The sequence below is a fragment of the Hymenobacter chitinivorans DSM 11115 genome (assembly GCF_002797555.1).
Taxonomy (GTDB): domain Bacteria; phylum Bacteroidota; class Bacteroidia; order Cytophagales; family Hymenobacteraceae; genus Hymenobacter; species Hymenobacter chitinivorans.
On the sequence record NZ_PGFA01000004.1, the window covers coordinates 1 to 115,343 of the forward strand.

Consider the following 115,343-nt stretch of genomic DNA (forward strand, 5'->3'; position numbering starts at 1 on the left):
AGCGTTCATCCTGAGCCAGGATCAAACTCTCCATTGTATAAATTCCTACACTTACTCGTAAGTAAGCTGATGTCGAGTGCTGATCCGACTCGTATAACGAGTAAGTCTCGTTTCGTTGTCGCTTGTTAGACTCTCTACTCTTACGAGCAGAAAGCCTTACCTATTTGTCATTTCCAACTATTCAAAGAACGTGTGCCTCACCCTGTTGGTGAAACCCTGTACTAGCCAGGCTAGCCGTGTTCTACTCGTATTCCCCGCCCCTCGTTCGGTTTGGGAGTGCAAAGGTACAACCCTTTTTTCGTTTCGCAAGTGAAAGTGAAAATTTATTTTTCAACCTCCGACTCGTTTCCGTCACTCGCTTTCCCCTTCCTCTCGAAGCGGGCTGCAAAGGTAAGAACCTTTTTGCTTGCTTTCCAAACAAGGTGAAAAACTTTTTCTCTCCGTTGTTCGTAGCCCGCCTCCGTTCGATTTGGGACTGCAAAGGTAAGAGTGCTTTGCAAGAATGCAACCTCCGTCGGCAAAATAATCTTTAAAATTCCTTCGCCTGTCTCCCGATATCCACCTATCGTGCTCTAAGAGAGAATGCTTAGAAGAGCAGCCAAAGCGGATGACTAACTCTGGCAAGCTGGGTAAAGGTTCCTGCTCTGTGAAAAAAATGGATGAACAAGAGTTCAACCAGTCACGGGTGACGAAGAATGATAGACTGTATAACACGGGTCTTACGATTTGGATGCAGTGTTTTATTTAGAAGTATAGTGCTGTGTATAGCGTGTGCAGCGGCAAAGCGGGCAGAAGTGAGAGTGTAAGAGCAAGCTGCTATACTTCATTAGGCTTAGCTAGGCATTTGCTGGCTGTTTGCCGTGGGTTAGGTAAAGAGCAGTCAGAGCTTGGGGTATTTGCTTTCCTAGAAGTAAGGGGTACTATGAAGCCTTGATTGACAACTTAGCCTTACGAGGCTACCTAACTATAGGTAAGCTGAGCACCTACCTTAATGGCTACTTATATAAGTAGAGGACGAAATGAGTTCGGTAAGGCAGTAGTGTTAGTTTACTGGTGAGTCAGTAAGGTAGTAGGCGTTAGAATATGAGGAACAGGAAGGGACAAGCCTTGTGGGGCATCTCAGTAGGTGTCATAACTTGAAGGTGCCGTGTAGATGTACTGGACTATAACCTAGGGGACGGGTTGATATATGACAGGAGAAAGGCTGTAAACGGGTGTCACGATATACTTCGAAAAGAACAATTTGTGTTTAAAGTAGATTGCTAATATTTAATGAAATGAATTTGGATAATTAAGCGCATTATTCTTAATTTAGAAGCATCATAAGTCCTAAGTATTGGATTTAGTCAATGTATTGGGATGATGAAACGGCTCTTTCAACATTTAAATCTTAGCTATGTACAAAACAATACTCATTCTCTTGTGCGCGCTGTTCACGCTACTAGAGCCCCAGGCAGTACAGGCTACTGCAACTGAATACTCAGTTGACAAAACTGAGATGGCAGAGACGGCCACTCCCCGACCAAACTACAAGACCTACCGTGGCAATAGCCGTCATAAGGCTAAAAAGCTGGGCGTATTTAAGCGGTGGTCGCTGCGCCGGAAGGCAATGCGTAAGCGTAAGCATAAGGCAATTCCTTCGGTAAGAGTGGATAAACCTGTACGTAACAAGTAAGCCGGTACACTTTTGCTGGCAGAATGCTGAAGCAGCTTACTCGATCCTTCTAGGGCCGGGTGAGCTGCTTCACTGCTTTTGCGCTAGCCGGGTGATTCAGCAGCATAAGCAAACCCACTCTAAAGCAGTGAGGGCAGCCTGGGAAGACGACACCAAACGGGGAGCATAAGCCGATGGGAAGAGTGCGGGAACTCAGCAGCTTGGGACCAGCTAGGCAAGACCGCAAACAAGGAGGGATTTTATATTTGGAAAAATATATACTAAGCGCAACACTGAGTCGGTTGTAACGGTAGTAGCGTTGAACGCTCTTCATCCTCTATCTTGAGGCTCTACACTACCTGTTTTCCCACTCCTATGGCCGAGCAACTGCAAGTCATCACAAATTTTTTGAGCTTAAGTGAATCACTGGAAATAGACCCGGCATCGTACGCGGAGGTATTGCATCCTGACGTTGAGCAGGTTGAGTTTCCAAACTTGCTAAATCGCAGCATTCAGCGGCGGTCTTTCGCGGAAATCTTGGATAACATTCGTGCCGGACGAGAGCTGCTGGTGAACCCGCATTTCGAATTGCAGCGGGCCCATCACTGCCCGGACGGTAGTGTTGTGGTGGAAGCATACTGGCGGGCCACGTTGACCAGTGATATTGGTCCGCTGGTACGGGGGCAGCAGCTGGCGGCGCAATTCTGCATGGTGTTCGAGCTAGTGGAAAACAAGATTATCAAGCAGCGTACCTATAACTGCTTTGATCCTTTTTAAGCTACCGTAGAGGAGCGAGATGGGAGCGTGGAGAGCATATTGGCAAACGGCTGAATCCACAGTGAACTTTTTTGCGTTTAATAAAAACACCATTTCCATACTGGTATAGTATTGGCTAGTAGAAATGGAGAATTCGCCCAACATAGCAGGTGGACGGTAGTATTTCACTGTTCAGGTTGTTTGTGCGAAGCGTAAAGCTCACTTTTTCATCTGCGTTATGTACAAACTACTGCTCTTACTGCTGTGTGCGGTGCTATGTTTGGGCGAGCCCGGCACGGCTATGGCCGAATCGGAAGCCAGCGTAGCTATTACGGAAGGTGCCGTGGCAGCCCGCCCCATTCCGCGTCCGAACTACAAACGCTATAAAGGCCGCAAAAAGCACCGTAAGCCCGGCCTGTTCAGACGCTGGGCTGCCCGCCGCAAAGCGAAGCGCAAGGTTAAAACCGAGTCGTCGCGCAGAGGTGTCATTACCGTAGACCCACCAACGCGCAACCAGTAACGGGTTTCGGCGTCAGGTAGCAGCCGCACTTTCCTTCCGGGAAAGTGCGGCTGTTTGTTTTCTGGTCGGCAAGCAGCCTATGGCGACACAGGCGGCTGGTTAGAACGTACACTACCATATTTATTGGCTACGCATCATGAGTTCTGGTCCTATTATCCCCTTGGAGGGCAAGGCAACGCTGGGGACGCCGCTGAAGTACGCCCTGTTTCGAGCCATCTGGATTGCATCGGTGGTATCTAACATTGGAACTTGGATGCAAAATGTGGCGGGGGTGTGGCTTGTCACGACGCTGACTACCTCGGCTTTGCTAGTGGCGCTAATGCAGACAGCGACCAGCTTGCCAGCGTTTTTGCTCAGCATGCCTGCCGGCGCCATGGGAGACCTAATTGACCGGCGGCGGCTGCTACTGCTGACGCAAGGCTTCATGGCGGTGGTGGCTTTCGTGCTCGGGGGGCTCACGCTACTCGGTGAAATATCGGCCTTCGGGGTCTTAGCTTTTACTTTTCTGCTGGGAATCGGGGCAGCGCTGAACGCGCCGGTATGGCAAACGGTAACCACGGAGCTGGTACCCCGGCCGGTGCTGCCTTTTGCCATTACGCTAAATGGGGTCAGCAACAACATTGCCCGCGCCATTGGGCCGGCGGTAGGAGGGCTTATTATTGCGTATTACTCGCCGGGCTGGGTTTTCTTGGTGAACGGGTTGTCGTTTCTGGGCACCTACGCCGTGGTGTTTTCGTGGAAGCGCAACGAGGAAGCCAGCAGCGGACCCGCTGAAAACTTTGCCGGGGCCCTACGGGCGGGGCTGCGCTACGTGCAGTATTCGCCGGCCATTTACGCCGTGCTGTTTCGCACGTTTGCCTTTTCCTTCGGGGCCAGTGCCATGTGGGGGCTACTGTCGGTGGTTATTGGGCACAAGCTGAATTTGAGCTCGGGCACTTACGGCGTGATGTTGTCGTGGCTGGGAGCAGGGGCCATAACGGGGGCCTTGCTGATGGGCCGAGCCGGTGACAAGCTGAATTTCAACCAGCGGGTACTGCTTGGAACCTTGGTTTTTGTGGGCACTAACGTATGCTTGGCCTTCGTGACGGTGGTGTACTGGCTATACCCGGTGATGTTCCTGTCGGGAATAGCGTGGCTGATGGTGATGACCAGCTTTAGCACCACTGTGCAGCTACACGTGCCCAAGTGGGTACAGGCCCGGGTAGTGAGCATGTACATGCTCGTGTTTCAGGCGGGACTGTCGCTGGGCAGTATCGTATGGGGTGAGTTGGCGGATCGGGCTTCCCTGGAAATTGCTTTGCTAACTACGGCCGCCTGGATGCTGGTGAGCATGTTGCTGGCCATTCCATTTCCGATGCGCTCGGCGGAAGGGCTGGATTTGGCTCCGGCCGAACACTGGCCCGACCCCGCGGTGCAGAGCAGCATTGACCCGGACGATGGGCCGGTGGTGGTAATGATTGAATACGAAGTAGAAACCGCCGACTTACCCGCATTTCGGCAGGCTGTGGCGCGCCTTACCCGGCTGCGGCTGCGGGATGGGGCGTTGCGGGCCGGCGTATTTTCGGACGTAGCTGATGCCAGGCGCATTACCGAGTTTTTCTACGTGGCCACCTGGGGAGAGCATCAGCGCCAGCACCACCGGTTTACCAAGGAAGACCAAGCCGTAGAGGCCCAGGTCCGGCAGTTGCACACGGGCCCGCAGCCGCCCCGGGTTACGCACTTCCTGGCTTTCCCCAAAACCCCGAACGTGGAAGTGGCCACGCCCTACGAAACGATGGAAGGGCCGCAATAACTGGCACCATACCTTCATTAACGCAAACTGGCCGCCCCGGGAAGAGCGGCCAGTTTGCGTGTGGGCCAAGTTGGGCTACCAGGAGCCGCTGTTATCGTTGGTATCATCGAAGCCACCCCCACCGGAGTCGCCGGAGGAAGGGTCGTCGTAGGAAGAACTTTCGTCGGATGAAAAGTAGTCGGGCGCCGAGCTCGAGCCAGAGTCTTCAGAAAAGTAGTCGGGCGCCGGATTATCGGTGGCAGCGGGGCCATCCAGGGCCGGGAAACCGCCGCTGGTGGCGGGGCCGGCCGCACCATAACCCAGGTGCGGAGCCGGCGAATCGGGGCTGAACTGGTCGTTGTGGGGCGTGTCGTGGCTGGAGGCCATACGGTTGCCCAGGTAAGCTCCGGCCGCGGCGGCGGCCCCCGTCATGAGCATACCACCTACGCCGCTACCAGAGCCGCTGCCGCGGTTGGGCAAGAAATCCGGGGCCGGCTGGCGGCCGGGTGCCTGGTTGTAGCCCGGCTGATTATAGCCGCCGCTAGTGCCGCGGTTCGGTAAAAAGTCGGGGGCGGGACTACCGGCCGGTGCCGACGAGCGGCGGAACAGACGGGTAAGCAACCAGATACCACCGCCGATAACCAGAGCCCCCAGTGCGAGCGTGCCCAGGCCGAAGCCCGACGACTCCGGCTCGGGGGCCGATACCGGGACGGAACTGATGGGGGCCGCGGCAGCACCGGGTTCAGCGGTGCTCAATTCGGGGCTGGTCGGGCTGGGGGCGGGAGAAGCGGCCGGCGCCGGCTGGTTTTTCTGCGGGTTCGAATCGGGGTTAGCAGCCAGCATGAGCGTGTTCAGGCCAGCGCGCAAACCGGCGAAGTAGTTACCCTGCTTGAAGCGCGGCGTCATATCCTGCTTGATAACCCGGGCCGTGAGTTCGGGCGTAATAGCCGAACGCAGCCCCGCGCCGGCCTGAACCGTGACCTGGTGCTCCTGGGCGCCGAGCAGGATTACCAGGCCGTTGTCTTTGTCGCGCTGCCCGATGCCCCAGGTTTGGCCCAGCTCCCGGCCGTAATCGGCTACGCTGCGGCCCTCGAGCGTGGGCACGGTCACGACAACAATCTGGGTGCCGGTATTATCGGCGTAGCGGCGCAGGCCACCTTCCAGGGTTTTGGCCTCGGCCGGGCTCAGCAGCTGGCCCTGGTCGGTAACGAAGCGGAACGGGGTGGGGCGGGGCGGAATGTCATCGGCCGGCGCAGCCCAGGCCGGGCCAGCCAGGATGGCGGCCAGGAAGGCCCAAACAAGGAAAAGAAGACGGGGCATGGTGCAGGAAGTGAGGTGAGCGGTTTAAGTTGAACTGCTTCACTTTTACGAACCTGCCTGCCGCGTGGCTATGCCAGCGCAGGTACCGTTTGCTGCCGCCTGAGCGGAATTACTCTCAACTACCCTACTCCTGGTGCGGTGTTAGCAGCGAATACACGGCCCCATCGAGGTACTTATCCCGAAAAAGATAGTTTTCCCGGAAGTATGCCTCCTGCACAAAGCCGTGCTTGCGCAGTAAGCTAACGGACGCCGCATTGGCCGGATCAAGCTGCGCCTCGATACTATGCAGCCGCAGCTGGTCGAAACCGTAGCTGATTACGGCTTGCAGGGCTTCGGTCATCAGGCCCTGGCCAGCGTAGTGGGGGTGCAGGCCGTACCCGACTTCGGCCCGGTGGTGCTCGGGCTGCAGATTCCACAGGCAGATGGTACCGAGCAGCTCGGTGGGCTGCTCGGGCCGGCACAGCGCCCAGGCTATGCCCTGATTAGAAGCCAGCAGTTCGGCCAGCAGCCGCAAGTGGGCCTGGGCCTGGGCTAACTCCGGTTGCTTTTCGCGGGGGATGTAGCGCAGAAATTCCTCGTCGGAGCGGAAAAACCGGATGGCTTCCGCATCGTCGGGGGTAAGCTCGCGCAGCAGCAGGCGCGGCGTTGTCAGGACGGGGAAGGGCGTAAGCTGGAACTGCAGCATGAGGCTAGGACTTAGAAGCTGCCGGTTTGGGTTGGCTGGCCGCAAAAAGCACTTCGGCCGTGAGCTTGAGGTCTACGGTTGGCAACAAACCGTCGGCCAGGGTCAGGATGGCAAACAGGCGCTGCTGCAGGTCCCGGGCGTCGAGTGGACCACTGCGCAAAGCCGTTTGCACCAGGTGCAGCGACAAATCGGCCAAGACCAGTTTTTTCCGCTCCCACTGGTTTGTTTCCTGGGCAGCGCCCTGTTCGGTCAGGGCGTGGGCTTGGCTTACCAACTGAAGAATTTGCTCGTGCATGGCTAGAGAGAAAACACCCCGGGGTCCTCGGGCCGTAAACATACGCGGCCCGGAGGTTGGGCCCAAGCCTCCGCCCCAAAACTGCCGGTAGCCGGTGGGGTTAGGGCAGCAAATGAGTGGACACCGGCGGCTCACTGGGCTCGATGGGCCGGGCAAAACGGGGCCGGCCGTCGGCAGCAGTACCGGCTGCTACAAAGCCGTTACGCTCCAAAACGCGCTGGGAAGTCAGATTGTCGGGCTGGGTGTGAGCTACCAGCTGCCGCACCTGGCCCGTATGACTGGCCTGCTGCACCAGGCCCGCTACCAGCTCGGTGGCCAGGCCCTGCCCGCGCCAGTCGGCGGCCACGGAGTAGCCAATTTCGGCCGTGCCTTCCGCATCGGGCGGGCCCAGAAAGCCCCCGGCCCCGATAAGCGTGGTCGGCTGGTCGGCAGTGGCTTTGCGCAGAGCGTACCAGCCGTACCAGCCCGCCGCGGTGCGGCCCCCGGCCGTGAGCTGCTCCAGAAAATGGCGCATGGCCTCCACGTCGTACTCCCCCGGGGGCCAGTCGGCGGGCAGGGCGGCCCCGAGCAGGATCGGGAAGTAGTGCGGCTTGTGCAGCTCGGCGGTGAGCAGGGCCCGGCTGGCGGCAATGAGCGTGAGGCGGGGCGTGTGGGTGATGAGCGGAATCATAGCAGACTATACGGCTTCGCGGGGTGGCAAAGATAGGTGGCCGCCATTGCGCGGGAGCGGCCCGGCGGGCGGGGAAATAGGCGGGCCCTGCACCCGTTTACTTTCCCGCCAGGCTTTTGTCGCGGATGGCTTTGAACTCGGAGCCGGCTTTCCACTGCGGGAAGGTCGTTTCATTGGCCAGCTTGCTTCCCACGGAATACAGCAGGCGGGCATCCCACTCCATGCCGCGGTAGTCGGCGGTGGGGCTATACTCGTCGGAGGGCTGGTGGTAGTGCTTGGCTTCGAATTCCTCGCTCATCTTCTTCATGTAGGCCTTGCCCTTGGTCCAGCTGTCGGCGGTGCCGCTGGCGTAGAGGGAAGGCACGCCCACGTGGGCAAAGCTGAAGTGGTCGGAGCGGAAGAAGTAGCCCTTGTCGGCGTTCTGGTCGGGCTGAATGTAGCGGCCCTGCTCTTTGGCCGCCGCCCGGGCGTACTCATCCAGCTCCGACTGCCCGTAGCCGATAACCGTCAAATCCCGCATGGGGCCGGTGTTGGGCAGGTCGTCCATGTTGAGGTCGGCCACGGTTTTGCGCACCGGGAACAACGGGTGGTTGGCGTAGTACATCGAGCCCAGCAGGCCCTGCTCTTCGCCCGTCACGGCCAGGAACACGATACTGCGCTGGGGCTTTTCCTTGGCTTGCTGGAAGGCCTGGGCAATGGCTAGCAAAGCCGCGCAGCCGCTGGCGTTGTCGGCGGCCCCGTTATAGATAGAGTCGCCGGCCACCGGGGCCCCGATGCCGAGGTGGTCCCAGTGGGCCGAGTAGATGATGTACTCGTCGGGGCGGGTGGTGCCGGGCAGCACGGCCACCACGTTCTTGGATTCCTGGCGGCGCAGCTTGTTGGTAATGCTGGTACTCACGTTCAGGTTCAGCGGCCGGGCCTTGAAGCCTTTCTGGTTGGCGGCGGTGTAAGCTTCCTCGTAGTTCTGGCCGGCGGCCGAGAACAGCTTCTTGGCCGCGTCCAGGGTTATCCAGCCCTCCAGGGTGCACTTGCTGGCGCCCTTGTCGGCGGTCTGGTTGCGGAGCTTGGCGCCCGAGTAGCTGCTTTGCACCACGCTCCAGGGGTAGGCGGCGGGCTTGGTGTCGTGGATGATGAGCAGGCCGGCGGCGCCCTGGCGGGCGGCTTCCTCGTATTTGTACATCCAGCGGCCATAATACGTCATGGCGTGGCCCTTGAACATGGTCGTGTCGTTGCCCGCGTTGCCGGGGTCATTCACGAGCACCACCACGGTTTTGCCTTTCACGTCGAGGCCGGCGTAGTCGTTCCAGCCGTATTCGGGGGCCACCACGCCGTAGCCGGCGAATACCAGCGGGGAGTTATTCAGCGCTACCTGCTCCTTTTCCTGCTCGGTAAAGGCCATGTAGTCGGTCTTGTAGTTCAGGGCAAACGGCTGCTTGCCCCCGCTGATCTGCATGGTGGGCGCGGGCGTACCGGTAATTTCGACCAGCGGCACTTTCTGGAAATAGGTGCCGTCGGGGCCGGGCTTGAGGCCCAGCTTTTTAAACTCCTCGGCCAGGTAGGTGGTGGCTTTCTGCTCGCCCACGGTGAAGGGCTTGCGGCCCTGGTACTCGTCGGAGGCCAGCACCTTGATGTGGTTGCCAATCAGCTGGGCCGTAATTCCGTCGTTGGGCGAGGCGGGTACCACGGTGTCGGCCGGGGCCTCGGTGCCGGGCTGGCCGGCGGTGGCGGCAGAGTCGGAGCTGCGGCTCTGGCAGCCGGGCAGCAAAGTGAGCAGCAGGGCCCCGGAGGCCAGCAGGGGAGAGGTGAAGCGCATGAAAGAAGGAAGGGGGAAGGAGGAATTAACGATTCAAGGTGCCAAAAAAACGGCGCACTGCAAGCCCCAAGGCCCGGCGCGAGCCTTCTACACGGCCGCGCGAACTTTCTGCAGCGGCGCGCGAGCCTCCTACACGTGGGCAAGAGCTTCCCACACCTCCGCGCGAGCTTCCCACACCTCAGCACGAGCCTCCGACACCTCCGCGCGAGAGTCCGACACGTCGGCGCGAGCCTCCGACACGTCAGCGCGTGCATTTGTCAGGGCGCCGAAAGGGCTGGCGGAAGCTAAAAAGCGGCTTGTTGGCACAAAATCAGCGGGTGGCGGCGTTGTAGGCCCGCGGCGGCCCCGGCCGCACGCAACGGGCCGCCCGGCGCACTGTCTGTTCACTACTGCTTACCTTCCCGCCTTCTTCCCGAATTTCCTTTCTATGCACAAACACTTCCTTCTCCTGCTGGGCTTTGGGGCCGTCCTGGCCACGGCTCCGGCCACCGCCCAGCAGCAAAAGCCCGCCGCGGCTCCGGCCCCGGCCGCCTCCGCTACCGGCACCCGCCTCGTCGAAAAAGTAACCCGCAAGCCCGGCGAGCTGGTCATTCCCTACGAAAAGTACCTGCTGCCTAACGGCCTCACGCTGATTGTAACCGAAGACCACTCCGACCCGCTGGTGCATGTGGACGTGACCTACCACGTGGGCTCAGCCCGGGAGCAGATCGGCAAGTCGGGCTTTGCCCACTTCTTCGAGCACATGATGTTTGAGGGCTCCGACCATGCCCCCCAGGGCATGTTCGACAAAGTTATTATCGGCTCGGGCGGCACCAACAACGGCAGCACCAACCGGGACCGGACCAACTACTACGAAACCATCCCGAATAACCAGCTGGAGCGGGCCCTGTGGCTGGAAGCCGACCGCATGGGCTTTTTGCTCGATGCCGTAACGCAGCCGCGCTTTGAGGTGCAGCGGGCCACGGTGAAAAACGAGCGGGGCCAGAACTACGACAACCGCCCCTACGGCCTGGTGAGCGAGTACGTGGCCAAAACCCTCTACCCCTACGGCCACCCCTACAGCTGGCTCACCATCGGCTACCTCGAAGACCTGGACCGCTCCGACGTGAACGACCTGAAGCAGTTTTTCCTGCGCTGGTACGGCCCCAACAACGCCACCCTGACCGTGGGCGGCGACGTGAAGCCGGCCGAGGTGGTGGCCCTGGCCGAGAAGTACTTCGGCAGCATCCAGCGCGGGCCGGCCGTGCAGAACATGAAGCTGCCCGAGCCCAAGCTGAGCCAGGACCGCTACGTGAGCTACCAGGACAACGTGCGCTTTCCGCTGGTGCAGATGGTCTTCCCGACCGTGCCCCAGAACCACCCCGACGAAACCGCCCTCGACGCCCTGGCCGAAATCATCGGGGGCGGCAAGAACTCCCTGCTCTACAAAAACCTGATTAAACCCCAGAAGGCCGTAACGGCGGTGGCCTACCACCCCACGGCCGAGTTGGGCGGTGAGTTTACCCTGGCCGCCCGGGCCTTCCCCGGCAAGGGCCTCGACAGCCTCGAAATCCGCCTGCGCCAGACCCTGACCGAGTTTGAGAAGCGCGGGGTGAAAGACGAGGATTTGCAGCGCTTCAAGGCCAGCCGGGAAGCCGACCTGGTGAGCAGCCTGAGCAGCGTGAGCGGCAAAGTGAGCCGCCTGGCCGCCAACCAGACCTATACCGGCAACCCCAACTATATCACCGTGGAGCTGCAGCGCCTGCGGGCCCTGACCAAGGCCGACGTGCAGCGGGTGTACGGGCAGTACATCAAGGGCAAAAAGGCCGTGGTGCTGAGCGTGCTGCCCAAAGCTGCCCCCACCCAGCCCGCCCGGCCCGACAACTTCAGCATCAGCAAGGCCGACTACAAAGCCCCGGCCGACGAGTACAAAGGCCTGACCTACGTGAAGGCCAAGGACACGTTTGACCGCAGCAAACTGCCCGGCGCCGGCGCCAACCCCGTGGTGAAAGTGCCCGCCCTGTGGCAGGAGCAGTTCCAGAACGGCCTGCGGGTGATGGGCAGCCGCAACCCCGAAGTGCCCACCGTGAATATGCTGCTCACCATCCGGGGCGGCCACCGCCTGGAGCAGGCTAATCCGGGTAAAGCTGGTTTGGCGGCCCTCACGGCTACCATGCTCAACGAAGGCAGCCAGAAGTACACCGGCGAGCAGCTGGCCGACGCCCTGGACCGCCTCGGCAGCTCCATTACCGTGACGCCCGGCCCCGACAACACCTCAGTGAGCGTGCAGAGCCTGACCAAAAACCTGCCCGCCACCCTGGCCCTGCTGGAAGAGCAGCTGCTGCACCCGCGCTTCGATGCGGCCGACTTTGCCCGCGTCAAGAAGCAGGCCCTGGAAGCCATTGCCAACCAGAGCACCCAGCCCACCGTCATTGCCAACAACACCTACAACGCCCTGCTCTACGGCCCCGGCGACATCATGAGCGTGCCCGTGGGCGGCACCACCAGCACGATGCAGAGCCTCACGCTCGACGACGTGAAGCAGTTTTACCAGCAGTACTACGGCCCCGATTTGTCCCACCTGGTGATTGTGGGCGACGTGGACCAGAAGGACGTGGTCAGCAAGCTGGGCTTCCTCAAGAACTGGGGCCGCAAGGGCCTGACCCTGCCCGCCGGCAACCCCAACCCCCAGCCCGACAAAACCCGCATCTACTTCGTCAATAAGCCCGACGCCGCCCAGTCCGAAATCCGCATTGGCTACCTGGCCCTGCCCTACGACGCCACCGGGGAATACTACCGGGCGTATCTGGCCAACTACCTGCTCGGCGGCGAGTTTACCAGCCGCATCAACCGCAACCTGCGCGAGGAGAAGGGCTACACCTACGGGGCCTACTCCGGCTTCCGGGGCAGCCGCTACGTGGGCCCGTTTACGGCCCAGGCCGGCGTGCGGGCCGATGCTACCACGGCTTCTTTGGTCGAGTTTGAGAAGGAGCTCAAGAACTTCACCACCGGCATCAGCGACGACGAGCTCCAAACCCTCAAGACCTCGGTGGGCCAGAGCGACGCGCTGAAGTACGAAACCGGCCAGCAAAAAGCCGCCTTCCTGGCCCGCCTGCTCGAGTACGACCTCACCCCCGACTTCGTGCAGCAGCAGAACGCCATCCTGCAAAGCCTGAAGAAGGAAGACGTGCAGGCCACGGCCCAGAAATACCTGCCCGTGGATAAGATGTACATCGTGGTGGTCGGGGACCGGAACAAGGTGTTCCCCGACATTACCACCCTGGGCTACGACATCGTGGAAATGGACGCCGAGGGCAACCGCCTCACCAAGGCCATACCCGCCGCCGGCACTGTGTCGGCGACGGCGGCCGCCCCGGCCGCGGAGGGTCAGGACGTGAAGAAGGCCAAGTCCAAGACCAAGGATGAGGACGGCCGCAAAGCCAAGCGCAAGCTCAAAAAGGACGAGGACGGCACCAAGGTGAAGGAAAAGGCCGAGTAAGGCCCGCCGTTTTCCGAACAGTAAAAAGCCCGGTTCCTCAGCAGGAGCCGGGCTTTTTGTTGGCTATAGCGCCGCCGGGTTTCCTGGGTCCACCGCCAACTTTTCCGCCGGCTCCCGGTTTATCTGCCTTGGCTGGAAAGTATTTCCGGCCGCAGTTCGTCCTGTTAGGTAGCTACTGGACATAATTCGGGCGCCGGGCCAAGCTGGCGCTACTTAGAACACTTCAACGTGTCATATTCTTCGATTGGGCGGCGCTGGTGGGCAGCAGTGGGGCTACTCTGCGCTTCGCTGAGCGCCGCCGCCCAGGTGCCCGCCGCCGACAGCCTCCCGGCCCTGACGACCCGGCCCACCCACGACATTGTGGACGCCTACCGCTCGGTTTTTCCCCGCACCCACGTCACCGCCCACGACTCGCTGGCCCTGCAGCAGGGTGGCAAGTTCGTCTGGCTCATTCCGACCATCAGCTACACCCAGCAAACCCGCGGCCTGGTGCAGCTCACCGGCAATGTGCTGTTTCGGCGGCCGGAAGCCAACCTCTCGGCCCTGACGGCGGTGCTGAGCTACACCCAGAACAAGCAGCTCATTTTCACGGCCACGCCCGCCGTCTGGAGCAAGGGTAACCGCCTGTACTGGGTCGGCGACTGGCGGCTGATGCACTACCCCCAGAGCACCTACGGCCTGGGCATGCACACCACCACCGACCGGGCCGTGACGATGGACTACCAGTACCTGCGCTTCTACCAGAGCGTGCTGCGCCGGGTGGGACCCAACCTCTACGCCGGCCTGGGCTTCAGCCTCGATGACCACTGGGACATTGAAAGCCGCACCCCGCGCCGGGAGCTGACCCGCATTTCGAGCTACCCCTACGGCATTACGGGCCGCTCCATTTCGGCCGGGCCCACCCTGAGTGTGCTCTACGACAGCCGGGCCAACGCCATTAACCCCCTCGGCGGCGTGTACCTCAATACCGTGCTGCGGGCCAACACCCAAAGCCTGGGCAGCAACCGCAGCTACCAGACCCTGCTCGTGGATGCCCGCCGCTACCTGCGCCTCTCGCCCCGCACCACCGACGTGCTGGCCTTCTGGTCGTACAACGCCCTGACGTTGCACGGCAACCCGCCCTTTTTGGATTTGCCCAGCACCGGCTGGGACACGTTCAGCAACCTGGGCCGGGGCTTTATCCAGGGCCGGTTCCGGGGCAAAAACCTGCTCTACGCCGAGGCCGAGTACCGCTTCGGCATCACCCGCAACCACTTGCTGGGCGGCGTGGTTTTCGGCAACGCCCAAACCGTGTCGGAAGATCTGCACCTGGAGTCGGGCAGCCTGGCCAGCCAGTTCGACCGGGTGATGCCCGCCGTGGGTGCCGGCATGCGCCTGAACCTGAACAAAGTGTCGCGCACCAACCTGTCCGTGGACTACGGCATCGGCGCCGACGGCTCCAAGGGCCTCGTGGTCAACCTGGGGGAGGTCTTTTAGCCCGAACCAGCGTACTTCTGCTGGCCGGAAAATCCAAGCCGAGCCCGCCTGGTCACTCCGTAAGGTCTTAAAAAGGTCGGACGGCCGTCCAGAAGTCTGCCGGCCCTTCCCGAAAACCTCGGAGGGCCCGGCAGAAGTCTGCCGGGCCCTCCCGAAAACATCGGTCGGTATTCCAGAACTCTGCCGGGCCCCCGGGAAAACTTCGGTTGGCCTTCCAGAACTCTGCCGGGCTCTCCTGAAAACTTTGGTCGGCCCAGCAGAACTCTGCCAGGCCCTCGGGAAAACTTTGGATGGCCTTCCAGAGCTCTGGCCGGCTGTTGGTGCAAATCCCGGGGGGGCGGCCGGGCTGTAGAGACGCCTACTTGCGTCTCAATCGTTGAACGACCCGCCCGCCCCGGACCCAGGATAAACAACGATTGAGACGCAAATATGCGTCTCTACCTCGTGCAGATGGCGCCCCGGGCTTCCATCCGGAACAATTTACCCCTGGGCTGTTGTCGTTTAGCTGGCGGGGGCGCATGCAGCCTCCGCGGCTATATTGCGTATCTTTCCGGAGAGTCCGCCCTGGGCTCTTTTAGTGGACTGGAGAAAGAATCTGTGCCTGTAACGACTACGAATGCGCCGGCCCTGGAGCAGGTCCTGGCGCAACTGGATGCCTTTAAGCGGAAGTTTTACCTCAACCTGCTGGTGCGCGGTGCGCTGGTGGCGGGCGGGCTGCTGCTCACGCTTTTCCTGGTGTTCAACACCCTGGAATATTTCCTCTACCTGCCCACCTGGGTGCGGGGCGGCCTGCTCTTTGGCTTCCTGGCCCTGACGGTCTACGCCTTCGTGCACTGGATCTGGCAGCCCCTGGCCGCCCTGACCAACCTGCGCCGCCTGCTCAGCGACGAGCAAGCCGCCCAGCGGGTCGGCGAATTATTCCCCCAGGTCCAGGACAAGCTGCTCAACGCCCTGCAGCTGCAGGGCCAGGCCCGGGAAAATGAGCTCATTGCCGCCAGCCTCGAGCAGCGGGCGGGTCAATTGACCGGCCTGGAGTTTTCGCAGGGCATCAACATCAAGGCCCAGACCCGGCCGCTGTGGAAGTACGTGGCCATTCCGGCCGGCATCATGCTGCTGCTCTTGCTGGTGTACCCGGCCTTGTTCGTGCAGGGCACCGAGCGGATTTTCCACTACAACCGCGCCTACTCCCCGCCCGCCCCGTTCAGGTTTATCGTCGAAAACAAGGACCTGAAGGCCTTTAAGGGCGAAAACTACGCGCTGGCCGTGACGGTGGAAGGCGAGGCCCTGCCCAACGAAATCAGCATCGTGTACGGGGGCCGGGAGCGGCGCCTGAGCAAGCAGAGCGGCAACAAGTACACCTACGAGTTCAAGCAGCTGCAGCGCGACGTGGAGTTCCAGCTTTCGGCCGCCGGCTTCACCTCCGACGACTACGACCTGCTGGTGCGGGAGCGGCCCAACCTGCGCGACTTCGCCGTGCACGTCACCTACCCAACGTATATCGGCAAGCCCGCCGAAACCATCCGTAACACCGGCAACCTCACCGTGCCCGAGGGCAGCACCGTGCGCTGGGAATTCGCCACGGCCGCCACCGACGAACTACAGCTGCTCTTCACCAACCCCCAGGAAACCGTCACGGCCACCGAGTCGGGCGAGGGGTTTGAAACCTCGCGCCGCATCCTGCGCAGTCAGGAATACGCCGTGCGCCTGCGGAATGCCGCGAGCTTGAACCGGGACCCAATTCAGTACCAGATTACCGCCATTCCGGACCTCGTACCGGAAATTACGGTGGAGAGCTTCGCCGACACGACCTCCCTGCGCTACCTGGCCCTGGGCGGCTCGGTGCGCGACGACTACGGCCTGAGCCGTTTGCAGCTCCACTACCGCGTGACTTCGAAGGCCCGCCCCAATGGCGAGTACAAGGCCCGCGCCCTGGCCCTGCAAAGCGGCCCCAGCCAGAGCTACGCCTACCAGTGGGACCTGGCCCCCCTGAACCTGAAGCCCGGCGACCGGGTCGAATACTTCCTGCAGGTGTGGGACAACGACGGCGTGCACGGCCCCAAAGCGGCCCGCACCCGGGCGGCCGAGTTCAAGCTGCCTTCCACTAAAGAGCTGCGGGAGCAGATGAACGCCCAGTCGCAGTCGGTGCAGAACCAGCTGAGCCAGGCGGCCGAGAAGTCCAAGAAGCTGGAGCGGGAAATGGCCAAGACCGAGGACAAGCTCAAGACCAAGCGCAACCTCAACTTCCAGGACAAAAAGCAGCTCCAGGACATGCTCGAGCAGAAGCAGCAGATGGACCAGCAGCTGGCCGACATGAAGAAGATGTTCGAGGAGCTGACCCAGAAGCAGGACCAGCTCGACCCCAAGAGCGAGGAGCTGCGCGAGAAGGCCGAGGAGCTCAAGAAGCTCATGGACTCCCTGCTCGACCCCGAAACCAAGAAGCTCTACGACCAGCTCAAAAAGCTGCTGGAAGAGCAGAAGACGCCCGACGCCCAGCTCCAGAAGATGCTGCAGCAGCTCGAAAACAAGGAGAATACCCTGCAGAAAGAGCTGGAGCGGGCCCTGGAAATGTTCAAGCAGCTGCAGTTTGAGCAGAAGATGGAGCAGGCCACCGAAAAGCTGGAGCAGCTGGCCCAGGAGCAGGAAAAGCTGGCCGAGCAAACCGAGAAGAACGACAAGGACAACCAGCAGAAAGGCGACTCCAAGCAGGACCAGCAGCAGAAACAGGAGCAGCTCAAGCAGGAGCAGGCCGAAAAGCAGCAGGAGTTTCAGGACGTGAAAAAGGAACTGGACGAGCTCAAGAAGATGGACGAGCAGCTCGACAACCAGAATGGCGCCGACGACATGAAGCAGGACCAGCAGGACGTGGACCAGCAGCAGCAGGACAGCCAGGAGCAGCTCAGCAAGAATCAGAACAAGAAAGCCAGCCAGAGCCAGAAGCAAGCCGCCCAGAAGATGCAGCAGATGGCCCAGAAGATGAAGCAGCAGCAGGAGCAGGACGAAGACGAGCAGCAGCAGCAGAACATCGACGACCTGCGCGACATCCTCGACAACCTGATTACGCTCAGCTTCGACCAGGAAAACCTGATGAAGCAGTTCCGCTCCGTCGACCAGACCGACCCGCGCTTCGTGCAGCTGGGCCAGAACCAGCGCAAGCTCAAGGACGACGCGGCCATCATCCAGGACTCCTTATATGCCCTGGCCAAGAAAGTATTCCAGATCAAGTCGTTCGTAACCCGGGAAGTAGGGGAGATGAACGGGCAGATGGACGAGTCCCTGAACCAGATCCGGCAGCGCAATGTGGGCCGGGCTACCAGCAGCCAGCAGCTGGCCATGACCAGCATGAACAACCTGGCCCTGATGCTCAACGACGCCCTGCAGCAGATGCAGCAGGAGCAGCGCGAGGGGCAGCAGAGTCAGCAGAGCGGGGGCAAGCCCGGGGGCAAAAAGAAAAAGAAAGGCGGCTCCCCCGGCGAAGGCCAGCTGGGCAAGATGCAGCAGCAGCTCAATCAGCAGATTCAGCAGCTGCAGCAGAGCGGCAAAACCGGTCGGGCTTTGTCGGAAGATTTAGCTAAACTCGCAGCTCAACAGCAAATGCTCCGCGAAGCCCTCAAAGAACTCGATAAGCTCCAGCAAGGCAGCAAGGAAGGCAAAGGCCAGAACGGCATGGGTGGCACCGGCGACCTGAAGAAATTAATGGAACAAACCGAAACCGACCTCGTAAACAAGCGGCTAACGGAGCAAACCATTTTGCGTCAGCGCCAAATCATGACCCGCTTGCTGGAAGTCGAGAAATCGGCCCGGGAGCGGGACCAGGACGACAAGCGTGAAGCGCAGACCGCTCAGAACCGTCCGCCGGTGTTTCCGCCCGCTTTTGAGAAATATAAGCAGCAGAAAAATCGGCAAACGGAGCTCTTGCGGACCGTTCCACCGGCCCTCACGCCGTACTATCAGCGGGAGGTGAGTGAATATTTTCAGAAAATGAAATAGTGTTCCGCTAATTTTACCGCCCCGCTCCCTTTTACATACCTATGAAACAGGTTAAAATTCAGATTCCTTCGCTCGTCGAAAATATCCGCGTCGTAGAAAGCTTTATCGACAACTCAAAGGATACGTTTCACATCGAGGACGATATCTATGGCAATATCATGGTCGCCGTCACGGAGGCCGTGAACAACGCCATTCGTCACGGCAACAAGTTCGATAAGGACCGCAACGTGTACCTGTCGCTCTACGTCGATAAGGACCGCGTGAAGTTTGAGGTGGAAGACGAAGGTGAAGGCTTCGACTACACCGACCTGCTGGACCCCACCGCGCCCGAAAACCTGGAAAACCCCGGGGGCCGCGGCATCTTCCTCATTCGCCACCTGGCCGATGAGGTTGAGTTCACCAAGGACGGCCGCAACGTGCAGCTGACCTTTATGCTCACGCCGGCCGAAACCGACGAATCCTCCGCCACCGACACCGTTTCCAGCGAAAACGCGGCATGAACCAACACCCTCCCGGAACGGAAAATGAAATGAATGCGGGCCTGCCCGAGGAGTCGCACGAGTCACACGGCATCGAGTTCCTGGTCGAGGACGTCGACTTTGAGCTCTCCGAAGCCGAGGCCCTGACTTCCTGGATTGAGAAAATTGCCCAGGTGCACGAACACAAAATCGTGCAGCTGACCTATATTTTCTGTTCCGACGAGTATCTGCACCGCGTCAACGTCGAGTACCTCGACCACGACACCTACACCGACGTCATCACCTTCGATAACGCCGACGATGCCGATATCATCGAGGGTGACATTTTCATCAGCGTCGACCGGGTGCGGGAAAATGCCCAACAGCTGGGCGTCAGCTTCCACGACGAGCTGCACCGCGTGATGATTCACGGCGTGCTCCACCTGCTGGGCTACGCCGACAAGGATTTGCTGAGCCAGACGGCCATGCGCAAGAAAGAAGACTACTGCCTTTCGCTGCGGCCTTTTTAAAGCTCTGGCTTCCCGCTATTTTAGTCAAAATGCCCGCCCTGCTGCGGGCATTTTTGTTTATTGCCAGTACTAGAAGCCCGTCATTGCAGGCCATTATTCTCATCTTTACCTTATGTCTGCTTCCTCCTCCCACCACCTGATTATTCCCGGCGAGGCGCTGGACTTTTACCTGAGCCAGGGATATTACCGGATGCACCAGGACCTGTTTACCTGCCGCTTTCTGCCCATTGAGGGCGGCTTTTACACGGTACACTGGCTACGAATTGTGCTGGGCGAGGTGCAGTATGGTCCTGAGCAGCGCCGGCTGTTGCGGCTCAACGAGCGGTTTTCGGTAACGCTGCGCCGCTTTCAGCTGACCGATGAGCTGGAGAACTTATACGCCGCCTACCGGGCCTCGATAAACTTTGACGCCCCGCCCACGGTGGAGTCGTTTCTGCTGGCTGGGGCCAGCCACAACGTGTTTTCGACCGGCGTGGTAGAAGTGCGCGACGGAGCCCGGCTCATTGCCGCTGGCATCTTCGACAGCGGGGCCCGCAGCCTGGCCGGCATCATGAACTTCTACCACCCCGACTACCGCAAGCACAGCCTGGGCAAATACCTGATGCTGCTCAAAATCGAGCACGCCCAGCGTCAGCAGCACCGCTACTATTACCCCGGCTACCTGGCCCACGACTACCCCAAATTCAACTACAAGCTTTTCCCCTGTCCGGCGGCCACCGAAGTCTTCGACGCCTGCCACCACTACTGGGAGCCTTTTTCCTGGGAAACCGTAGCCCGCCAATCCGCTGAGCTGCTGGCCGATTGGCAGGACGACGACCTGGCCGACCTCGGTTAGAGCGGCGGAAGCAGGCCGCGCGAAAAAGCCGTTGAATCCGTATCTTTGCGCACGTTTTGAGCGTGTTGCCCCTGGTTTCCCGCAGTTGATGACCTGAAAAAAGCCCCGGCCCCGCCGCGGGTGCTTGCGGGGTCGAGGAGCGCGAACTTCCCCCGAGTGGTTACTGTTTGCCTCCAACGGCCCGCGCAACAGGTCCAGGACCCAAGCCATCAGGCGGGGTCCCGAGTCGTCTGCCAGCCGCGTCATCCGTCGAATCCGTCTAAAATCCGCGGTCCATGTTTCAGCAAGAAGAGTACGATGTTATTGTAGTAGGGGCCGGCCACGCTGGTTGTGAAGCAGCGGCTGCCGCGGCCAACCTGGGCTCTAAAGTCCTACTGGTCACGATGAACATGAACACCATTGCCCAGATGTCGTGCAATCCGGCCATGGGCGGGGTGGCCAAGGGCCAGATCGTGCGCGAAGTAGACGCGCTGGGCGGGCAGTCGGGCATTATCACCGACAAAACCATGATTCAGTTCCGGATGCTGAACCGCTCCAAAGGCCCCGCCATGTGGAGCCCCCGAGCGCAGAGTGACCGAATGCGCTTTGCCGAGGAGTGGCGCAACACGCTGGAGCAAACCCCGAACGTGGACTTCTGGCAGGAATCGGTGACGGGTATCGTGGTGGAAAACGACACGGTGGTGGGCGTCAAAACCCAGCTCGGCATCGAGTTCCGGGGCAAGTCGGTGGTACTCACCAACGGCACTTTCCTGAACGGCCTGATTCATATCGGCGAGAAAAACTTCGGCGGGGGTCGCGCCGCCGAAAAGAAAAGCACCGGCATCACTGAGCAGCTCCAGGAGCTGGGCTTCGAGACGGGCCGCATGAAAACCGGCACCCCGCCCCGGGTGGACGGCCGCAGCCTGGACTATTCCAAAATGGAAGAGCAGGCCGGCGACGAGGTGCCCAGCAAATTCAGCTACCTCGACACACCCGCCCTGGTCAAGCAGCGCCCCTGCTATATCACCTACACCAACCAGGAGGTGCACGACATCCTGCGCGAGGGGTTCGAGAAGTCGCCGATGTTCCAAGGCCGCATCAAGGGCCTGGGGCCGCGCTACTGCCCGAGCGTGGAGGATAAAATCAACCGCTTCGCCGACAAGGACCGTCACCAGATTTTTGTGGAGCCCGAGGGCAGTAGCACCGTCGAAATGTACATCAACGGCTTCAGCTCCTCGCTGCCCGAAGACGTGCAGTACCGCGCCCTGCGCAAGATTGCGGGCTTCGAGAATGCTAAAATGTTCCGGCCCGGCTACGCCATTGAGTACGACTTTTTCCCGCCGACCCAGCTCAACCTGACCCTGGAAACCAAGCGGATCAAAAACCTCTACTTCGCCGGCCAGATCAACGGCACGACGGGCTACGAGGAAGCCGCCTGCCAGGGTCTGATGGCCGGTATCAACGCCCACAACCGCGTGCACGGCCAGGAACCCTTTATCCTGAAACGGAGCGAGGCCTACATCGGCGTGCTCATTGATGACCTCGTCAACAAAGGCACCGACGAGCCTTACCGCATGTTTACGAGCCGGGCCGAGTACCGCATTCTGCTGCGCCAGGACAACGCCGACCTGCGCCTGACGCCACTGGGCCACGCCCTGGGTTTGGCCTCCGACGAGCGGATGGAGCGGGTGCAGCGCAAGCAGCAGGAAACGGCCGAAGCGGTGAAGCTGCTGAAGAACTTTGCCATCGAGCCGGCCGAAATCAACGGCTTGCTGGAGGAGCTGGGCTCGGCCACGCTGCACGAGCGGACCCGGGCCGTGAACCTGCTGCGCCGCCCCAACCTGGAGCTCGAGCACCTGACCCGCACCTTGCCGGCCCTGACGCTGGCCCTGGGCCAGTACCAGCCCGACAGCCTGGAGCAGGCCATTATTGCCATCAAGTACGAGTCCTACATTGAGAAGGAAAACCAGCAGGCCGCCCGGGTAGCCGAGCTGGAAAACTTCGTCATTCAAGGCCGCCTCGACTACCAGCAAATGCCGGCCCTCTCGCACGAGGCCCGGGAAAAGCTCCTCAAGGTGCAGCCCGAAACCCTGGGCCAGGCCGCCCGCATCAGCGGCGTGTCGCCGGCCGACGTTTCGGTGCTGATGGTGTACCTTGGCCGATAATTCAGCAGTGTTGAATCTTAAAAGTTGAATGTTGAATGGCTGGTTACACTGTAGCCACGCCGTTTGGCACTCAGCATTTAACATTCAACATTCAGCATTCAACATTCCCTCAAAGCGTGTCGTACGAACGTCTGGAAAATTGCCCGGTTTGTGGCAAAAGCGAGTTTCGCAACAAGCTGGTAGTAGAAGATAAGTCGGTGAGCAAGGAAAGCTTTGCCATCGTGCAGTGCCAGAACTGCACCTTTCAGTTTACCAACCCGCGGCCCGGCATCGAGGCCATCGGGCGCTACTACGAGTCCGACGACTACGTTTCGCACAACAGCACGGCTACCGGCGTCATCAACCAGGCCTACAAGGTTGCCCGCTTTTTCACGATGCGCCGCAAGGTGGCGTTGGTCAATAAGCTGGCCCCGCGCAAAGGCAAGCTGCTGGATTACGGTTGCGGCACGGGCCACTTCCTGGCCGCGGCCCGCTCCGGCGGCTGGCAGGTGGCCGGCGTAGAGCCCAACGCCCGCGCCCAGCAGGAAGCCTCCGAGCGGGTGGGCCAGCCCATCGGCAACGAAAACCTGGTTTCGTTTGAGTCAGCCTCCTTTGATGCCATTACCCTGTGGCACGTGCTGGAGCACGTCCACAACCTGAACGAGACTTTGCAGCAGCTCGTGCGCCTGCTCAAGCCCGACGGGGTGCTCATCATTGCCGTGCCCAACGTGGACAGCCTCGACGCCCAGCACTACCGCCAGGACTGGGCCGCCTACGACGTGCCCCGCCACCTCTACCATTTCAGCCCCAAAACCATGAAGCTGCTGCTCAAAAAGCATAAGCTCACGGTGCCCGAAACTCTGCCTATGCCCCTGGATGCTTACTACGTGAGCATGCTCAGCGAGAAGCACCGGGCCGAGCGGGGCGGCGGGCTGATGAACGTGCTCAAGGCTGGCTACAAATCCAATAAGTACGCCGAAGAACACGAAGGCCTGTATTCAAGCGTTATCTACGTAGCCCACAAACGCTAAAACTATGCGGGTACGGCGGCTGGTCCTGGTCCTGACGTGGCTCGTGGCCGGCCCCGGGGCCGCAGCTGGCAGGGGAGGGGAGGGGCTAAGCACTTTGCCGCCAGCTGCTTCCGTGGCGAGACACTTTACGCTCCCCCCGGACACCGCGCGCCGGGCGCTGCGGCCCGATTCGGTGACAACCGCGCCGGTGCTGCTGTTGCCCGCCGACGATAAGCCCACCCGGAGCGTTAGTCTGCGTATCCTCGGGGCCATTGCTTTCCTTACCGTTACCACCCTTTTGCTGTATAATGTCCGTTCGCGCTAACCTGCTTGTTCTGCTTTCCGCCAGTGCCCTCGTGAGCGGCTGCGCGGCCGTAAGCTCGCCGCAGGGCGGCCCTAAAGACGTGACTCCGCCCAAGCTCACGGGCTCTTTCCCGGCCAACGGGGCGGTGAACGTGCGGGAGCAAACCGTCCGACTGGAGTTTTCGGAGTCAATTCAGCTCCGCGACCTGTCCAAAAACCTGATTGTGGCCCCGGTGCTGCGCGAAGACGATAAGTACAAGGTTAAGGAAGAGCGCAGCGCCATTTCCCTGGTATTCGACCAGCCCCTGCAGGCCAATACTACTTACACGTTCAACTTCGGGGCGGCCATTACCGACATCACCGAAAACCTGCCGGCCCAGAACGTGCTGGTCACCTTCAGCACCGGCGCCCGCCTCGACTCGGGCTCGGTGCGCGGCTCGGTAACCCAGCTGCTGAGCGGGGCCGCCGCGGCCGAAGTACCCGTGATGCTGTATCCCGAAACCGATACGATGACTATCCGGCGCGGCAAGCCCTATTATATGGTGCGCACCGACAAAGCCGGCGCGTTTGTGCTGAACAACCTCAAAACCGGTCGCTACCGCGTCTACGCCCTGGCCGACAAAAACAACTCGGGCCGCTACGACGAAGGGGAGCAGATTGCCTACTTGCCCGAGCCCGTTACGGTGCGCCCCGGCCTCGACTCGCTCCGCTTGGTGCTGGTGCGCCCCGACGCCCGCCGCCCCATTATTGCCAGCCAGCAGGGCGCGCCCACTCAATTCAAAATCTTCTTCAACGAAGGCCTCACCCAAGCCCGCCTGCTGCCCCTGGGCACCGCGGCCACGGCTCCCGCCCCGGCCCCGCTGAACGAGGCCCTGTTGCTCGCGGAAAAGGGCCGCAGCGTAACGCTGTTTCGGACCGCAGCCCTCACCGAGGGCCGCTACCTGCTGGCCACCGCCGACAGCGTGGGCAACACCGGGCAGGATACCATCAACGTTAAGTTTCCGGGCACCATCACGGCGGCGGCCCGACGGGCTCCACAGTATGCCGTGGTAGGCGCCCCCCGCGACGTGTACCGGCAGGGTCAGGTTAAGTTTCAGTTTCTGGAGCCCCTGCGCCCGTTTACGAAGCAGCCCATCGGCATCCTGCTCGAAGACTCCACCACCCGCAGGCCCATCCGGGTACCGCAGGAGGCAACGCTCAGCCCTGACCGGACGCTGCTGACCGTAAACCTGAACACCAAGGCCAAGAAGAGCATTAGTATCGTCCTGGATTCGACGGCCGTCACCACCATTACCGACCAGCGCCTGGCCCTAAAACCGGTGCGTCTGTTGGTTACGGATCAGTCGCCGGTGGGCAGCGTGGCGGGCACCATCCAAACCAAGTACGCGCGGTTTCAACTGCAGCTGCTGGATGGCACCAACCAGGTTGCCGCCGTGCTGGATAACCCCAAAAACACTTTCCGCTTCGATAATCTGGCCCCTGGCACCTACCGCCTGCGCGTGCTCATCGACGCCGACAACAACGGCACCTGGCGCGGCGGCGACCCGAAGTTCATCGTGCCGGCCGAGCCAGTGTACCTGGCCCCCCAGCCCATTCAGGTGCGGGCCAACTGGGATGTGGAAGACCTTAAGCTGGCTTTCTAGGTCCCCACCCGTTTCCTTACTTACCCCGAGCCCCGGACGCTGCTGCCTCCGGGGCTTTTTCGTGCCGGCCCGCCTACCAGTCACAAGGTTTAGCCAAGCCAGGCAGGAGGGAAGCCGGTCCGACTTTCCTCGTTTCCTTGGTTGCGGCGGGCTGGTGTGGCCGGCCGGGGCCAGCGGGCCGGCAGCTAGGGTATTTTCCTATATAGCGCCGGCCTAAAACCAGCCATTTTGAGCTATCCACATGGGGAGCTTTCAGAATCAGGAAGCTACGTGCTTTCCACATTTTTTTCCACAGCCCATAGTCGGCTTTTCCGCCTAAGTGGGTTAATCTGTGGATAATGGTGGGGAAACGTGGGGATAACCCGTGGAGAAGTTGCGGAAAAGTTTTTTTGCCCGTCTGCAGCCCAGCACAGAGGCCGCTTTCCACACTGCCGACGTGGATAAGGGTGGATAACTATCCCCGGAAAATACCCTAATCCACACCCGGCAAAACCTGTGAATTGTGGATTCGTGGATAACGCTGTGAATTGTGAATAATTCTCGTAAGTGATTTATAATATGTGTTTTACTATCCACACCCCCTGTTGACAGACGGTGTATAAGCTCAATCTTGTACACAAGTTATCCGCTCTGTGTATAACTATATTTTCTTATCCACTTATGAACACCCCCAACGAGTGGAGACAAAAAGAAATCTTTTAAAAAATTTAATTCAAAAGTTATTAACCCTGTGGATAAGCTCGGCCGGCTTTCAAAAAATGGAAAGTCCCGTTTCCGGCATTCGGCAGATCAAGACCTCAAGCGGCGTGAGCTGGGCTCGGGTTTGGTGAACAGCGGCGGTAGCTCGGCAAAGTGCGGCCTGGCCTAGCACGGACTTGGCTCGCCGGCCCGCAGAATAGGGTCTGCGGTAAACGTAGGCGTAGGCAGCCGGGCGGGCTAATAAATTACACCAACCCGGTTTTGGGGCGGACCACTCCCCTGCTGCGGCCTACGGTCCTGGTTTCGCGGCTTAGTAGGGTGTCATCAGCGCTTTGGCTAATAAGGCCGGGTGAAAACGGCGTATAACGGCGGGGAAGCAGTTGCTGCTGAGCGAGTAAACGGCCCGGGTTACGCACTTTTCCACACGCTGAGCTGTGGAAAACCGGCAAAGCTGGTCCCGGGCATGGCTTTGCCCGTATACAGGACTTCCACCCGCCCCGCTCCTGCCCCATGCCTTTCGACTATACGCTCGACTTCAAGACCACCGACTTTCGGCGCCACCCCGAGCTGTACCGCGTGGGCAAGGGCGAGCAGGGCGTGTTGCTGGTGGAGCCCTACAAGTCGGAGATTCTGCCGCACTGGCGCTTCAAAAGTCCCGAGGTAGCCTGGGAGTCATCGGAGCAGATTTACCAGTTGTTTCTGGACTACCTGAAAGCCGACGACTTCGTGGGAGCCGACATGGCCCGCAAGTTTATTCAGATGGGCTTTACCCGGGCCCGGCGCTACGCCAACCACCGCGGCGGCAAGAAGTACGACGGGCCCGTGCCGGCCGACAAGAAGGGGCAGAGTGGCGCCCACGGCCGGGCCGAATTGCCCCGCAGCCCCGAGGACCCCGAAAAGGCCGCCGCTGCCGCCATCTTCAAGGCCAAGTGGGACGAGGCCAAGCTTCACCCCGACTACGTGCGGCAGAAGGCCGCGTTTGAGGCTCGCTACGGCAAGTGAGTCCTGAATGAATACCTACCTTTAAATCCGAATTCAGATTCTTACCAGAATTACTTCATCCAACCACCGAAACCAACCGAATCATGCAGAGCATCCAACCCCAACCCAGCAGCACCGAAGAAAACGAAATCATCCTGGGCACCGGCATGGGCCCGCTCAAGTTCGGCGCCACCCAGGACGAGGTCCGGGCCCTGATGGGCGAGCCCGAGGAAATTGAGGAGTCGGAAGACGACGACGAGTTTGAGCACCAGGCCTGGAATTACCTGGAGGAAGGCTACTCCCTGTACTTCGACCGGGAAGACGACTACCGCCTGAGCTGCATCGAAACCGACCACCCCGGCCTGCGTATCTTCGGCCAGCCGATTCACGGCAAGTCCGTGGACGAAATCCAGGAGCTCATGCGCCAGAACGGCCTTGAGTCGACGGAGGTGGAGCGCATGGATACCGGCGAAACCCGCCTCTCCTACGAGAAGGAAATGATTGACCTTTACTTTGATGAGGATCAGCTGCAGTTCGTCAACTTCGGCGTCTTTATCAGCGACGACCTGGAGGTGCAATGGCCCAGCTAGAGCCGGAGTTATCCACAAAATTCGGGCTTTTTAGTGTTGATAAGTTGATAAGTCGCTAATAACCCGCCGTTTTAGTGTATAAACCCAGGCCGTTTGGCTAATTCTAATAGCTGGCACGGTCGTTACGAAAACTTCCGGCAATAAAAAAGCCGACCCGCAGTGGGTCGGCTTTTTTTGTGTATTTCGGGGAAAGCCCAGCGCTAGAGGATAGCCCGGAACAGCAGGAACAACCCGCCCGAGAGGAACATTGTGACGGGCAGGGTGAGCACCCAGGCCAAGGCAATGTTGCGTACCATTTGGGGGTTCAGGTTCTTGATGCCGCGGTTGGCCACCATGGAGCCGGCAATGGCCGACGACAACACGTGAGTGGTCGAAACCGGCAGGCCAAACTGGGTATTGACGCCAATCATGGCGGCGGCTACCAGCTCGGAGGAGGCGCCCTGGGCGTAGGTCAGGTGCTCCTTACCAATCCGCTCCCCGATGGTTTTGACGATGCGCTTCCAGCCGATCATCGTGCCCACGCCCAGGGACAAGGCCACCATCAGCGACACTTCCCAGGGGGCGTAGTCGGTGAAGGTGCGCATCTGGGCCACGCTCGTGTCGAAGGTTTTGCGGTCGGCGGTGCTCAGCGGCACCTTTTCGCTGGCCACGAGCTTTTTGGATTTGTTGTGAATGAGCAGGATGGCCTTGCGGATTTCGAAGCGGGACTGCTCGGGTAGCTGTTTCACGTCGGTTTTGCCGGCGAAAATCTGGTCGAGCGTGGTGGTCTGGGTGCGGATGTCGGCCAGCAGCTGCCGGTCGGCTTGGCTCATGGTTTCGGGGTTGAGCTTGCCCATTACCAGCTCTATGTTGCTCAACGACTCGCGCATGTCGAGCGGGTTGAGCTTTTGGTTTAGGGCAAAGTGCACGGGCACGATGCCAATCAGGATGAGCATAATCAGGCCCACGCCCTTCTGCCCGTCGTTGGAGCCGTGGAAGTAGCTCACCAGCGTGCAGGTCGCAATCAGGATCAGGCGGATCCAGATGGGTGGGGGCTTGCGCTTGTGGGGCTCCCGGAAGATGGCCTTGGTTTGCACGAACCGTTTCAGCAGAAACATCATGATGATGGTCAGTGAAAAGCCGAAGATGGGGCTGATCAGCAGCGAAGCGCCGGTTTCGAGGGCCTTGGTCCAGTTCACAGCCGAGCCGTTGGAGTCGGGCAGCAGCGAAAAGGCAATGCCCACGCCCAGGATGGAACCAATCAGGGCGTGCGAGGAAGAGGACGGCAGGCCGTAGTACCAGGTACCCAGGTTCCAGATAATGGCCGCCACAATCAGGGCGCCCACCATGGCAATGCTGTGGTACACGTTCTGATCCACGAGGCTTTCCACGGGCAGCAGGTACACAATGCCCATGGCCACGGCAATGCCGCCGGTAAGAACCCCGATGAAGTTCCAGAAGCCGGACCACACCACCGCCACCCAGGGCCGCAGGGCGTTGGTGTAAATCACGGTGGCCACGGCATTGGCCGTGTCGTGGAAGCCGTTGACGAATTCGAAGGCGCAAGCTGCTACCAGACAAGTGATTAGCAGCAGAAGCACATGAGGCTCTAAGCCAAACATAAAAGGGGAATTAATGGGAAATCGGTTTTCATCGTTCCAAAGGTAGAGGGACCTTTAGGCGGGGCAAGATTATGAAATTGTTACGCCAAAATAGTACGCCTCCCGTTTGCATGCGCTTAACGCAGGAACCGATTCGGGGTTGGGCGCGGGCCTAATCTGTTGAGCTAGAAGCCCGCAGATGGGGCCGCAGGTAGAAAATACTGGCTTTTGCGAAGCTGTATTCTGCCGCGGCTCCGGTGGTTTCTGCTACTTTTGCCCACTTCTACTGTATCAGAGTACCTGAATATGAGCAACGCCCCGCAGAAAACGGCCGCCACTACCGCTGAAGGCACGCTGGCCGAAATCGTGTCGCACGCCAAGGAATACGGCTTCGTGTTTCCTTCCTCCGAAATCTACGACGGCCTGGCCGCCGTGTATGACTACGGCCCCAACGGCGTGGAGCTGAAGAACAACCTGAAGCAGCTCTGGTGGAAGGCCATGACCCAGCTCAACCAGAATGTGGTGGGCATCGACGCGGCCATCTTCATGCACCCCACCACCTGGAAAGCCTCCGGCCACGTCGACGGCTTCTCGGACCCCATGATTGACAACCTCGACAGCAAAAAGCGCTACCGCGCCGACGTGCTGCTCGAAGAAAAGGCCGCCGAGTACGAAAAGAACGGTGAAATAGCCCGGGCTGAAACCCTGCTAGCCGAAATGGGCCGCCTGCTCACGGCCGAGGACCTGGCCGGCGTCAAGCAGCTCATCATCGATGAGAAAATCCTGTGCCCGATCAGCAAGACCGGCAACTGGACCGACGTGCGCCAGTTCAACCTGATGTTCTCGACCCAGATGGGCGCCGTGGCCGAGGGCTCGAACGAAATCTACCTGCGCCCCGAAACGGCCCAGGGCATCTTCGTCAACTTTTTGAACGTGCAGAAGTCGGCCCGCCAGAAGGTGCCCTTCGGCATTGCCCAGATCGGCAAGGCCTTCCGCAACGAGATTGTAGCCCGGCAGTTTATCTTCCGCATGCGGGAGTTTGAGCAGATGGAAATGCAATTCTTCGTGCGCCCCGGCACCGAGGAAGAGTGGTACCAGCACTGGAAAGCCGCCCGCCGCCGCTGGCACGAAGTAATGGGTTTGCCCGCCGACAAGCTCCGCTTCCACGACCACGAGAAGCTGGCCCACTACGCCAAGGCGGCCGTGGATATTGAGTACGAATTCCCCTTCGGCTTCAAGGAAATCGAGGGTATCCACTCCCGCTCCGACTTCGACTTGACCCAGCACCAGCAGTTCAGCCGCAAAAAGCAGAACTACTTCGACAACGACATCAACCCAGAAACCGGCAAGCCCTACGGCAACTACGTGCCCTTCGTGGTGGAAACCTCGGTGGGTGCCGACCGGTTGTTTCTGGCCACGCTCTGCCAGGCTTTCCAGGAAGAAACTATCGTCGAAGGCGAAGGGGAGGAGCAGAAAACCAAAACCCGCAAGCTGCTGCGCCTGCACCCGGCCGTGGCCCCGGTGAAAGCCGCCATTTTCCCGCTGGTGAAAAAGGACGGCCTGCCCGAAAAGGCTAACGAAATCTACAACAGCCTGCGCCACGACTTCCGCCTGGTCGTCGAGGAGAAGGACTCCATTGGGACGCGCTACACCCGCCAGGACCTCATCGGCACGCCCTTCTGCATTGCCGTCGACCACCAGACCCTGGAGGACGAAACCGTAACCGTGCGCCACCGCGACTCGCGGGAGCAGACCCGCATGCCTATTTCGGAGCTGCGCGCCTACATTGGCGAGGCCGTGAGCTTGTCCCGAATTTTCGAGAAGCTCTAAGAAGTTCAGCAGCTGCCCAGCGCAAATACCCGGGGCCGTCATGCTGAGCATGGCGGCCCTTTGCGTTGTCGGTCGGCTGAAACGGGCCGGGCGTCGATTGAGGGGTAGCGCCGGGGGGAAACGGCTAGGTTTGCGGTTATTTCCTGCTCTGTATGAAACTCTCATACAAAATTCTATTTCCTATATGGGATTCTCATACAAAGTTTCCTGTTCGGGCTTCTTTCAGCCCCGGCTTCCTTCTCTTTCTACCAGCAAGTCATTGCGTACCTTTGCTAAATTTTAGCGGCCTATGTGGAGTAAACTCGCCTTATTTACGATTAAGAATCGGCGGATTCTGGTTCTGCTCCTGGCCGTTATTACGGTGTTCATGGGCTGGCAGGCCCGCAAAGTCGAAATGACCTACGACTTTGCCCAGGTCGTGAGTCCCGACGACCCGGACATGGTGTATTTCCAGCAGTTCAAGCGCACCTTCGGCGAAGACGGCAACGTGCTGGTGCTGGGCTTGCAGGACAGCAGCGTCTATAAGCTGGGCAACTTCAACGAGCTGCGCAGCCTGACCGATACCCTGGCCAAGGTGCAGGGCGTGAGCGGGGTGCTGTCCGTCACGAAGCTGCCCAAGCTCGAAAAAGACACCGCCAACCAGAGCTTCCGGGCCAGCCCCATCTTCAAGAAATTCCCCGAAACCCAGGCCGAGCTGGACTCTTTGATGCGGGTCGTGAACCAGCAGGAGTTCTACAAGGGCCAGCTGATTTCGCCCACTACCGGCGCCACGCTACTGGCCCTGACCATGGACCCCAAGTTCCTCAACTCCAGTAAGCGGGAGGGGGTGATGAAGGAAATCCTGGCCCACGCCGAGCGGTTTCAGCAGAAAACCGGCATCCGGATGCACTACGCCGGCCTGCCCTACGTGCGGGCCACGATGACGACCAAAGTGGCCTCGGAAATGAAGCTCTTCGTGGCCCTGACCATCGTCATGATGGCCCTGACGCTGTTCATGTTTTTTCGGACCTGGGCCGCGGTGGTGTTTCCCATCCTGATTGTGCTCATCGTCGTGGTGTGGTGCATCGGCTCGATGGTGTTGCTGGGCTACAAGATTAACCTGCTCACGGGCCTGATTCCGAGCATTATCATCGTTATCGGCATTCCCAACTGCACCTACCTGCTCAGCCGCTACCACTACGACTACCGCAAATCGGGCAACCAAGTGCTGGCCATGACCCGGGTAATCGGCAAAATCGGGCTGGTGACGCTGATGAACAACACCACCACGGCCATCGGCTTCGTGGTGTTCTGCTTCACCAACATTGCCATTCTGTTCCAGTTCGGGGCCGTGGCCACCATCAATATTTTCGTGGCCTTCCTGGTCTCGTTTATCCTGATTCCGATTGTCTTCACCATTCTGCCCCCGCCCACGCCCAAGCAGCTCGAGCACCTCGAAGCGGCCCCGCTGACCAAGCTGCTGGAGTTTTTCGAGCACCTGGTGCTGGAGCGCCGTGGCACGGTCTACATTGCGGCCGCCGCTTTCGTGGCTTTGTCCATCGGTGGCATTATGAAGGTAAAGTCGGTGTCGTACATGGTGGATGACTTGCCCAAGGACAGCTCGGTTAACTCCGACTTGAAGTTTTTCGAGCAGCATTTTAACGGCGTAATGCCCCTGGAAATCGTGGTCAATACCGGCTCGAAGCGGGGCATCATGAAACTCAAGAACCTGGAGAAGATTGACCGGTTCGAGAAGTTCCTGCGCACCCAGCCCGTGCTGACTACGCCGGTGAGCATCGTGACTTTCCTGAAGGCCTCGACCCAGGCGTTTTACAACGACAACCCCGAGTACTACCGCCTGCCCGATAACTCCGAGAAGAACTTTATCCTGACCTATCTGGCCCATTCCCAGGGCAAGGCCGGCGGGGGCATGGACAGCAAGCTGATCCGCTCCTTCACCGACTCCACCGGCCAACGGGCCCGGATTTCGCTGAAAATTGCCGACATCGGCTCCCGCAATCTGGACACGCTGCTCAGCAACCAGATTCAGCCCCAGATCAAGCAGATTTTCAACGGTACGGGCATGGACGTGAAGCTCACCGGCACCACGATTCTCTTTACCAAGGGCAACGAATATCTCATCGGCAGCCTCAAGGAAAGCCTGCTGATTGCCTTTGCGCTGGTGGGCCTGGTGGTTTTGATCCTGTTCCGCAGCATCCGGGCGGTGTTTTTCACGTTGCTGCCCAACTTCTTCACTCTGCTGCTCACCGGCGGCATCATGGGCTATTTCGGCATTCCGCTCAAGCCCAGCACGGCGCTTATTTTCAGCATTGCCCTGGGCATTGATGGCGACAACAGCATTCACTTGCTGGCCAAGTTCCGGCAGGAGCTGGCCGCCAACGGGCACCGGGTGCGGGCCGCCATCAGCACCACGCTCAGCGAGGCCGGCACCAGCATGATTTACACCAGCATCGTGCTGTTTCTGGGCTTTTCAGTGTTTGCCTTCTCCGAGTTTGGCGGCACCAAAGCCCTGGGCTTGCTCATGTCGGCCTCCCTGCTGATTACCAACTTCTCCAACCTGATTCTGCTGCCCTGCCTGCTCGTGACCTTCGAGCACGGCAAGGACGAAACCATCAACAAATCCTTCATCCAGCACTTCGACGACACGTATCTGGAAGAGGATGACGACATGGAAATCAACCTGCGCCGCATTCCGTTGCAGAAGAAGCCGGATGCTTTGGATTCGTAAGTGAGTCCCAAACTGTTACCTAGAATCACCTGTCATCCTGAGCTTAGCGAAGGACCTTATGCCAGTTGAACGACTTGTTCAAGCGTAATAAGGTCCTTCGCTAAGCTCAGGATGACAGTTCCGAGTAGAAATTGCCTAAGCTCATAGATCAAATGAACTACCCCGAATACAAGCAGCCGCTCAACTACGGCCAGGTCGGCACCGATATCCTGGCGTGGTGGAAGCAGAACGGCATCTTTGAGAAAAGCGTGAGCACCCGGGAAGGGCAGCCCACCTTCGTGTTTTATGAAGGCCCCCCATCGGCCAACGGCGCGCCCGGCATTCACCACGTCATGGCCCGCACCGTGAAGGACATCTTCTGCCGCTACCAGACCCTGCTGGGCAAGCAGGTGTCGCGCAAGGGCGGCTGGGACACCCACGGCCTGCCCATCGAGTTGCAGGTGGAAAAGGAGCTGGGCATCACCAAGGAGGATATCGGCAAGAAAATCAGCATCGAGGAGTACAACCAGCGCTGCCGCGAAACGGTCATGCGCTTCAAGGCCCAGTGGGACGACCTCACCGAGAAAATGGGCTATTGGGTGGACCTCGACGACCCCTACATCACCTTCGAGCCCGAGTACATCGAAAGCTGCTGGGCCCTGCTCAAAAAGCTCTACGACAAGGGCCTGCTCTACAAAGGCTACACCATCCAGCCCTACTCGCCGGCGGCAGGAACCGGCCTCAGCTCGCACGAGCTGAACCAACCCGGCACGTATCGGGACGTCAAGGACACGACCATCGTGGCCCAGTTCAAGGTGAAGCAGGATGAGAAATCAACCCAACTGTTTGCCGGCCTGGGCGAGGTTCCGACCTACATCCTGGCTTGGACTACTACGCCCTGGACTTTGCCGGCCAACACTGGTCTGGCCGTGGGCAAAAACATCAGCTACGTGCTGGTTCGCACCTTCAACCCTTACACCTACGCGCCCATCCGGGTCGTTTTGGCCGAGGCGTTGGTGGGTCGTCATTTCTCCGAGAAAGGCAAAGACGCGTCCCTGGAAGACTACCAAGCCGGCGACAAAGTGCTGCCCTGGCGCATCGAAGCCACGTTCAAAGGCTCTGACCTCGTCGGGGTCAACTACGAGCGGCTCTTTGGCCACGACAAGGGCTTTCCGGCCTTTGAAGGCGAGGAGCGCGCCTTCCGCGTTATCAACGGCGACTTCGTAACCACCGAAGACGGTACCGGCATCGTGCACATTTCGCCCACCTTCGGCGCGGATGACTTCCGCGCCGCGGCCCTGGCCGACGTGCCCGCACTGATGGTAATGGACGACGAAGGCAAGCTGGGCCCCATCGTGGACCGCACCGGCCGCTACGTGGCCCAGATGGGTGAATTTGGGGGCCGTTGGGTGAAAAACTACGACGGGCACGACCAGAGCGGCGCCGACTACAAAACCCTCGACGAAAGCATTGCCATCCGCATGAAAGGCGACGGCACGGCCTTCAAAGTGGAGAAGTACGAGCACACCTACCCCCACTGCTGGCGCACCGACAAGCCCGTGCTCTACTACCCGCTCGACTCCTGGTTTATCAAGACCACGGCGGTGAAAGACCGGCTCATCGAGCTCAACAAAACCATCAACTGGAAGCCCGAAAGCACCGGTACTGGCCGCTTTGGCAACTGGCTGGAAAACCTGGTCGACTGGAACCTGAGCCGCTCCCGCTACTGGGGCACGCCCCTGCCCATCTGGCGCAGTCAGGACGGCTCCGAGGAAATCTGCATCGGCTCCATCGAGCAGCTCAGCGCCGAAATTGACAAGGCCGTAGCCGCCGAAATCATGACCCACAACCCCTACAAAAAGGTGGATGGCAACTGGGTTATGGCCAGCAGCCTAACAACTGACAACGAGCAACAGACAACTAAAATCGACCTGCACCGGCCCTACGTGGACGATATTTTCCTGGTAAGCCCCACCGGCCAGGCCATGTACCGCGAAACCGACCTCATCGACGTGTGGTTCGACAGCGGCGCCATGCCCTACGCCCAGTGGCACTACCCGCTGGAAAACAAGGACGTGTTTGAGCGGAATTTCCCGGCCGACTTCATTGCCGAAGGCGTGGACCAAACCCGCGGCTGGTTCTTCACTTTGCACGCCCTGGGCGTGATGCTGGAGGATTCCGTGGCCTTCAAGAACGTCATGGCCAACGGCCTGGTGCTGGACAAGAACGGCAACAAGATGAGCAAGCGCCTCGGCAATGCCGTGGACCCGTTTGCTACCATCAGCCAGTACGGCCCCGACGCCACCCGCTGGTACATGATTGCCAACGCCCAGCCCTGGGACAACCTCAAATTCGACCTGGCCGGCATTACGGAGGTGCAACGCCGCTTCTTCGGTACGCTCTTCAACACCTACTCGTTCTACTCGCTCTACGCCAACCTCGACGGCTTCCAGGCCACCGAAACCGGCCGCGTGCCCCACGCCGAGCTCAGCGAGCTGGACCGCTGGATACTGTCGAAGCTCCAGTCTCTCATCCTCGAAGTGCGCGGCTACTACGACGGTTACGACCCGACCAAGGCGGCCCGCGCCATCCAGGATTTCGTGACGGATCAGCTCTCCAACTGGCACGTGCGCCTCTCGCGCCGCCGTTTCTGGAAGGGCGAGCTGACTACCGACAAGCGCGCCGCCTACGAAACCCTGCAGGAATGCCTCGTGACCGTGGCTCAGCTCATGGCTCCCATTGCGCCTTTCTTCGCCGAATGGCTCTACAAGAACATGACCGACGGCCTGCGCCAGGAAGGCAACGCCCAGCGCTGGACCGCCGAATCGGTGCACCTGACGCTGCTCGTGGAGGCCGATGAAACCCGTATCGACAAGGCCCTGGAGGAGCGGATGGAGCTGGCCCAGCGCATTTCTTCGCTCACGCACTCCTTGCGGAAGAAGTCGGTGCTGAAGGTGCGCCAGCCGCTGCAGCGCATCCTAGTGCCCGTATTGAACGACACCACGCGCGAACAGGTCGGCAAGGTCGAAGATTTGATCTGCGCCGAGGTGAACGTGAAGCACGTGGAGTTCCTCGACGATACCAGCGGGGTGCTGGTGAAGTCGGTGAAGCCCAATTTTAAGCGTCTGGGCCAGCAATACGGACCCAAATTGAAGGTGGTAGGCGCCCGGATTCAGCAGATGACGGCCGAGGAAATCAGCACGCTCGAAAAAACCGGGCAGCTGGCCGTCGAAATCGAGGGCGAAACCTACACCCTGGCTCCCGACGACGTGGAAATCCGCACCGATGACTTGCCCGGCTGGCTCGTGGCCACCGACGGCCCCCTCACCGTGGCCCTCGACGTGACCCTGACCGACGAGCTGCGCCAGGAAGGTGTGGCCCGCGAATTGGTCAACCGCCTGCAGAACCTGCGCAAGGACAGCGGCCTGGAAGTGCAGGACAAAATCCGGGTGACCCTGCAGCAGCAACCCGAGCTGGAAGCCGCCGTGCAGTCCTTCGGCAGCTACATCCGGGAGGAAATTCAGGCCCTGGCGCTGGATTTCGCGCCCGAAATCAGCGGCGGTTCGGTGCTCGAATTCGACGAGTATTCGGTGCCCGTGCAGCTGGAAGTCGCAAACGGCTGAGCCTAAGGTGCCAACCGATTCTTTCAACAGGTCGGTTGGCACACCGGCGCACAAAGCATTTCGGCAGGTCCCGAAATCGGTTCAAAAGGGCACAAAACGCCCGAAAAATATATACCAGAGGGCCGGAGCAAGGCTTGGGCTTACCGCACCGGAAAGTCTAAAATTCTTCGTCACTTTGTACCCGGAGAGGGGAGAGGTTCCGAAGCTGACACTACGTCAGCCCGAAGTCTCACTTCTCACTTCTAACCTCTCACTTCTCAGAAATGAAGTACTGGAAATACTACCTGCTGGCGTTGCTGGTCATCATCATCGACCAACTCTCGAAGTGGGCCGTGCACACCTACATGCAGCCGGGCATGGCGGGCGAAATTTCCCTGTTCGGCGACTGGGGCAAGCTTCATTATACGCTCAATCCGGGCATGGCTTTCGGCGTGGAACTGCCGCCGCCCTACGGCAAAATCCTGCTGACCAGCTTCCGGCTCGTGGCCATGGTGGGCATCAGCTACTACATCTACAAGCTGTGGCAGCGCCGGGCCGCTCCTGGCTTCATTGCCTGCGTAGCCCTGATTCTGGGCGGGGCCGTCGGCAACCTGGTTGACTCGATTTTCTACGGCATCATCTACGACAACGCTCCGTTTGGCGTGCCCACGCCCTGGTTTCACGGCCAGGTTATCGACATGCTGTTCGTCGACTTCCCCGACGGGTTTTTTCCCATTTCCTGGCCGCTGGTAGGAGGGAAGGTCATCCCCGACTTCCCCATCTTCAACATTGCCGACTCTTGCATTTTCATCGGCGTCGTGCTGATTCTGCTCAATCAGAACCGGTTTTTCGCCGAAGAACACGCCGCAAACCAAGTTGCCGAAGACGCCGAAGTGCCCCGCCGCGACGCCGAAACGCCGGAAGTGGTATAGAACAAGCCTTTTAAAAATTGAAAAGCCCGCTGGATTGCTCCAGCGGGCTTTTTTTATAGTAGCGCGAACTTTGTAGTTCGCGGGTCAGAACGACCAACCGGCGCGGGCCACGCGAACTACAAAGTTCGCGCTACGGGCTTGCTTACCACGTATAATGCACCAGCGGCCGGATTCGCTCATCGTAAATGGCCCGCACCTGCTGCATCTGCTCGTCGGTAATAGCCGGTAGCTCGGCCGCCTTCAGATTTGATTCCAGCTGGCTGGGCTTGGAAGCGCCGGGAATTACGCAGCTGACTTCGTCAAACATCAGCACCCAGCGCAGGGCCACGGGTGCCAGGTTGGGCTGGTCGGGAAATACTTTTTTAAGCGCTTCTACGGCCTCCAGGCCCACTTCGTAGTCAACCCCCGAGAAAGTCTCTCCTTTGTCGAAGGCGGCCCCTTCCCGGTTGAATTGGCGGTGGTCGTCGGGGGAGAAGGTGGTTTCTCTCGAAAACTTGCCCGTGAGCAGGCCGCTGGCCAGTGGCACCCGCACAATCAGGCCCACGTTGTGGCGCTTGGCTTCCGCAAACAGCAGCTCCTGGGGGCGCTGCCGGAACATGTTGAAGATGAGCTGAATGGAGCACACGTTCGGAAAAGTCAACGCCTTGAGGCCTTCTTCCACTTTTTCCACGCTCACACCCAGGTGCCGGATCTTGCCTTCCTGCTTGAGCCGGTCGAATACCTCGAAGATTTCGGGGCGGTAATACACCTCGGTAGGCGGGCAGTGGAGCTGAATCAAATCGATGGTGTCGAGCTGCATATTGCGCAGGCTCTGCTCCACGAATCGGCGCAGCACTTCGGGCTGGTAGGCCTCCGCGGTGTGGGGCTGCAGCTGCCGGCCGCACTTGGTGGCCACGTACACCTGCTCCGAGCGGCTGCGCACGAGCCGGCCCACGGCTTTTTCACTCTCGCCGTCGCCGTACACGTCGGCCGTGTCGATGAAGTTGATGCCGCTATCCACGGCGGCGTTTAGAATCTGGTCGGCGTTTTCGTGGCTGAACGGGTCGCCCCATTTGCCACCCACCTGCCAGGTGCCCAGGCTGATTTCGGAAACGGAAAGGTCAGTTTTGCCTAGTTTGCGGTACTGCATACGTGCGTAGAAGTAGGGTTTGGAGTCTGTTTTAAGCTGAATAAGCCTTACGTAAGCCTTGGCCGGCAAGCTACGCCCCGCCTGCCTATCTTTACCGATTATCGTCTCTGAATTCCCGTTTGCCGTGCCTGAGCCCATTCTGTCCGTCCGCAACCTGACCATCGACTTCCGTTCCCACCGCGGCGACGTGCGGGCCGTGCAGGACGTGTCCTTCGACCTGCACCGGGGCGAAACCGTGGCCATCGTGGGCGAATCCGGTTCGGGCAAGTCGGTAACCTCCCTGGCTTTGATGGGCCTGATTCCGATGCCGCCCGGCCGGATTGCCAGCGGCACAGCCCGGTTTCACTCCGAGGCCCTGGGCGAAGTCGATTTGCTCCAGCTCCCGGATCAGCAGCTGCAAAAAGTGCGCGGCAACGACATCAGCATGATTTTTCAGGAGCCGATGACCTCTCTGAACCCGGTCTACACCTGCGGCAGCCAGGTGGTGGAAGCCTTGCGCCTGCACACCACGCTTACGCAGAAAGAAGCCGAGGCCCGCACCGTGGAGCTGTTTCGCATGGCTCAGTTGCCCCGGCCCGAGAAAATCCTGACCAGCTACCCCCACGAAATCAGCGGGGGCCAGAAGCAGCGCGTGATGATTGCCATGGCGATGGCCTGCAACCCGGCCATCCTCATTGCCGACGAGCCCACCACCGCCCTCGACGTCACGGTGCAGGCTCGCATGCTCCAGCTCATCGACGAGCTGCGCCGCCAGCACAACACGGCCGTGCTCTTCATCACCCATGATTTGGGCGTGGTGGCCGAAATTGCCGACCGGATTCTGGTCATGTACCGCGGCCGGGTGGTGGAGCAGGGCCGAGTGCTCGACATCTTCACCAATCCCCAGCATCCCTACACCAAAGGCCTGCTGGCCTGCCGGCCCAAACTGTCGGTGGGGAAGACGCGCCTGCCCGTCGTGGCCGATTTTATGACCGAAGACGCCGAGGGTAACCTCGTGGAAAAACTCGCGCGTTCCACGCCGGAAAGCTCAACTATTGCCGTAACTGCTACCTCTGATAACATTTCTGTTGAAACCACCAAAACGTTCCCCGTGGAACAAAATGAGGCGGTTTTAGCTGGCGAAACGAAAGGGGAGGTGCTCAATCAAGCCCTAGCGGCCGAGGCTTCCAGCGGGGCTTCAGCTGCCGGCTCCGACCCGCTCTTACGGGTTGAAAACCTGAACGTCCACTTTCCCATTCGCAAGGGCTTCTTCAACCGCAAGCCCGAGTTCGTGCGAGCCGTGGACGGGGTTAGCTTCGACATCTTCCGGGGCGAAACTGTGGGCTTGGTAGGGGAGTCGGGCTGCGGCAAGACTACCCTGGGTCGGGCTCTTTTGCGGCTGGTGGAACCAACGTCGGGCCGCATTCTGTTCGAAGAAACGGACCTGGCCACGCTGCCCGCTGGCGAGCTGCGCAAACGGCGCAAGGAATTCCAGATGGTCTTTCAGGATCCTTACGCGGCCCTCAACCCCATGCTGACCGTGGGCGAGGCCATCCTGGAGCCGATGCGGGTGCATAATGTGGGCGGCACGAAGCAAGAGCAAAAAAATCGGGTGCTGGAGCTGCTGCGCACCGTGGGCCTCAAGGAAGAGCACTACCTGCGCTACCCGCACGAATTCTCGGGCGGCCAACGCCAGCGGATCTGCATTGCCCGGGCCCTGGCCCTGCAGCCCAAGTGCATCGTCTGCGACGAGTCGGTGTCGGCCCTCGACGTATCGGTGCAGGCCCAGGTGCTGAATCTGCTTAACCAGCTCAAGCGCGACTTCGGCATCACTTACCTCTTCATCACCCACGATTTGTCAGTGGCCCGCTTCATGTCCGACCGACTCTTGGTGATGAGTCAGGGCCAGATTGTGGAAAGCGGCCCGGCCGCCGAGGTCTACGCCAACCCCCGGCACGACTACACTAAGCAGCTGCTGGCCGCCATTCCCAAAGACGAGCCCAGTGACATTCGCGCCGCTGTGGCCCGCCGGGCCGTGGAAGCGTAGGGGAGAGTTGAAGCAAAATCATCCGAACGTCATTCCGAGCCGGCCGAGGAATCTCGCGTGCTGACGTTGCTTACTGCTGCTCTGCTGAGCATGACAGATCCTGGTATTACTTTACGCACCGCCTAACTACTATCATATCAGTCTGTCGCTATTTCTTAACCTTCCCGCATATAGTTCTTCTCGAATTTATTCCGTATTATCCCTTGTCTGCCGCGCTAAAGCTTTTTGGCCGCGGCCAAAACCCGGCCGCCTGGGCCGCGTTAATTCACCCTCAACCCCGCGCCTGAACCGGCGTACTTTCCTTTTACCTGCGCCGCCTGCGAAACCGAAAACAACTGGCGGCACCCTTATTTTCTAATGAAGAAAAAAGAAGAATCCGAGGCTCCCCGCGCTTCCGCGAAAGCCTCCCGCGCGCCCAAAGCCGCGCCTGCCCCAGTAACGAAAAGCCTGGTGTACCGCATTTTTGCCGACAACCCCGGCAAAGTATTTTCCTACCGCCAACTTTCCCGCCGCCTCGGCGTGACCACCAAGGAGCAGCGCGAAGACGTGTTCATTCACCTCAAAACCCTGCGCAACTCCGGCCAGCTAACCCACCTCCAAAACGACGACTACCGTCTCTCCGACCCCGAAGCCCAGAAGGTGCAGCCCCTGGCAAGTGAGCGGCAGGACCACGGCAAGAACTTCGTGAAAGGTGGCCGCCCCGTGGAAGCCGAATTTGGCAACGACCCCATCGTGCGCCGCCGCCGCACCCAGGGCTTCGACGAGCCCGGCGACGGCCAGCCGACGGCTAAACCACAATACCGGGAGCGGGGCCAAGAAGGTCCCGATACCATCACCGGCACCGTGGCCCTGGCTACGAGTCAGTACGCCTTCGTCATCTCGGAAGAAAGTGAAACCGACGTGCGCGTCTTTACCGACCGGCTGAAGTTTGCCATGCAGGGCGACACGGTCCGTATCCGCCTGCGCGGGCAGCGCGACGGCCGCCCCGTGGGCGACGTGGTGGAAGTAGTGAATCGGGTGAAAACTGAAATCGTGGGCCAGCTCAAAGTGCAGGGCGGCTTCGGCTTCGTCTCCCCCGACCACCGCAAGCTGTACTTCGACGTGTTCGTGCCTTTCGAGGCCCTGCACGGCGCCAACGACGGCGAGAAGGTACTGGTCAATATCACCGAGTGGCCTGAGGATAGCACCCGCCACCCCGTGGGCGAAATTGTGCGCAGCTTCGGCCCGGCCGGTCAGAACGAGGCCGAGATTAACGCCATCATGGCCGAGTTCGGCTTGCCCTTCGAATTCCCCGCCGACGTGGAGGAAGAGTCCGAAGCCATTCCCGACCAGATTCCCCAGGAGGAAATTGCCAAGCGCCGCGACTTCCGCCCCATTACCACCTTCACCATCGACCCCGCCGACGCTAAGGACTTCGATGACGCGCTGAGCGTGCAGAAGCTGGAGAACGGGCACTGGGAAGTCGGCGTCCATATTGCCGACGTGACCCATTACGTGACGCCCGGTACCATGCTGGAGAAGGAAGCCAAGCACCGCGCCACTTCCGTCTACCTCGTCGACCGGGTGATTCCGATGCTGCCTGAGCGCCTCTCCAACGGCGTCTGCTCGCTGCGGCCCCACGAGGATAAGCTGACTTTTTCGGCCGTGTTTGAGCTCGACGAGAAGGGCAAGCTCTACGACTCGTGGTTTGGCAAAACCATCATTCACTCCGACCGCCGCTTCAGCTACGAGGAGGCTCAGGAGCGAATCGAAAGCAAGGAAGGCGACTATGCCGAGGAGATAAATCTGCTCAACGACATGGCCAAGAAGATCTGCGCCGAGCGGTTCCGCAAGGGCGCCATCAGCTTCGAAACTCAGGAAGTGAAGTTCCGCCTCGACGAGAACGGCAAGCCCCTGGGCGTGTACGTGAAGGAGCGCAAGGACGCCCACAAGATGATTGAGGAGTTCATGCTCATGGCCAACCGCAAAGTGGCCGAGTTCGTCTACAAGCTCAAGAAGACCAAGCCGCGCTTCACGATGGTGTACCGGGTGCACGACGCCCCCGACGCCGACCGCCTCCAGAACTTCGCCCTCTTCGCCCAGAAGTTTGGCCACACTCTGGACCTGACCAACCCGAAAAAGCTCAGCACCGAGCTCAACGATTTGTCGACGGAAGTCATTGGCCGCCCCGAGCAGAACGTCATCCAGACCCTGGCCGTGCGCACCATGTCCAAGGCCAAGTATACCACCGAGCCCATGGGGCACTTTGGTCTGGCTTTCGAGCACTACTCGCACTTTACCTCGCCCATCCGCCGCTACCCCGACATGATGGCCCACCGCCTGCTGGAGCACTACCTGCAGGGTGGTAAAAACGTGAAGGTGGAGCCCGTGGAAGAAGAGTGCAAGCATTCCTCCGAGCGCGAGAAGCTGGCCGCCAATGCCGAGCGCGCCAGCATCAAGTACAAGCAGGTCGAGTTCATGGCCGACGTCATCGGCGAGCAGTTCAAGGGCGTCGTCTCGGGCCTCACCGAGTGGGGACTCTATGTGGAAATCGAGGAGAACAAGTGCGAAGGCATGATCCGCCTGAGCGATTTGCCCGGCGACTTCTACGAGCTCGACAAGGATAACTACCGCCTCATCGGGCAGCGCAACAAGAAGATCATCCAGTTCGGCGACGAGATTCAGGTAGTGGTGAAAGCCGCCAACCTGCTCGACCGCACCATTGACTTCGAAGTGGTGGACAACCGCCCCGACTACGAGAAAAGCCGGGAAAAGGAAGAGCGCCGCAACAGCCGCGGCGGCGACCGTTCCGACCGCAACCGGGGCCCCCGCAATGAGAAGCCAGGTGGTGGCCGCGGCCCCGGTGGCAAGGGCGGCGGAGGCCGCAGCGGCGGGGGCGATAAGCGCCGCCGCTAACAGCTGTCATTGCAAGGCTGAAGGCCGTTAGATGCCCTCTGAAATGTACTGAGCTGCCGTAAATGAAAGCCCTTTCCCGTTGCGACGGAAAAGGGCTTTTTTTCTTTCTCACATCAACCATTCAGCGAAACTCTACCGGGTAATGGACTTCAATGTCATCGACCTTGCCTTCGCGCTTACCCGGCGTAAACAATGGCGCTTTGCTGATCAGCTCCACCGCTGTTGCATCGTAAGCCGCGTCGATTCCTTTACCCGGAGCTACGTGCGCACCCTTTACCGCCCCCGACTTCAACACCGTGAATGTGACCCAAACTTTCCCCGCTTCTTTAGGACCGTCGGGCCGCTTTAGGTTCTTGCGGACGTAGCTCTGGTAGCCATACTGCCCACCCGGAAAAGACGGCATTACCTCTACGTACACATACCGCATTCTGCCAGAAGCCAGAGAGCCGGAATCGGTAGTGACTTCGGGCGTGGCTGCTTTCTTCTTGGCCGGCGTGGGGATAGTCTTAGCGGGCCGCGCTGGTGGCACTACCGGGACTGGTGGGCTGGCTTCCCAGCGGTTATAAGGAGCTTGAGCCGCACCGGAATCGGGAAGAGTACTAACGCGGCCCAGCGCAATTGGGCACTTGGTGATAGCAGCATAGGAACACGAGGCCAGAGTTGTCTGAAAATATCATTTTGGCCCGGCTTCGTCCCTCACAACGCCGCGTTGGTAGCGGCATACCCACAACAACCAACCCGCAGCTTCCCCAACTCATCCGTTCCCCGTACCTTGCCGGCGCACCCTTTTGATTGCCTGTGGACCTTTCCTATTTCTCCAATAAAATCACCGCCGCCCTAGCGCTGCAGCGCTATGGCGAGGCCCCCGAAACCCTCTACGAGCCCATCCGCTACATCATGGCTCTGGGCGGCAAGCGCATTCGGCCCCTGCTTACGCTGCTGGGCGCCCACCTCTTCACCGACGACCTGGACCCCATCATCAAGCCGGCCCTGGGCACCGAGGTCTTTCACAACTTTACCCTGCTCCACGACGACATCATGGACCAGGCGCCGCTGCGCCGCGGCCAGCCCACGGTGCACGAAAAATGGAATTCGACGGTGGCCATTCTCAGCGGCGACGTCATGCTGGTGCGGGCCTATGAGCTGTTTCTCGATGTGAAGCCCGAACTGCTGGCCCCGGTACTGCGCCGCTTCAGCCAAACGGCCGCCGAGGTCTGCGAAGGCCAGCAGTGGGACATGAACTTCGAAACCGAGTCCACCGTCAGCATCGCGCAGTACCTGGATATGATTCGGCTCAAGACGGCCGTGCTGCTGGGCTTCTGCCTGGAGCTGGGGGCCCTGCTGGCCGGCGCGTCCCTGGAAGCTGCCGACCACCTGCGCCAGTTCGGCACCGATATCGGCCTGGCCTTTCAACTGCGCGACGACCTGCTCGACGTGTACGGCGACGCGGCGACCTTCGGCAAGCGCGTCGGCGGCGACATCGTTTCGGACAAGAAAACCTTTTTGCTGCTCACCGCTCAGGCCCAGGCTAACGCCGAGCAAAGCGCCCTGCTCGCCCGGCACATCGGCCAGCCCGTCACGGATGCCGAAGCCAAAGTGCGGGCCGTGCGGGCCGTGTACGACGAGCTGGGTATCCGGGCCCAAACCGAAACCCTCATCAACCAGTACTTCCAGGAAGCCCTGCACCACCTCGACCGGGTGACCGTGCCCGCCGAGCGGAAAGAGCCGCTGCGTGGCGTGGCGTTGCAGCTGCTGGAGCGGGAAAGCTAGGCTTGCTGGAATAGCCTGTTTTAAGCCCTTCACGAAGACTTGGCCCGATAAGCTGAGTCTTCGTTCGTTCCGGGGCCTGGCAAGCCGCCAGATGGCCCTAAAATCAGTTTTTCTTCTTTTTTACCTCCCGACTTCCAACCCATGCTCACTCTCGAAGCCCCCATCGTGCTGCTTCTGCTCACGGCTGGCATCTCCATCTACGCCTGGTCCAACCAGGATTTCATGGACAGCTGGATTCTGAACCCGGTCGAAATGAACCGGCGCGGCGAATGGTACCGCCTGCTCACCTCCGGCTTTCTGCACGCCGACTGGATGCACCTTATCTTCAACATGCTGGCCTTTTACTCCTTCGGCCGAATGGTGCAGGATATCCTGGTTATGGCCAGCGGCACCACCGTGGGCCTGCTGCAGTTTCTGGGGCTGTACCTGGGCGGCATCATCGTCTCCGATCTGCCCACCTACTTCCGCCACCGCACCGACCCTCACTACCGCAGCCTGGGCGCTTCGGGTGGGGTAGCGGCCGTCATCTTCGCCAGTATTCTGTTCAACCCCGTGGGAGCTGATGGGGAAGGCATCCGAATCTTCCCGATTCCGATTCCCATCAAGCCTTTCATCTTCGGCTTCCTGTACCTGGGCTACTCCTACTACATGGGCCGCCGCCGCGGCGACAATATCAACCACGATGCCCACTTCTACGGCGCGCTCTACGGTATCATCCTGACACTCATCTATATACCCCGGGTAGGCATCCATTTCTGGAGCGAAATACAGCGCTTTATATTTTAAAATGCTAATAATCAATTAGTTATCTATATAGCTGGCAGCCGATTATATCCATTCCGGAAGTCATGCGTAAAGAGCGGCATATTCTCGTTCTTCTCTCCACCAACACCTGACTTCTCATGAATAAGATTGCTGCCCTCGCCAACCGTTTGCCGGTTACGGCCCTTCTGCTTACCGCACTCACGCTGACTACCACTGCCTGCAGCCGTTTCAACAACAACGGCAGCCTGTCGATCTGGGGCATTGCGATTCTTGTTCTCGACGTACTGGCCTTGATTGACGTGTTCCGCCAGCCCTGGACTATTGGCAAGAAAATTCTCTGGGTCGCCATCATCTGGTTCCTGCCGGTGCTGGGCCTGATCTTGTACTACCTGCTCTCGGGCCGCGGCAAATCCAACTTGGCCTAGTCACCAGTCTTCCTCAGTCGTACCAACAGAAAGCCCCGCCACAATCCTGTGGCGGGGCTTTCTGTTTTAGCTCCCCGATGTGCTAAGCGGAGAGGTTAGTCACGCTTCAGCAGCCGGTCTTTCTCCAGGCGCGCCACGTGTTTGAGCAGCTCGCCAGTGTTCGTGATTTCCTTCACCTGCCAATAGTCGCCCTTGTCCTGCATCTTCACCTCGATAACCATCGTCGTGTCGTACTTCGGCTGGGTAATCTCGATGCCGACCAGAGCCTTGTCGCCCTGCTCGTTTACGTACTTAATGTCCTTGAACTGGCTGTCATTGCTTACCACTTTGCTGGCCAGCCCGGCCAGCGACACCTTCACCAGGCGGTCGGGCTGAGCGGCAGCGGCGGCCTCCAGGGAGCCCGACTCCACGTAGTTCTGCACTTCCTTATGAGCGGCTTTTGCCAGCTGGGGCTTCAGCAGCCGCAGGGCGCCTTTGAAGGCAAACGAGCCGGGGTTCAGCAAGCCCAGTGCCGAGCTTTGGCTGGTCACCTGATCCACTAAGCTCCCAGTCACGCTGTTCACATCCACGTAGCGCTCAAAAGCAGCCATGTCGTGGTCCTGGGTGGCCTTGGCCGCCTGCATCAGGGAGTATTCGGGGCCCGTGGTCAGGCTGCGGTAGTACAGATAGCCACCTACCCCGAGTGCTGCCAGCAGCAACAGCAAAACAATCTTTTTCATAAAGTGCAAGGAAGAGAATACAAGGTTAGTGGGCAAAAATATTGGTTTTGCTACCTAATCTAGCGCCCAGGGCCCAAGAAGACTTTCTAGCCATCGGTACCGTTCAAGCTGCTATCCGCTCAAGTCAGGCTACAGTCCCGAAAATCATGCTCACAAGGCTTTAAATAGTCTTTCCCGCCGCTTTGTGTTGCCGTGTAAGACCAAAATCGGCCATTCAGCATTACTGCTCCGTATCAAGCAGATGAGCACTGCTGTGGCACATTCTAACCTACCACGACCCGAAATTCACGGGCACCGGGGATGCCGGGGCCTGTGGCCGGAGAATACGCTGCCGGCCTTCGTGCATGCCGTAGCTCTCGGCGTGGATGTATTGGAGCTTGACGTCGTCATTTCGGCCGATAACCAGGTCGTCGTGTCCCATGAGCCATGGTTTTCGGCCGCTATTTGCCGCCTGCCTAACGGTGCTCTGATTGATCCTGCTCAGGAGCTACGGCATAATCTCTACCAGCTTACCTACGCCGAAATCCGGCAGTACGACTGCGGCCTGACCCAGCATCCGCGCTTCCCGGAACAGCAACCAACGCCGGCTTACAAACCCCTGCTACGGGACGTAATCCGGCGGGTGGAAGCGCAGGCTAAGGAGCTCGGCCGGCGTGCCCTACGGTATAGTGTCGAGATAAAAACCGAGCCGGATGGTGACAATCTGTTTCATCCCGCGCCTCCTGAATTCGTGGCGTTAGTAGTCGCTGCGCTAGGAGAGGAGGGAGTTCTGGAGCGGACTACGCTGCTCTCCTTCGACAAGCGAATTCTGCAGCAAGCCCGGCTACTAATTCCTAAAGGGCCGCTGTGCTTGCTGGTAGAAGACGGACAGTCATTGGCTCATCATCTCGCAGAGCTGGGCTTTGTGCCGGCCGTCTTCGGCCCCGATTATACCCTGCTTACTCCAAGCTTGCTCCACGAAGTACAAGCCCTTGGCCTGCGCCTAGTACCCTGGACGGTAAACGATGTAGCCGCCATGCAGCAGCTCGTTACGCTCGGTGTCCAAGGCATCACCACCGATTATCCCAACCGACTTCGAGACGTCCTGAACGGGCAGCAATAACCATTCTATTCTTAGACGTACTGTCCACGCCTAGTGTAGCCGTGGAACACGTAGGCAAAAGCGCATTTCTCATCAGCATTGGGCATTTGAGAGCAGGAGTGTTTCACATTCATTGTTGTGATGAATGCGGTTGTTACAATACATGTATTACACATTGTGTATGTCTGTAAAGGGTTTGTTCTGTAACAGTGTTGTGTAATTTGTAATTTGTTACGTGTTACAATAAATGTCTGTTACATTGTTACAGGGTCCTTCTTTGTACATATTTACACCATCCGTTTGTTTCATTGCAACACTTGTGGCATCTTTACACTCTGTCCTTATTACAACCCGCCCTCTATGCCACACCAAGGCGAAATCCTGCAGGAAGCCATCAAAAACAGCGGTATTTCTATTACCCGTATTGTGGAGGAACTGGGTATTACGCGTCCAACTATATATCGTAAATTCAAAGAGGATAACTTGGATTACGCTTTTGTAAAGCGAGTAGGCGAAATAATCGGACACGACTTTTCAAATGATTTTACTTCGTTACAACAAGCTGTACTGCCTTTCGCAACATCTACTGTAACGAACACGAACAATGTAACTGTAACACCGCGTTCTAATGTGTTACAAACGGCTGATTCTGATCCTGTAAAGCAGCTTATGGCGTTACAAACGAAGTATATAGCTCTCCTAGAAGCCTACAATGAGCTGCTTATGAAGGTGTACGGTCCTAAATGACAAAAATGTTCCACGTGAAACATTTTTGTCATCCTGGGCGTAGAGTTGGGCTGTATCAGTGCCCTTAGATAGGCGGATAGAATAGGGCAAAAGCGTAGCCTTCTGCGTAGTCCATTCAGTACACAATTTGACAGCGTTCCTGTTGGAGTAGATACATCTCCTGGTGCACGGCCAACGCCGACAAGGCATTGTCGAACTCGGCTTTGTTTCGCTCCCGAAACTCTCGTCTCTTGATAGCCTCAAGGAAGCGCCGACTGTCCTCGGGCGTTTCCAGACTGAGTCCGGGTACCGTGGTGGGGCGGCCCGTATCGTCCTTGGCTACCATGGTGAAGTAGGAGGTGTTGGTATGTTTGACGGAGCCACTGCGCACGTCCTCGGCAATTACCTTAATGCCGACCAGGAGGGAAGTCCGACCCACATAGTTGACCGAGGCCAGCAACGATACCAGCTCGCCCACCTCGACTGGCTGCAGGAAGTTCACGCCGTCCACACTCACGGTCACGCAGTAGTTGCCGGCGTGTTTGGAGGCCGCCGCATAAGCCACCTTATCCATTAAGGATAGCAGGATGCCGCCGTGGATCTTGCCCCCGAAGTTGGCGTAGGAGGGAATCATTAATTCGGTAAGCGTGACGCGGGAATACGACACGGGGCGGAACTCAGGTAATGCAATTTGGGACATGAAGTAGAAGAGGGAAGAAGTGAAAGACTTGCTAAGCGTGAACCTGTCGTGACTTGATTGGCAATGATTCGTAGGGGTAGATAAAATAAAAGCTCCACAAGTGACTGTGGAGCTTTGTACTGACTTCTATGAAAGAGGTAGGCGAAGAAGCGGGGCTTACGTCGAGTGGGCTGGCTAAGAGCAGAGACAAGCTCTTCTGCCTTGCATAGAGTAAGGTTAAACTTAGAGGAATACTACCTCTTTTATAACCTGCTCGCCTACCTCGGCATTGATAAGGTCCAGTACCCGGGTCTTGGCCATCACCAGCTCGTGCTTAAGTGGGGCCGAGCTAAGACGCACGAATAGCTTACCCTGGCTGATATAGACCTCCTGAGTTTTGAGGGCAACTGCTTTGCCCATGATTCGCTCCCAACTTGAAACCACCAGGGTTTCGTTGAGCTTACCCTGAATACGGTAAGCCTTGAGCAAAGCGGTGATACCCTCTTTCAAGGTGAGGACATCAGCTTTACGGGAATTTTCGGGCGAGTTATATTTTTTCAAAATCACTGGATATACTACGCGCGAACTGCTGAGCTAGCCGAGAATCAGCAAGCTTAAGTACTACCGGCAAAGGTAGGGGAGAAGCCCGACTAAAGGGGCGTCACGTGGCCACTTTCCACCCGGAAACGACTGATCTGTTCCGAGAGGTTGGCCAGGGCCCGGTCGGTGCGCTCCAGGTGGGTATCAGTCAGGAAAACCTGGCCAAAGGTCTGGTCGGCCACGAGCTGCAGCAGGCGGGTGATGCGCTTCTCGTCGAGCCGGTCGAAGATGTCGTCGAGGAGAAGAATGGGCTTGTGCTGCTTGCGGGTGGCGGCTATTTCAAACTGCGCCAGCTTAAGCGCAATGGCGTACGATTTCTGCTGGCCCTGGGAGCCGTAGTTCTTCACCGATACCCCATCCATCAGAAACACGAAGTCATCCTTGTGCGGGCCCACGGTGGTGCGTTGTAAAGCCAGGTCCTTGCGCTCAAAAGTACGGAGCAGGTGCAGGAAGTCGGCGTCGGGTAGCTGACTCTTATAGTCTAGGGTGACTTCTTCTTGACTGTCGGCCAACTGCTGGTAATGGCGCTGGAAGATGGGGGTGAAATCGGCCAGGAACTGCTGGCGCAGCTGCACCAGCTGGGTGCCGACCGGAGCCAGCTGCTCATCCAATACCAAGAGGTAGTCCCGATCGTAGCCCTGGCGGTCGGCGGCTTGCTTAAGCAGGGCATTACGCTGGCGCAGGAGGTGATTGTACTGAATGAGTAGCTCCAGGTACTCGTGGTTGAGCTGGGATATCAGGCTGTCGAAGTAGCGACGGCGCTCTTCGCTGCCCTGCCGAATCAGGTCAGTATCATAAGGTGAAATAAGCACGACGGGGAAGCGGCCGATATGGTCGGAGATACGCTCGTAAGCCTGCTTGTTGTGGGTCACGGCTTTCTTCTGCCCGGCCCGCAGGCTGCACTGAATGGTTTCACGCACGTCATCGGGCGGGGTGCAAAACCGGCCTTTTACCACGAAGAATTCCTCGCCCTGTTTTATGCTCTGGGCATCCAAACTGGTAAAGGCGCTTTTGGTAAGCGCCAAGTAATGGATTGCATCGAGCAGGTTGGTCTTCCCACTGCCGTTATCTCCTATAAAACAGTTGATATGGGGCGAGAGCTGCAGCGTCGCCTCATCGTAGTTTTTGAAGAACAGCAGATGTAGAGTTTCAAGAATCATTCAGGTTCGGAATTGCAATCCTTTTACGTACTTTCGCATCCCAAACGCGAACAACCGAGAGTACGATGGCGGAGACGAAAGTAAAGGCTACCCCAAGCGCTTCCAATTCGGCGAAAAAATCGTCGAGCAAGAAGACTACCCCTAAAGCGGACAGTGCCACCGAAACGGTGAAGCAGCCTGATCCGGTATTGCCCCCGGCTAATGACCAGCAGCCGGAAGGAAATGCTCCCCGTGCCACGTCGCCCGCCGAGCCCCAATTCTCTAAGGAGACTTACCTGACCTGGTACGAGCAGATGCAGCTCATGCGCAAGTTTGAGGAGAAGGCTGGTCAGCTCTACGGTCAACAGAAGATTAAGGGTTTCTGCCACCTCTATATTGGGCAAGAAGCCTGCGTAGCTGGTGCCGTATCGGCCCTGGAAAAAGGGGACAAGTGGATTACCGCTTACCGCGACCATGCTCACCCCCTGGCCCTGGGCACCTCGCCCAACGCCATCATGGCTGAGCTGTATGCCAAGGCTACCGGCTGCTCAAAAGGCAAAGGTGGCTCGATGCACATGTTCGATAAGGAAGTGAACTTCGTCGGTGGCCACGGCATCGTGGGCGGGCAGGTACCGATGGGTGCTGGCCTGGCTTTCGCCGAGAAGTATAACAAGACCGGTAAGCTCTGCATTTGCTACATGGGCGACGGTGCTGTGCGCCAGGGTGCCCTGCACGAGGCCTTCAACATGGCCATGCTGTGGAAGCTGCCCGTCATCTTCGTCGTGGAGAACAACGGCTACGCCATGGGTACTTCGGTGCAGCGCACCTCGAACGTGACCGAGCTCTACCACATCGGCCGCGGCTACGACATGCCGTCGGAGCCCGTGAATGGTATGAATGTGGAAGACATTCACGAAGCCGTAGCCCGTGCCGCTGAGCGTGCTCGTGCCGGCGAAGGCCCCACCTTCCTGGAGTTCAAAACCTACCGCTACAAAGGTCACTCGATGAGCGACCCGGCAAAATATCGGACCAAAGAGGAACTCGAAGACTACCGTTCGCGTGATGCTATTGAGTCGGTTCGTCACACCATCCTGACCCACAACATGGCGACGGAAGAGCAGCTGACGGCCATCGACGAGAAGATCAAAGCGCAGGTGCTGGAGTCGGTGGAGTTTGCGGAGAACTCGCCATTCCCCACTGCCGACGAGCTGTACAAAGACGTCTACGTGCAGCAGGACTACCCTTACATCCGCGACTAATTCCGAAGCGGAGTTTTACCCGGCTGCCCGGCCGCCCTTTTTGAAAGCTCAGTAATGTCTAAGATTCCCTACACGCGCAATAGCCCGCAGAACCGTCCGCAGCAGACCCAGGTCCCAGCGGACCCCAATCAGCCCATCGAAGGTGATTTGGTAACCGAGCACCCCTTGCTCGAAGACCCGGATGCTTTGGCCGCCCGGCTGGCTAATTCGGAGGATTTTCTGCGCCGCAACAAGAACGTGCTGCTCGGCCTGCTGGCCGTAGTAGTGCTGGCCGTGGTGGGAGCTTTCGGTTACTACACCTGGCGTTCGTCGCAAGACAAGAAGGCGCAGGCCGCCATGTTCCAGGCGGTGAACTACTGGGAGGCCGACTCGCTAAACAAAGCTATGAAGGGCGACGGTCAGTACGACGGGCTGGAAGCAGTAGCCTCAGAATACGGCGGTACCAAAGCTGGCAATCTGGCCAACTTCTACGCCGGTGCTGCCGCCCTGAAACAGGGCAAGTTTCAGGCCGCCATCGACTATCTGGAAGACTTCAGCTCGGACGACCTGCTGGTGCAGGCCCGCGCTTACTCCCTGCTGGGTGATGCTAACCTGGAGCTCAACAAGTACAAGGAAGCCGCTGACCTCTATAACAAGGCGGCTAACTACAATGCCAATGAGTACTTCTCGCCTGGCTACCTGATGAAGGAAGCCACGGCCCGGGAACTGGCCAAGGACTACGACGGCGCCCTCAAGGCCTACGACAAAATCCTGACCGATTACCAGAATGCTCAGGAAGCTGGCGAAGCCAAACAGTTCAAGGCCCGCCTCGAAGGCCTGGCCGGCAAGTAAGCCCGACTGAATAATCCGAATAAGAAGCTGCGCTTTTCCGCAAGGAAGGCGCAGCTTTGTTTTATAAACACACCGACCACCGAAACGAAGACGGCTATGGCTACTTCCCTGAAAAACCTGAGCGACTACACTGCCAATAGCTTTGTCGATATTTCCGACAAGCGCTTTGGCTTGGTGGTAGCCGAATGGAACCGTGAAATCACCGACGTACTGGCCCAGGGAGCTTACGAGACCCTGCTCAAGCACGGCGCCAAGGATGAGAACATCTACCGCAACAGCGTGCCCGGCAGCTTCGAGCTAACCTTGGGGGCCCAGTTCCTGGCCCAGCACGAGGAAATTGATGCCGTCATTTGCCTGGGCGTAGTTATCAAAGGCGACACCAAGCATGATGACTATATTAATCACGCCGTGGCGCACGGACTGACCAACGTGGGGCTCAAGTTCAACAAGCCCGTTATTTTCGGTCTGGTGACGACTAACAACCTGGAGCAGGCCCTGGACCGGGCGGGTGGGAAGCACGGCAACAAGGGTGTGGAGGCCGCCGCTGCCGCCATCCACATGCTGGGCTTCTAAGGCCGAGGTAGGATAGCCTTCCGGGCAAAGAATACTCGTAGCTGGCTGATTATCGGACAAAAGCGTAGCTTTGCGGCCAAATAGCGCGGGAATACGCCAAAACCGGGACCCCACCGTTTATGGGGCGGCTCAGCAGCAACTTATTTGAGGGGCTTGCTGTTAAAAAGCCAAATATGCCGGGATTTTGCTAAGACCTTGCTTGGTAAGAACTTAATATTCAATTTATTAACCTCTCCCTGAACCCCCATGAGTGAAGAAAACCTACGCTATTCCAGGGAAGAACTGGCTGAGTTTGCGGAAATCATCCAAGAAAAACTCAACGCAGCCCGCAAGGAAGTAGCATTCATCAAAGAAACCCTGAGCCGCAAAAACGACTCAGGCACCGACAACACCGCTTCCTCAGCCAAAGTGCTGGAAGATGGCGCTGACACGGCCGAGAAAGAGAGCATGAACCAGTTGGCTTCCCGCCAGATGAAGTTCATCCAACAGCTCGAAAACGCGCTGGTACGCATCAAGAATGGTACGTATGGCGTGTGCATCGGCACCGGCAAGCTGATTCCCAAGGAACGGCTGCGCGCTGTACCCCACACCCAGCACTCCATCGAAGCCAAAATGGCGCGTCGCGACTAGCGGCCGCAACACACCTCCCATCTTTGCCCGGACTAGCGGCAGGCGGCCTTCATCATCCGCGCCGTTAGTCCGGGCACTGTTTTACCGGCTCCTGCGTTAGCTCGCCGGATTTTCCTCTGATTCATTTTTATCTTGTACCGTAGCGATACGGCACTTACTCCTTGCAACCATGGGCAAGAAACACAACGACGACAACTCCGCCCGGCGGGGGCGCCCCAGCGGCGACCGGCCTTCCGGCAATTTTGGCAACAGCGGCGGTCCGCGCAAATTCTCTTCCCGCCCCGGCGAAGGAGGATTTGGCGGTAACCGCTCCGGCAACGACGGGGCCGGCCGCGACTTTTCTTCGCGCCCTTCCTTTGGCCGCTCAGAAGGCCGCCCCAACTCCGGCGGGGGCAAGCGCTTCGGCGGTAGCGAGGGCGGGCCGCGCAAGTTTGGTAACTCGGGTGGCAGCCCCGGCGGCTTTGGTCGCAATGAAGGCTCCGGTAACCGGGGCGGCTTCGGCGGCCCGCGCCGCGACGGGGGCGACGACCGCCGCTCGTTCGGCCGCGATGGCGACCGGAATTCGTCCCGCCGGTTTGAAGGCCGGGAGGACCGCCGTGATGAGCGCCCGGTGCAGCCCTACAACCCCAAGGCCAACTGGCCCGGCCAGCCCTACCAGCAGGAGGGCAAGCCCGCCGTACCCCGCGGGGGCGCCGGCGAGCGGAACCGTAAGTTCAATAAAGTAAACCCCTACGCCCAGCCCAAGCCGAGCATGCCCGAGCCACCGGTGGATTTTCACCGCGAGGAGCGCGACGGCGACACGGGCCCGAACCGGGCCATCCGACCAGCCCGTCCCTTCGATTTCCGCGGGGTGCCCGAGGGTTTCAACCGCGAGGAAAAGCCCCGCGCCGACCGGCGGGACGATAACGCCCGGCCGGAGCGCCGGGAAGGTGGCTTTGGCCGCGAGGAGCGCCGCAGTACGCCCGACCGGCGGGAGAGTGGCTTCGGCAACCGCAGCTTCGGCGAGCGGCCCAGCTTTGGCAACAAACCCTACGGCGACAAAGGAGGTGCCCGGGGTGATAAGCCCCGCTCGTTTGGCGACAAACCCGCCTACGGGGACAAGCGCGAAGCCCGGCCTTTCGGGGAGCGGACGGAGCGCCCGGTACGGCCGGCCTACGAGAACCGCGCCGATAAGCCCAAGCGGGGCGAAGTAGCCGGCGAAGCGCCCGAGTACAAAAACCTGCGCCACTACGAGGAAGACAAGACCCGCGGCAACAAGCGCCGCCGCGACGAGGATGACTCGCACGCCGATACAACCCGTTTGAACCGCTACATTGCCAACGCGGGCATTTGCTCGCGCCGGGAAGCCGACGCCCTGATTGCCGCCGGCGAAATCCGGGTGAACGGGGAAGTGGTGACGGAAATGGGCTACCAGGTGCAGCCCACCGATACGGTGCAGTACGGTAAGACCAACCTCAAGCGCGAAAAGCACGTGTACGTGCTGCTCAACAAGCCCAAGGACTACCTGACCACTACCGACGACCCCGAAGGCCGCCGCACGGTAATGGAGCTGGTGGCTTCGGCTTCGAAGGAGCGCATTTTCCCGGTGGGCCGCCTCGACCGGAACACGACCGGCCTGCTGCTCTTCACCAACGATGGGGAAGTGGCGCAGAAACTCTCGCACCCCTCGCACAAGAACAAGAAGATTTACCAGGTGGAGCTCAACAAGCCCCTGACCGAGGAGCACCTCAAGCAGATTGCCGCCGGCCTGGACCTGGAAGATGGCAAAGCAGAAGTAGACGACGTGGCTGTGGTGGCCGGCAACCCGCACTTTGTGGGCATCGAGCTGCACCTGGGCCGCAACCGGATTGTGCGCCGCATCTTCGAGCACCTCGGGTACGAAGTCGTGACCCTGGACCGGGTGCAGTACGCTGGCCTGACCAAAAAGGACCTGCCCCGCGGCAAATGGCGCTTCCTGAGCGAGAAGGAAGTTATTCGTCTGAAGTATTTCCTCTAACCAAGCAACCTGCAGGCTGGCTGTTGACTCATACAGCCAGCCTGTTTGCTTTACGGCCGCGCCCGTCGTTGGCCGCCGAAGCTAGCTGGCCCGTTCCAGTAAGCCGAATTTCTTTCTCATCCCATCATGCGTACCCTGGCCCTCGATATTGGCAACACCGCCGTGAAATACGGCTGCTTTGCGGGCAACGAGCTGCTGGAAACGGGCGTGGTGGAGTCGGTGGGGGCGGTGAGTGGCCTGCTGCAGCGCTTGGCGCCCGAGCACGTTATTAGCAGCTCGGTAGCTGAGGATACGACCCGCTGGGCGGCGCAGTGGCAGCAGCAGATTTCGGGGCGGGTGCTGGAATTTCTGCCGGCCACCACGCTGTTACCGATTCGGAACGGGTATGCCACGCCCCACACCCTGGGCGCCGACCGGCTGGCCGCCGCCGTGGGCGCCGCCTGGTTTTGGCCCACGCGCAGCACGCTCATCATCGATGCCGGCACGGCCATCAAGTGCGACTGGGTGGAAGGCGGACATACGTTCCGGGGCGGCAGTATTGCGCCGGGGCTGCGGCTACGGTTTCAGGCCCTGCACACGTTTACCGGCCGTCTGCCGTTGGTAACCCCGCCGGCCGAGCTTACGGTTCCGCTGGCCCTGACCGGCGACGACACCGAGTCGGCCATCCGGAGCGGGGTGCTGAACGGGGCCGTAGCTGAAGTAAACGGGTTTATTGCTGCTTATCAGGACCAGAACCCTGATCTGCAGATTGTATTAGCCGGGGGCGACGCTGGCTTTTTTCAACCACGGCTGAAAGGCCGTATCTTTGTCATTCCGGAGCTCGTGCTCATTGGGCTTCACCGAATACTGGTGCATAATGTTGAAATCTAAATCGGCTGGCTTTGTAGGGCTGGTAGTACTGGGCCTGATGGCCGCCCCCAACGTCTATGGCCAAGGCCTGGGCAACTCTCCCTATTCGCGCTTAGGGCTGGGCGACTACAACCCCAACCTGGGTGGCGTACGGCAGCAGGGCATGGGCGGCGTGGGCTTGGCAGCTCCCAATAGCACCAACGTCAACGACATCAACCCGGCCATGCTGTACTACACGGGCCGCACAACCTACGAAGCGGGCTTCAACGGGCAGTACAAAACCCTGCGCAACGCTACAGCTTCCAACAAAACCGGCAGCGCCACCCTGGGCTACCTGGCTCTGAGCTTCCCCATCTCGAAAAGCTGGGCCGCCTCCCTGGGCCTGCGGCCCTACAGCTCGGTCGACTACGAGTCGAACACCGTGGGCACGGTAACCAACGACAACAGCGGCGCCCAGGCGCTGCAGCAGCAAAAAGGCGAGGGCGAAATTACCGAAGCCTATATGGCCCACGCTTTCCGCGTTGCCAAAGGGCTGACGGTAGGGGCCTCGGCTTCTTACATCTTCGGCACCATCGACGAGTCGGTGGGTACTACGGTGGTTACTTCCGATGCTACTTCCGCCACGGATATCACCAAATCGGTTATCCTCGACCACCTGCACTACTCCGACTTTACCTTCCGGGGTGCGGCCCACTACCGCGGCAAAGTCAATGACGGGCTGAACTACAACCTGGGTGGCGTGTACACGTTTCAGACCGACCTGAACGGCACGCGCACTACTTCCTTGCAGCGGGAAGATGCCGGTGGCGTACTAATTGAAGAGCTGCCCATCGAAACCGACAAGAAGGGCGCCGCCACCTTGCCCGCCCTGACGCAGTTTGGCATCAGCCTCGACAACAACAAAACCTGGAGTGCCAGCCTCGATGTGGCCCAGCAGCAGTGGTCGAAGTACAAAGGCTTTGGTGGTACGGCCTCGGGCACGGCCCTGAACAATACCGTCCGCGTTGGTATTGGCGGCGAGTTTACCCCGGACCCGACTTCGGTAGAAAACTACTTTAAGCGGGTCAGCTACCGGGCCGGCCTGAGCGTAAGCCAAATGCCCTACCGCCCCGGCGGCCAAACTCTTTACGACCGGGCCATCAGCTGGGGCTTTGCCTTCCCGATGCCCTCGGCCACGCCTCTGGATGCAACCATCCTGAGCTTGGCCTTCACTTACGGGCAGCGCGGCAACACCGACAACAGCACCCTGGTGGAAAACGGCCGCAGCCGCATAGTCAGCAACGTGAAAGAAGACTACATCCGGATGCAGCTGGGCGTGACGCTGAACAACCGCTGGTTTATCAAACGTCGGATTGAGTAAGCACCCCGGAGCTATGGCGGCACAACGTGTGAGTTGGGTGCTGGGCGCGGCCCTACTGGTAGTGAGTGCCACGGGCTGCAAGAAAAAGGAAGTCCAGGTAGCCAAGAAAATCGTGTACAACGGCCCCGCGGCCGAAACCACCAATGTGCTGACCTTGCTCAGCGACTCGGCCAAGCTACAGATCCGGCTAACGGCCCCGGTGGAGCAAACCTTCGAAACCGGGGACCAAATCTACCCCAAAGGGGTGAAGGTGAGCTTCTACGGCGACGGGGGGCGCACGGTCATTAACACCCTGGAAGGCAAGTACGCCAAATACGACAAGGCCAAAAACCTGTACGTGGTGCGCGGCGACGTGCGGGTGGCCAACCAGCAGAAGCAGCAGAAGATGAACACCGAGGAGCTGTTCTACGACCGGGTCAAGGCCATCATCTACACCGACCCCAAGATGGAGGTGCGCGTGCAGACTCCGGCCGAAATCCTAACCGGTGAAGGTTTGACCGCCAACCAGGACTTTTCACGCTATAGTATTCTGAAGCCTACTGGGGTCTTTGACGCTCCAATAGCCAAATAACCCTTCCCGAGTATGCGTATCGACCCGTCTATGTGGCGCACCGTGCTGTTTTCGCTGGGCGTGGTCACGTTCGTTATCGGCGTGTATCAGACCCTGGTGGAAAACAACCCTAAGGTCCCGGCCGAGAGCCTACAGCGCAACTACTGGCTGTTCATGCTTTCGTTGGGCTGCATCATGTACTACCGCTACCTCAAGCAGCGCGACAAGGAAGCCCGCTTCCTGGCCGACCCCAAAAACGCACCCAAGGTCCAGCCCAAAACCCCGGCCAAATCCGGCAAACCTCAGCCGCGCAAGAAGCCCCGAAAGTAGCTTTAACCCTGAAACTTGCCCGCCCGAAGTCCCCTTCGGGCGGGCTTGCTTTCGGTTAGCTTTGAATGTCCGGCGGATTCTGGTTATTTTGCGACTCTTTCTACTCTTTTACCGCGCTTTTTTTCAAGTAAATGGCATTAATTAACACGATCCGAGAAAAATCGAGCTGGGCTGTTGGCATCGTCGCCATCGGTTTGCTGCTCTTTATCGTCGGGGGAGACCTGATAGGCGGTAAAAACCGCCTGTTTAACCGCAATGAAAACACGGTAGGCGAAATAGCCGGCGAGAAAGTAGACTACGAAGCCTTTAACGCCGCCCTGGAGCAGGCCAAGCAGAACTACATCCAGCAGCAGGGCCGCCAGCCCGACGAGCAGGCCCTGGGCTACCTGCGCGACCAGGCCTGGAACCAGACCATTTACCGCATTGCCTTTACCAAGGAGTTCGAGAAGCTGGGCATCGCCGTATCGGACGATGAGCTGACGGACATGGTGCAGGGTAAAAATATTCACCCCAGCATCCGTCAGGCCTTCACCGACCAGCAGACCGGTCAGTTTGACCGCGCCAAGGTGATTGAATACCTCAAGAACCTCGACAAGCTGCCGCCCCAGTCGCAGCAGGCCTGGTACAACTTCGAAGCCAACTTGCCCGCTGAGCGCATGGGCAACAAGTACAACAACCTCATCAAGCTCTCGACCTACGTGACGAGCGCCGAGGCCAAGCTCTACAACGAGAACCAGAATACCCGCGCCAGCATCCGCTACCTGTTCGTGCCCTACTTCTCCATTTCGGATTCGGCCGTGAAAGTAAGCGACGACCAGCTGCAGGCCTACCTCGACAAGAACAAAGGCCGCTACAAAGTGGAAGCCGGCCGCAGCATCGAGTACGTAACCATCCCCGTGGTGGCCTCGGCCGAAGACAGCGCCACCGTGAAAAAGACCGTGGATGAGCTGGCCAGCCAGTTCCGCACCGCCCCGGTTGACTCGCTCTTCGTGAAGCTCAACTCCGACCAGCCCTACAATGGCGCCTTCGTGTCGCCGGCCGATATGCCCGAGAAACTGCGTCAGCAGCTGCCCCTCACCGTGGGTCAGGTGTATGGCCCCTACGCCGAAAACGGCGTGTACTCGCTCTTCAAAGTGACGGCCCAGAAGGCCGGTGCCCAGGCTGCCGCCCGCGCCAGCCACATCCTGATCAAGCCCGAAGGCACCACGCCCGAAGCCAAAGCTGCCGCTCTGACCAAAGCCAAGGAAGTATTGGCCAAAATCAAAGGGGGGGCTGACTTCGCCGCCATGGCCCGCCAGTACGGCACCGACGGTACCACCGCCACCGGCGGCGACCTGGGCTGGTTTACGCAGGGCCGCATGGTGCCCGAGTTCGAGAAGGCCGTCTTCGGCGCTACCTCGGCTGGCCTGCTGCCCAACCCGGTAGAAACCTCGTTCGGCTACCACATCATCAAGATTACCGCCCCCAAAACCACGCAGACCTACCAGATTGCGGCCGTTCAGAAGACCATTACGCCTTCCGACGCTACCCGCGAAGCGGCCTACGCCCGCGCCCAGGAGCTGAAAGGCAAAGCCAATGACCTGGCCTCGTTCCGGGCCGCCGTAGCCGCCGACAAGACCCTGCAGAAGCAGGAAGCCAAAGGCCTGGCTAGCGACGCCCGCAACGTAAACAACCTGCAGAACGCCCGCGAATTGGTCCGCTGGGCCTTCGGGGCCGGTAACGGCGGCAAGGACACCAAAATCGGCGACGTGTCAGAAGTCTATGAAATCGGCGACCAGTACGTCATCGGCGTCCTGACCGAGCAGCGCGCCAAAGGCACGGCCGACGTGGCCAGCCTGAAGCAGGAGCTGTCGGCAGCCGTGCGAAACGAGCTGAAGGCGAAGCAAATCATGGATAAGCTCAACGGCAAAAAAGGCTCCTTGGAGCAGATTGCCGCCGCTTACGGCCCCACCGCCCAGGTGAAAACGGCCGACAATGTGGTGCTGGGCACCGGCGTAGTGCAGGGCCTGGGCGGTGAGCCCCTGGCCGTGGGCAAAGCCTTCGGCCTGAAGCCCGGTCAGCAGTCGGCTCCCTTCCAGGGCGAGCAAGGCGTGCTGATTGTAGAAACCGTGAAAATCGACAAGCCCACCGCACCCGCCGACGTGCAGGCCGTTCGGCAGCAGCTGACGGCTCAGCGCACGGCCCGCGCCGACGGCGCCATCTACGAAGCCGTGAAGACCAATGCCAACATCAAGGATGAGCGCACCAAGTTCTTCTAAGCCGCGCAGGTCATAACTAGCAGAAGCATTGAAAAGGGCTGTATCTTCGGGTACGGCCCTTTTTGTTTGGGACGGGGTGCAGCCTGTTTGCCAGCAGCTTACTCTTTCCGCTGAGGAAAGAATCTTCGCAGGACCGGTTTTACGTTTACCTCTTGGTTTTCGGACCCGAATGAATGAAAGTAAGCTTCGCCCGGTTTACTGTCTCAGACTAGTACTTGATTAGAACTCTGCGCTATGCGTCTTTTTTCTTTGCGTCGCTTGATTCACGTTGGCTCGGCCGTGGTGCTGGGTTTGGGCCTCACGCTGCAGGCCGCCCAGGCCCAGGACGAGGGCGGCAGCGGTATTGCGCTGGCCCGGGAATATGCCCGCAAAGGCGAAAATGAAAAAGCGGCCTTCCTCTTCGGGCGCTTGCGCAGCGAAGAGCAGGCCGCCCCCAACGTGCTGCCCGACTACCTGACCGTGCTCCAGAACCTGAAGCGCTACAAGGATGCCGAAAAGCTGGTAAAAAAGGCTATCCGGCAGCGGCCCGAGGAACTCTCGTACGGCGTGGCCCTGGGCGCCCTCTACACCACCGCCGGCGACCCGGCCGCCGCCACGAAGCAATACGAGCGGCTGGTAAGCCAGCTTACGGCGGAGCAGGTGGTGCCCGTGGCTACCGAGTTTATGCGCCGCAGCCTGCCCGAATGGGCCGAAAAAACCTACCTCAAAGGCCGCACGCTGGCCAAAGACGACACCGAGTACGCTCCCCAGCTGATTCAGCTCTACACCCAGGCCGGCCAGACCGACAAGGTGATGACCGAGACCCTGCGCCTGGTGCAGGACGACGAGCAGCAGCTGCCCTTCGTGCGCAACATGCTCCAGAACAGTCTCCGCGAGGACAAGGACTTCGATGCCCTGGAGAAAGTGCTGTTTGCCAACGTGCAAAAATTCCCGGAGCGGGCCGTGTACAGTGAGCTGTTGCTCTGGCTGCAGATGCAGCGTCGCGACTTTACCGGGGCCCTGGTGCAGGCCAAGGCCCTCGACCGGCGCGGCCGCACCGAAGGTGCCCGGGTGATGGAGCTGGCCAGCATTGCCCAGCGCAACAAAGACTACGAAAGCGCCATTGCCGGCTACGACTACGTGATGCGCGAGTACCGCAGCGGCATGTACTACCGCCTGGCCCGGCAGCGGCTGGTGCAGGCCCGCGAAGAGCAGGTGCGCTCCACCTACCCCGTGGACCCGGCCAAGATCCGCGGCCTGATCAGTGAGTACCAGAACGTGCTGACGGAGCTGGGCAAAACGCCCGAAACGGCCCCGGTGCTGCGCAACATGGCGGCCCTCTATGCCTTCCAGCTCGACGAGAAAGACAAGGCCATGACCATGCTGCAGGAGGTAATCGACATGCCCCGGGCCAGCCTCGACGTAGTGGACGAGGCCAAGGTCAACCTGGCCGATATTTACCTGCTGCGCAGTGAGCCTTGGGAAGCTACGCTGCTGTATTCCCAGGTCGAGAAGTCGCACAAAGACTCGCCGGTGGGCTACGAGGCCAAGCTGCGCAACGCCCGCCTGAGCTACTACGCCGGTGATTTCAAGCTGGCCAAAAGCCATTTGGACATTCTCAAAGAAGCTACCAGCCGCGAAATTGCCAACGATGCCATGCAGCTCAGCCTGCTCATCACCGACAACACGGCCATGGACACCGCCGGCGTGGCCCTGCGCGACTATTCGGCCGTGGAGCTGCTCGTGTTCCAGAACAAGCTGGACGCGGCCCTGAAAGGCCTGGACAACCTGCTGCAGAAGTATCCCGGCCACGCCCTCACCGACGATGCCTGGTACCTGAAAGCCCAGCTTCAGCGCCGCATGGGTGACTATCCCGGCGCCCTCACCACGTTGGAAAAAATTACGGCCAACCCCAAATACGACGTGCTCAGCGACGACGCGCTGTTCCTGACGGCCAGCATTGCCGAGGAAAACCTGCAGGACCGCGAAAAAGCCAAAACGCTCTACAACCAGCTGCTGGTGAAGTACCCCGGCAGCATCTACACCGCCGAAGCCCGCAAACGCTTCCGCAAGCTGCGCGGCGACGCCGTGAATTAAGACGGCTGGCCTCGAAAAACGGTGGGCCGACTATGCATCCGGTTTTTACCGGAACCTGAAAAGCAGAAGCAAACCAACCGCGTTTTATGAAGCGTGTTTTTGCTTCTGCTTTTTGACTTTCTCTAGAAAACGGAAGCAAATGCTCGGTAAGAGCTCGGTGGGTCTTTCTACTTACCGAAAGAAGATGAACATGATGGCCAGGGCCAGCAGAAAAATCAGGTACATCAGCCCGTCGGTCAGGATGTATTGTTTGTACTGCTTATAAAAGGCAATCAGCTTCTTCATCGAAAACGGGCTCAGCGGCGGAAACGCAAAAATACGAATTCGCCATTGGCTCAAATTGGAGGCAACAGGGGAGGACCGCGGTTTTCTTCTTACTTTTGAAGATAACGCCCGTGAGGGCCCGCCGCTGAATCATGGAAAAACGATGGATCCGCAAGCCTGCGCCTGAGCCTACCAAGGTCAAGCACCTGGCCGACGCCCTGCGCGTGAATGAGGCCATCATCGCGCTGCTCTGCCAGCGCGGGGTGTGCTCGTACGACGAAGCCTACGAATATTTCCGGCCCAGCCTCGACCACCTGCCCGACCCGCTGCTCATGCGCGACATGGACCGGGCCGTCGACCGCCTGCTGACGGCTTTGCACGAGGGCCAGAAGGTGCTGGTGTTCGGTGATTACGACGTGGATGGCACCACGTCGGTAGCGGTAGTGTATTCCCACCTGCGCACCCTCTTCGGCCCCGAGCGGGTCGATTATTACATTCCGGACCGCTACAAGGAAGGCTACGGCATTTCCGACGCCGGCATTGATTACGCCGTCGACCATAGCTTCAGTCTCATCATTGCCCTCGACTGCGGCGTGAAGGCCGTGGACCGCATTGACTACGCCAACGAGCGGGGCATCGACTTCATCATCTGTGACCACCACTTGCCCGGCACCGAGCTGCCCAAGGCCGTGGCCGTGCTCGACCCCAAGCGCGCCGACTGCGAATACCCGTTCAAGGAGCTTTCCGGTTGCGGCGTGGGCTTCAAGCTGATGCAGGCCCTGACCCAGCACCTGGGCCAGGACCAGACCCCGCTCTACGAGCTGCTCGACATGCTGGCCATCAGCATTGCCGCCGATATCGTGCCCATCACGGGTGAAAACCGCATTCTGGCCTACCACGGTCTGCGCCTGCTCAACGACCGGTACCGGCCCCAGCGCCCCGGCGTGGCAGCCCTGCGCGAGCTGGCCGGTCTGCGCGACGGGGAATTGACCATCAGCAGCCTCGTGTTCGGCTTTGCGCCCCGCATCAACGCAGCCGGCCGCATGGGCGACGCCAAACGCTCGGTGGCCATGCTGCTGGCCGAAACCAAGGAGGAAGCCGTGGAGAAAACCGGCGTGGTGGATAAAACCAACATTGAGCGCCGCGGCTTCGACACGAGCATCACCAAGGAGGCGCTGAGCATGATTGAGGACGACTTGTCGTTGCGCAACGCCCACTCCACGGTGCTCTACAAGGAAGACTGGCACAAGGGCGTTATCGGTATCGTGGCCTCGCGCTGCCTCGACAAGTATTACCGGCCCACCATCATCCTGACCCAGAGCAACGGCAAAGCCACCGGCTCGGCCCGCTCCGTAGTGGGTTTCGACGTGCACCAGGCTATCAGTGAGTGCGCCGACCTGCTGGACCAGTACGGCGGCCACATGTACGCCGCCGGCCTCACGCTGCCCGTCGAAAACGTGCCCAAGTTCCGGGAGCGGTTCGAGCAAATCGTGGCCGGCCGCATTTTGCCCGAGCAGATGATTCCGCCGGTGGAAATTGACAGTGTGCTGAAGCTGGAAGACATTACCGACAGCTTCTACAAGCTACTGCACCAGATGGAGCCTTTCGGCCCAGGTAACCCTAACCCGGTGTTTGAGTCGGAGTACGTGTACGCCACTCCCGACTCGGCCCGTATCGTGGGCAACTCCCACCTGAAGCTGACCCTGACCCAGGACGGCCGCCACACCGTGGACGCCATTGGCTTCGGGCTGGGCGAGTACCACGAGCGGATTACCCAGGGCAGCCCATTCAACGTGTGCTACACGGTGGAAATCAACGAGTACCGCGGGCAACGCACCTTGCAGCTGCGGGTCAAGGATATTCGCTGGGTGGAGTAACGGCTTCTGGGCGAATATCCCTGATTAGCCCGCTAACCTAGCTCTGCGGCCGGGGCGCCACGAAATATTCGGTGGTGGTGCGGTTGTTCTTAGGCATACCCCTACGGGTAATCTTCAGCAGGTAGTCGCCGCGCAGAAAGAGGACTTCCTTCATCGGGTTGCGGCGGGAGCCGTAGCCCGTGATGGTCGTGTATTTGCCCGCCTCGGTCTTGACGACCTTTACTTGGTCCCGGGGGTCAATTTCATAGTAGTCGGCCGCGTTCAGACGCACGAGCTGCCCGTCCTGGTAGTATTCCGACAATGCTAGGTTGCCCTGGGGCGTGTAGTAGTACACCTTCTCGACCACCGTGCCCACGCGCTTAAACTTAACGACGTGCTTCTTGGCAAGCTTGCGCGGCAGCTTGTCGACGTTTACGGTGGCCGACGGGGACGAGGTAACGTAGCTTTTCGTGCAGCGCCGGGTGCCCCGCACGGCAATAAACGAGGTTTTGAAGTACTGAATTCGCGCGTCGGTCTGGGTGCGGATGGCGGTGGCGTGCTGCAACAGCGAGTCGCGCTCCGCGGCGAAGCGCACCGGGTCGGCCGCCTGGACCTGAGCCTGGGCCGAAAAAGCGGTAAACAGTGCCGCGCCGGCACTAAGCAGGGTAAAACGAGTAAGCATAGATTGGGGTAGTAAAAGAAAATAGGTAGCGCGAATGTAGCGCTTCGCTCGGCTGATCAACTATTATTTTTCGGCTTTGGCATGCTGCCACACCCACCAGATCAGCACGGCCTGCAGGGGCAGCCGGGCCCAGGCCAGCCAGGGCGCCACGCCTAGCCCGGCCCCGCTGGTTTGGGCCATGTACACGTTGGCCGGAAATACGGCAATAAGCAGCAGAATCAGGCCCCAGGCGGCCCCGCGGCGCGTGGCCCGGGGCAGCAGCAGGATTCCGAGCAGGACTTCGGCTATGCCGCTGACGAGTACCAAGCCACTGGGCCAGGGCAAGTAGGGCGGCATGATGCGCACGTAAGGCTCGGGCTTAAGAAAATGCAGCACGCCGGCCCCGATGAACAAGACGGCCAGAATATACCGGCTAAGGGTGCGGATACGGGGCATACGGCTAAGGCAAGCAGAGGAGACGGAAGAACTGCGGCCGGCAACTTACGGCGGGCCTGGGCAATTTGGGCTACGGCGGCGCACTGTTTACCTTAGGCGGCCGTTATAGGCTGACTTTCTCCCTGACTTTCCCGCATGAAACTGTTTCCCCTCGCCCTCGGGCTGACTTTGGCCGTTCCCGCCCTGGCTCAGCAGCCCGCCGGCTACCAGATTGCCCTCGACCTCGAACACGCCACCAACGACCAGGTGCGGGTGGTAATTCAGACGCCGCCGGTGAAGGAGGCCCAGGCCACCTACGTCATGCCCTCGGTGGTGCCCGGCTCGTACTCCAAGAAAGACTACGGCCGCTTCGTGCAGAACTTCAGCGCTTTCGACCGGAAAGGCAAGCCGCTCAAGGTGCGCAAGGACGGCAATAACCTGTTCGTAATCGACAAAGCTCCAACCCTGGCCCGCATTGAGTACTCGGTGAACGATACCTGGGACGCCAAGCAAGACGACAACTTCATTTTTCAGCCGGGTGGTACCAATTTCGAGGCCGGCCAGAATTTCGTGCTCAACCACTACGGCCTCTACGGCTACCTGGAAGGCTACAAGATGCAGCCCTACGAGGTAACGGTGGCCAAGCCCGCTACGCTCTACGGCGCTACCTCTTTGCCGGCCCGCCGCACTACGCCCACCCAGGACGTCTTCACGGCTGCCAGCTACGTGGAGCTGGCCGATTCGCCCATTCTCTACAGCCGCCCCGATACGGCCAGCTTCAGCACCGGCGGCGCCCGGATTGCGGTGTCGGTGGTGTCGGAAACCGGGACGGTAAAGGCCGAGCAAGTGCGTGAGATTATGCGGCCCATGGCCGAGGCCCTGACCAAGTTCTTTGGCCAGATGCCCGTGCCGAAATACCACTTCCTGATGTATTTCCCGAGTTTCTCCTCGCCGCTGGCCAGCAAAAGCGGGGGCTACGGCGCCATGGAGCACTCGTACTCGTCGGTATATTTTCTGCCCGAAGTGCCCAGCGAAGACCGGCTGCGCAGCATGGTGCAGGAAGTGGCCTCCCACGAGTTTCTGCACATGCTGGCCCCGCTGAACATTCACAGCCGGGAAATCGGGGAGTTCGACTTTCGCAACCCCAAAATGTCCCAGCACTTGTGGCTCTACGAGGGCGTTACGGAGTACATTGCCCAGTTGGTGCAGGTGCGCGGCGGCCTGAATACGCCCGCCGAGTTTCGGCAGCACATGAAGGAGAAGATTGATAAGGCCGCCAAGCACCCCGAGGTGTCGTTCACCGACATGAGCCGCAAGATTCTGGAGGCGCCCTACAAGGACATGTATGACAACGTCTACGACAAGGGCGCCCTCATCGGCCTGCTGCTCGACATCCGCATTCAGGAACTGAGCCAGGGCCGCCAGAGCCTGCGTGACGTGCTGCTGGCTTTGCGCCAAAAATACGGCCCCACCCGCTCCTTCGAAGACGCCCAGCTGATTCCCGAGTTCGTAGCCCTGACCAACCCGGCCCTGCAGCAGTTCTTCGACCAGTACGTCATTGGCAGCCGGCCCTTGCCCTACGCCGAGTATTTCGACAAAATCGGGTGGCGCTACCAGGCCACGGCCAACTCCACGGTAAAGGCCTTCGGGCGGCTGGGCTTTAGCTACGACACCGAGAAAAAGCAGTTTATAGCCGCCGCCACCAAGCCCGAGCAGAACGCCTTCGGCCTGAAGGAAGGCGACGTAGTGCTGGCCGTGAACGGTACCACCCTGGACATGAGCAATGCCGAGAAGCTGCTGCGCCCCCTGGTGGAGCCCACTACTGCTGACGTGGTCAAGGTTCGGTTCCTCAGCGGGGCTTCCGGCGCCCCCCAGGAGCGGGAGGCCGCGCCCCGGGAGTTTGAGGTGCAAATCAAAAATGACCTGCAGGAAGTAGCCACGCCCACCCCGGCCCAGCTGCAGCTGCGCAACCAGGTCCTCAAGCCCCTGGGCTAGCCGCGGCCGGCTTCTGAGTTCTAACGCCTACCTTTGCCCGAATGATTCTGCGCGCCGAAAACCTGGTTAAAACCTATAAGTCCCGTACCGTTGTCAACAACATGTCGTTGTCGGTGGAGCAGGGCGAAATCGTGGGCCTGCTCGGGCCCAACGGAGCGGGCAAAACCACCTGCTTTTACATGACGGTGGGCATGGTAAAGCCTAACAGCGGCAAGATTTTCCTCGACGACGAGGAAATTACCAAGCTGCCCATTTACCAGCGGGCCTTGCGCGGGGTGGGTTACCTGGCCCAGGAAGCCTCCGTCTTCCGCGACCTGACGGTAGAGGAAAACATCCTGGCCGTGCTGGAAATGACGAAGATGCCCAAGCAGGCTCAGCGCGACAAAGTAGAAGAGCTGCTCCACGAGTTCAGCCTGACCCACGTGCGCAAAAACATGGGCCGGGTGCTCAGCGGCGGCGAGCGGCGGCGCACCGAAATTGCCCGGGCTCTGGCCGTCGACCCCAAGTTCGTGCTGCTCGACGAGCCCTTCGCCGGCGTCGACCCCATTGCCACCGAGGAAATTCAGGGCATCGTGGCCAAGCTCAAGGACAAGAATATCGGCATCCTCATCACCGACCACGACGTCAACTCCACCCTGAGCATTGTGGACCGGGCTTACCTGCTCTTCGAAGGCAAGCTGCTCAAGGCGGGCACGGCCGAGGAACTGGCCGCCGACGAAACCGTGCGCCGCGTGTATCTGGGCAAAAACTTCGAGCTCAAGCGCAATATCTAAGCTTCCAGGCCGGACTGACCGGCGGGTAGGGTGGGAAGGCAGCTTTGCCGGGCCAGTTTGCGTATAGGACCCACCCATTCCCGTGAGCTTCGGTAAAAAGGCGTTTATTTCGCCTCTTAACCGGCTCCCCACCCGGCAACCGACCCCGAATGATTGATTCTATACTGACGTGGACCGTACAGCGGCGCCTGGCCAGCATCGAGCATTTTAGCCAAAATCCGCACGAGGTGCAGGCCCAGGTGCTGCAGGATCTGTTGCTCCGGGCCCGCTCCACGGAATGGGGGCAGCGTTACGGCTTCGCTGATGCTCCTTCGGCCTGGGAGTTTGCCCAGCGCGTGCCCGTCAGTAGCTACGAAGAACTGTACCCGGCCCTCGAGCGGGTGCTGCGTGGGGAGCCCGATGTGCTCTGGCCCGGCCCGGTGCAGTGGTTTGCCAAGTCCAGCGGAACCACCAACGCCCGCAGCAAGTACATTCCCGTCACCCGCGAATCGTTGCAGGAGTGCCACTACCGCGCCGGTCGCGACATGACGGCCCTGGCCACGGCCCTCTATCCCGAAAACCGCATTCTGGCCGGCAAAACCCTGTCCTTGGGCGGCACCCACGCCCCCAATCCATTCCGGCCCGAGGAAGAAGGCTCCCGCGTGGGCGACGTGTCGGCCGTGATTATGCAGAACCTGCCAGCCTGGGCCGAGTTCTTGCGCACTCCGCCGCTGGAGCTGGCCCTGCTCGACGAGTGGGAAGAGAAAATAGACCGTATTGCCCGCCATGTGCTCAGCGTCAACGTGTCGGCCCTGGCGGGCGTGCCCACCTGGATAATCGTGCTGCTGCGCCGCGTCACGGAGCTGGCCGGCGCCGACAACATCACCGAGGTCTGGCCCAACCTGAGCTTGTTTTTGCACGGAGCAGTGGCCTTTGGGCCCTACCGGGAGCTGTTTCGCCAGCTCATTCCCGGCCCGCAGATGCGCTACCTGGAAATCTACAACGCCTCCGAGGGCTACATTGCCCTGCAGGACCAGCCCAACTCCGAAGACCTGCTGCTGCTGCTCAACCACGGCATCTACTACGAGTTTATTCCCCTGGATGAGCTGGACGCCGAGCACCCGCAAACCCTCACCCTGGAGCAGGTAGAGCTGGGCAAAGCCTACGCCCTGGTGCTGTCGACCAACGCCGGGTTGTGGCGCTACAAAATCGGGGATACGGTGCGCTTTACCAGCCTGGCGCCCTACCGGATCCGCATCACGGGCCGCACCAAGCACTTTCTGAATGCCTTCGGCGAGGAGGTCGTCATTGAGAATGCCGATGCTGCCATTGCCGCCGCCTGCCAGGCCACCAATACCACCGTGCGCGACTATACCGCCGCGCCCATCTACTTCGACGCGTCTGCGGCCTCGCGCGGCGGCCACCAGTGGCTCATCGAGTTCAGCCAGCCTCCCCAGGACCCGGCCCGGTTCACGGCCGTCCTCGACGAGACACTGCGCAAGCTCAACTCCGACTACGACGCCAAGCGTCACCGCGACCTGGCCCTGAGCCCCCCGCTGCTGACTATTGCTTCGACGGGCACGTTTACGCGGTGGCTGGCCCGCAAAGGCAAGCTGGGTGGTCAGCATAAAGTACCAAGACTAAGCAACTCGCGCGAAATTCTAGAGGCTGTCCTGCAGGAAGTTTAACGGTCAGCCTGGCCGGAACGAGGTACCCGTTATAGTTCTATTATATTTTCTCTGCTTAAATTTCAAAAAGCTTGTTAAAGCACAAAAAGCAGATTTACCTACAAAGGCATAGTGCGGATATAATTGCCCGATTGAAAGCTATTTATGAGGGAAACGGCCTTCAAAGACGAAGGATCAGGTTTCTGCAGATATTTTTAAGTTAATTATTACGCAGTTAATATATTTAATGATATATTGTCGGATTATTAACGTTCACGCTCACACTCGTGCCCGCTATATCAACCCCTTCTTCCCGTCCCTACGTTTCCCGGCGTAAGCGTAGCCGCTCCTCCGAGCCATCTAAGCTAAGTACCAAAGCCACCATGGGCATGCTCAGCCTGCTCGTTTTCGCGCTACTCGCTAGCTTAGCCGTTATTGCCTCCTCGTTAAGCAGTGATGAGCCTGGTTCGGCGAGGCCCACTGAAAGCCTTGTGGCCACCGATTCACCCGTGAACCAGTAGCCACAACACTACTTTCGGTTTCGCTTATTCGTCCAGCACACCGCCCACCAATCGACCTAAAACGCTACCACTCTCCTTTGAGGCATTGCCGCCCATCGGCGACAGAGCCTGGATGAGCTTCTTCACCGGCATCGACTGCAGCCACACCCGGCCCGTGCCCTGCAACGTAGCCAGCAACAGGCCCTCGCCGCCAAAAATCATTGATTTCAGGCCGCCGGCGCGAGCAATGCTAAAGTTGATGCTGGGTTCAAAGGCTACCACGCAGCCCGTATCCACGCGCAGCAGCTCGTTGTTGAGCTGCTTCTCGATGATGGTACCGCCCGCGTGGATAAACGCTTTGCCGTCGCCGGTGAGTTTTTCCAGGATGAAGCCTTCCCCGCCGAAAAAGCCCGCCCCAAGGCGTTGGTTGAAGTGAATCCCGATTTTGGTGCCCCGGGCCGCGGCCAGGAAGCCGTCTTTCTGCACGATCAGCCCGTTGGGCATCGTACCCAAATCTACCGGGATAATGGTGCCGGGGTAGGGGGCCGAAAAAGCCACCCGGCTTTTGCCGTAGCCGCCGCGGTGGGTGAAGTGGGTCATAAACAGCGACTCGCCGGTAATCAGGCGGGTGCCGGCCGAGAATAGCTTGCCCAAAATGCCCTGGTCGGGCTCCGACCCGTCGCCCATCTTGGTTTCGAAGGCAATACTTTCTTCCATGTAGACCATGGCGCCGGCTTCGGCAATGACGGTTTCGTTGGGGTCCAGCTCTACTTCCAGCACTTGAATGTCGGAGCCGAGAATGCGGTAATCTACGTCGTGGGACTGCATAGGGAGGAGGGTTGAAAGGATAACAAGTTCAAGTATAGCGAACTGACGATTATTGCGGGCTCCGCAGCCAAAATAAAAAGGCCATTTCCCGCGGGAAATGGCCTCTGAGTAGCTCAATCGGTACCCGTCGAATTTACTCGTCTTTGCTGAGCTCCCCGCGCACCTCGGCTTCGGCATCAGCTTCCGGCTCGCCCTTCTTGCCTTTCTTCTTGGCTTCGGTGCTGGTGCGGCGCATAAATTCTTCATCGGTTTCTTCGGGCTCAGCCACGCCGTTTTCGACCGGGAAGTCCTCGTCCTCGTCTTCCACTTTCTCCCCAAACTGCCCGTCGCGGTTCACGAGCTTTTTGTCGCGCACGTGCTGGTTGAGGAAGTGGTTGATTTCCTCAATGGAGTAGTTAGAGGTGATTTCGCCCAGCGGGTTTACCTTGATTTCGAATCCTTCGAGGTCTTTATGCACCCGGGCTTTTTTCTCGGGGTCGTTTTTCTTGCTCTTATTGACGGGTTTCTTAGCCATAACGTGGAGTCCGTAGGTGGGAGGTGCTAGGGTAGCGGCGTTTCCCAAAACACGAAGGCCGCTCCGTACCAAGTAGTACGAAGCGGCCTTGCTGCCGGATGCACGAATTTAAAAACCGTGGGCTAGGCGCTGATCTTGTCGGCCAGGCGGGTCACGGCTGCTTCAATGCGCTGCGCCGTCTCTTGGCCCCCCAGAATGCTCATGATGGCCATCAGGTCGGGGCCGGCCGCCACGCCGGTTACCACCGTGCGCAGGGCCTGCAGTACCTGCCCGATTTTGACGCCCTGGCGTTCTAGTACCTGGGTCAGCAGGGCCTTGATGCCGTCGGGCGTAGTGTCCGTAGCGGCGGGCAGCTCCTGGGCAAAGGCCTGCAGGGCGGCCGCCGTCGGGGCGTTCCACTTCTTGCTGATAACCTGCTCGTCGTAGGTTTCGGGGGCAATGAAGAAGTATTGCGCCTCGCGCCAGAAATCCTGGGGAAAGGTCACGCGCTCCTTCATGGCCGCCACAATCTGCACGGCCTTTTCTTCCGAGCACTCGATGTTGTGCTCTTGCAGGGCCGTGAGCAGGAACTGGGCCAGCTCGGCGTCGGGCTTGGCGCGTAGGTAGTGCTCGTTGTACCAGCGCACCTTGTTCTGGTCGAAGCGGGCCGGCGACTTGCTGACGCGCTCAATGCTGAAGGCCTGAATCAGCTCAGACATGGAGAAAATCTCCTGCTGGGAGCCGGGGTTCCAGCCCAGGAAAGCCAGGAAGTTGATGAAGGCGTCGGGCAGGTAGCCACTTTCGCGGTAGCCGCTACTGACGGTAGGCTGGCCGGTTTCGGCGTCGGTGCCGTGCCACTCCAGCGGGAACACCGGGAAGCCGAGCCGGTCCCCGTCGCGCTTGCTGAGCTTGCCGGTGCCGTCGGGCTTAAGCAGCAGGGGCAGGTGGGCAAACTGCGGCATGGTGTCTTCCCAGCCAAAATAACGGTAAAGCAGCACGTGCAGCGGCGCCGAGGGCAGCCACTCCTCACCCCGGATGACGTGGGTGATTTCCATCAGATGGTCATCCACGATGTTGGCCAAATGGTAGGTCGGCATGCCGTCCGACTTCATCAGCACCTTGTCGTCGATGCTGCTCGAGTGCACCACTACCCAGCCGCGGATCATGTCGTTGAAGCGCACTTCTTCCTTGCGGGGCACCTTCAGGCGAATCACGTAGGGTGAGCCGCCGTCCAGCAGCTGCTTCACCTCGTCTTCGGGCAAAGTCAGGGAGTTGCGCATCTGGGTGCGCGTGATGCTGTTGTACTGCGGATTGGGCACCTTGGCGGCCGTCAGGCGGGCGCGCATGGCGTCCAACTCCTCGGGCGTGTCGAAGGCGTAGTAGGCGTGGCCGCTGTTGATGAGCTGCATGGCGTACTCCATGTACATCGGCTTCCGCTCGCTCTGCCGGTAGGGCGCGTGCGGGCCGGGCGTTTCGGACCACGGACTTTCGTCGAGCTCAATGCCGCACCATTTCAGGGATTCGGCAATGTACTGCTCGGCGCCGGGTACGAAGCGGTTCTGGTCGGTATCTTCAATGCGCAGCAGCATTTTGCCGCCCATCTTGCGCGCAAACAAATAGTTGTACAGCGCCGTGCGCACGCCGCCGATATGTAACGGTCCCGTAGGGCTGGGCGCAAAACGCACCCGTACTTCTCTCTCCATATAAACAAAAATTCGCGTCGGTTCTGACAGAAACGCGCCGCGAAGGTACAAAGATCAGATGGTGAAGTTGTGAAATGGTGAAATAGTGAGTTTGCCGTTCAATTAGCGCAGCCTGGCACCTGGTAAACAGCAGACCCACCATTTCACCACTTCACCATCTCACCGCTAGTCCCGGTTACGATACGTGAGGTAGAGCACCAGGCCTAGCGCGGTGATGCCCCCGCGAATAGCCCAGGCCACGGTCGGACCCCACTGGTCAATCCAGGTCAGCAGCATTGATTTCATGCCCAGAAAAGGCAGAATCAGGGATAAGAGGCCAAGCAGCAATAAGCCGAGTCCGAGTTCTTTCATAAGGTGAAATTGAGAGATGGTGAAATGGTAAGTTGCCGTTCAATATGCGCAATACGGCGCAGTCAGAACGAAAAATTCACCATTTCACTATCTCACCACCTCACTATTTTACGGCCACGCACGAAATTTCTACCTGCACATCTTTGGGCAGGCGGCTTACCTCCACCGTTTCGCGGGCCGGCGCGTAATCCGCTGTGAAGTAGCTCCCGTAGATTTCGTTGATCAGGCCAAAGTTGCCGAGGTCCTTGACGAAGATGCTGCACTTTACCACGTCGGTCAGGGTCATGCCGGCGGCGGCCAACACGGCCTGCAGGTTGCGCATTACCTGGTGGGTTTCGGCGGCCACGTCGCCGTTGCCGACGAGCTGGCCCGAAGCCGCGTCCAAGGCAATCTGGCCCGAAACGTAGACGGTATTGCCAGCCTGGATAGCCTGGCTGTAGGGGCCGATAGGAGCGGGGGCGTCGGGCGAGTAGATAATGGTGTTAGCCATGAGAAGCAAGGGCAGGTGGAAAATCTGAGTTCAAGTCAAAAGTAAGCGGAAAAATCCTCCGGCCTGCGGCGGCGTTGGTTTTGGTTCTACACCACAAGCCAGCAAAAAGCCCCGCTAGAGGAATCCAGCGGGGCTTTCTGAGGAAAAAAAGAAGCGGGCTACTCGACCGTTACGGACTTGGCCAAGTTGCGGGGCTGGTCCACGTTGCAGCCGCGCAGGACGGCAATGTGGTAGGAGAGTAGCTGCAGCGGAATCACCGATACCAGCGGCATCAGCACTTCGCTCGTAGCGGGCACCTCAATGGTGAATTCAGCCATGGCCGGAATCACCGTGTCGCCTTCGGTTACCACGGCAATGATGCGGCCTTTGCGGGCCTTCACTTCCTGGATGTTCGACACCACTTTCTCGTACGAGCTGTCTTTGGTCGCAATAACAACCACCGGCATGTTCTCGTCGATCAGGGCAATCGGGCCGTGCTTCATTTCGGCCGCGGGGTAGCCCTCGGCGTGGATATAGCTGATTTCCTTAAGCTTCAGAGCACCTTCGAGGGCTACGGGGAAGTTGTAGCCCCGGCCCAGGTAGAGGAAGTTCGGCACGTCGCGGAAAATCTCGGCAATAGCCTCAATCTCGTCGTTGAGCTTCAGCGCCGTTTCCACTTTCGCCGGGATGTTGCTCAGCTCCACCATCAGCTCGCGCATCTTCGAGTCGGTGAGGGTGCCGCGCTTGTGGCCCACAATCATGGCCAGCAGCGTCAGTACCGTAACCTGAGCCGTGAAGGCCTTGGTCGAAGCCACCCCGATTTCGGGGCCGGCGTGGGTGTAGGCACCCGCGTCGGTGGCGCGGGCAATGCTCGAGCCCACCACGTTGCAGATACCGAAGATGGTAGCGCCCTTGCTCTTGGCCAGCTCGATGGCGGCCAGCGTATCGGCCGTTTCGCCCGACTGGGAAATGGCAATTACAATGTCGCGCTCGGTGATGATGGGGTTGCGGTAACGGAATTCCGACGCGTACTCCACTTCCACCGGAATGCGGGCCAGGTCCTCAATCAGGTACTCGGCCACCAGGCCGGCGTGCCACGACGTACCGCAGGCCACAATGATGATACGGTCGGCATTGACGAACTTCCGCTCGTAAGCCCGGATGCCGCCCATGTTGAGGTGGCCGGCTTCGAGCTCCAACCGGCCCCGCATGGAGTCGAGAATCGAGCGGGGCTGCTCAAAAATTTCCTTCAGCATGAAGTGCTCGTAGCCACCCTTTTCGATGCTGTCGAGTTCCATCTCCAGCTTCTGGATGTAGGGCGTCTGCTGCACGTCTTCCTTGGTGCGGATGTCGAGCTGACCGTCGCGGATAACCGCAATTTCGTAGTCGTTGACGTATACTACCTCGTTGGTGTACTCAATGATGGGAGTAGCATCGGAAGCCAGGAAAAACTCATCCTTGCCTACCCCGATAACCAGTGGGGAGCCTTTACGGGCCGCAATCAGCTGGTTGGGGTCGTCCTTGCTCAGTACCACAATGGCGTAGGCGCCTACCACTTCGTGCAAAGCCAGACGTACCGCTTCTTCGAGCGAGCAGCTGTTCTGCTTCTGGATTTCCTCAATCAGGTTGACGAAAACTTCCGTGTCGGTATCGGAGTGGAATACGTGTCCTTGCTTCTGCAAGTGGGTTTTCAGGGCCGCGTAGTTCTCGATAATGCCGTTGTGGATAATGGCAATCCGCTCGGAAGTCGAGTAGTGCGGGTGGGCATTCGAGTCGTTGGGCTCACCGTGGGTTGCCCAGCGCGTGTGGCCCATGCCAATGTGCGCGTGGGTATCCTTTTCGGCAATGAAGGCTTCCAGGTCATTTACCTTGCCTTTCTTCTTGTATACATTCAGCGCTCCGTTCAGCAGAGCCACGCCCGCTGAATCGTAGCCCCGGTATTCCAGCCGGCGCAGACCTTTCAGAATAATGGGACAGGCTTCACGGTGCCCGATGTAAGCGACAATTCCGCACATAGTGTGTCAGAGAAAGAGTTGTTGAGAGAAAAATCACTCCGGCCCGGCCCCTCAACAAAGGCCGTGCCGGAGTGATTCGTGTGAAAACAGCTACGCCTTAGCGCAACTTGGAAGAGTATACGCGCAGCTTGATGTTCTGGGCATCAAGTACGCTCCGGTTAAGTGACAGATCAAAGGAGCGGCGCAACACCGGGCTCAGCATCAGTGCCGCGGCCTGTTCCCCGAGCTGGTTGGCCAGGTAGGCCTGCAGGTAGGTGGTGATAACGACGCTGTAGTATTTCTTGCTGGCATCCACATCGTAGAGCGACACGGCGGCTTCTTTGCCCTGGCCTAGCTGGTTTTGCAGGTTGGCTTGTACAATTCGCTCAACGGGCGAAATGTTCACCGTCCGCTGCAACACCCGGTTGTTAGCGTTTATCTCGTAGAGAAAAGCTACCGTCGGGTTCGGGAACAACAGCGTGCCCGATGATTTGATAGGAATAATCAACTCGGCGCGGTTGATGGCCAGACCGGGCTGATTTGCTAGTTCCTTCAGACCGGGAATGGTGAGCCGGGTAGCCAGGCCTAAGCCTTGTTGCATATACGTCACGCTGTCGGCCACGCGCAACGACTTGGTGCCGTCCAGCAGTACGCTAAACGGAGCCTTAAAATCGGTGGTGAGCTGGGTGTAGTAACGGGGCGTATTAGCGTCGCCACTTACGTAGGACGAGCCCAACCGGACCCGGTAGCTACGCTGGCGCGCCAAGCCACTGATGGTACCGTGGTGGTAGACGTAGATGCAGTTAACCGAGGCACGGTTCAGGGCTACAATAGCCGCCGTCTGATTGCTCGAAGGCACCACGGCCAGTCCTTTCAAGAGGGCGTCGAGCTTACTCTGCCCGAAAGAGGCGTCTTTGAGGGCCGAAAACAGGGCATTGGCAAAATCCGAGCTGCGGACTCTATCCTTCTGAATAACGAGCCGGATAGTCGGGTCGGGGCTGGTAACTGAGATGGTGCTGTCGGCTGGCGTTTTGTCAGCATTCAGCTTCTTCTTGCTTTTCAGTACCCCGGGCTCAACGGCAACTTCCGCAGTGGTAGTCCGCTTCAGCGAGCTGATGAGCTTCTCCCCAATAGGCTCGCCCACGGCCACGTCCTGCACGCCCGAGTTGTAGGTCTTCTTGTCGTCGAGGCCGTCCCGGAGCTTGAGCAGATCAAAGCTTACGGTCTTGGTGGCGCTGCCGTATACTTGGTCGAATGACGAAACCAGCACCACGGAATCCAGTACCGGGTTGGTTAGGTCGCTGGGCAGCGTATCGGTGCTGGCCCGCAGGTTGAAGTAGGCTTTAGCGGTGGTCGTACCCAGGGTGGCATCCGTCAGGCGGCCCACCAGTACCCGGTCAGCATTCAGCGTTTCCACCGAATCCTGCAGGATGGTGGAGGCATTGACCCGGTAGTCGCGGTACTCAGTAGAAACGGGGGAAGTGCCCGGCAGCTCTACGCCCAGGTTATTGGGGTCTTCGCAGCCAGTGGCGGCGAGTAGCAGAGCGGAGGACAAAAAAGAAACCGAGGCTATTCGGAAGGCGCTACTAATTGGCCAATTCATTATAAAGCGTGTAATAAGAGGAAAGCAGGTTTTCGTCGGCGCTAACCTGACCAATCTGCCGTTTCTGCGAATATTCAGAAAACATGGCATTCAGGTTGTCGCTGAAGTCCTCGTCAGATTTCACGACCGAGTCCGCATATTCCATGCCCACCTTGATGAAGCCGCCGAAGTCGGCCGACTTCAGGGCCGCCAGCATCTCGTCATCAATGTCCAGCATTTTAGCCTTCTCGATGATGTCGCCCTCAAATTTGTGGCTGAACTCGTTGTTGTAGATGGTGAATACCGACTTGGCGTCCTTGAAGATCGGGTCCTTCTTGTAAGTCGTCTTCAGGTACATCGGAATCAGGCCGGTCATCCAGTCGTTGCAGTGCACGATGTCGGGCGCCCAACCCAGCTTTTTCACGGTTTCGAGTACGCCCTTGCAGAAAAAGATGGCGCGCTCGTCGTTGTCGGCGTGGAACTTATCGTTTTTGTCGACCAGCACCGACTTGCGGTGGAAGTAATCTTCATTGTCGATGAAGTATACTTGCAGCTTCGCATTGGGAATGGAGGCCACTTTGATAATGAGCGGCTTTTCTTCCTCGCCCACGGCGATGTTGATACCCGACAGGCGCACTACTTCGTGCAAACGGTTCTTACGCTCGTTGATAATACCGAAACGGGGCACGAAAATGCGGATTTCCATCCCCATCTCCTGCATTCCCTGCGGTAGCATGCGCAGAAACTCCGCTACCTTGGTCGTCTGCAAAAACGGGTTGATTTCCGTGGCAGCGTAGAGTATTCTCAACTTGGACATATAGAGTCAGTTGGTGTGATTGGGATAGGGCAACACTTTGGGATGCACAAAATTAAGCATTTTTGAGCGAATTATCAATTAAACCAGCCCGCGCACCCCGCGAACGGGCCTTTTCACCCTATGGAGATACTCCAATCGGCTGCCGCGTTGCAAGCCCAGACCGAAATCTGGCGGCAGAACAAACTGCGAATCGGGTTGGTGCCCACCATGGGCGCTTTGCACGAAGGTCATCTGCAGCTGGTGCGGGCCGCCGCCCAGGACAATGACGTGGTGGTGGTCAGCGTGTTCGTCAACCCGACCCAGTTCAACAACGCCGAAGACTTCCGCCTCTACCCGCGCGTACCCGACGCCGATGCTGCCCTGCTGGGCCCGGCCGGCTGCACGGCGCTGTTTATGCCCTCGGTGGAGCAGATGTACCCGCAGCCCACGGTCTTGCGCTTCGACTTCGGGCCCCTGGAGCGGGTGATGGAAGGGGAGCACCGTCCCGGCCACTTTCACGGTGTGGCGACGGTGGTTAGCAAGCTGTTTCATTTGAGCCGGCCCCACCGGGCCTATTTCGGCCAGAAGGACCTACAGCAGGTGGCCGTCATCCGTCAGCTCGTGGCCGATTTGTCCTTCGACCTGGAGCTGGTAGCGTATCCTACCATCCGGGAAGCCGACGGACTGGCCATGTCCTCACGCAACCGCCGCCTGAGCCCCGAGGCCCGGGCCGTGGCGCCCCGGCTTTACCAGGCCCTGGCCCTGGGCGCTTCCCTGGTAGAAAAGCAGCAAGAGTCGCCCGAGGCGGTGCAGCAGGCCGTGGAGCAGTTTCTGGCCGCCGAGCCGGGCATTACGCTAGAGTATTTTGCCCTGGCCGACGGCCGCACGCTACAGCCCGTTACGGGCCAGTGGAGTCCGGGTAGCCTGGTGGCGCTGTGCCTGGCGGCCCACGTGGGCGGAGTACGCCTCATCGACAACGTGCTGGTGACCCTGCCTTAGAAGGCGCTGAGTTGCGGGTGCGGCTCAGGCGTTCGGTGCTATTTAGCTACCTTTGCGCCCTGAAAATCACCGGTTCTTTACTCATGCATATCGAAGTTCTCAAGTCCAAAATCCACCGGGCCAAGGTAACCCAGGCTGAACTGCACTACGTCGGCAGCGTCACCATCGACGAAGACCTGCTGGATGCGGCCAACATGGTGGAAAATGAGAAGGTTACCATCGTCAACGTCAACAACGGGGAGCGGTTCGAAACGTACACTATCCGCGGCGAGCGTGGCTCGGGCATGGTGTGCCTCAACGGGCCTGCTGCCCGCCGCGTGGCCGTGGGCGACATCGTCATCATTTTCTCTTACGCCCTGATTGACTTTGCCGAAGCCCGGGCCCATAAGCCCACGCTGGTATTTCCGGATCAGCACAATCGGCTGGTCTAAATAAAGAAGAAAAGCACGGGGGCCACTGGCTCCCGTGCGTATTTGTTGCGTGTAGAATTTTCATGAAGAAGCTGCTCACTATTCTCAAGTATGCCCTATTGCTCTCCGTTTCGGGGCTGCTGATGTGGTATGCCGTGCAAGGCCAGGACCTGAACAGCATCGGGCGGCACGTGCGCGAGGCCAACTACAGCTGGCTTATCATCACGATGATTATTTCGGCCATGGGCTACTTTAGCCGGGCCTACCGCTGGAAGATGCAGCTCGACGCTACCGAGCACCGGGCCCCGTTCTGGGACGTGTACCACGCCATGATGGTGGGCTATCTGGCCAACTTGGTGCTGCCCCGCATGGGCGAAGTAATCCGCTGCTCGGTGCTGCAGCGTACCAGCAAGGTGCCCGTGCACGTGGCCCTGGGCACGGTCGTGACCGAGCGGGTTATCGACGTGCTGGTGCTGCTCTGCCTACTGGGTGGCACGCTGCTGCTCGACTTCAATACCTTCTGGTCGTTTGTGACTGACAAGCTGCTCGGGGGGCGTTACGATGACATTGCCCGCAACCGCACCCCACTACTGGTGGCGGCCGTTATTGCATTGGTACTGCTGCTGGGCTTGGCCTACGCCTTGTTCCGGAATCTGGAGCGGCTCCGGCAAAACGCGCTGTTCAATAAAGTGGTAGTCTTCGCGAAAGGGCTGCTGGCCGGCGTGTTTAGCGTGCTAAAGCTGGAGAATAAGGGCCTGTTTCTGTTGCATACCCTCTTTACCTGGGGCGTCTATTACCTGATGGATTACCTGGCCTTCAAATGCTTTCCCGCTACTTACTCGCTCGATATGAAAGCCGGCCTGGCCGTGCTGACCTTCGGGGCCTTCGGGATGGCCGCGCCGGTTGCGGGGGGCATTGGGCCGTTTCACGTGATGGTGCAGGGCATTCTGCTGGCGTATGGTATCAGCAAGGAAGCCGGTATTGCCTACGCCCTGGTGGTGCACGGTTCTCAGACCATTCTAGTGGTATTTATGGGCGGCATCAGCTTCGTGGCCAGCATGATGAAGTCGGGCCGCTCATTGCGCGAGCTGGCCGCTGAACCGGCCTTGTCCGTGACGACCGATGTGGAGTAAGGATAAAATTGTCAGTACTGCGGAGCTGGAGCCCCGGCTAACCCAGTGGCGGGCCGAGGGCAAACGAGTGGTATTTACCAACGGCTGCTTCGATTTGCTCCACCTGGGCCACGTCGATTACCTGGAAAAAGCCCGCAACCTGGGCGACGTGATGGTTTTGGGGCTCAACACGGATGCTTCCGTGAGCCGGCTTAAGCCCGGGCGGCCCTTGCAGGACGAAGTGTCACGCGCCCGGATTCTGGCGTCGCTTTTGTTCGTGGATGCCGTCGTGCTGTTCGACGAGCCCACGCCGCTGGAACTGATTACTCTGGTCAAACCCGACATTCTGGTCAAGGGCGACGACTATGCTATTAGTGGAATTGTGGGCCACGAATTGGTGTTAGCAAATGGCGGGCAGGTACTCACCGTACCGCTCGTGCAGGGCTACAGCACCACTCGTATCGTCGAGCGGATTCGCGCCCAACTTCACTCCTAAGCAACTTCCCCCATGTACTACAACGCAAGTCCAATTTACTTTCTCGTCATCGCGGCGATGATCGTAAGCTGGCTGATCCAGTGGCGGCTGCGCAGCAAAATGACCACCTACGGCCAAATCGGTCTGCAGTCGGGTTTGTCGGGCCGGCAAATTGCCGAGCTGATGCTGGCCGACCACGGCATCACCGACGTGCGCGTCATTTCCACCGAAGGCCGCCTGACCGACCATTACAACCCGACCGACAAAACTGTTAACCTCAGTGAGGTGGTGTATGAGGAGCGCAGTGCGGCCGCGGCGGCCATTGCGGCCCACGAGTGCGGCCACGCCGTGCAGCACGCCACGGCCTATAGCATGCTGCAGTTTCGCTCGGCCATGGTGCCGGCCCTAAGCAGCGTATCTACCTTCATGCCCTGGATTCTGCTGGCCGGCGTAGTGATGATCCGCACCTCCCTGATTCCGCTGGGCGTGGGCATTGCCCTGTTTTCGCTCACTACGCTCTTTTCCTTCGTCACGCTGCCCGTCGAGTTCGATGCTAGTCGCCGGGCTCTGGCCTGGATTGACCGGCGCGGCATCGTGACGGCCAAGGAGCACGCCATGGCCAAAGACGCGCTCTGGTGGGCGGCCATGACCTACGTAGTGGCTGCCATCAGCTCCCTCGCTACGCTGCTTTACTACGTCAGCCTCTTTATGGGTAGCCGCGACCGGCGCTAAGCCTGTCGGGCCACTCGGAATGCCTTACAAGTGCCACTCCGGTTGTCGGGGCGGCGCTTGTTGCTTTCGACCCGGCACCGCGCGCTCATGCGGAAGGTTTGAAACCAAACCCCGTGGCTCGATTTCAGTTATATAAGCGGCTAGCCGAATAAAATTGCGGCCTCCTGCTTATTCTCCAATTTTCCAAGGTTAATTTTGCACCCAAATTCAGCCGCCCCGGCGGTGCCTTCCTCCCACCCAAGCGTACCAACCCAATGGATTTCCAGCTCACCGAAGAACAACTTGCCGTCCAGTCGGCCGCCCGCGACTTTGCCCAGACCGAATTGTGGGCCGGCGTTATTGAGCGCGACGAACACCAGAAATTCCCTACTGAGCAAGTCAAGAAGATGGGCGAGCTGGGCTTTCTGGGCATGATGGTGAGCCCCGAGTACGGCGGCGGTGGCATGGATACGGTTTCGTACGTGCTGGCCATGGAAGAAATTTCCAAGGTCGATGCCTCCTGCTCCGTTATCATGTCGGTGAACAACTCTCTGGTATGCTGGGGCCTGGAAAAGTATGGCAATGAGGAGCAGAAGCGCAAGTGGCTGCCCAAGCTGACCAGTGGTGAAATCATCGGGGCATTTGCCCTGTCGGAGCCCGAAGCTGGCTCCGATGCCACCATGCAGCGCACCACGGCCGAAGACAAAGGCGACTATTACCTGCTGAACGGCACCAAAAACTGGATTACCAACGGCAGCTCGGCTTCCGTGTACCTGGTTATTGCCCAAACCAACCCTGAGCTGAAGCACCGCGGCATCAACGCCTTTATCGTGGAGAAGGACGCCCCGGGTTTCGTGGTGGGTCCCAAGGAAAACAAGCTGGGCATCCGGGGCTCCGACACGCACTCGTTGATGTTCACCGACGTGAAGGTGCCCAAGGAAAACCGCATTGGCGAGGATGGTTTCGGCTTTAAGTTCGCCATGCAGACCCTGGCCGGCGGCCGAATCGGCATTGCCGCCCAGGCCCTGGGTATTGCCTCGGGAGCTTTCGAGCTGGCGCTGAAGTACTCGAAGGAGCGCAAGGCTTTCGGTGTTGAAATTGCCAAGCACCAGGCCATTCAGTTCAAGCTGGCCGACATGGCTACCAATATCGACGCGGCCCGTCTGCTATGCCTGCAGGCCGCCAACGACAAGGATTCCCATCAGGACTATGCCAAGTCGGGCGCTATGGCCAAGCTCTTCGCTTCGAAAGTTGCTATGGAGACGGCCGTGGAAGCTGTGCAGGTGCATGGTGGCTACGGTTTTGTGAAAGAATTCCACGTGGAACGCATGATGCGCGACGCCAAAATCACCCAGATTTACGAGGGAACTTCGGAGATTCAGAAAATTGTAATCTCGCGTGAATTGCTAAAGTAGATTTGGAATTGCCTAAAAGTCAGATTCATTGCATTAAACCCAGCCATAAATTGGCTGGGTTTTTCGTTTTTGTGAATTTTTATATGTTATTTTGCATTGTCTAAATCCAGCCTTTCCACTGGCCGGTTTTATGCCGGTACCCCAACCACCCCCTAGAATATGGAAGATTACAATAAAGTGATAGAGTCGCTTGGTGTACGATACATTAAAGCGAAAAATCTGGTCCTGCAGCAGCCGTTTACGGTCCGGAATTACTATGATGTCGGCAACAACCTGATCCTGCTCCACAAGGGCCGGATTGCCTTCGGCGACGAGGAGCAAGTAGTGGAGGAAGGCGAAATGCTGTTCATCCCCGGGGGCCGCGCTACCAAGGTTAGCTACGGCGAAGCTGCTGGTAAGACGATTACCAACGACGACCTGATCAGCAACAAAGACAAGTTTTTCCACTCCAACGCCGACTTGGACCTGATTGGCGATGCCGAGGAAAGCCACAGCCACGTGAGCTTCGAGGCCAAGGTGTTCGACTCGGTGAACTTCTTCGCCTCGCTCGACGTGCCCGCCTTCCTGATTACCGGCAACTCCAAGCTGGCCAATCTGGTGATTAAGGTAGTGGAGGAAAGCCTGCAGGAGCTGCCCGGCCGCGAGCGGCTTATCACCATCTACACCGAGAATATCGTGGTGGAGATTGTGCGCTACATCCTCAAGAACAAGATGTTTGTGGAGCAGCTGGCTACCAACAGCACCTACTTCAAGGATCCGCGCCTCATCGACCTGTTCAACTACATCAAGGAGAACATCGGCGGCGACCTGTCGAACAAAGTCCTCTCGAGCGTGGCCAACGTGTCGGAAGACTACGTGGGGCAGTACTTCAAGATGCTGACCGGCATCAACCCCCAGGACTACATCGAATACCAGCGCATGGAACGGGCCGTATTCCTGCTCCGTACCACCAAAAAGAGCATCCGCGACATTGGTAAGGAAGTGGGCTACAAGGATACGGCGTACTTCTGCCGCCGCTTCAAGATGATGTTCGGTATTCCGGCCGGCAAGATGCGCCGTCGTGAGTCGGCCATGAACATCTAACCACGGCCTCTTCGGATTAACCGAAGTCTGTGAAAATTAAAAATCAACCAGAAAGGCTACCTAAGCGGGTAGCCTTTCTGGTTGTAAGCCGGAGCAGTAGTGCGGCAAAATGCCGGTTGCAAAAACCGTGGTTCAGGCAATGTCCAATACCGCATTGAACGTGCGGACGACCTTCGACATTTCGGCCAGAAAATCCGGGGACTTTTCAATCTGGTTGCCAATGACGATGACGTCGGCGCCGGCGGCCAGGGCGGTATGCGCTTTTTCGGCCGTATTGATACCGCCGCCCACAATCAGGGGCGTTTCGGTGGCTTGGCGCACCGCCCGAATCGTGGCCGCGGAAACTGGATACATGGCCCCGCTGCCGCCGTCGAGGTACATCAGGCGCAGGCCCAGCTGCTCGCCGGCCATGGCCGTGCAGGCCGCAATAGTGGGCTTGTCGTAGGGCAGGGGCGTGGTGCCACTCATGTAGCTGGCCGTAGTTTGGCGGCCGGTATCGACCAGCATGTAGCCGGTGGGCAAGATCTGCAGGTTGCTGGCCCGCAGCAGGGGAGCTGCCACCACGTGCTGGCCGATCAGAAAATCGGGGTTGCGGCCCGAAATCAGGGACAGCAGCAGAATGCCGTCGGCCTGGGTGTCGAGGTGGAGGCTGTGGCTGGGAAACAGCAGCACGGGGACGGTACTACGGCTTTTTACTAAACGAATGAGCGACGCCTGGTGAGAGTTCATCACCAGGCTGCCGCCCACAAAAAAGTAATCAACAGGGTGTACTTCACTCAACTCCAGCAGCTGCCGGCATCCGGCCTCGTCCAGATGGTCTGGGTCGAGCAGGACGGCCAGAGATTTCTGGCCCCGGGCGCGGCGCTTACTGAGGGTTTCATGCAGATTGGTGAGGCGCATCCGCTTCGTCGTGGTGATACGTAAAGTCGATATCCTTCGTCTCGGGCTCGACGGTAAACGAGCCGGGAGAAGTTGCAAGGTCGGGATTTTTGACCACAGGTAAATATTCACCGACTTTTTTCGCCACGTAAGCCATCAAAACGGCCGTCACCTGAGCCAGCAGCATTTTGCCCGTGTCCGACTGCATAAAACTCTGGAAGGCGCCCGCCATTAGGTTGGCTGCTTCCGACGACTGTTTGGCCTGGGGCCGGTAAGCCGGCACCGAGTACGCCCGAGCGGCCCGGCGCGACACCGGCGGAAATGGGTCCATGTCGGAGTCGGTGTGGTACACGTCGGGGGCCAGGTGGGCCCGATCATGCGGCTGGGGTTCCTGGTGGCCCCGGTCGTTCTGGTGGCCATGGGCCGAGCCAAAGCCCAGGTCATCGGCCACGGCCGTGTCCAAGTCGGAATAGTGCTTACCGCGGTGCTTCAGCTCTTTTTTAGAAGAGGCAATCCGGTCGTGCAGGTCAAACTCCTCCAGGCCTTCATCAAAAGCCGAGGGCTTTTTGTTGCTGAAGGCTTTTTTGATCAGCCAGATACTGCCCAGCAAACCGACGCCGATGAGGGCGTACTTGCCGGCCGTTTGGGTTTTTTCCTTGATGTCATCAACGTCGCCCTGCAAGGCCCGCTCGTACTCAAGCTTTTGGCGCTCCAGAAACTCTCTTTCGTCGTCGAACAGTGGGTTGGTCAGCTCAGCCATGAGGTAGGTTATGCTTGGCGTTTGTCAGATTTGTAAATCGTGTTGTTCAGCAGCTTGTCGGCCAGGCCCTGGAACAACTTTTTGTCGACGCCCACCAGGAAGATAATGAGCAGCAGCAGGTAAAACCCGGCTACGGCCCCAAATCCCCAGAAGGAACTGTCGAAAACATCGTTTAGAGCCAGTCCGGCAAAGATGCTGAGGAAAATCAGGAACAGCAGCCCGATCAGGCCCATGGCCGCGCCATGCACCGTGCCGACGAAAGCCAGCTTGACTTTCTCCTGAACTTCGAGGCGGACTAGGTCGATACGCGTGTCGAGGTAGCCCTTGAGGTTGCCCACTAAACTATCGTTGCGGGGCGTTTTGGAAGCGTCGTCGTCGTAAGCCATACGGCGGGGAGAAGAATAGCGAGAAAAGATGTTAGACAGGTCGGAGACCAAAAAAACGAGCGGGAAGCCGGCTTTTTGGTTTGCTGGTTCATACGCAAAACCGTACGTCGTGTCTGAATTTTGCGTTACTTTTACTATATACTGCCCCGTTTTGAGCCAAAATCATTATCAGGTACTCGGTGTTTCCGCCACGGCTTCGGCGCAGGAAATAAAGCTGGCATACAAGCGGTTAGCTATTCAATTTCACCCCGATAAGCACGGCGGTAGCAGCCAGTTCGAGGAGCAGTTCAAGGCCGTGAGTGCGGCCTACCGCACACTGAGCGACCCGGCCCGGCGAGCCTCTTACGACCACCAGCTGCGGGCGGCGGCTTTGCGGGCTGATGAAGCGCGGCGGCAGCAGCAGTACCGGGCCCAGGGCCAGCACGTGTACGGCGTGCCCATGCCCCCGGCTCAGCCCCTGCGCACCCGGCGGCCGGCCGGCTCCACCGAGCGGCACTACCAGACCATAGCTAAGCGCCGCCCGAAGTTTACGCGCCGCGACTACCAACTCACGGCCGCGCTGGCCGCCTTGCTGCTGCTTTTCATCGTGTCGGTGAAGGTGACGATGGACCACGTGACGGCCGTCAGCAACTACGAAAATGGCTTGCGGGCCTACGCCGGCCGGCACTGGAGCACGGCCCACGGCTTTTTTTCCGAGGCGCTGCAGTTCAAGCCTCAGTATAAGGAGGCCCTGCAGCGGCGGGCCGAAATCGAGCAGCTCGTGTACCGCAACTACAAGGCGGCCCGCAATGACTACCGCAGCGCCCTTGGCCAGCAGAACTCGGCTAAGAAAACGGCTCTGCTACTCTTTCGGCTCGGGCAGTGTCAGGCCGGCCTAGCCCAGAAAGACTCGGCCCAGCGCAGCCTCACCCGGGCCCTGGCCCTGGACTCGACGCTGAGTGCCGCCTGGCTGGCCCGCGGGGAACTCCGGCTGTTCGAGCTACTGCAGTTCGATGGGGCCGTGGCTGATTTGTCGGCCGGCCTGCGGCAGCGGCAGGCTGCCGGTCAAGCCGCGTCGTTGAAATACCTGACGTACCGGGGCCTGGCTTATTATAAGATGCGCGAGTTTGGGGCGGCCCGAGCCGATTACCGGGAAGTTTTGGTGCAAAACCCCACGAATGGGCAGGTTCACTTTCTACTGGGACGCTTGGCCCAGCAGGAGGGCAACCCTGCGGCTGCCTGCGAGTTTTTTCGCCGGGCCATTCAGCTTGGGTATTTGTATGCTGGAGAAGCTCTGCAACAGAATTGCCCGTAGCCAGCGGCGTGAAGCGGAGCATGTCTGGCTAATTTTGTTGGCAAATATCATACTAATATAATTAGTGCAACGTATACTTGTGGCAAACCTACTTGCTACAATGAGCCGCGCTATTCTCCTCAACATTGCCCGGAAGCCCTTGCTGCTTCCCTTTTTTGAATCTGGCGTCCGGGCCGGGTTTCCTTCCCCGGCAGAAGACCACGTGGGCGTAAAGCTGGATTTGAATGCCTTACTGCTGCCCCATCCCAGCGCTACGTACCTGGTGCAGGTCGAGGGCCACAGCATGACCGGCGGTGAGTCGGGTATTCGGGACGGTGCCCTGCTGGCCGTGGATTGCCGGCTTACTCCCCGGCACGACGACATCATTATTGCCGTCATCGAAGGGCAGCACATGGTTAAGCGCCTGCTGCAGCGCGGCGCTACCTGGTGGCTGGTGCCCGATAATCCCCTGTTCCCGGCCATGCAGGTGCCCGAGCCGGACTTGTTTGACTGCTGGGGCGTGGTGACGTATGTGCTAACCGAGACGCGCCCTGGTAAGCTTTCCCGCCATGTTCGCGTTAGTTGACTGCAACAACTTCTACGTGTCGTGCGAGCGAATCTTTCAGCCCCGGCTGGAAGGCCGGCCCGTGGTAGTGCTGAGCAACAACGACGGTTGCATCGTGTCGCGCTCCGAAGAAGCCAAAGAGCTGGGCATTAAGATGGGCACGCCGTATTTCAAGGCCAAGCCGCTGCTGGACGCGCACGACGCCCGGGTTTTTTCCAGCAACTACGCTCTCTACGGCGACATTTCCCGGCGCGTGATGAGCTACCTGGCCGAAGTGGCGCCGGAAGTAGAAGTCTACTCCATTGACGAGGCCTTTCTCGATCTGACCGGCATGGAGCAGTGGCTGGAGCACAACCGCAGCAGCCTGACCGAATACGGGCGCCGCCTGAAGCAGGAAATTAAGCAGTGGATTCACGTTCCAATCTGCATGGGCATTGCCCCCACTAAGACGCTGGCTAAGCTGGCCAACCGGATAGCCAAAAAGGATCCGATGCACCACGGAGTGCTTCACCTCGACTCGGACGCCCGCTGCCGGTGGGCGCTGGAGCAAGTAGGAGTGGAGGACGTCTGGGGCATTGGGCGGCAATACGCACCCATGCTGCAGCAACACGGCATTGCTACGGCCGCCGACCTGGCGCGCGTGTCCGACGTCTGGGCCCGCAGGCACCTGGGTGGGGTGGTCGGGCTCCGAATAGTGCGGGAGTTGCAGGGCGTGCCGTGCCTGGAGATGATTCCGCCAGATGGGGGCGCCCAACCCCGGCACAGCGTGGCCTATACCCGCACTTTCGGTCAGCCGTTGGCCGCTTACCCGGATATTCTCAGTGCGGTAGCCACCTTCACCACCCGGGTGGCCGAAAAGCTCCGCCGCCAGGGCTGCGCCGCCAATATGCTCACCGTATTTATCAGTAAAAGTCGATACGGCCCCGCTCCGCCGCCCTACACGTATTCCAACACGCTGAGTTTGCCAGTGGCCACCCGGGACACTGCCGAGCTGCTACGCTACGCCCGCGTGGCTCTGAAGCAGCTGTGGCAACCCGGCACATCCTACAAAAAAGCCGGCGTGATTCTGACTGGTCTGGAGCCGGGCGGCCTGGCCCAGCTGAACTTATTCGTCGACAGCCCGCACGCCGAGCAACGCGCCCAACTCATGGCCGAGCTCGACAAGCTAAACACTCGTTACGGAGCCGGCACGGTTGGTTTTGCCGTGGAGCTGGCTGATAAGAATGGCTGCAAGGGTGCCTGGGCCGGCAAGAAAGAGATGCGCACACCGGCGTATACCACCAGCCTGCCGGAAGTATGGCGCATCAATATCGACGGGCTACTGCTGGGCTGAGCAGCCAGCATGGCTTGGGCTTGCTGCTGATAGTCAGTTCTGTATAAAACAGGTCGAGCTGGAGCTCCATGCTACTTTGATTGTCGGGTCACTGCTGAATTCATAGTGGTCCGGCAATGGCTACGTGGCAGAAAGGGGTTTGAAAACAAAAAAGCCCTTCCGCGGGAAGCAGAAGGGCTTTTTGTGGTAATGGTTGGAATCGAACCAACGACACCAGCATTTTCAGTGCTGTGCTCTACCAACTGAGCTACATTACCAGCTCTGGGCCCCCGCAGGCCGTTATTGCCGTTGGGGAGCACAAAAGTAGTAAACGAAAACGAACCTGCAAGTCTTCCCGAAAAAAATCTTTCTGCCGAAAAACCCGTAATTTGTTATGCATAACGAGTATATTTCGGACCTAACCCCAAACCTACCCTTTCCCGTGCACTTCTCTATCCAAAACATCCTCTTCTTGCTCGTCGCGGCGGCAGGCTTCGGTCTGTTTGCGTGGCAGGTTCGCAAGATCCGGGCAAACATCCTCGTCGGGCGCGACCGGGATATGTCGGGCAACGTCAGCGAGCGGCTAAACAAAACCTTGTTGGTGGCCCTGGGTCAGCAAAAGATGTTTAAGCGCATCACGCCCGCCTTATTACACCTGATTGTGTACGTGGGTTTCATCGTCATCAACATCGAAGTCGTCGAAATTCTGATTGACGGCATTTTCGGTACCCACCGCGCCCTGAGCTTTCTGGGGCCGTTGTACAGCGCCCTGGTCGGTACCAATGAAGTGCTGGGCGCCCTGGTAATTCTGGCCGTAGCGGCCTTCTGGTGGCGCCGCAACGTGAAGAAGGTGCGCCGCTTTACCGGTCCCGAGCTGCGCATGTGGCCCCGCCTCGACGCCAATATTATCCTCTACGTGGAGGTAATTCTGATGGTGGCCTTGTTCACGATGAACGCCGCCGACCTCAAGCTGCACCAAATTGAAGGAGTAGACCTGCCGGGCGCTTTCCCCATCAGCTCCCTGCTGACGGGCCTGCTGCCCGACAACGCTGCGGCCCTGGAAATTCTGGAGCGCGTGGGTTGGTGGGCGCACATTGTGGGCATTCTGTGCTTTCTAAACTATCTGCCCAGCAGCAAGCACTTCCACATTATCCTGGCTTTTCCGAACGTGTATTATTCGCGCCTGGTACCCCAGGGGCAGTTTTCGAATGTGGACAGCATCACCCACGAGGTGAAGGCTATGATGGACCCGAGCTACCAGGTGCCCGCGCCGGCCACCAACCCCGACGGCTCGGCTATGGCGCCCACGCCTTTCGGAGCCAAGGACGTGAACGATTTGGCCTGGACCAATCTACTGAACGCTTACTCCTGCACCGAGTGCGGCCGCTGCACCTCGGTGTGCCCAGCCAACATTACCGGCAAGCTGCTCTCGCCGCGCAAAATCATCATGGACACGCGCGACCGGATGGAGGAGAAGTACAACTCCCCGCTGATTTTTCAGCCCAACCTCTACGGCACCGAAGCCAAGCATGCCGAGCCGGAGGTGCTCGACAAGGAAAACCACACCCTGCTGCGCGGCTACGTGACGCCCGAGGAGCTCTGGGCCTGCACCACCTGCAACGCCTGCGTGGAAGCCTGCCCGGTAAACATCAACCCGCTGGAAAGCATCGTGGAAATGCGCCGCTTCCTGGTGCTGGAAGAGTCGGCCGCGCCTAACTCGCTGAATGTGATGTTCTCCAACATCGAGAATAACGGCGCGCCCTGGGCCTTCTCGCCTTCGGACCGCTTCAACTGGGCCGACGAGCTCTACGTGGCGGCAAAATAAAGGAGTTGTCAGTTGCTGGTTGTTAGTTGTCAGAATCTCGACAACGACAAGTAGAACTGACCACTCCACCTGACAACTACAAACTGACAACTGTCAACTACCTACAATGGCTGAGCAAACTGCCGCCCGTCAAATCAACGTTCCGCTCATGTCCAACCTGGCCGCGGCCGGGGAGGAGCCCGAAATCCTGTTCTGGGTGGGTTGCGCCGGGGCTTTCGACGACCGTTACAAGCGCGTTACCCGGGCCTTCGTCCGGATTCTGGAGCACGTGGGCGTGAAGTACGCCGTGCTGGGCATGGAAGAAACCTGCACCGGTGACCCGGCCAAGCGCGCCGGCAACGAGTTCCTGTTTCAGATGCAGGCCATGCAGAACATTACCACCTTCGAAGGCTACGGCATCAAGAAAATTGTAACAGCCTGCCCGCACTGCTTCAACACGATTAAAAACGAGTATCCGGCCCTGGGCGGTAACTACGAGGTAATTCACCACAGCACCTTCCTGCAGCAGCTCATCAACGAGGGCCGGGTGGGCGTGGCCGGGGGCGGCGAGTTCAAAGGCCAGCGCATCACCTTCCACGACTCCTGCTACCTGGGCCGGGCCAACAACATCTACGAAGCCCCGCGCGACGTGCTGGCCACCCTGGATGCCGACCTGGTAGAAATGAAGCGCAGCAAAGCCAACGGCCTGTGCTGCGGCGCCGGCGGGGCCCAAATGTGGAAAGAGCCCGAACCCGGCAAGAAGGACATCAACGTGGAGCGGACCGAGGAAGCCCTGGCCGCCCTCGACGGTAACGCCGCGGCCCTGGACGGCCTGCTGGGCGTGGAAAGCGGCAACGCCGGCGCCACGCCCGCCCCGCGCAACGGGCAGCAGCGCAGTATCATTGCCGTGTCGTGCCCGTTCTGCATGACCATGATGAGCGACGGGGTCAAGAACAAGGAGCGTGAAAACAACGTACAGGTGTTTGATTTGGCCGAGCTGATTGCCACGGCCGAAGGCCTGAACGCTTAAGCAGATTAACTTCCTGAAGGCAAGAAAAATACTTGCTTTCAACGAGCTGAATAAAGCTGCCCCGGCGGAACTTCCGACCGGGGCAGTTTACGTTTATAGGCGTGGGCTGCCGTACTATTGCTGCGGTTTACTTGTTGCTCCGTTGGCACCGGCCGGCTGCCGGTGCCGTCTTTGTCGTCTACCCTATCTATGTTCGTTCCTTTCTCTGACCTTCCGGCTTCGGCCCGCATTTGGATTTACCAGGCCAGCCGGCCCTTCACCAGCGCCGAAATAGCGCAGGTGGAACCCGCCCTGCAGCGCTTTGCCGCCGAGTGGACCAGCCACGGCCGCAACCTGGAGGCGTCGGCCGCTATTCTGCACCACCAATTCTTGGTTATTGGCCTCAATGAGGCCGTAGCTGACGCCAGCGGCTGCTCAATTGACGCCTCGGTGCGGTTTGTACGCTTGGTGGAAGAGCAACTGGACCTGCAGCTGCTGGAAAAGTCGCAGCTGGCCTTTCTCATCGATGGGCAAGTCGAGCTGGTGGACCGCCGAGTTTTGCGGCAGGCTGTGGCTGAGGGCCGCCTCACGCCCGCCACGCTGTACTTCGACAACACCGTAACGGATAATGCCAAACTGGGCCAGCAGTGGCCGGCGCCGGCCGCCATGACGTGGCTGGCCAAATATTTTTGATTCCCGGCGCTGCTCTTGATTCAGAGTAGAATAATGGGTAAACTTAGTATTATTGCTAGGCTCCGGTCGTTACAACACCGGACCTTTTACCATTTCACCTTCAGAAATCCATGAGGAATCTACTGTTTGTGTGCGTCGCAGCAGGCTCGGCCGCAATGCTGGGTAGTTGTGCTACGACGGGCAGCGTGAGCAAAGCGGATAAGCGTTTTGCCCGTGGTGAATACGAAACTGCAATTCAATTATATAAAGCGGACGTTGCCAAGGGCAAGAACGTGGCCCTGGCCAACTACCGCGTGGCAGAATCTTACCGGCTCTCCAACCGCATTGAGCAGGCCGAAGGTTACTACAAAGCCGCCCTGGACGGGGGCGTGAAAAACCCGGACGCGGCTTTCTATTACGGTTTGGCACTGAAAGCCAACGGCAAGTTTGACGAAGCCGCTTCCCGGTTCGAGGCCTATACCCAGAGCGGCTCGAACCGCACCTTGGCAGCCCGGGCCGAAACGGAGGCCAAAAACGCCCGCCTCGGCACCCAGATTGTGGCCATGAGCACCAATAACGAGGTAACACCCCTGGACCAAATCAACACGCCCTCGGCCGAGTTTAGCGCCACCATGATGCCCACAACCAAGGAGCTGGTGTTTGCCTCGGGCCGGGAAGGAAAGAAATTCGCCGGCAACGGGGAAGGCTTCAACGACCTCTACGCCATCAAATTCGATGACGAGGCCAAGATGACCGGCGGCACGGTGCGCAAGCTCGAGCCGGCCTTCAACACCGACGACATGCACGAGGCCAGCGCCACCTATTCGCCCGACGGCAAGATGGTGGTGTTTGCCCGCTCTAACAACGGCTCGAAGAAAGGCTACCTGAGCGTGGACCTGTGGGCGTCGTTCTTCAAGAACGGAGCGTGGGAAGAGCCCAAGCTCATCAACATCAACGACCGGACCGCCGACGACTTTTCCCCGGCTTTCTCGCCCGACGGGCAAACGCTGTACTTCGCCTCGGGCCGTAAGGGCGGGCAAGGTGGCAACGACCTGTACAAGGCCACGCTGAGTGCCAACGGCCGCTTTTCGCCCGCCGAAAACCTGGGTCCGGAAATCAACACGGCCGGCAACGAGAACTTTCCCGCCGTGGCCCCCGACGGCACCCTGTACTTCTCCTCCGATGGGCACCCTGGCTTAGGCAAGCTGGACATTTTCATGGTGAAGAAGGGCAAGGTGGAAAACCTGGGCGGCCCGATCAACAGCAACGGCGACGACTTTGCCCCGTACTTTACGGGCAAGGATGTGGGAGTTTTCTCTTCCAACCGCACCGGCGGCAAGGGCAGCGACGACCTGTACATGTTCCGCAAAAAGCCGCTCAAGCTGGTGACCTTCTACGCCGACGGCACCCTGCTGGAGCGCAATGACAAAACCGGCGAAACTTTGCCCGTAGCCAACGAAACCGTGGCCTTGTTCGACAGTAAGGGCCAGAAGCTGCAGGAAGTTACCTCCGACGCGGCTGGTAAATTCACTCTTAAGCTGGACTCAGCCGCGGCCAACTATTCCCTCATTGCTGACCGGGCTGGCTACTTTACCGCCCGCAACGGCGTGAGTACCGTGGGCCGCAAGCCCAGTCAGGCGGAGCTACCCGCTGAGATGAACGACATCAAGGTGCCCGTCACGCTCACCCTAACCAAGATCGTGAAGAATAAGGCCATCGTGGTCGACAACATCTTCTACGACTACAACAAGTGGGATATCCGCACGGACGCTGCCGCTGAGCTCGATAAGCTGGTGCAGACCCTGAACGATAACCCCAAGATTACCATTGAACTCAGCTCGCACACCGACTCCCGCGGTAAGGATGCCTACAACCAAACCCTGTCGCAGAAACGGGCGCAGTCGGCTGTAGACTACATCATTTCCAAAGGTGTCGACAAGTCGCGGATTACGGCCCGGGGCTACGGCGAAACCAAGCCGGTTATCAAGAACGCCAAGACGGAGGAAGATTACCAGCGTAACCGCCGCACCGAGTTTAAGGTGACCAAAATTTCGGAATAGCTCCGGTTGAGCTTTCTGAACGAAAATGCCCCGTGCAGTACTGTGCGGGGCATTTTTTTGTGGGCTAAAATGCGGTAAAAGCGGCCGTTGAAAGCTAGTGGGCGCGCGCCAGCAAGCTGGGCGGTACTGCAGTTCTAGAACTGGCACAATCCTTGGCTTTAGAGGTAGTACGGAAGCGGATGGGCCGCTTTTCCGAAAGCTCTCGTTGCCATGAAAAAGGCGCTACTCCTCTGCTTCGGCCTGCTCGTATTGTTGGCCGCCGACCTTAAGGCCGCTCCGGCCAACGTAAACTTTGCCTCGGAGCGCGGTATTCCCTTCCAACTCGTCTTCGACGGCCGGGCGTTGACGCGCAATGTGGCCCGCGAAGTGCACATCGACCGGCTGGTGCCCGGCTACCACTGGGCCGAGTTTTTCATTCCCACGGGCTACGGCCGCTCGGTGAGTTACCGCACCCGCGTGTTTCTGGACCCTGGCCTGGAAACCACTTACGTGCTGGTGACGCGGCAGGGCTACCCCCCGGTACTGCGCAAAGTAGGAGCCTTCCCGCTGCGTGGCGGCCCGCGCGGCGGTTACGGTCCGCAGGGCGGCTACGACCCGCGCTACGATGACCGTGGCGGCCGCAACGACGGCTACTACGACGATTCCTACGGCAGCAACGGCGCAGGCGCTAATGGGGGCGGCTACAACGGCTCGGCTGGCGGTAACGGGGGCTACGACAACTATCCTCCGAATGGGGGGCAGTACTCGGGTGGCTCGGTGAGCGTGTACCGGCCACTGCAGGACCAGGATGTGGACGCGCTGGTCAACAGTGTGCGCAGCAAGTCCTTCGACAGCAGCCGCCTGAACGTGGCCAAGCAGGCCCTGGAGCAGTCGGCTATTCAGGCGGACGATTTGAAGCGCCTGCTCGGCACTCTGGATTTTGAGAATTCCAAAGTGGAGCTGGCTAAATTTGCCTACCCCCACGTGACCGACCAGCAGAACTTCTACCGGGTGTACGACTCGTTCCAGTATGAATCCAGCATCAAGGAAGTGCAGGACGCGGCTAAGCGTTAAAAGCAACAACAAGACGCAACAAAAAAGGCTTCCGCGCACTGCGGAAGCCTTTTTTGTGTCTTATACTTTTCGCTTAGCGCAGCCGGTCGGCGGAGCGCACCAGCCGCTCGTCGCTGCGGATAAAGCGGTTGGCCAGCAGGTTGAGCAGCAACGCCAGGGTGGGCAGGTAGAAGCCGGCCTCGTAGCTGCCGGGCATCTTGATGTTGAGCATCCGCTCGCCAATGCCGGAGTAGTAGAAGCAGGCGCCCAGGGTGGCCACAATCAGCAGGAAGTTGAGCGCGCCAAGCTTGAGCTGGGTGAAACGGTTACGGTACTGAAAAATCTCGAACACCGCTATGGCTGCCGAAGTTAGGGCCAGGGCCGCAATGGCGTAGGTATTAGTGGGCACCGACATGCCCGCGTCGGCGTGGGCGTAGGTGAGCTTGGTGGCCGTCAGCACCAGTTCCTGGCCGCTGGCCGGGTCGAGCTTACTCCAGATGGGCACAAATACGACGCTGACCATGGCCAACGCCAGCAGCAAGAGAAACACGCTTTGAATTCTTTGTATCATCTTTGTAGTTATGAATCTCTGGTCCGGACCGGCATGACTTCCATGTACGCCGGGCCGGCAAAAGTAGCCAACAACGACCGGAATAACCGCATTCAAGAAAATGCCAACTGCTTATATCGTGGACGCCGTCCGCACCCCCATTGCCAAATTTGCCGGTGCCCTCAGCAGCGTACGTCCCGACGACCTGGCCGCGCACGTGTTGCGTGAGCTCTTACGCCGTAACCCTTCCGTGGATAAAACGGCGGTGGAAGATGTCATTATCGGCGCCGCCAACCAGGCCGGCGAAGACAACCGCAACGTGGCCCGCATGGCTGCCCTGCTGGCCGGCCTGCCCATTACGGTACCCGGCGTGACCGTGAACCGCCTCTGCGCCTCGGGCCTGCAAAGCATCATGGATGCCTCGCGGGCCATAATGAGCGGTGAGGGCGACATCTACCTGGCCGGTGGCTCGGAAAGCATGACCCGGGCGCCCTTCGTGATGGCCAAGTCGGAAACGGCTTTCGGGCGGGAGCTGACGGCCCACGATACCACGCTGGGCTGGCGCTTCATCAACCAGAAGCTATCCAAGCTGCACCACCCGTATGCCATGGGTGAAACGGCCGAAATCGTGGCCCGCAAGTATGGCATTTCGCGGCAGGAGCAGGACGAGTTTGCCTTCAACTCCCAGCGCAAGTACCAGCGGGCGTTGGAGAAAGGTCGTTTCCGCCGCGAAATCGTGCCCGTATTCGTGCCCAACCCCAAAGGCGACACGGCGTTGTTCGACACCGACGAGCCGCCCCGCTTGTCGTCGATGGAGAAGCTGGCCAGCATCCGGCCCGCGTTTCAACCCGTGGATGGCACCGTCACGGCCGGTAACTCGGCTGGTATCAACGACGGGGCCGCGGCGGTGCTGGTGGTGAGTGAAGAAGCCCTGAAACGCTACAACCTCAAGCCCATGGCCCGGGTGGTATGCTCGGCCGTGGCCGGCGTCGACCCGTCGGTGATGGGCATCGGGCCCGTGCCGGCTACCAAGAAAGTGCTGCAGCGGGCAGGGTTGACCATCAGCGACCTGGACCTGATTGAGCTCAACGAAGCCTTTGCCGCCCAGAGCATAGCCTGCCTGCGCGAGCTGGAGCTGGACCCCGACAAAGTCAACGTGAACGGGGGCTCCATTGCCATTGGCCATCCGCTGGGCGCCAGTGGAGCGCGCATTACGGCCACGCTGCTGCACGAAATGCAGCGCCGGGAAGGGGCCCGCTACGGCCTCGTGACGATGTGCGTGGGCGTGGGGCAGGGGGCCGCTACCATCTTCGAAAAACTCTAACCGCTAGCCCGGCAAGCTGATGACCGACTCCCTGCTCCGTCCGACGCTTGCCGTGCCGCTGGAAGGCGTGCGGCTGCGGCCCTGGCACCTGCACGACGCCCCCGTGCTGGCCGAGCAGGCCAACGACCGGGAAATCTGGCAGAACCTGCGCGACATTTTTCCGCACCCGTACCGGCTGGAAGATGCCTACTGGTACATCGGGCTGACCACGGACCCGGCCTCCACGGATATTCACCTGGCTATTGAAGTAGCCGGGGAAGCCGTGGGGGCCATCAGTGTGCTGTTCAAGGACGACATCAACCGCTGCAGCGCCGAAATTGGGTACTGGCTGGGGCGGGCGTACTGGGGCCGCGGCATCGTGCCCGTGGCCGTGCGCGCACTGACCGACTACACCTTCGCCCACTTCGACGTAAGCCGGCTGTACGCCGAAATCTTTGCCCGCAACGCCGCCTCGGCCCGGGTGCTGACCAAGGCCGGCTACTACCTCGAAGCCCGCCTGCAGAAAAGCCTGGTGAAGGAAGGCCAGGTACAGGATGCGCTGCTGTTTGCTTCGCTCAAATGCTGATCGTTGATTGTTAATTGATGGATGTTCTGACTACTCAGCTTGACGGGTAAGGCATCTAATATTCAAAATCAACAATCAACTCCCGACAATCAACAACTATTCCCTTGCGCTACTTTCTTCATCTGGCTTACGAAGGCACCCAGTACCACGGCTGGCAGGTGCAGCCCAACACCGTGACGGTGCAGCTGGAGCTGCAACGCTGCCTGAGCCAGGTATTGCGCCAGCCTATTTACATTCTGGGCAGTGGCCGCACCGATACCGGTGTGCACGCCAGCCACCAGGTGGCCCACTTCGACGCCGATATTCCCGACACACTGGACGAGGCCACGGTGGTGTACCGTCTCAACCGGGCTCTGCCCAAGGACATTGCCGCCCGCCTGCTGCACCCGGTGCCCGACCGGGCCCACGCCCGCTTCGACGCCGAGGCCCGCACCTACGAGTACCACGTGCGCCTTGTGCCCGACCCGTTCAGCGTAAATCACAGTCTCTACCTGGACCGCGCCCCCGACGTGGCAGCCATGAACCAGGCGGCGGCTTCTATGATTGGCTCGTTCGATTTTACGAGCTTTTCCAAGGTGAAAGGCGGCGAAAACCACTACGTCTGCGTGTGCTACGAGGCCGGCTGGCACCCCACGCCGGGCGGTTTGGTATTCCGCATCCGGGCCAACCGCTTCGTGCGCGGCATGGTGCGCCTGGTGGTGGGTACTCTGCTGATGGTGGGCCGGGGCAAAATCACGCCGGCCGAGTTCAAAGCCATTCTGCTCTCCCAAAACCGCGTGGATGCCGGCGGCGCGGCTCCGGCCCAGGGCTTGTTCTTGAGCAAGGTCGAATACCCGGCCGAGCTGCTGCCCGCGCCGGCCGAGACGCTGGAACTGCCGTATTTCGTGAAGTAAAAGCGTCGGGTAAAGAGCGTAGAACGGAGAAGCCAGAACTCCAAAGTCTACGTAAGCATTTGCGCGTTTGGGCTGTTTGAGTCATTCAGCCCGCAGCTTGTTCTTTCCAAGCTCTACTATCTACGCTCTGCGTTCTAACCATCCCTCATGGAACAAGCTACTACCGCTACCAAAACCGGCAATATCTTCGACTGGCAGGTGCTACGCCGCCTGATGACGTACGTGCGGCCTTACCAGCGGGTCTTCTACTTCCTGATTTTCCTGACCATTGCCACCGCCGCCCTCGGCACCCTGCGTCCCTTCCTGATTCAGCGCATGGTCGACGTGAGCATCGAGCAGGGCGACATGCTGGGGCTCAACAAGATGTTCGGGCTGCTCATGATTCTGCTGGTGGCCCACGCCTTGGTCAGCTACCTGCAAACCTACTTCGGCGGCTGGCTGGGCCAGTACATCGTGCGCGACATCCGCGTGGACCTCTACAAGCACATCCTGGATTTGCGGCTGAAGTTCTTCGACCGGACGCCCATCGGGGTGCTCGTCACCCGCAATATTTCCGACGTCGAAACCCTGTCCGATGTGTTCAGCGAAGGACTGGCGGCTATGATTGGCGACATTCTGCAGCTGCTCTTCATCATGGGCTTCATGTTCTGGATTGACTGGCGCCTGACGCTGGTCAGCCTCTCCGTTATTCCACCGCTGCTCTACAGCACCTACGTGTTCAAGGAGAAGGTCAAAACCTCGTTCCAGGAAGTCCGCACGGCCGTGGCCAACCTGAACTCCTTTGTGCAGGAACACCTGACGGGCATGAACGTGGTCCAGATTTTCAACAACGAGGAGCGCGAATACCGCAAGTTCAAGGCCATTAACCAGGAGCACACCCGGGCCAACATCCGCTCGGTGCTCTACTATAGCATCTACTTCCCGGTGGCCGAAGTGCTGGCGGCCGTGGGCGTGGGGCTGCTGGTGTGGTACGCGGCCCAGGGCCAGATTGAGGGCACCATTTCCAAGGGCGCCCTTATTGCCTTTATCATGTACAACGCCCTGTTTTTCCGGCCCATCCGCCAGATTGCCGACCGGTTCAATACCCTGCAGCTGGGTTTGGTCAGCACCGAACGTTTGCTCAAGCTGCTCGACAGCAAGGAGCTCATTGCCGACAACGGCACCTACGCCCCGGCCCAGCTCCGCGGCGACGTGGCCTTCGACAAGGTCTGGTTTGCTTACAACGACGAGGAATACGTGCTGCGCGACGTAAGTTTCGAGGTAAAAGCCGGGCAGACCATTGCCTTCGTGGGGGCCACCGGCGCCGGCAAAACCAGCATTATCAACCTGCTCAGCCGGTTCTACGAAATCAACAAGGGCACGATTTCCGTCGATGGCCACGACCTGCGCGAGTACGACCTCAAGGAGCTGCGCCGCCACATCGGGGTGGTGCTGCAGGATGTGTTTCTCTTCGCCGGCACCATTCAGGACAACATCACCCTGGGCAATAAAGACATTACCGAAGCCCAGATCTGGGCCGCCGCCGACTTGGTCGGGGCCCGGCGCTTTATCGAGCGGCTGCCCGGCGGCCTGCAGTACCCGGTGATGGAGCGGGGCGCCACGTTGTCGGTGGGCCAGCGCCAGCTCATTTCCTTCGTGCGGGCCATGGTCTACCAGCCCCGGATTATCATCCTGGACGAGGCAACTTCTTCCGTCGACTCCGAAACCGAGGAGCTGATTCAGGAGGCCATTGAAAAGCTGATGCAGGGCCGCACCTCGCTCGTCATTGCCCACCGCCTGAGCACCATCCAGAAAGCGGACCGGATTATCGTCCTGGACCGGGGTGAAATCAAGGAGTCGGGCACCCACGAGGAGCTTTTGCGCCACGGCGGCTTCTACCAGCAGCTCTACCAGATGCAGTATAAAGATGCCCTCAACACTCCCGCCGAATAACCCTTTTGTATGACCCGCTGGCTGTTTCTACTTATTTTCCTCTTTACCATCGGCGCGGCCCTCATCTACGCCTACGTGGGCGGCTTCAAGACGCCGACCGTCACCGTCACGACGACCAAGACCCCCATTTTCCTGGCAGGGCAGGCCTTCGAGGGTTCGGCCAACGACGAGCGGTTCGGACCCCTGTTTCGCAGCGTAAAAGAAGCCCAGGACCGGGGCCAGCTGCGCGGGGAGCTGGCTAATATCTACTATAACGACCCCGCCAAAGCCCGCGACACGGTGCGGGCTTTCATCGGTTTGGTCGTGGCTGATACCGTGTCGCAGCAGCTGCCGGCGGGCTACCGGTACCGCACCTTCGGGGCTGGGCAGCGCGTGGTGCAGGCCCGCACCACGGCCAGCTACCTGGTGGCTCCCAACAAGCTTTACCCCGCCATTACCGACGCCGTAAAGCAGCAGCAACTCAAGCCCAAGCACGTGTACCTGGAGCGGTTTCCCGAGCAGGGCGAATCCGAAGTGCTGGCCGTAGTGGAGTAATTTCTGCTTGGGCATATCCGAAAAATAAAAAGGGCCATTCCAGAGGAGGAATGGCCCTTTTTATGTTAGTCGTAAGTGCTAACGTCCCAGATAGAAAGCTGCTCCCAAGGACAAGGAGCTTAGCGCGAAAGTAGCCCCGAAGCCCGATTCGGTGTTCTTACTCGTCCGGGCTGGTTCCTGCGGGTTAAAAGAAGTTGCGCTACTCTCCCAGGTGGATTTACTGTAGCCCACGCTGCCGAAAGTAGCTTCCAGTCCTAGCTTTGGCAGAGGAAAGTAAACAAAGCCCGGCATTAAAAAAGCGTAGCCGCCTTTGCTCTTGTCCGTAGCTGCATAAGAATTGGTGCCCTCAGTTTCGCTGTGGCCGGAAGAATACCCCGCCGCTACCTGCCCGAAAAAGCCGGCGTTGTCACTCACCATTTTGTAGTAGCGCACCAGTGGCCCCAGCCGATAGCCATTGCCTTTACCCGTGAAGGTGTTCAGGGTTCCTAAATAGTCAAACCCTTCCTGCTTAGAGGACGAATGGGTGTAGCTCGCCTCGAAGCCCAGCATCAGGTTATCAGCCAGAAAATACCCTGCCTGGGGGACCAGCGAAAACTGGGTAGACTTCGACTTGGTGGTCTGGATGGCGGGTGAGGAGCTAGACTCCGTCCGGGCGTTTGAAAAGTTAAGTCCACCACCTAATAATACCGTTCCTGCCTTAATTTGGGCGTGGGCACTCAGGGCGCTGCCACACAGGAGTGCGGCGGCACAGATACATTTGTTCATGAAAGAAGGAGAAATAGTGAGGATTGAATACCGCAATTGACTGTGGCAAAGCTTATCTAGAATCAGCTTGCCGTTGCTTAGCAGGGGATGAACGACCCTGTATAAAATATCTTGCATACACCATAAAAAAAGCCCCGCACCATGTGGTGCGGGGCTTTTTTAGGAAAAGGGTAACGCTACTAGCGGCCGAAGTAGAACGTGCCGCCAAACTGCAGCTGGTCGAGGCCGAAGTTGGCGCCCAGCGTGTTGGTTTTGTTTTCGTAGCCGGAAGGCGCATTACCCGCGTTAGTCGGATAATCGAAATCCATACTCTCGTAGCCCAGACCACCAATCGAGGCACTGAGGCCCAGCTTGGGAATCGGGAAGAAGACGATGCTGGGCGTCAGGCCGGCGTACAGGCCCGAGCCTTTCTGCTCGCTGATCAGCGTGCCGTTGTTGACGTAGTCGTAGGTCTTGGCCTTTTGAAAGCCGCCGGCCAACGTGCCCACTACCCCAAACTGCTCGGTGAACATCTTGTAGTACTGCACATAAGGTCCTACGCGCACCACCGTAGTGGGGTCCAGCTCGGCCCGTACCACGCCCGGCGCTGGGGTGTAGGTCGAGTATGGCTCGCGGTAGGAAGAGTAGCCCAGCGACAAACCGATGGCTAGGTTGTCGGCAAAGAAGTAACCGACGGAAGGCGTGAAGTGAAACTGGCTCGAGGTGGTTTCCGTCGAGTACGTCTGGTTGTTATACGTGCCGCTGGTGGTGCTTTTGTCGCGGCTGTAACCCACGCTGCCGCCAAGCGAAACGGTGCCGGCTCCGATGCTTTGCGCTTGGATTGCTTCGGCGCTCAAGGCCAACAGACCCAACAGGAATATCTTTTTCATAGGGGAGGAAATAGTGAAGCCGCAAAGATATAGGTTGGTTTCTATGTAAGCGCCACCGCAACAGAAAACTAAGCCAAATAAAAAAAGGCCTTCCCTAAGCAAGGAAAGGCCTTTTTGCGGGTAAAGTCGGGGTGGCAGGATTCGAACCTACGACCTCGTCGTCCCGAACGACGCGCGCTACCGGGCTGCGCTACACCCCGAATGCCGAGTGGGGTAGACTCGGTAAATAATGTTACGGCCGAAAAAAGCCTCCAGACCGAAGTCTGGAGGCTTTTCGAACAGTAAACTGTTCCGTCGGAGTGGCAGGATTCGAACCTACGACCTCCAGCACCCCATGCTGGCGCGATACCAGGCTACGCTACACCCCGAGGAATCGAGTCACAAAGGTAAGAGAGAAATTGAAAGTCAAGCAAGAGTAGCGGCTATCTTTTTCCTGAAAAGGGGCTTTTAAATCGTAGGTGGCTGAAATACAAGCGGAAAAATTTATCAGTCAGGGTTGGCTAGTTGCCTGCTTGGTATGCCCACTACGACGGCCAAACTCAGGGCAGGAGTTGGGCATACGGTTTGCATGGCCGGGCCAGAGCACAATTTCGTGCTCCCATATTTGGAATTCACCCCTGACAATGAGTAATATAGCTACCCGGCGGCCATTTGGTTCTACCAGAAGCACGGACAATGTTTTACTTTTGCCGACGCACAATGAAATGTCTTTAACAACGTTTGGGCTGGGTATGAAAACGGTTGTGGTTACCCTCAGTTTGGGAATAGGAATGCTGCTGGGCCTTGGAACGGCCCAGGCTCAAACAAAACCAGCGGCGAAAGCACCCGCGCCTGCCGCCAAAGCCGCAGCGGCCACCAAGCCCGCGGCCTCGGCCGTAGTGGCCCAGGAAAAGCCGGCTCCCCCAGATCTGATTACCAGCAAGATGGAAGTCGCGGCCCCTTCCACCGACGCTATTAAAGTGCGGGTCGATACCAACCCGCTAACCAAGCGCCTGATCGTGCACACCAACGCCTCGGGCCCGACCCGGGTGGAAGTCAACGATGCCAGCGGCCGGCCCGTCATCACCCGCGACCTGCTGGTGGGCGACGAGGCCATTACCCTGGACGTAAGCCGGCTGCCAGCGGGTTCTTACATCGTACAGTGTACGTCCGGGGCCCGTAGCGGCATGCGCCGGGTAATGGTTGGCCAATAGCTCTACTTCACGCTGATAGTGCTGAGCCCTTACGGAACCCGTTTCGTAAGGGCTTTTCTATGACGGCCGGCGTATTTTTAAACTCGGGAAGAAGGAAATAAGGCCGCCGCCCTTAGCGTTCCGCACTACAATTCGTTGTTTTGGAAAGACTAAATCACCGGGCAGTTGGATTCCTCCATACCGGCTCATAAACATTTGTATTACATAAGAAGAATGCTCCCAACCGTACAGTTGCTTCTTTCGCCCGGGCGGAATATTGGTCCTATTGCTCGCGCGCTCGGCAAGAGTATAGTACCGCTAGCACTACTAACTTTTGGTCTGACAACGCGGGCGGCGGCGCAGTGCAAGGTTCTGGACTTACAAGCGCCGCACTGGCAGCTGTTGTTTGGTGATGAGTTTAAAAAACCCAAGCTCAATGACACGCTGTGGTCAAGATCCCCGGGGTCATTGCCGGCGCAAGGGGGCCGGTACGCGGGCTGGGGCAGTGAATATTTTCCGCAGCCGGGAGACGAAGACTACGATGAGAGGCTGCTGACAATTACGCCCGGGGCCGACTCCGCCGATGCCAGTGCCGTCGGTGTTTTGCACCTGACGGCCTTGCCGCTACCGGTGGCCGACTCGATTGAAACCGGAGCAAACTACAAGTTTGACGTGGTAGAGATGCCGCGCTATGTAAAGTATAAGTCGGCCATCATTCGCAGTACCAGAGACTCGCCGGCCTACGGGGCATACATCATGCGCGCCCGACTACCGCTGGCCATAGAATATCAGGCGTGGGCTACTTTCTGGCTGTGGTCTTGCACCACCGAAATCGATATTCTGGATGGGGCGGCCGGCAATCGGCCCGGTAAAATCAGCTACTTGGCGAATGCAATTGACAACGTAACGCTGACTACTACCGGGCCCACCGAAGAAGGCTGCCTGGCTGGGCCCTTTGCCTATCCGGAGTTAGTGGATTATACCCCGGGCACCAGAAAGAATGCGGCGTACCACAAAAGATCCAGAAGGCAACCAGGATTTGCAAGAAACCAGTCGCAGTTTGATGCGGGCTTCAATACCTACGCCTTGGTGTGGACGCCGCAAAAGGTAGTCTTCTATTTCAATGAAATAGCTTTTCTCTCGGTGCCCAGGAGCAAGGTTAGAACCATGCCGAAGTGGAACACCCTGATAGCATCCCTGCAAATGATGCCCCGCGCTAGCATGGAGAAATCGTTTACGATGGATATTGATTACATCAGAGTCTATCAGACCAATATCCTCAAGCCGGATGGCAAAACGCCGAATTACGAGGCCATTGTGTGTGAGTAAGCAGGCGGGAGAGGCGTTTTTGCCGGCAACTAACCCGCTGATTACGAGCGGTTGCCAATGCTGTGGCTGCTAGGCTTCCTCGTTTTGCAGCTGCCGCTCGTAGAGGGCCCGGTACAACCCGTTTTCGTCTTCCATCAGGGCCTCGTGGGTGCCGTGCTGCACAATCACGCCGTCGTCGAGCACCAGAATTTCGTCGGCCAGCTTCACCGACGACACCCGGTGGGAGATAATCAGGCTGGTGCGGTTGTGCATGATGCGCTGTAGGCTGTTCAGGATGGCGTTTTCGGTGTTGGTGTCCACTGCCGAAAGGGAGTCGTCCAGAATCAGGATTTTGGGCTCCTTCACCAGGGCCCGGGCAATGCTGACGCGCTGCTTTTGTCCGCCCGAGAGGGTAATGCCCCGCTCGCCGAGCTTGGTGTCGAAGCCCTCGGGGAAGCGGATGATGTTGTCGTAGACGTTGGCATCCTTGGCCGCCTGCTGCATCCGCTCCTCGCTGGGGTTGTCGAGGCCGAAGTTGATGTTGTTGCGAATGCTGTCCGAAAACAGGAACACATCCTGGGGCACGTAGCCGATTTGCTCGCGCAGGGAGTTGAGCGAAAAGTTGCGCACGTCCACGCTGTCCACGTTGATCTGGCCCTCGGTTACGTCATACAGGCGGCAGAGCAGGGCAGCAATGGTGCTCTTGCCCGAGCCGGTGTTGCCGATGACGGCCAGCGTCTGGCCCGGGCGGATGCGGAAGGAAACGTCGCGCAGGGCCTGAATGCCAGTGTCGGGGTAGGTAAATGAGACGTGGTCGAAGACAATGTCGCCCTGGATTTCCTGGACAATGTTCTCCCGCGAAACAATGTCCGTCTGCTGGTGCATAAACTCGTTGATACGGGCCTGCGAGGCTTCGGCGCGCTGCACCAAGGAGCTGGTCCAGCCTAGCGCGGTTACGGGCCAAGTCAATAGGTTGACGTAAATCAGGAACTCGGCAATACTGCCGGTGGTGATGGTGCCGCGGATGACTTCCTGCCCCCCAACCCAGACCGTGACGATGGTGCTGATGCCGATGAGGAACAGAATGAGCGGGAAAAACAGGGAGTTGACGAAGTTCAGACTCAGCGACTTTTCCTTGTAGTTGTCGGAAGCAGCGGTGAACTGCTGGTGGGAGTCGTCTTCGCGCACGAAGGACTTAAGCACCCGGATACCCGAAAACGACTCCTGCACGAAGGTCGTCATGGCTGCCAACGAGCGTTGGATTTCGTCGGATTTGCGCTCAATCAGGTTGTTGACGTAGTAGATGCTCACCGATAGAATCGGCAGCGGGATGAGCGTGTAAAGGGTCAGCTTTACGTTCACCATCAGCATCAGCGGGATGATGAGCAGGAACAGAATGACCAGCTGCATGAAGTACATCAGGGCCGGCCCGATGTACATCCGCACCCGGCCCACGTCCTCCGAAATGCGCGACATCAAGTCCCCAGTGTTGTGGCGGCGGTAGAAGCTCAGCGGTAGGGACTGGTAGTGCTGGAAGATTTCGTTTTTCTGGTCGTTTTCTACCAGGCGGCTCATCACGATGAGCGTCTGGCGCATGAAAAACAGGAAGATGCCGCGCAGCAGGGCCATCAGCACGATGAGCAGGCCGTAGAGCAGCACGTTGCGGCCGAACAATTCATACACCCCGCTCTGGGCCCGAGTGCCAGCGTAGAGGTGGTACAAATCGATGCCTTCCCCCACCAAATCGAAGGCGTAGCGCACGATTTGGGCCGGAAAAATGGCCAGCAGCGTGGACAGGGCCACGAACAGGACGCCGCCCAGGAAATGCCATTTGTAGCGGTACAGGTACTTATTGGTAGCGGATAATGCGCGCACGGAAGCTGGAGTTGGAGCAGGTTAAGAAGCCGTGACCTTTCCGGCAAATCCGGAAGGGTAGGGTGCCCGGCTAGGAAAAATTGGGTACTTTTGCACCCGAATTGAACAGACTACGCGCCCGTTCGTTCAAAGATACAACACCCGACCCCACCCAACTTCCCACCCTTTTTTCAGTTTACTCAAATGGTTGAAATCCAAACGCTGGCCGATACGTCGGTCTTCGGTCAGATTGCCGAGCATCAGCACGAGCAGGTTGTGTTCTGCCACGACCACGAAACCGGTTTGCGGGCCATCATCGGCATCCACAACACGGTACTCGGTCCGGCCCTGGGCGGCACCCGCATGTGGCACTACGCTTCCGATATGGAAGCCCTGAACGACGTGCTCCGTCTCTCGCGCGGTATGACTTATAAGGCGGCCATTTCGGGTCTGAACCTGGGTGGGGGCAAAGCCGTCATCATCGGCGACGCCAAAACGCAAAAGACCGAAGCCCTGCTGCGCAAGTTTGGCCGCTTCGTCAAAAACCTGAACGGTAAGTACATTACGGCCGAAGATGTGAACATGACCACCAAGGACATGGAGTACATCCGGATGGAAACCAAGCACGTAGCCGGCCTGCCCGAAAGCATGGGCGGCTCCGGCGACCCGTCGCCGGTAACGGCGTACGGTACCTACATGGGCATGAAGGCCGCCGCTAAAAAGGCGTTTGGCTCGGAAAGCCTGGCCGGTAAGCGCATTGCCGTGCAGGGCGTGGGCCACGTGGGCACCTACCTGCTCGAGTACCTGCAGAAGGAAGGCGCCAAGCTCATCCTGACCGACTACTACGAAGACCGCGCCCTGGAAGCCGCCGCCCGTTTCGGCGCCGTAGCCGTGGGCCTCGAGGAAATCTACGACCAGGACGTGGACATCTACTCGCCCTGCGCCCTGGGTGCCACCATCAACGACGACACCATCGACCGGCTCAAGTGCCGCGTTATTGCCGGCTGCGCCAACAACCAGCTCAAGAACGAAGACGTGCACGGCCCCGAGCTCGTGGAGCGCGGCATCGTGTATGCCCCCGACTTTTTGATCAATGCCGGTGGTTTGATTAACGTATATTCGGAAGTGGTAGGCTCCAGCCGGCAGGCCGCCCTCACCCAGACCGAAAAGATTTTCGACTTCACCACCCAAGTGCTCAACAAAGCTGAGCAGGAGGGAAGTCACCCCCAGAAAGCTGCCATCCGGCAGGCCGAGGAGCGCATTGCTTCGCTCGGTAAAGTCAAATCAACCTATTAATTCTTGGTTGTTGATTGCTGATAGTTGATTGTTTGGGAGCCAATTGCTCCGGGCAACCAATAATCAATCAACTATCAGCAATCAACAACCAACTTTCGAAGAAGATGCTCAATCGCCGCACGCTCCGCATTAAGGTTATGCAGGCCCTGTACGCTTATCATCAAGCCGTTGGGTCGGATTTTATGCTGGCCCAGGACCGCATTGCGGATGCCTTTGCTCCCGACCTGAATGCCCCCGAAGCCCAGGACCGCAAGCTGCTGAAAGGGCAGCAGAAAATGGCCGAGGCTATTTTCCGGGAGTGGCACAAGGGCGGCTCGGGCGCGGAAGTCGAGAAAATCGACGACAAGGAGGTGAACGACGCCGTAGCCGACGCCATCAGCTTCTACCAGAAAGCCAAGGCCAAGGACGGCACGTTCTACGCCGGGCAGATGGTGCACGGCGCCGAAAGCATCCACACCCAGTACCTGCACCTGCTCAACCTGCCGGAAGCGTTGCTGCGCGTGATTGAGGAAGAAAAGCAGCGCGAAGCCCGCCGCTTTACGCCTTCCAAGGAAACCCCGCTCGATACGACCCGCTTCGAGGAAAACCAGGTGATTCAGAAGCTGATTGGCAACAAGCAGCTACTCGACCTGACCATCCGGCGCAACGCCCAGTGGACCGGCGAAGACGACATGGAGGCCCTGCGCAAAGCCTGGCGCAACGAAATCAAGCCCGACGCCGAGTTCCAGAGCTACCTGGCGGCCCCGGCCGGCAACTACGCCGAAGACCAGGAGCTGCTGAAGTATCTGTATAAGAACTTCGTCTTCAAGGGCGAATCCCTGCCGGCTTACCTCGACGAGGACGACCAGAACTGGGAGGAAAACCGCTCGGTGGTGAAAAACCTGGTGGTCAAGACCCTGAAGATGCTCGACGAAGCCGCCGACGAAAACCTGGAGCTCATGTCGCTGTCGGCCAACTGGGTCGACGACAAGGAGTTTGCCGAGACGCTCTACAAGCAGACCCTGGCCGACGACGAGCGGTACGAGAAGCTCATTGCCGAATCGGTGCAGAACTGGGACGTGGAGCGCGTGGCGTTGACGGATAAGATTCTGCTGAAAATGGCGCTCTGCGAAATGCACCTTTTCCGCGGTATCCCCGTGAAAGTCACCATCAACGAGTATATCGAAATCAGCAAAATGTACAGCACGCCCAAGAGCAAGCAGTTTGTGAACGGTATTCTCGATAAATTGGCCCAGGACTTGACTGCCAGCGGCGCCATCCGCAAGTCGGGCCGGGGTTTGCTCGACAACCAGTAAGCTGGTCGGTAGCGCCCCGGAGCAACCTGAACCGCGCCGTGTGCGTTGTTGAGTACACATTTTCCATCCATTCTCCCACCTCGCCACTCCTTTCTAGCCATGGGTAGCAAAACCACTACCGGTATTCTGTGCTTCGCGGGCGGTGCCCTCACCGGGGCCGCTGTTGGACTTCTGTTTGCTCCGGAAAAGGGGCGCGAAACCCGTAGCTGGCTCAGCTACCAGCTCGAAAAGTACCGCGAAGTACTGGCCGACCTCACCGAAAGCCTCGTCACGAGCCGCGGCGAAGTTGGGCCCACGTCCAGCGCCAAGTCGGAAGGCCAGCGCGTAATTCAGGACGCCAAGAGCAAAGCCGAACAGCTGCTCGGCGACGTGGATCAGCTGATCAACCAGATCAACTCGCGCAAAGCCGTTTAATTAAGCCAGCCGATGTAACAGATGTGCTGATGTACTGAAGACGTTTTCATCTTCAGTACATCAGCACATTTTTATTATTGCCCCTGCCCAGGGTATTACCTTTGTGCCGGAATGGCTGCATGCAGCCTAAGTGAGGCGCCCGCAAGTCGGCAGGCGCTTCACGTTCAGACGAGTAACCTCAGTACCTCTCCTAAATAGATAGTAGCAGAATGCACACCATCACCCTCATCCCCGGCGACGGCATCGGGCCCGAAATCACGAAGGCAGTTCAGGACATTTTCTCGGCCGCTGGCGCCCCCATTCAGTGGGAAGAGCAGAACGCGGGCCAGACGACCTTCGACCAGTCGGGCGAGCTGATTCCGCAGTCGTTGCTCGACTCGCTGGAGAAAAACCGCGTGGCCCTGAAAGGCCCCATCACGACGCCCGTGGGCAAGGGTTTCCGCAGCATCAACATCACGCTGCGCCAGAAGTACGACCTCTACCAGAACGTGCGCCCGGCCAAAACCACCGAGGGCATTGAGTCGCGCTACACCGGCGTAAACCTGGTGCTGTTCCGCGAAAACACCGAGGGTCTGTACTCGGGCCTGGAAGTGTACGACGAGCGCCTGGGCATTTCCGACTCGTTTAACCGCATCACGGTGGAAGGCTCGCGCAAAATCTGCCGCGCCGCCTTCGCCTACGCCGCCAAGCACGGCCGCAAAAAGGTGACCCTGGCTCACAAGGCCAACATCCTCAAAATGGCCGGCAAGCTCATGCTCGACGCCTGCAAAGAGGCCGCCACCGAGTTTCCGCAAATCGTGTTCGAGGACAAAATCATCGACAACATGTGCATGCAGCTCGTCAACAAGCCCGAGCAGTTCGACGTGGTGGTGACGACCAACCTGTTTGGGGACATCCTTTCCGACCTCTGCGCCGGCCTCGTGGGCGGTCTGGGCGTAGTTTCGGGGGCCAACATTGGCGACAAGATGGCCATCTTCGAAGCCGTGCACGGCTCGGCCCCCGACATTGCCGGCCAAGGCAAGGCCAACCCCACGGCGCTGCTGCGCTCGGGCCTGATGATGCTCCACCACCTGGGTGAGCACGCGCTGGCCGACCGTATCGAAAAGGCCCTGGACGAGACCCTGAAGCATAAAGAGGAGTGCACCGGCGACCTGGGCGGTAAAGCCAGCACCAGCGAGTTTGCCCAGTCGATTATCGGCCGACTGGCGTAAGCGCGCATAAACCAGTTCCCCTCCTTAGATAAGCAGGGGTGCCCGGCGGGCACCCCTGCTTATCTAAGGAGGGGAACTGGTGTTTTAGGTCTTGTAAAACTTCGTCTTAACTTTACCATTCCAGCGGCTCTAAATGGCCGCATT

General features: G+C 59.2%; 95 protein-coding genes and 3 tRNA genes. 66 read left to right on the plus strand and 32 right to left on the minus strand.

The window, feature by feature from the left end; all coding sequences use genetic code 11:
- Positions 1-2,029: 2,029 nt before the first annotated feature.
- The 3 genes from CLV45_RS20005 (at position 2,030) to CLV45_RS20015 (ending at position 4,722) form a co-directional block, all read left to right on the plus strand.
- Positions 2,030-2,431: a nuclear transport factor 2 family protein gene (locus tag CLV45_RS20005; RefSeq protein WP_100338271.1), complete on the plus strand. Its 402-nt coding sequence runs from the start codon at positions 2,030-2,032 to the stop codon at positions 2,429-2,431.
- Between the two features lie 217 nt (positions 2,432-2,648).
- Positions 2,649-2,930 carry a hypothetical protein gene (locus CLV45_RS20010; RefSeq protein ID WP_157807678.1) on the plus strand — a complete coding sequence of 94 codons (282 nt, stop codon included), beginning with the start codon at positions 2,649-2,651 and terminating at the stop codon, positions 2,928-2,930.
- Positions 2,931-3,066: 136 nt separating this feature from the next.
- Entirely contained in the window at positions 3,067-4,722 is a 1,656-nt protein-coding gene (locus tag CLV45_RS20015; protein ID WP_100338273.1) for an MFS transporter, read from the plus strand.
- Positions 4,723-4,797: 75 nt separating this feature from the next.
- Here the strand turns inward: CLV45_RS20015 and CLV45_RS20020 are convergent, their stop codons facing one another.
- From CLV45_RS20020 to CLV45_RS20040, 5 genes are all read right to left on the minus strand, one after another.
- Entirely contained in the window at positions 4,798-6,021 is a 1,224-nt protein-coding gene (locus CLV45_RS20020; protein ID WP_100338274.1) for a TPM domain-containing protein, read from the minus strand.
- Between the two features lie 124 nt (positions 6,022-6,145).
- Positions 6,146-6,706: a GNAT family N-acetyltransferase gene (locus CLV45_RS20025; protein WP_100338275.1), complete on the minus strand. Its 561-nt coding sequence runs from the start codon at positions 6,704-6,706 to the stop codon at positions 6,146-6,148.
- A gap of 4 nt (positions 6,707-6,710) precedes the next feature.
- Positions 6,711-7,001, minus strand: a complete 291-nt coding sequence (locus CLV45_RS20030; protein WP_100338276.1) for a hypothetical protein — start codon at positions 6,999-7,001, stop codon at positions 6,711-6,713.
- 100 nt (positions 7,002-7,101) lie between these two features.
- Complete coding sequence (locus tag CLV45_RS20035) at positions 7,102-7,671, minus strand: GNAT family N-acetyltransferase (protein WP_100338277.1); 570 nt, start codon at positions 7,669-7,671, stop codon at positions 7,102-7,104.
- 97 nt (positions 7,672-7,768) lie between these two features.
- Positions 7,769-9,484 (minus strand): M28 family metallopeptidase, encoded by a 1,716-nt coding sequence (locus CLV45_RS20040; RefSeq protein ID WP_100338278.1) that lies wholly within the window; start codon positions 9,482-9,484, stop codon positions 7,769-7,771.
- 427 nt (positions 9,485-9,911) lie between these two features.
- On the opposite strand from CLV45_RS20040, the gene CLV45_RS20045 reads away from it, so the two are divergent.
- The 11 genes from CLV45_RS20045 (at position 9,912) to CLV45_RS20100 (ending at position 27,597) form a co-directional block, all read left to right on the plus strand.
- A complete protein-coding gene (locus CLV45_RS20045; RefSeq protein WP_100338279.1) occupies positions 9,912-12,962 on the plus strand; it encodes a M16 family metallopeptidase in 3,051 nt (1,016 codons plus the stop codon).
- Positions 12,963-13,190: 228 nt separating this feature from the next.
- Positions 13,191-14,438, plus strand: a complete 1,248-nt coding sequence (locus CLV45_RS20050) for a BamA/TamA family outer membrane protein (RefSeq protein WP_245882928.1) — start codon at positions 13,191-13,193, stop codon at positions 14,436-14,438.
- 597 nt (positions 14,439-15,035) lie between these two features.
- Positions 15,036-18,425: a DUF4175 family protein gene (locus tag CLV45_RS20055; RefSeq protein ID WP_245882929.1), complete on the plus strand. Its 3,390-nt coding sequence runs from the start codon at positions 15,036-15,038 to the stop codon at positions 18,423-18,425.
- A 41-nt stretch (positions 18,426-18,466) separates the two neighbouring features.
- Entirely contained in the window at positions 18,467-18,925 is a 459-nt protein-coding gene (locus CLV45_RS20060) for an ATP-binding protein (RefSeq protein ID WP_100338280.1), read from the plus strand.
- Positions 18,922-19,413, plus strand: a complete 492-nt coding sequence (gene ybeY, locus CLV45_RS20065) for an rRNA maturation RNase YbeY (protein WP_100338281.1) — start codon at positions 18,922-18,924, stop codon at positions 19,411-19,413. The genes CLV45_RS20060 and ybeY overlap by 4 nt, the downstream gene beginning before the upstream one ends.
- A gap of 112 nt (positions 19,414-19,525) precedes the next feature.
- Positions 19,526-20,248 carry a GNAT family N-acetyltransferase gene (locus CLV45_RS20070; protein WP_245882930.1) on the plus strand — a complete coding sequence of 241 codons (723 nt, stop codon included), beginning with the start codon at positions 19,526-19,528 and terminating at the stop codon, positions 20,246-20,248.
- Positions 20,249-20,523: 275 nt separating this feature from the next.
- Positions 20,524-22,392, plus strand: a complete 1,869-nt coding sequence (mnmG, locus tag CLV45_RS20075; RefSeq protein WP_100338282.1) for a tRNA uridine-5-carboxymethylaminomethyl(34) synthesis enzyme MnmG — start codon at positions 20,524-20,526, stop codon at positions 22,390-22,392.
- 116 nt (positions 22,393-22,508) lie between these two features.
- On the plus strand, positions 22,509-23,402 hold the full coding sequence (locus CLV45_RS20080; RefSeq protein ID WP_100338283.1) for a class I SAM-dependent methyltransferase: 894 nt from the start codon (positions 22,509-22,511) through the stop codon (positions 23,400-23,402).
- A 287-nt stretch (positions 23,403-23,689) separates the two neighbouring features.
- Positions 23,690-25,327 carry an Ig-like domain-containing domain gene (locus CLV45_RS20090; RefSeq protein WP_100338285.1) on the plus strand — a complete coding sequence of 546 codons (1,638 nt, stop codon included), beginning with the start codon at positions 23,690-23,692 and terminating at the stop codon, positions 25,325-25,327.
- Between the two features lie 1,209 nt (positions 25,328-26,536).
- On the plus strand, positions 26,537-27,028 hold the full coding sequence (locus CLV45_RS20095; RefSeq protein ID WP_100338286.1) for a DUF4385 domain-containing protein: 492 nt from the start codon (positions 26,537-26,539) through the stop codon (positions 27,026-27,028).
- 83 nt (positions 27,029-27,111) lie between these two features.
- Positions 27,112-27,597 (plus strand): hypothetical protein, encoded by a 486-nt coding sequence (locus CLV45_RS20100; RefSeq protein WP_100338287.1) that lies wholly within the window; start codon positions 27,112-27,114, stop codon positions 27,595-27,597.
- A gap of 200 nt (positions 27,598-27,797) precedes the next feature.
- On the opposite strand, the gene CLV45_RS20105 is transcribed toward CLV45_RS20100, so the two are convergent.
- Complete coding sequence (locus tag CLV45_RS20105) at positions 27,798-29,198, minus strand: inorganic phosphate transporter (protein WP_100338288.1); 1,401 nt, start codon at positions 29,196-29,198, stop codon at positions 27,798-27,800.
- A 285-nt stretch (positions 29,199-29,483) separates the two neighbouring features.
- Between CLV45_RS20105 and CLV45_RS20110 the strand changes: the two genes are divergently transcribed.
- The 4 genes from CLV45_RS20110 (at position 29,484) to CLV45_RS20125 (ending at position 38,248) form a co-directional block, all read left to right on the plus strand.
- On the plus strand, positions 29,484-31,007 hold the full coding sequence (locus CLV45_RS20110) for a glycine--tRNA ligase (RefSeq protein WP_100338289.1): 1,524 nt from the start codon (positions 29,484-29,486) through the stop codon (positions 31,005-31,007).
- 289 nt (positions 31,008-31,296) lie between these two features.
- Positions 31,297-33,735, plus strand: a complete 2,439-nt coding sequence (locus tag CLV45_RS20115) for an efflux RND transporter permease subunit (RefSeq protein WP_100338290.1) — start codon at positions 31,297-31,299, stop codon at positions 33,733-33,735.
- Positions 33,736-33,887: 152 nt separating this feature from the next.
- Positions 33,888-37,337: an isoleucine--tRNA ligase gene (ileS, locus tag CLV45_RS20120; protein WP_100338291.1), complete on the plus strand. Its 3,450-nt coding sequence runs from the start codon at positions 33,888-33,890 to the stop codon at positions 37,335-37,337.
- A 263-nt stretch (positions 37,338-37,600) separates the two neighbouring features.
- The gene (locus tag CLV45_RS20125; protein ID WP_100338292.1) at positions 37,601-38,248 is read left to right on the plus strand and encodes a lipoprotein signal peptidase; all 648 of its coding nucleotides are present in this window, start codon (positions 37,601-37,603) and stop codon (positions 38,246-38,248) included.
- 142 nt (positions 38,249-38,390) lie between these two features.
- Here CLV45_RS20125 and CLV45_RS20130 read toward each other — a convergent pair whose 3' ends face one another.
- The gene (locus CLV45_RS20130) at positions 38,391-39,377 is read right to left on the minus strand and encodes an aldo/keto reductase (RefSeq protein ID WP_100338293.1); all 987 of its coding nucleotides are present in this window, start codon (positions 39,375-39,377) and stop codon (positions 38,391-38,393) included.
- A 124-nt stretch (positions 39,378-39,501) separates the two neighbouring features.
- Here CLV45_RS20130 and CLV45_RS20135 point away from each other — a divergent pair, with 124 nt between their 5' ends.
- Entirely contained in the window at positions 39,502-41,403 is a 1,902-nt protein-coding gene (locus tag CLV45_RS20135) for an ABC transporter ATP-binding protein (RefSeq protein ID WP_100338294.1), read from the plus strand.
- A gap of 357 nt (positions 41,404-41,760) precedes the next feature.
- The gene (gene rnr / locus CLV45_RS20140) at positions 41,761-44,298 is read left to right on the plus strand and encodes a ribonuclease R (protein WP_100338295.1); all 2,538 of its coding nucleotides are present in this window, start codon (positions 41,761-41,763) and stop codon (positions 44,296-44,298) included.
- Positions 44,299-44,419: 121 nt separating this feature from the next.
- On the opposite strand, the gene CLV45_RS20145 is transcribed toward rnr, so the two are convergent.
- Entirely contained in the window at positions 44,420-44,701 is a 282-nt protein-coding gene (locus tag CLV45_RS20145; RefSeq protein WP_157807679.1) for a TonB family protein, read from the minus strand.
- 395 nt (positions 44,702-45,096) lie between these two features.
- On the opposite strand from CLV45_RS20145, the gene CLV45_RS20150 reads away from it, so the two are divergent.
- The 3 genes from CLV45_RS20150 to CLV45_RS20160 all read left to right on the plus strand — a co-directional run bounded on the left by CLV45_RS20150 (position 45,097) and on the right by CLV45_RS20160 (position 47,258).
- Entirely contained in the window at positions 45,097-46,068 is a 972-nt protein-coding gene (locus CLV45_RS20150; RefSeq protein WP_100338297.1) for a polyprenyl synthetase family protein, read from the plus strand.
- 141 nt (positions 46,069-46,209) lie between these two features.
- Positions 46,210-46,854: a rhomboid family intramembrane serine protease gene (locus CLV45_RS20155; protein WP_100338298.1), complete on the plus strand. Its 645-nt coding sequence runs from the start codon at positions 46,210-46,212 to the stop codon at positions 46,852-46,854.
- 116 nt (positions 46,855-46,970) lie between these two features.
- Positions 46,971-47,258, plus strand: a complete 288-nt coding sequence (locus CLV45_RS20160) for a PLD nuclease N-terminal domain-containing protein (RefSeq protein ID WP_100338299.1) — start codon at positions 46,971-46,973, stop codon at positions 47,256-47,258.
- A 95-nt stretch (positions 47,259-47,353) separates the two neighbouring features.
- Here the strand turns inward: CLV45_RS20160 and CLV45_RS20165 are convergent, their stop codons facing one another.
- The gene (locus CLV45_RS20165; protein WP_100338300.1) at positions 47,354-47,977 is read right to left on the minus strand and encodes a DUF2939 domain-containing protein; all 624 of its coding nucleotides are present in this window, start codon (positions 47,975-47,977) and stop codon (positions 47,354-47,356) included.
- 241 nt (positions 47,978-48,218) lie between these two features.
- Here CLV45_RS20165 and CLV45_RS20170 point away from each other — a divergent pair, with 241 nt between their 5' ends.
- Together CLV45_RS20170 and CLV45_RS20175 are read left to right on the plus strand one after the other, a co-directional pair.
- Positions 48,219-49,079 (plus strand): glycerophosphodiester phosphodiesterase family protein, encoded by an 861-nt coding sequence (locus CLV45_RS20170; protein ID WP_100338301.1) that lies wholly within the window; start codon positions 48,219-48,221, stop codon positions 49,077-49,079.
- Positions 49,080-49,418: 339 nt separating this feature from the next.
- Positions 49,419-49,805, plus strand: a complete 387-nt coding sequence (locus CLV45_RS20175; protein ID WP_100338302.1) for a helix-turn-helix domain-containing protein — start codon at positions 49,419-49,421, stop codon at positions 49,803-49,805.
- A gap of 115 nt (positions 49,806-49,920) precedes the next feature.
- Here CLV45_RS20175 and CLV45_RS20180 read toward each other — a convergent pair whose 3' ends face one another.
- From CLV45_RS20180 to recF, 3 genes are all read right to left on the minus strand, one after another.
- Positions 49,921-50,484: an acyl-CoA thioesterase gene (locus CLV45_RS20180; protein WP_245882931.1), complete on the minus strand. Its 564-nt coding sequence runs from the start codon at positions 50,482-50,484 to the stop codon at positions 49,921-49,923.
- A 222-nt stretch (positions 50,485-50,706) separates the two neighbouring features.
- Positions 50,707-51,024 (minus strand): DUF721 domain-containing protein, encoded by a 318-nt coding sequence (locus CLV45_RS20185; RefSeq protein WP_245882932.1) that lies wholly within the window; start codon positions 51,022-51,024, stop codon positions 50,707-50,709.
- An 89-nt stretch (positions 51,025-51,113) separates the two neighbouring features.
- On the minus strand, positions 51,114-52,223 hold the full coding sequence (gene recF / locus CLV45_RS20190; RefSeq protein ID WP_100338304.1) for a DNA replication/repair protein RecF: 1,110 nt from the start codon (positions 52,221-52,223) through the stop codon (positions 51,114-51,116).
- Between the two features lie 65 nt (positions 52,224-52,288).
- Here recF and pdhA point away from each other — a divergent pair, with 65 nt between their 5' ends.
- The 12 genes from pdhA (at position 52,289) to recJ (ending at position 67,055) form a co-directional block, all read left to right on the plus strand.
- Entirely contained in the window at positions 52,289-53,461 is a 1,173-nt protein-coding gene (gene pdhA / locus CLV45_RS20195; RefSeq protein ID WP_100338305.1) for a pyruvate dehydrogenase (acetyl-transferring) E1 component subunit alpha, read from the plus strand.
- 54 nt (positions 53,462-53,515) lie between these two features.
- The gene (locus CLV45_RS20200) at positions 53,516-54,292 is read left to right on the plus strand and encodes a tetratricopeptide repeat protein (protein ID WP_245882933.1); all 777 of its coding nucleotides are present in this window, start codon (positions 53,516-53,518) and stop codon (positions 54,290-54,292) included.
- Between the two features lie 96 nt (positions 54,293-54,388).
- The gene (ribH, locus tag CLV45_RS20205; protein WP_100338306.1) at positions 54,389-54,865 is read left to right on the plus strand and encodes a 6,7-dimethyl-8-ribityllumazine synthase; all 477 of its coding nucleotides are present in this window, start codon (positions 54,389-54,391) and stop codon (positions 54,863-54,865) included.
- 246 nt (positions 54,866-55,111) lie between these two features.
- Complete coding sequence (locus tag CLV45_RS20210) at positions 55,112-55,495, plus strand: TraR/DksA family transcriptional regulator (RefSeq protein ID WP_100338307.1); 384 nt, start codon at positions 55,112-55,114, stop codon at positions 55,493-55,495.
- A gap of 169 nt (positions 55,496-55,664) precedes the next feature.
- Positions 55,665-57,491, plus strand: coding sequence for a pseudouridine synthase (locus CLV45_RS20215; RefSeq protein ID WP_211289980.1), 1,827 nt, complete (start codon positions 55,665-55,667; stop codon positions 57,489-57,491).
- A 126-nt stretch (positions 57,492-57,617) separates the two neighbouring features.
- Positions 57,618-58,361 carry a type III pantothenate kinase gene (locus CLV45_RS20220; protein ID WP_100338308.1) on the plus strand — a complete coding sequence of 248 codons (744 nt, stop codon included), beginning with the start codon at positions 57,618-57,620 and terminating at the stop codon, positions 58,359-58,361.
- Entirely contained in the window at positions 58,348-59,700 is a 1,353-nt protein-coding gene (locus CLV45_RS20225) for an OmpP1/FadL family transporter (protein ID WP_157807680.1), read from the plus strand. The genes CLV45_RS20220 and CLV45_RS20225 overlap by 14 nt, the downstream gene beginning before the upstream one ends.
- 13 nt (positions 59,701-59,713) lie before the next feature.
- Positions 59,714-60,271, plus strand: coding sequence for an LPS export ABC transporter periplasmic protein LptC (gene lptC, locus CLV45_RS20230; protein WP_100338310.1), 558 nt, complete (start codon positions 59,714-59,716; stop codon positions 60,269-60,271).
- Between the two features lie 12 nt (positions 60,272-60,283).
- Entirely contained in the window at positions 60,284-60,580 is a 297-nt protein-coding gene (locus CLV45_RS20235) for a hypothetical protein (RefSeq protein ID WP_157807681.1), read from the plus strand.
- Positions 60,581-60,711: 131 nt separating this feature from the next.
- Positions 60,712-62,838: a peptidylprolyl isomerase gene (locus CLV45_RS20240; protein ID WP_100338312.1), complete on the plus strand. Its 2,127-nt coding sequence runs from the start codon at positions 60,712-60,714 to the stop codon at positions 62,836-62,838.
- A gap of 258 nt (positions 62,839-63,096) precedes the next feature.
- On the plus strand, positions 63,097-64,914 hold the full coding sequence (locus tag CLV45_RS20245) for a tetratricopeptide repeat protein (RefSeq protein WP_245882934.1): 1,818 nt from the start codon (positions 63,097-63,099) through the stop codon (positions 64,912-64,914).
- A gap of 416 nt (positions 64,915-65,330) precedes the next feature.
- Positions 65,331-67,055 (plus strand): single-stranded-DNA-specific exonuclease RecJ, encoded by a 1,725-nt coding sequence (recJ, locus tag CLV45_RS20250; protein ID WP_211289981.1) that lies wholly within the window; start codon positions 65,331-65,333, stop codon positions 67,053-67,055.
- 37 nt (positions 67,056-67,092) lie between these two features.
- Here recJ and CLV45_RS20255 read toward each other — a convergent pair whose 3' ends face one another.
- Both CLV45_RS20255 and CLV45_RS20260 read right to left on the minus strand, forming a co-directional pair.
- Positions 67,093-67,716, minus strand: a complete 624-nt coding sequence (locus CLV45_RS20255; RefSeq protein ID WP_100338315.1) for a hypothetical protein — start codon at positions 67,714-67,716, stop codon at positions 67,093-67,095.
- 63 nt (positions 67,717-67,779) lie between these two features.
- Positions 67,780-68,151, minus strand: a complete 372-nt coding sequence (locus CLV45_RS20260; RefSeq protein ID WP_100338316.1) for a DoxX family protein — start codon at positions 68,149-68,151, stop codon at positions 67,780-67,782.
- Between the two features lie 135 nt (positions 68,152-68,286).
- Between CLV45_RS20260 and CLV45_RS20265 the strand changes: the two genes are divergently transcribed.
- The 3 genes from CLV45_RS20265 (at position 68,287) to CLV45_RS20275 (ending at position 72,565) form a co-directional block, all read left to right on the plus strand.
- A complete protein-coding gene (locus CLV45_RS20265) occupies positions 68,287-70,125 on the plus strand; it encodes a M61 family metallopeptidase (RefSeq protein WP_100338317.1) in 1,839 nt (612 codons plus the stop codon).
- 41 nt (positions 70,126-70,166) lie between these two features.
- Positions 70,167-70,898 carry an LPS export ABC transporter ATP-binding protein gene (gene lptB, locus CLV45_RS20270; RefSeq protein ID WP_100338318.1) on the plus strand — a complete coding sequence of 244 codons (732 nt, stop codon included), beginning with the start codon at positions 70,167-70,169 and terminating at the stop codon, positions 70,896-70,898.
- A gap of 149 nt (positions 70,899-71,047) precedes the next feature.
- Positions 71,048-72,565: a GH3 auxin-responsive promoter family protein gene (locus CLV45_RS20275; RefSeq protein ID WP_100338319.1), complete on the plus strand. Its 1,518-nt coding sequence runs from the start codon at positions 71,048-71,050 to the stop codon at positions 72,563-72,565.
- 524 nt (positions 72,566-73,089) lie between these two features.
- Here the strand turns inward: CLV45_RS20275 and CLV45_RS20280 are convergent.
- From CLV45_RS20280 to CLV45_RS20315, 8 genes are all read right to left on the minus strand, one after another.
- Positions 73,090-73,872: a TIGR00266 family protein gene (locus tag CLV45_RS20280; protein ID WP_100338320.1), complete on the minus strand. Its 783-nt coding sequence runs from the start codon at positions 73,870-73,872 to the stop codon at positions 73,090-73,092.
- A 133-nt stretch (positions 73,873-74,005) separates the two neighbouring features.
- Positions 74,006-74,386 (minus strand): hypothetical protein, encoded by a 381-nt coding sequence (locus tag CLV45_RS20285; protein ID WP_100338321.1) that lies wholly within the window; start codon positions 74,384-74,386, stop codon positions 74,006-74,008.
- A 122-nt stretch (positions 74,387-74,508) separates the two neighbouring features.
- Positions 74,509-76,068 (minus strand): glutamate--tRNA ligase, encoded by a 1,560-nt coding sequence (gene gltX, locus CLV45_RS20290; protein WP_100338322.1) that lies wholly within the window; start codon positions 76,066-76,068, stop codon positions 74,509-74,511.
- A gap of 165 nt (positions 76,069-76,233) precedes the next feature.
- Positions 76,234-76,419: a hypothetical protein gene (locus CLV45_RS20295; RefSeq protein WP_100338323.1), complete on the minus strand. Its 186-nt coding sequence runs from the start codon at positions 76,417-76,419 to the stop codon at positions 76,234-76,236.
- A gap of 103 nt (positions 76,420-76,522) precedes the next feature.
- Positions 76,523-76,909 (minus strand): RidA family protein, encoded by a 387-nt coding sequence (locus CLV45_RS20300; protein ID WP_100338324.1) that lies wholly within the window; start codon positions 76,907-76,909, stop codon positions 76,523-76,525.
- 158 nt (positions 76,910-77,067) lie between these two features.
- A complete protein-coding gene (gene glmS / locus CLV45_RS20305) occupies positions 77,068-78,903 on the minus strand; it encodes a glutamine--fructose-6-phosphate transaminase (isomerizing) (RefSeq protein WP_100338325.1) in 1,836 nt (611 codons plus the stop codon).
- 97 nt (positions 78,904-79,000) lie between these two features.
- Entirely contained in the window at positions 79,001-80,437 is a 1,437-nt protein-coding gene (locus CLV45_RS20310; RefSeq protein WP_157807682.1) for a DUF4270 family protein, read from the minus strand.
- Between the two features lie 31 nt (positions 80,438-80,468).
- A complete protein-coding gene (locus CLV45_RS20315; protein WP_100338327.1) occupies positions 80,469-81,281 on the minus strand; it encodes a glycogen/starch synthase in 813 nt (270 codons plus the stop codon).
- Between the two features lie 120 nt (positions 81,282-81,401).
- On the opposite strand from CLV45_RS20315, the gene panC reads away from it, so the two are divergent.
- The 7 genes from panC (at position 81,402) to CLV45_RS20350 (ending at position 87,465) form a co-directional block, all read left to right on the plus strand.
- The gene (panC, locus tag CLV45_RS20320) at positions 81,402-82,259 is read left to right on the plus strand and encodes a pantoate--beta-alanine ligase (protein ID WP_100338328.1); all 858 of its coding nucleotides are present in this window, start codon (positions 81,402-81,404) and stop codon (positions 82,257-82,259) included.
- Positions 82,260-82,342: 83 nt separating this feature from the next.
- Positions 82,343-82,690, plus strand: a complete 348-nt coding sequence (gene panD, locus CLV45_RS20325; protein WP_100338329.1) for an aspartate 1-decarboxylase — start codon at positions 82,343-82,345, stop codon at positions 82,688-82,690.
- 62 nt (positions 82,691-82,752) lie between these two features.
- A complete protein-coding gene (locus CLV45_RS20330) occupies positions 82,753-83,802 on the plus strand; it encodes a lysylphosphatidylglycerol synthase transmembrane domain-containing protein (RefSeq protein WP_100338330.1) in 1,050 nt (349 codons plus the stop codon).
- Positions 83,792-84,277, plus strand: coding sequence for a D-glycero-beta-D-manno-heptose 1-phosphate adenylyltransferase (gene rfaE2, locus CLV45_RS20335; protein ID WP_100338331.1), 486 nt, complete (start codon positions 83,792-83,794; stop codon positions 84,275-84,277). The genes CLV45_RS20330 and rfaE2 overlap by 11 nt, the downstream gene beginning before the upstream one ends.
- Before the next feature lie 12 nt (positions 84,278-84,289).
- The gene (locus CLV45_RS20340) at positions 84,290-84,988 is read left to right on the plus strand and encodes a zinc metallopeptidase (RefSeq protein WP_100338332.1); all 699 of its coding nucleotides are present in this window, start codon (positions 84,290-84,292) and stop codon (positions 84,986-84,988) included.
- Between the two features lie 254 nt (positions 84,989-85,242).
- Positions 85,243-86,382, plus strand: coding sequence for an acyl-CoA dehydrogenase (locus tag CLV45_RS20345; protein WP_100338333.1), 1,140 nt, complete (start codon positions 85,243-85,245; stop codon positions 86,380-86,382).
- A 159-nt stretch (positions 86,383-86,541) separates the two neighbouring features.
- Entirely contained in the window at positions 86,542-87,465 is a 924-nt protein-coding gene (locus CLV45_RS20350) for a helix-turn-helix domain-containing protein (protein WP_100338334.1), read from the plus strand.
- A gap of 132 nt (positions 87,466-87,597) precedes the next feature.
- On the opposite strand, the gene CLV45_RS20355 is transcribed toward CLV45_RS20350, so the two are convergent.
- Genes CLV45_RS20355 through CLV45_RS20365 form a run of 3 tightly spaced genes read right to left on the minus strand, consistent with a single transcriptional unit; the run spans position 87,598 to position 89,490 of the window.
- Positions 87,598-88,365: a geranylgeranylglyceryl/heptaprenylglyceryl phosphate synthase gene (locus CLV45_RS20355; protein WP_100338335.1), complete on the minus strand. Its 768-nt coding sequence runs from the start codon at positions 88,363-88,365 to the stop codon at positions 87,598-87,600.
- Positions 88,343-89,104: a hypothetical protein gene (locus tag CLV45_RS20360; protein ID WP_100338336.1), complete on the minus strand. Its 762-nt coding sequence runs from the start codon at positions 89,102-89,104 to the stop codon at positions 88,343-88,345. The genes CLV45_RS20355 and CLV45_RS20360 overlap by 23 nt, the downstream gene beginning before the upstream one ends.
- An 8-nt stretch (positions 89,105-89,112) precedes the next feature.
- Positions 89,113-89,490 carry a phage holin family protein gene (locus CLV45_RS20365; protein ID WP_100338337.1) on the minus strand — a complete coding sequence of 126 codons (378 nt, stop codon included), beginning with the start codon at positions 89,488-89,490 and terminating at the stop codon, positions 89,113-89,115.
- Positions 89,491-89,641: 151 nt separating this feature from the next.
- On the opposite strand from CLV45_RS20365, the gene CLV45_RS20370 reads away from it, so the two are divergent.
- From CLV45_RS20370 to CLV45_RS20380, 3 genes are all read left to right on the plus strand, one after another.
- Positions 89,642-90,784: a J domain-containing protein gene (locus tag CLV45_RS20370; protein WP_170061908.1), complete on the plus strand. Its 1,143-nt coding sequence runs from the start codon at positions 89,642-89,644 to the stop codon at positions 90,782-90,784.
- Positions 90,785-90,884: 100 nt separating this feature from the next.
- A complete protein-coding gene (locus CLV45_RS20375; protein WP_100338339.1) occupies positions 90,885-91,349 on the plus strand; it encodes a LexA family protein in 465 nt (154 codons plus the stop codon).
- Positions 91,333-92,661, plus strand: coding sequence for a Y-family DNA polymerase (locus CLV45_RS20380; protein ID WP_100338340.1), 1,329 nt, complete (start codon positions 91,333-91,335; stop codon positions 92,659-92,661). Before CLV45_RS20375 ends, CLV45_RS20380 begins: the two co-directional genes overlap by 17 nt.
- A 184-nt stretch (positions 92,662-92,845) precedes the next feature.
- Here the strand turns inward: CLV45_RS20380 and CLV45_RS20385 are convergent.
- A tRNA-Phe gene (locus CLV45_RS20385) sits at positions 92,846-92,918 on the minus strand.
- Between the two features lie 164 nt (positions 92,919-93,082).
- Between CLV45_RS20385 and CLV45_RS20390 the strand changes: the two genes are divergently transcribed.
- From CLV45_RS20390 to CLV45_RS20410, 5 genes are all read left to right on the plus strand, one after another.
- On the plus strand, positions 93,083-94,465 hold the full coding sequence (locus CLV45_RS20390; RefSeq protein ID WP_245882936.1) for a (Fe-S)-binding protein: 1,383 nt from the start codon (positions 93,083-93,085) through the stop codon (positions 94,463-94,465).
- A gap of 148 nt (positions 94,466-94,613) precedes the next feature.
- A complete protein-coding gene (locus CLV45_RS20395; RefSeq protein WP_100338768.1) occupies positions 94,614-95,474 on the plus strand; it encodes a (Fe-S)-binding protein in 861 nt (286 codons plus the stop codon).
- A gap of 189 nt (positions 95,475-95,663) precedes the next feature.
- Positions 95,664-96,146, plus strand: coding sequence for a hypothetical protein (locus CLV45_RS20400; protein ID WP_100338342.1), 483 nt, complete (start codon positions 95,664-95,666; stop codon positions 96,144-96,146).
- 110 nt (positions 96,147-96,256) lie between these two features.
- The gene (locus tag CLV45_RS20405) at positions 96,257-98,185 is read left to right on the plus strand and encodes an OmpA family protein (RefSeq protein WP_245882937.1); all 1,929 of its coding nucleotides are present in this window, start codon (positions 96,257-96,259) and stop codon (positions 98,183-98,185) included.
- Between the two features lie 210 nt (positions 98,186-98,395).
- The gene (locus tag CLV45_RS20410) at positions 98,396-99,238 is read left to right on the plus strand and encodes a DUF4476 domain-containing protein (protein WP_100338344.1); all 843 of its coding nucleotides are present in this window, start codon (positions 98,396-98,398) and stop codon (positions 99,236-99,238) included.
- A gap of 73 nt (positions 99,239-99,311) precedes the next feature.
- On the opposite strand, the gene CLV45_RS20415 is transcribed toward CLV45_RS20410, so the two are convergent.
- Positions 99,312-99,788, minus strand: coding sequence for a DUF4293 domain-containing protein (locus CLV45_RS20415; RefSeq protein WP_100338345.1), 477 nt, complete (start codon positions 99,786-99,788; stop codon positions 99,312-99,314).
- Positions 99,789-99,888: 100 nt separating this feature from the next.
- Between CLV45_RS20415 and CLV45_RS20420 the strand changes: the two genes are divergently transcribed.
- From CLV45_RS20420 to CLV45_RS20440, 5 genes are all read left to right on the plus strand, one after another.
- Positions 99,889-101,091 carry a thiolase family protein gene (locus CLV45_RS20420; protein ID WP_100338346.1) on the plus strand — a complete coding sequence of 401 codons (1,203 nt, stop codon included), beginning with the start codon at positions 99,889-99,891 and terminating at the stop codon, positions 101,089-101,091.
- Between the two features lie 19 nt (positions 101,092-101,110).
- Entirely contained in the window at positions 101,111-101,656 is a 546-nt protein-coding gene (locus CLV45_RS20425; protein WP_100338347.1) for a GNAT family N-acetyltransferase, read from the plus strand.
- Positions 101,657-101,760: 104 nt separating this feature from the next.
- Positions 101,761-102,549: a tRNA pseudouridine(38-40) synthase TruA gene (gene truA / locus CLV45_RS20430; protein WP_100338348.1), complete on the plus strand. Its 789-nt coding sequence runs from the start codon at positions 101,761-101,763 to the stop codon at positions 102,547-102,549.
- Positions 102,550-102,696: 147 nt separating this feature from the next.
- Positions 102,697-104,481: an ABC transporter ATP-binding protein gene (locus tag CLV45_RS20435; RefSeq protein ID WP_100338349.1), complete on the plus strand. Its 1,785-nt coding sequence runs from the start codon at positions 102,697-102,699 to the stop codon at positions 104,479-104,481.
- Between the two features lie 9 nt (positions 104,482-104,490).
- Positions 104,491-105,015 (plus strand): hypothetical protein, encoded by a 525-nt coding sequence (locus CLV45_RS20440; RefSeq protein WP_100338350.1) that lies wholly within the window; start codon positions 104,491-104,493, stop codon positions 105,013-105,015.
- 78 nt (positions 105,016-105,093) lie between these two features.
- Here the strand turns inward: CLV45_RS20440 and CLV45_RS20445 are convergent, their stop codons facing one another.
- The 4 genes from CLV45_RS20445 to CLV45_RS20460 all read right to left on the minus strand — a co-directional run bounded on the left by CLV45_RS20445 (position 105,094) and on the right by CLV45_RS20460 (position 107,017).
- Positions 105,094-105,897 (minus strand): outer membrane beta-barrel protein, encoded by an 804-nt coding sequence (locus CLV45_RS20445; RefSeq protein WP_100338351.1) that lies wholly within the window; start codon positions 105,895-105,897, stop codon positions 105,094-105,096.
- A 62-nt stretch (positions 105,898-105,959) separates the two neighbouring features.
- Complete coding sequence (locus CLV45_RS20450) at positions 105,960-106,649, minus strand: hypothetical protein (RefSeq protein WP_100338352.1); 690 nt, start codon at positions 106,647-106,649, stop codon at positions 105,960-105,962.
- A gap of 126 nt (positions 106,650-106,775) precedes the next feature.
- Positions 106,776-106,849 (minus strand) — tRNA-Pro (locus CLV45_RS20455).
- 94 nt (positions 106,850-106,943) lie between these two features.
- Positions 106,944-107,017 (minus strand) — tRNA-Pro (locus CLV45_RS20460).
- 363 nt (positions 107,018-107,380) lie between these two features.
- Between CLV45_RS20460 and CLV45_RS20465 the strand changes: the two genes are divergently transcribed.
- Complete coding sequence (locus tag CLV45_RS20465) at positions 107,381-107,842, plus strand: T9SS type A sorting domain-containing protein (RefSeq protein WP_157807683.1); 462 nt, start codon at positions 107,381-107,383, stop codon at positions 107,840-107,842.
- Positions 107,843-108,055: 213 nt separating this feature from the next.
- Positions 108,056-109,150 (plus strand): glycoside hydrolase family 16 protein, encoded by a 1,095-nt coding sequence (locus CLV45_RS20470; protein ID WP_100338354.1) that lies wholly within the window; start codon positions 108,056-108,058, stop codon positions 109,148-109,150.
- 69 nt (positions 109,151-109,219) lie between these two features.
- Here CLV45_RS20470 and CLV45_RS20475 read toward each other — a convergent pair whose 3' ends face one another.
- Positions 109,220-111,004 (minus strand): ABC transporter ATP-binding protein, encoded by a 1,785-nt coding sequence (locus CLV45_RS20475; RefSeq protein ID WP_100338355.1) that lies wholly within the window; start codon positions 111,002-111,004, stop codon positions 109,220-109,222.
- A 183-nt stretch (positions 111,005-111,187) separates the two neighbouring features.
- Between CLV45_RS20475 and CLV45_RS20480 the strand changes: the two genes are divergently transcribed.
- From CLV45_RS20480 to CLV45_RS20495, 4 genes are all read left to right on the plus strand, one after another.
- Entirely contained in the window at positions 111,188-112,279 is a 1,092-nt protein-coding gene (locus CLV45_RS20480; RefSeq protein ID WP_100338356.1) for a Glu/Leu/Phe/Val dehydrogenase dimerization domain-containing protein, read from the plus strand.
- A 104-nt stretch (positions 112,280-112,383) separates the two neighbouring features.
- On the plus strand, positions 112,384-113,574 hold the full coding sequence (gene nusB, locus CLV45_RS20485; protein WP_100338357.1) for a transcription antitermination factor NusB: 1,191 nt from the start codon (positions 112,384-112,386) through the stop codon (positions 113,572-113,574).
- Positions 113,575-113,673: 99 nt separating this feature from the next.
- Positions 113,674-113,988 carry a YtxH domain-containing protein gene (locus tag CLV45_RS20490; RefSeq protein ID WP_100338358.1) on the plus strand — a complete coding sequence of 105 codons (315 nt, stop codon included), beginning with the start codon at positions 113,674-113,676 and terminating at the stop codon, positions 113,986-113,988.
- Positions 113,989-114,197: 209 nt separating this feature from the next.
- The gene (locus CLV45_RS20495; protein ID WP_100338359.1) at positions 114,198-115,199 is read left to right on the plus strand and encodes an isocitrate/isopropylmalate dehydrogenase family protein; all 1,002 of its coding nucleotides are present in this window, start codon (positions 114,198-114,200) and stop codon (positions 115,197-115,199) included.
- Positions 115,200-115,343 lie beyond the last annotated feature (144 nt).

What these genes read in the sequence shown, in the direction of transcription:
- CLV45_RS20005 (WP_100338271.1), top strand. Translation starts at nt 2,030, where the DNA reads ATGGCCGAGCAACTGCAAGTCATCACAAATTTTTTGAGCTTAAGTGAA.
- CLV45_RS20010 (WP_157807678.1), top strand. Translation starts at nt 2,649, where the DNA reads ATGTACAAACTACTGCTCTTACTGCTGTGTGCGGTGCTATGTTTGGGC.
- CLV45_RS20015 (WP_100338273.1), top strand. Translation starts at nt 3,067, where the DNA reads ATGAGTTCTGGTCCTATTATCCCCTTGGAGGGCAAGGCAACGCTGGGG.
- CLV45_RS20020 (WP_100338274.1), bottom strand. Translation starts at nt 6,021, where the DNA reads ATGCCCCGTCTTCTTTTCCTTGTTTGGGCCTTCCTGGCCGCCATCCTG.
- CLV45_RS20025 (WP_100338275.1), bottom strand. Translation starts at nt 6,706, where the DNA reads ATGCTGCAGTTCCAGCTTACGCCCTTCCCCGTCCTGACAACGCCGCGC.
- CLV45_RS20030 (WP_100338276.1), bottom strand. Translation starts at nt 7,001, where the DNA reads ATGCACGAGCAAATTCTTCAGTTGGTAAGCCAAGCCCACGCCCTGACC.
- CLV45_RS20035 (WP_100338277.1), bottom strand. Translation starts at nt 7,671, where the DNA reads ATGATTCCGCTCATCACCCACACGCCCCGCCTCACGCTCATTGCCGCC.
- CLV45_RS20040 (WP_100338278.1), bottom strand. Translation starts at nt 9,484, where the DNA reads ATGCGCTTCACCTCTCCCCTGCTGGCCTCCGGGGCCCTGCTGCTCACT.
- CLV45_RS20045 (WP_100338279.1), top strand. Translation starts at nt 9,912, where the DNA reads ATGCACAAACACTTCCTTCTCCTGCTGGGCTTTGGGGCCGTCCTGGCC.
- CLV45_RS20060 (WP_100338280.1), top strand. Translation starts at nt 18,467, where the DNA reads ATGAAACAGGTTAAAATTCAGATTCCTTCGCTCGTCGAAAATATCCGC.
- ybeY (WP_100338281.1), top strand. Translation starts at nt 18,922, where the DNA reads ATGAACCAACACCCTCCCGGAACGGAAAATGAAATGAATGCGGGCCTG.
- CLV45_RS20070 (WP_245882930.1), top strand. Translation starts at nt 19,526, where the DNA reads ATGTCTGCTTCCTCCTCCCACCACCTGATTATTCCCGGCGAGGCGCTG.
- mnmG (WP_100338282.1), top strand. Translation starts at nt 20,524, where the DNA reads ATGTTTCAGCAAGAAGAGTACGATGTTATTGTAGTAGGGGCCGGCCAC.
- CLV45_RS20090 (WP_100338285.1), top strand. Translation starts at nt 23,690, where the DNA reads ATGTCCGTTCGCGCTAACCTGCTTGTTCTGCTTTCCGCCAGTGCCCTC.
- CLV45_RS20095 (WP_100338286.1), top strand. Translation starts at nt 26,537, where the DNA reads ATGCCTTTCGACTATACGCTCGACTTCAAGACCACCGACTTTCGGCGC.
- CLV45_RS20100 (WP_100338287.1), top strand. Translation starts at nt 27,112, where the DNA reads ATGCAGAGCATCCAACCCCAACCCAGCAGCACCGAAGAAAACGAAATC.
- CLV45_RS20105 (WP_100338288.1), bottom strand. Translation starts at nt 29,198, where the DNA reads ATGTTTGGCTTAGAGCCTCATGTGCTTCTGCTGCTAATCACTTGTCTG.
- CLV45_RS20110 (WP_100338289.1), top strand. Translation starts at nt 29,484, where the DNA reads ATGAGCAACGCCCCGCAGAAAACGGCCGCCACTACCGCTGAAGGCACG.
- CLV45_RS20115 (WP_100338290.1), top strand. Translation starts at nt 31,297, where the DNA reads ATGTGGAGTAAACTCGCCTTATTTACGATTAAGAATCGGCGGATTCTG.
- ileS (WP_100338291.1), top strand. Translation starts at nt 33,888, where the DNA reads ATGAACTACCCCGAATACAAGCAGCCGCTCAACTACGGCCAGGTCGGC.
- CLV45_RS20125 (WP_100338292.1), top strand. Translation starts at nt 37,601, where the DNA reads ATGAAGTACTGGAAATACTACCTGCTGGCGTTGCTGGTCATCATCATC.
- CLV45_RS20130 (WP_100338293.1), bottom strand. Translation starts at nt 39,377, where the DNA reads ATGCAGTACCGCAAACTAGGCAAAACTGACCTTTCCGTTTCCGAAATC.
- rnr (WP_100338295.1), top strand. Translation starts at nt 41,761, where the DNA reads ATGAAGAAAAAAGAAGAATCCGAGGCTCCCCGCGCTTCCGCGAAAGCC.
- CLV45_RS20145 (WP_157807679.1), bottom strand. Translation starts at nt 44,701, where the DNA reads ATGCCGTCTTTTCCGGGTGGGCAGTATGGCTACCAGAGCTACGTCCGC.
- CLV45_RS20155 (WP_100338298.1), top strand. Translation starts at nt 46,210, where the DNA reads ATGCTCACTCTCGAAGCCCCCATCGTGCTGCTTCTGCTCACGGCTGGC.
- CLV45_RS20160 (WP_100338299.1), top strand. Translation starts at nt 46,971, where the DNA reads ATGAATAAGATTGCTGCCCTCGCCAACCGTTTGCCGGTTACGGCCCTT.
- CLV45_RS20165 (WP_100338300.1), bottom strand. Translation starts at nt 47,977, where the DNA reads ATGAAAAAGATTGTTTTGCTGTTGCTGCTGGCAGCACTCGGGGTAGGT.
- CLV45_RS20170 (WP_100338301.1), top strand. Translation starts at nt 48,219, where the DNA reads ATGAGCACTGCTGTGGCACATTCTAACCTACCACGACCCGAAATTCAC.
- CLV45_RS20175 (WP_100338302.1), top strand. Translation starts at nt 49,419, where the DNA reads ATGCCACACCAAGGCGAAATCCTGCAGGAAGCCATCAAAAACAGCGGT.
- CLV45_RS20180 (WP_245882931.1), bottom strand. Translation starts at nt 50,484, where the DNA reads ATGTCCCAAATTGCATTACCTGAGTTCCGCCCCGTGTCGTATTCCCGC.
- recF (WP_100338304.1), bottom strand. Translation starts at nt 52,223, where the DNA reads ATGATTCTTGAAACTCTACATCTGCTGTTCTTCAAAAACTACGATGAG.
- pdhA (WP_100338305.1), top strand. Translation starts at nt 52,289, where the DNA reads ATGGCGGAGACGAAAGTAAAGGCTACCCCAAGCGCTTCCAATTCGGCG.
- CLV45_RS20200 (WP_245882933.1), top strand. Translation starts at nt 53,516, where the DNA reads ATGTCTAAGATTCCCTACACGCGCAATAGCCCGCAGAACCGTCCGCAG.
- ribH (WP_100338306.1), top strand. Translation starts at nt 54,389, where the DNA reads ATGGCTACTTCCCTGAAAAACCTGAGCGACTACACTGCCAATAGCTTT.
- CLV45_RS20210 (WP_100338307.1), top strand. Translation starts at nt 55,112, where the DNA reads ATGAGTGAAGAAAACCTACGCTATTCCAGGGAAGAACTGGCTGAGTTT.
- CLV45_RS20215 (WP_211289980.1), top strand. Translation starts at nt 55,665, where the DNA reads ATGGGCAAGAAACACAACGACGACAACTCCGCCCGGCGGGGGCGCCCC.
- CLV45_RS20220 (WP_100338308.1), top strand. Translation starts at nt 57,618, where the DNA reads ATGCGTACCCTGGCCCTCGATATTGGCAACACCGCCGTGAAATACGGC.
- CLV45_RS20225 (WP_157807680.1), top strand. Translation starts at nt 58,348, where the DNA reads ATGTTGAAATCTAAATCGGCTGGCTTTGTAGGGCTGGTAGTACTGGGC.
- lptC (WP_100338310.1), top strand. Translation starts at nt 59,714, where the DNA reads ATGGCGGCACAACGTGTGAGTTGGGTGCTGGGCGCGGCCCTACTGGTA.
- CLV45_RS20235 (WP_157807681.1), top strand. Translation starts at nt 60,284, where the DNA reads ATGCGTATCGACCCGTCTATGTGGCGCACCGTGCTGTTTTCGCTGGGC.
- CLV45_RS20240 (WP_100338312.1), top strand. Translation starts at nt 60,712, where the DNA reads ATGGCATTAATTAACACGATCCGAGAAAAATCGAGCTGGGCTGTTGGC.
- recJ (WP_211289981.1), top strand. Translation starts at nt 65,331, where the DNA reads ATGGAAAAACGATGGATCCGCAAGCCTGCGCCTGAGCCTACCAAGGTC.
- CLV45_RS20255 (WP_100338315.1), bottom strand. Translation starts at nt 67,716, where the DNA reads ATGCTTACTCGTTTTACCCTGCTTAGTGCCGGCGCGGCACTGTTTACC.
- CLV45_RS20260 (WP_100338316.1), bottom strand. Translation starts at nt 68,151, where the DNA reads ATGCCCCGTATCCGCACCCTTAGCCGGTATATTCTGGCCGTCTTGTTC.
- CLV45_RS20265 (WP_100338317.1), top strand. Translation starts at nt 68,287, where the DNA reads ATGAAACTGTTTCCCCTCGCCCTCGGGCTGACTTTGGCCGTTCCCGCC.
- lptB (WP_100338318.1), top strand. Translation starts at nt 70,167, where the DNA reads ATGATTCTGCGCGCCGAAAACCTGGTTAAAACCTATAAGTCCCGTACC.
- CLV45_RS20275 (WP_100338319.1), top strand. Translation starts at nt 71,048, where the DNA reads ATGATTGATTCTATACTGACGTGGACCGTACAGCGGCGCCTGGCCAGC.
- CLV45_RS20280 (WP_100338320.1), bottom strand. Translation starts at nt 73,872, where the DNA reads ATGCAGTCCCACGACGTAGATTACCGCATTCTCGGCTCCGACATTCAA.
- CLV45_RS20285 (WP_100338321.1), bottom strand. Translation starts at nt 74,386, where the DNA reads ATGGCTAAGAAACCCGTCAATAAGAGCAAGAAAAACGACCCCGAGAAA.
- gltX (WP_100338322.1), bottom strand. Translation starts at nt 76,068, where the DNA reads ATGGAGAGAGAAGTACGGGTGCGTTTTGCGCCCAGCCCTACGGGACCG.
- CLV45_RS20295 (WP_100338323.1), bottom strand. Translation starts at nt 76,419, where the DNA reads ATGAAAGAACTCGGACTCGGCTTATTGCTGCTTGGCCTCTTATCCCTG.
- CLV45_RS20300 (WP_100338324.1), bottom strand. Translation starts at nt 76,909, where the DNA reads ATGGCTAACACCATTATCTACTCGCCCGACGCCCCCGCTCCTATCGGC.
- glmS (WP_100338325.1), bottom strand. Translation starts at nt 78,903, where the DNA reads ATGTGCGGAATTGTCGCTTACATCGGGCACCGTGAAGCCTGTCCCATT.
- CLV45_RS20315 (WP_100338327.1), bottom strand. Translation starts at nt 81,281, where the DNA reads ATGTCCAAGTTGAGAATACTCTACGCTGCCACGGAAATCAACCCGTTT.
- panC (WP_100338328.1), top strand. Translation starts at nt 81,402, where the DNA reads ATGGAGATACTCCAATCGGCTGCCGCGTTGCAAGCCCAGACCGAAATC.
- panD (WP_100338329.1), top strand. Translation starts at nt 82,343, where the DNA reads ATGCATATCGAAGTTCTCAAGTCCAAAATCCACCGGGCCAAGGTAACC.
- CLV45_RS20330 (WP_100338330.1), top strand. Translation starts at nt 82,753, where the DNA reads ATGAAGAAGCTGCTCACTATTCTCAAGTATGCCCTATTGCTCTCCGTT.
- rfaE2 (WP_100338331.1), top strand. Translation starts at nt 83,792, where the DNA reads ATGTGGAGTAAGGATAAAATTGTCAGTACTGCGGAGCTGGAGCCCCGG.
- CLV45_RS20340 (WP_100338332.1), top strand. Translation starts at nt 84,290, where the DNA reads ATGTACTACAACGCAAGTCCAATTTACTTTCTCGTCATCGCGGCGATG.
- CLV45_RS20345 (WP_100338333.1), top strand. Translation starts at nt 85,243, where the DNA reads ATGGATTTCCAGCTCACCGAAGAACAACTTGCCGTCCAGTCGGCCGCC.
- CLV45_RS20350 (WP_100338334.1), top strand. Translation starts at nt 86,542, where the DNA reads ATGGAAGATTACAATAAAGTGATAGAGTCGCTTGGTGTACGATACATT.
- CLV45_RS20355 (WP_100338335.1), bottom strand. Translation starts at nt 88,365, where the DNA reads ATGCGCCTCACCAATCTGCATGAAACCCTCAGTAAGCGCCGCGCCCGG.
- CLV45_RS20360 (WP_100338336.1), bottom strand. Translation starts at nt 89,104, where the DNA reads ATGGCTGAGCTGACCAACCCACTGTTCGACGACGAAAGAGAGTTTCTG.
- CLV45_RS20365 (WP_100338337.1), bottom strand. Translation starts at nt 89,490, where the DNA reads ATGGCTTACGACGACGACGCTTCCAAAACGCCCCGCAACGATAGTTTA.
- CLV45_RS20375 (WP_100338339.1), top strand. Translation starts at nt 90,885, where the DNA reads ATGAGCCGCGCTATTCTCCTCAACATTGCCCGGAAGCCCTTGCTGCTT.
- CLV45_RS20380 (WP_100338340.1), top strand. Translation starts at nt 91,333, where the DNA reads ATGTTCGCGTTAGTTGACTGCAACAACTTCTACGTGTCGTGCGAGCGA.
- CLV45_RS20395 (WP_100338768.1), top strand. Translation starts at nt 94,614, where the DNA reads ATGTCCAACCTGGCCGCGGCCGGGGAGGAGCCCGAAATCCTGTTCTGG.
- CLV45_RS20400 (WP_100338342.1), top strand. Translation starts at nt 95,664, where the DNA reads ATGTTCGTTCCTTTCTCTGACCTTCCGGCTTCGGCCCGCATTTGGATT.
- CLV45_RS20405 (WP_245882937.1), top strand. Translation starts at nt 96,257, where the DNA reads ATGAGGAATCTACTGTTTGTGTGCGTCGCAGCAGGCTCGGCCGCAATG.
- CLV45_RS20410 (WP_100338344.1), top strand. Translation starts at nt 98,396, where the DNA reads ATGAAAAAGGCGCTACTCCTCTGCTTCGGCCTGCTCGTATTGTTGGCC.
- CLV45_RS20415 (WP_100338345.1), bottom strand. Translation starts at nt 99,788, where the DNA reads ATGATACAAAGAATTCAAAGCGTGTTTCTCTTGCTGCTGGCGTTGGCC.
- CLV45_RS20420 (WP_100338346.1), top strand. Translation starts at nt 99,889, where the DNA reads ATGCCAACTGCTTATATCGTGGACGCCGTCCGCACCCCCATTGCCAAA.
- CLV45_RS20425 (WP_100338347.1), top strand. Translation starts at nt 101,111, where the DNA reads ATGACCGACTCCCTGCTCCGTCCGACGCTTGCCGTGCCGCTGGAAGGC.
- CLV45_RS20435 (WP_100338349.1), top strand. Translation starts at nt 102,697, where the DNA reads ATGGAACAAGCTACTACCGCTACCAAAACCGGCAATATCTTCGACTGG.
- CLV45_RS20440 (WP_100338350.1), top strand. Translation starts at nt 104,491, where the DNA reads ATGACCCGCTGGCTGTTTCTACTTATTTTCCTCTTTACCATCGGCGCG.
- CLV45_RS20445 (WP_100338351.1), bottom strand. Translation starts at nt 105,897, where the DNA reads ATGCAAGATATTTTATACAGGGTCGTTCATCCCCTGCTAAGCAACGGC.
- CLV45_RS20450 (WP_100338352.1), bottom strand. Translation starts at nt 106,649, where the DNA reads ATGAAAAAGATATTCCTGTTGGGTCTGTTGGCCTTGAGCGCCGAAGCA.
- CLV45_RS20465 (WP_157807683.1), top strand. Translation starts at nt 107,381, where the DNA reads ATGAAAACGGTTGTGGTTACCCTCAGTTTGGGAATAGGAATGCTGCTG.
- CLV45_RS20470 (WP_100338354.1), top strand. Translation starts at nt 108,056, where the DNA reads ATGCTCCCAACCGTACAGTTGCTTCTTTCGCCCGGGCGGAATATTGGT.
- CLV45_RS20480 (WP_100338356.1), top strand. Translation starts at nt 111,188, where the DNA reads ATGGTTGAAATCCAAACGCTGGCCGATACGTCGGTCTTCGGTCAGATT.
- nusB (WP_100338357.1), top strand. Translation starts at nt 112,384, where the DNA reads ATGCTCAATCGCCGCACGCTCCGCATTAAGGTTATGCAGGCCCTGTAC.
- CLV45_RS20490 (WP_100338358.1), top strand. Translation starts at nt 113,674, where the DNA reads ATGGGTAGCAAAACCACTACCGGTATTCTGTGCTTCGCGGGCGGTGCC.
- CLV45_RS20495 (WP_100338359.1), top strand. Translation starts at nt 114,198, where the DNA reads ATGCACACCATCACCCTCATCCCCGGCGACGGCATCGGGCCCGAAATC.